Annotated in this window: 105 protein-coding genes, 1 tRNA gene and 3 pseudogenes (2 of these 109 running past the window's edge); 26 read left to right on the top strand and 83 right to left on the bottom strand. The window is 70.2% G+C overall.

Annotated features, from left to right (window positions below; all coding sequences use genetic code 11):
* The 11 genes from ACIQMV_RS09325 to ngcE all read right to left on the bottom strand — a co-directional run.
* Positions 1-765, bottom strand: partial view of an ABC transporter permease gene (locus ACIQMV_RS09325; RefSeq protein ID WP_141357318.1) — the 5' portion only. 273 nt of this gene lie to the left of the window's left edge; 765 of the gene's 1,038 nt are visible here — the first part of the coding sequence; it begins with the start codon at positions 763-765; the stop codon falls past the left edge of the window.
* Entirely contained in the window at positions 762-1,679 is a 918-nt protein-coding gene (locus ACIQMV_RS09320; protein WP_402592161.1) for a ribokinase, read from the bottom strand. Before ACIQMV_RS09320 ends, ACIQMV_RS09325 begins: the two co-directional genes overlap by 4 nt.
* Positions 1,680-2,055: 376 nt before the next feature.
* Positions 2,056-3,570, bottom strand: a complete 1,515-nt coding sequence (locus ACIQMV_RS09315) for an amino acid permease (protein ID WP_401779537.1) — start codon at positions 3,568-3,570, stop codon at positions 2,056-2,058.
* 182 nt (positions 3,571-3,752) lie between these two features.
* On the bottom strand, positions 3,753-5,708 hold the full coding sequence (gene dxs, locus ACIQMV_RS09310) for a 1-deoxy-D-xylulose-5-phosphate synthase (protein WP_402592160.1): 1,956 nt from the start codon (positions 5,706-5,708) through the stop codon (positions 3,753-3,755).
* Between the two features lie 191 nt (positions 5,709-5,899).
* Complete coding sequence (locus tag ACIQMV_RS09305; protein WP_402592159.1) at positions 5,900-7,180, bottom strand: sugar ABC transporter permease; 1,281 nt, start codon at positions 7,178-7,180, stop codon at positions 5,900-5,902.
* The gene (locus ACIQMV_RS09300) at positions 7,177-7,968 is read right to left on the bottom strand and encodes an ATP-binding cassette domain-containing protein (RefSeq protein ID WP_326804571.1); all 792 of its coding nucleotides are present in this window, start codon (positions 7,966-7,968) and stop codon (positions 7,177-7,179) included. The genes ACIQMV_RS09305 and ACIQMV_RS09300 overlap by 4 nt, the downstream gene beginning before the upstream one ends.
* A gap of 196 nt (positions 7,969-8,164) precedes the next feature.
* On the bottom strand, positions 8,165-9,283 hold the full coding sequence (locus ACIQMV_RS09295) for a sugar ABC transporter substrate-binding protein (RefSeq protein WP_402592158.1): 1,119 nt from the start codon (positions 9,281-9,283) through the stop codon (positions 8,165-8,167).
* A gap of 122 nt (positions 9,284-9,405) precedes the next feature.
* A complete protein-coding gene (locus ACIQMV_RS09290) occupies positions 9,406-10,605 on the bottom strand; it encodes an ROK family protein (RefSeq protein ID WP_402592157.1) in 1,200 nt (399 codons plus the stop codon).
* Between the two features lie 338 nt (positions 10,606-10,943).
* Positions 10,944-11,867: a carbohydrate ABC transporter permease gene (locus tag ACIQMV_RS09285; RefSeq protein ID WP_388478169.1), complete on the bottom strand. Its 924-nt coding sequence runs from the start codon at positions 11,865-11,867 to the stop codon at positions 10,944-10,946.
* Positions 11,868-11,869: 2 nt separating this feature from the next.
* On the bottom strand, positions 11,870-12,796 hold the full coding sequence (locus ACIQMV_RS09280; RefSeq protein WP_141357336.1) for a carbohydrate ABC transporter permease: 927 nt from the start codon (positions 12,794-12,796) through the stop codon (positions 11,870-11,872).
* Between the two features lie 55 nt (positions 12,797-12,851).
* The gene (gene ngcE / locus ACIQMV_RS09275; RefSeq protein WP_141357339.1) at positions 12,852-14,300 is read right to left on the bottom strand and encodes an N-acetylglucosamine/diacetylchitobiose ABC transporter substrate-binding protein; all 1,449 of its coding nucleotides are present in this window, start codon (positions 14,298-14,300) and stop codon (positions 12,852-12,854) included.
* Positions 14,301-14,759: 459 nt separating this feature from the next.
* Here ngcE and ACIQMV_RS09270 point away from each other — a divergent pair, with 459 nt between their 5' ends.
* Complete coding sequence (locus ACIQMV_RS09270) at positions 14,760-18,563, top strand: GH92 family glycosyl hydrolase (protein ID WP_402592156.1); 3,804 nt, start codon at positions 14,760-14,762, stop codon at positions 18,561-18,563.
* A 73-nt stretch (positions 18,564-18,636) separates the two neighbouring features.
* On the opposite strand, the gene ACIQMV_RS09265 is transcribed toward ACIQMV_RS09270, so the two are convergent.
* The gene (locus ACIQMV_RS09265) at positions 18,637-21,921 is read right to left on the bottom strand and encodes a GH92 family glycosyl hydrolase (RefSeq protein ID WP_402592155.1); all 3,285 of its coding nucleotides are present in this window, start codon (positions 21,919-21,921) and stop codon (positions 18,637-18,639) included.
* Between the two features lie 767 nt (positions 21,922-22,688).
* Between ACIQMV_RS09265 and ACIQMV_RS09260 the strand changes: the two genes are divergently transcribed.
* Complete coding sequence (locus ACIQMV_RS09260; protein ID WP_402592154.1) at positions 22,689-23,549, top strand: helix-turn-helix domain-containing protein; 861 nt, start codon at positions 22,689-22,691, stop codon at positions 23,547-23,549.
* A 46-nt stretch (positions 23,550-23,595) separates the two neighbouring features.
* Complete coding sequence (locus ACIQMV_RS09255) at positions 23,596-24,039, top strand: hypothetical protein (RefSeq protein ID WP_401779513.1); 444 nt, start codon at positions 23,596-23,598, stop codon at positions 24,037-24,039.
* 264 nt (positions 24,040-24,303) lie between these two features.
* On the opposite strand, the gene ACIQMV_RS09250 is transcribed toward ACIQMV_RS09255, so the two are convergent.
* Both ACIQMV_RS09250 and acnA read right to left on the bottom strand, forming a co-directional pair.
* The gene (locus tag ACIQMV_RS09250) at positions 24,304-24,516 is read right to left on the bottom strand and encodes a DUF397 domain-containing protein (RefSeq protein WP_402592153.1); all 213 of its coding nucleotides are present in this window, start codon (positions 24,514-24,516) and stop codon (positions 24,304-24,306) included.
* Positions 24,517-24,859: 343 nt separating this feature from the next.
* Positions 24,860-27,577: an aconitate hydratase AcnA gene (gene acnA, locus ACIQMV_RS09245; protein WP_402592152.1), complete on the bottom strand. Its 2,718-nt coding sequence runs from the start codon at positions 27,575-27,577 to the stop codon at positions 24,860-24,862.
* A 544-nt stretch (positions 27,578-28,121) separates the two neighbouring features.
* Here acnA and ACIQMV_RS09240 point away from each other — a divergent pair.
* The gene (locus ACIQMV_RS09240) at positions 28,122-29,651 is read left to right on the top strand and encodes a UDP-N-acetylglucosamine 1-carboxyvinyltransferase (RefSeq protein WP_141357351.1); all 1,530 of its coding nucleotides are present in this window, start codon (positions 28,122-28,124) and stop codon (positions 29,649-29,651) included.
* Positions 29,652-29,929: 278 nt separating this feature from the next.
* Here ACIQMV_RS09240 and ACIQMV_RS09235 read toward each other — a convergent pair whose 3' ends face one another.
* From ACIQMV_RS09235 to ACIQMV_RS09215, 5 genes are all read right to left on the bottom strand, one after another.
* Positions 29,930-30,244, bottom strand: a complete 315-nt coding sequence (locus ACIQMV_RS09235) for a hypothetical protein (protein WP_402592151.1) — start codon at positions 30,242-30,244, stop codon at positions 29,930-29,932.
* Between the two features lie 259 nt (positions 30,245-30,503).
* A complete protein-coding gene (locus ACIQMV_RS09230; protein WP_402592150.1) occupies positions 30,504-30,656 on the bottom strand; it encodes a hypothetical protein in 153 nt (50 codons plus the stop codon).
* Positions 30,657-30,784: 128 nt separating this feature from the next.
* Complete coding sequence (locus ACIQMV_RS09225; protein WP_402592454.1) at positions 30,785-31,321, bottom strand: GntR family transcriptional regulator; 537 nt, start codon at positions 31,319-31,321, stop codon at positions 30,785-30,787.
* Positions 31,322-31,355: 34 nt separating this feature from the next.
* Complete coding sequence (locus ACIQMV_RS09220; protein WP_141357353.1) at positions 31,356-32,876, bottom strand: amino acid permease; 1,521 nt, start codon at positions 32,874-32,876, stop codon at positions 31,356-31,358.
* 117 nt (positions 32,877-32,993) lie between these two features.
* Positions 32,994-33,422: a DUF4345 domain-containing protein gene (locus ACIQMV_RS09215; RefSeq protein ID WP_402592149.1), complete on the bottom strand. Its 429-nt coding sequence runs from the start codon at positions 33,420-33,422 to the stop codon at positions 32,994-32,996.
* 88 nt (positions 33,423-33,510) lie between these two features.
* Between ACIQMV_RS09215 and ACIQMV_RS09210 the strand changes: the two genes are divergently transcribed.
* Positions 33,511-34,140 carry a TetR/AcrR family transcriptional regulator gene (locus ACIQMV_RS09210; protein ID WP_402592148.1) on the top strand — a complete coding sequence of 210 codons (630 nt, stop codon included), beginning with the start codon at positions 33,511-33,513 and terminating at the stop codon, positions 34,138-34,140.
* A gap of 76 nt (positions 34,141-34,216) precedes the next feature.
* Here the strand turns inward: ACIQMV_RS09210 and sigJ are convergent, their stop codons facing one another.
* Complete coding sequence (sigJ, locus tag ACIQMV_RS09205) at positions 34,217-35,152, bottom strand: RNA polymerase sigma factor SigJ (RefSeq protein ID WP_402592147.1); 936 nt, start codon at positions 35,150-35,152, stop codon at positions 34,217-34,219.
* Between the two features lie 155 nt (positions 35,153-35,307).
* On the opposite strand from sigJ, the gene wrbA reads away from it, so the two are divergent.
* Entirely contained in the window at positions 35,308-35,919 is a 612-nt protein-coding gene (gene wrbA / locus ACIQMV_RS09200; protein ID WP_402592146.1) for an NAD(P)H:quinone oxidoreductase, read from the top strand.
* Here wrbA and ACIQMV_RS09195 read toward each other — a convergent pair.
* The 3 genes from ACIQMV_RS09195 to ACIQMV_RS09185 form a co-directional block, all read right to left on the bottom strand.
* Positions 35,897-36,205 (bottom strand): hypothetical protein, encoded by a 309-nt coding sequence (locus ACIQMV_RS09195; protein WP_402592145.1) that lies wholly within the window; start codon positions 36,203-36,205, stop codon positions 35,897-35,899. The genes wrbA and ACIQMV_RS09195 overlap by 23 nt on opposite strands.
* 96 nt (positions 36,206-36,301) lie before the next feature.
* Entirely contained in the window at positions 36,302-37,930 is a 1,629-nt protein-coding gene (locus ACIQMV_RS09190; RefSeq protein WP_401772931.1) for a flavin monoamine oxidase family protein, read from the bottom strand.
* Between the two features lie 190 nt (positions 37,931-38,120).
* Complete coding sequence (locus ACIQMV_RS09185) at positions 38,121-39,575, bottom strand: APC family permease (RefSeq protein WP_402592144.1); 1,455 nt, start codon at positions 39,573-39,575, stop codon at positions 38,121-38,123.
* Between the two features lie 319 nt (positions 39,576-39,894).
* Here ACIQMV_RS09185 and ACIQMV_RS09180 point away from each other — a divergent pair, with 319 nt between their 5' ends.
* Both ACIQMV_RS09180 and ACIQMV_RS09175 read left to right on the top strand, forming a co-directional pair.
* Positions 39,895-41,331, top strand: a complete 1,437-nt coding sequence (locus ACIQMV_RS09180; RefSeq protein ID WP_402592143.1) for an aldehyde dehydrogenase family protein — start codon at positions 39,895-39,897, stop codon at positions 41,329-41,331.
* A gap of 128 nt (positions 41,332-41,459) precedes the next feature.
* On the top strand, positions 41,460-41,993 hold the full coding sequence (locus ACIQMV_RS09175) for an Lrp/AsnC family transcriptional regulator (protein ID WP_141357369.1): 534 nt from the start codon (positions 41,460-41,462) through the stop codon (positions 41,991-41,993).
* Positions 41,994-42,057: 64 nt separating this feature from the next.
* On the opposite strand, the gene ACIQMV_RS09170 is transcribed toward ACIQMV_RS09175, so the two are convergent.
* From ACIQMV_RS09170 to ACIQMV_RS09160, 3 genes are all read right to left on the bottom strand, one after another.
* A complete protein-coding gene (locus ACIQMV_RS09170) occupies positions 42,058-42,483 on the bottom strand; it encodes a DUF6299 family protein (protein WP_402592142.1) in 426 nt (141 codons plus the stop codon).
* Positions 42,484-42,607: 124 nt separating this feature from the next.
* On the bottom strand, positions 42,608-43,012 hold the full coding sequence (locus ACIQMV_RS09165; protein ID WP_141357373.1) for a RidA family protein: 405 nt from the start codon (positions 43,010-43,012) through the stop codon (positions 42,608-42,610).
* Positions 43,013-43,116: 104 nt separating this feature from the next.
* Complete coding sequence (locus ACIQMV_RS09160) at positions 43,117-44,256, bottom strand: acyl-CoA dehydrogenase family protein (RefSeq protein WP_402592141.1); 1,140 nt, start codon at positions 44,254-44,256, stop codon at positions 43,117-43,119.
* 60 nt (positions 44,257-44,316) lie between these two features.
* Between ACIQMV_RS09160 and ACIQMV_RS09155 the strand changes: the two genes are divergently transcribed.
* Together ACIQMV_RS09155 and ACIQMV_RS09150 are read left to right on the top strand one after the other, a co-directional pair.
* Positions 44,317-46,011: an AMP-binding protein gene (locus ACIQMV_RS09155; protein WP_402592453.1), complete on the top strand. Its 1,695-nt coding sequence runs from the start codon at positions 44,317-44,319 to the stop codon at positions 46,009-46,011.
* A gap of 109 nt (positions 46,012-46,120) precedes the next feature.
* Positions 46,121-46,942, top strand: coding sequence for a PaaX family transcriptional regulator C-terminal domain-containing protein (locus ACIQMV_RS09150; protein WP_388478204.1), 822 nt, complete (start codon positions 46,121-46,123; stop codon positions 46,940-46,942).
* Between the two features lie 317 nt (positions 46,943-47,259).
* On the opposite strand, the gene ACIQMV_RS09145 is transcribed toward ACIQMV_RS09150, so the two are convergent.
* On the bottom strand, positions 47,260-49,527 hold the full coding sequence (locus tag ACIQMV_RS09145; protein ID WP_402592140.1) for a bifunctional salicylyl-CoA 5-hydroxylase/oxidoreductase: 2,268 nt from the start codon (positions 49,525-49,527) through the stop codon (positions 47,260-47,262).
* Positions 49,528-49,545: 18 nt separating this feature from the next.
* Positions 49,546-50,373 carry an enoyl-CoA hydratase family protein gene (locus tag ACIQMV_RS09140; RefSeq protein ID WP_141357383.1) on the bottom strand — a complete coding sequence of 276 codons (828 nt, stop codon included), beginning with the start codon at positions 50,371-50,373 and terminating at the stop codon, positions 49,546-49,548.
* A 318-nt stretch (positions 50,374-50,691) separates the two neighbouring features.
* Between ACIQMV_RS09140 and ACIQMV_RS09135 the strand changes: the two genes are divergently transcribed.
* Positions 50,692-51,222: an ATP-binding protein gene (locus ACIQMV_RS09135; RefSeq protein WP_141357385.1), complete on the top strand. Its 531-nt coding sequence runs from the start codon at positions 50,692-50,694 to the stop codon at positions 51,220-51,222.
* On the opposite strand, the gene ACIQMV_RS09130 is transcribed toward ACIQMV_RS09135, so the two are convergent.
* Entirely contained in the window at positions 51,185-52,633 is a 1,449-nt protein-coding gene (locus ACIQMV_RS09130; RefSeq protein WP_401772917.1) for an amino acid permease, read from the bottom strand. The two genes, ACIQMV_RS09135 and ACIQMV_RS09130, sit on opposite strands and share 38 nt — an antisense overlap.
* 131 nt (positions 52,634-52,764) lie before the next feature.
* Positions 52,765-53,772 (bottom strand): ornithine carbamoyltransferase, encoded by a 1,008-nt coding sequence (gene argF, locus ACIQMV_RS09125; RefSeq protein ID WP_401772916.1) that lies wholly within the window; start codon positions 53,770-53,772, stop codon positions 52,765-52,767.
* 249 nt (positions 53,773-54,021) lie between these two features.
* Between argF and ACIQMV_RS09120 the strand changes: the two genes are divergently transcribed.
* From ACIQMV_RS09120 to ACIQMV_RS09105, 4 genes are read left to right on the top strand one after another with little or no spacing between them, the layout of a single operon-like run.
* Positions 54,022-54,465: a pyridoxamine 5'-phosphate oxidase gene (locus tag ACIQMV_RS09120; protein WP_141357391.1), complete on the top strand. Its 444-nt coding sequence runs from the start codon at positions 54,022-54,024 to the stop codon at positions 54,463-54,465.
* Positions 54,466-54,512: 47 nt separating this feature from the next.
* The gene (locus ACIQMV_RS09115) at positions 54,513-57,575 is read left to right on the top strand and encodes an amino acid adenylation domain-containing protein (protein WP_402592139.1); all 3,063 of its coding nucleotides are present in this window, start codon (positions 54,513-54,515) and stop codon (positions 57,573-57,575) included.
* A gap of 56 nt (positions 57,576-57,631) precedes the next feature.
* Positions 57,632-58,855 (top strand): cytochrome P450, encoded by a 1,224-nt coding sequence (locus ACIQMV_RS09110; RefSeq protein WP_402592138.1) that lies wholly within the window; start codon positions 57,632-57,634, stop codon positions 58,853-58,855.
* A gap of 32 nt (positions 58,856-58,887) precedes the next feature.
* Positions 58,888-60,108 (top strand): cytochrome P450, encoded by a 1,221-nt coding sequence (locus tag ACIQMV_RS09105; protein ID WP_141357396.1) that lies wholly within the window; start codon positions 58,888-58,890, stop codon positions 60,106-60,108.
* 54 nt (positions 60,109-60,162) lie between these two features.
* Here the strand turns inward: ACIQMV_RS09105 and ACIQMV_RS09100 are convergent, their stop codons facing one another.
* The 12 genes and pseudogenes from ACIQMV_RS09100 to ACIQMV_RS09045 all read right to left on the bottom strand — a co-directional run bounded on the left by ACIQMV_RS09100 (position 60,163) and on the right by ACIQMV_RS09045 (position 74,464).
* A complete protein-coding gene (locus tag ACIQMV_RS09100; RefSeq protein ID WP_402592137.1) occupies positions 60,163-62,553 on the bottom strand; it encodes a beta-N-acetylglucosaminidase domain-containing protein in 2,391 nt (796 codons plus the stop codon).
* 333 nt (positions 62,554-62,886) lie between these two features.
* Positions 62,887-64,533: an amidohydrolase gene (locus ACIQMV_RS09095; protein ID WP_402592136.1), complete on the bottom strand. Its 1,647-nt coding sequence runs from the start codon at positions 64,531-64,533 to the stop codon at positions 62,887-62,889.
* Complete coding sequence (locus tag ACIQMV_RS09090; RefSeq protein WP_141357402.1) at positions 64,530-64,928, bottom strand: cupin domain-containing protein; 399 nt, start codon at positions 64,926-64,928, stop codon at positions 64,530-64,532. The genes ACIQMV_RS09095 and ACIQMV_RS09090 overlap by 4 nt, the downstream gene beginning before the upstream one ends.
* Positions 64,929-64,942: 14 nt before the next feature.
* A complete protein-coding gene (locus ACIQMV_RS09085; protein WP_402592135.1) occupies positions 64,943-66,346 on the bottom strand; it encodes an NAD(P)/FAD-dependent oxidoreductase in 1,404 nt (467 codons plus the stop codon).
* On the bottom strand, positions 66,343-67,515 hold the full coding sequence (locus ACIQMV_RS09080) for an ABC transporter ATP-binding protein (protein ID WP_402592134.1): 1,173 nt from the start codon (positions 67,513-67,515) through the stop codon (positions 66,343-66,345). Before ACIQMV_RS09080 ends, ACIQMV_RS09085 begins: the two co-directional genes overlap by 4 nt.
* Entirely contained in the window at positions 67,505-68,296 is a 792-nt protein-coding gene (locus ACIQMV_RS09075; RefSeq protein ID WP_141357408.1) for an ABC transporter permease, read from the bottom strand. The genes ACIQMV_RS09080 and ACIQMV_RS09075 overlap by 11 nt, the downstream gene beginning before the upstream one ends.
* Positions 68,293-69,171 carry an ABC transporter permease gene (locus ACIQMV_RS09070; protein WP_402592133.1) on the bottom strand — a complete coding sequence of 293 codons (879 nt, stop codon included), beginning with the start codon at positions 69,169-69,171 and terminating at the stop codon, positions 68,293-68,295. Before ACIQMV_RS09070 ends, ACIQMV_RS09075 begins: the two co-directional genes overlap by 4 nt.
* A gap of 3 nt (positions 69,172-69,174) precedes the next feature.
* Entirely contained in the window at positions 69,175-70,272 is a 1,098-nt protein-coding gene (locus tag ACIQMV_RS09065; protein WP_141357410.1) for an ABC transporter substrate-binding protein, read from the bottom strand.
* 233 nt (positions 70,273-70,505) lie between these two features.
* Complete coding sequence (locus ACIQMV_RS09060) at positions 70,506-71,096, bottom strand: helix-turn-helix domain-containing protein (protein ID WP_402592132.1); 591 nt, start codon at positions 71,094-71,096, stop codon at positions 70,506-70,508.
* A 118-nt stretch (positions 71,097-71,214) separates the two neighbouring features.
* Positions 71,215-72,450: an arginine deiminase gene (locus ACIQMV_RS09055; RefSeq protein WP_141357414.1), complete on the bottom strand. Its 1,236-nt coding sequence runs from the start codon at positions 72,448-72,450 to the stop codon at positions 71,215-71,217.
* Positions 72,451-72,617: 167 nt separating this feature from the next.
* Positions 72,618-74,030: pseudogene (locus ACIQMV_RS09050) on the bottom strand (polynucleotide kinase-phosphatase); the annotation flags it as partial.
* Between the two features lie 200 nt (positions 74,031-74,230).
* Positions 74,231-74,464, bottom strand: a complete 234-nt coding sequence (locus ACIQMV_RS09045) for a hypothetical protein (RefSeq protein ID WP_402592131.1) — start codon at positions 74,462-74,464, stop codon at positions 74,231-74,233.
* Between the two features lie 367 nt (positions 74,465-74,831).
* Between ACIQMV_RS09045 and ACIQMV_RS09040 the strand changes: the two genes are divergently transcribed.
* A complete protein-coding gene (locus ACIQMV_RS09040) occupies positions 74,832-74,978 on the top strand; it encodes a helix-turn-helix transcriptional regulator (protein ID WP_402592452.1) in 147 nt (48 codons plus the stop codon).
* 260 nt (positions 74,979-75,238) lie between these two features.
* On the opposite strand, the gene ACIQMV_RS09035 is transcribed toward ACIQMV_RS09040, so the two are convergent.
* The 6 genes from ACIQMV_RS09035 to ACIQMV_RS09010 form a co-directional block, all read right to left on the bottom strand.
* On the bottom strand, positions 75,239-75,421 hold the full coding sequence (locus tag ACIQMV_RS09035; protein WP_402592130.1) for a hypothetical protein: 183 nt from the start codon (positions 75,419-75,421) through the stop codon (positions 75,239-75,241).
* 10 nt (positions 75,422-75,431) lie between these two features.
* Positions 75,432-75,635, bottom strand: coding sequence for a DUF397 domain-containing protein (locus tag ACIQMV_RS09030; RefSeq protein WP_402592129.1), 204 nt, complete (start codon positions 75,633-75,635; stop codon positions 75,432-75,434).
* An 89-nt stretch (positions 75,636-75,724) separates the two neighbouring features.
* On the bottom strand, positions 75,725-75,919 hold the full coding sequence (locus tag ACIQMV_RS09025; protein WP_402592128.1) for a DUF397 domain-containing protein: 195 nt from the start codon (positions 75,917-75,919) through the stop codon (positions 75,725-75,727).
* Between the two features lie 110 nt (positions 75,920-76,029).
* Complete coding sequence (locus tag ACIQMV_RS09020; protein WP_402592127.1) at positions 76,030-76,233, bottom strand: hypothetical protein; 204 nt, start codon at positions 76,231-76,233, stop codon at positions 76,030-76,032.
* Positions 76,230-76,418 carry a hypothetical protein gene (locus ACIQMV_RS09015; RefSeq protein WP_402592126.1) on the bottom strand — a complete coding sequence of 63 codons (189 nt, stop codon included), beginning with the start codon at positions 76,416-76,418 and terminating at the stop codon, positions 76,230-76,232. Before ACIQMV_RS09015 ends, ACIQMV_RS09020 begins: the two co-directional genes overlap by 4 nt.
* The gene (locus ACIQMV_RS09010) at positions 76,415-76,615 is read right to left on the bottom strand and encodes a hypothetical protein (RefSeq protein WP_402592125.1); all 201 of its coding nucleotides are present in this window, start codon (positions 76,613-76,615) and stop codon (positions 76,415-76,417) included. The genes ACIQMV_RS09015 and ACIQMV_RS09010 overlap by 4 nt, the downstream gene beginning before the upstream one ends.
* 177 nt (positions 76,616-76,792) lie before the next feature.
* On the opposite strand from ACIQMV_RS09010, the gene ACIQMV_RS09005 reads away from it, so the two are divergent.
* Together ACIQMV_RS09005 and ACIQMV_RS09000 are read left to right on the top strand one after the other, a co-directional pair.
* Positions 76,793-77,053 (top strand): GntR family transcriptional regulator, encoded by a 261-nt coding sequence (locus ACIQMV_RS09005; protein WP_402592124.1) that lies wholly within the window; start codon positions 76,793-76,795, stop codon positions 77,051-77,053.
* Positions 77,054-77,214: 161 nt separating this feature from the next.
* Positions 77,215-77,394 (top strand): hypothetical protein, encoded by a 180-nt coding sequence (locus ACIQMV_RS09000; protein WP_402592123.1) that lies wholly within the window; start codon positions 77,215-77,217, stop codon positions 77,392-77,394.
* 66 nt (positions 77,395-77,460) lie between these two features.
* Here the strand turns inward: ACIQMV_RS09000 and ACIQMV_RS08995 are convergent, their stop codons facing one another.
* The 7 genes from ACIQMV_RS08995 to ACIQMV_RS08965 all read right to left on the bottom strand — a co-directional run bounded on the left by ACIQMV_RS08995 (position 77,461) and on the right by ACIQMV_RS08965 (position 79,569).
* Positions 77,461-77,628, bottom strand: a complete 168-nt coding sequence (locus ACIQMV_RS08995) for a hypothetical protein (RefSeq protein ID WP_402592122.1) — start codon at positions 77,626-77,628, stop codon at positions 77,461-77,463.
* Positions 77,629-77,639: 11 nt separating this feature from the next.
* Positions 77,640-77,864 (bottom strand): hypothetical protein, encoded by a 225-nt coding sequence (locus ACIQMV_RS08990; protein ID WP_402592121.1) that lies wholly within the window; start codon positions 77,862-77,864, stop codon positions 77,640-77,642.
* Positions 77,864-78,346 (bottom strand): hypothetical protein, encoded by a 483-nt coding sequence (locus ACIQMV_RS08985; RefSeq protein WP_402592120.1) that lies wholly within the window; start codon positions 78,344-78,346, stop codon positions 77,864-77,866. The genes ACIQMV_RS08990 and ACIQMV_RS08985 overlap by 1 nt, the downstream gene beginning before the upstream one ends.
* A 14-nt stretch (positions 78,347-78,360) precedes the next feature.
* Entirely contained in the window at positions 78,361-78,621 is a 261-nt protein-coding gene (locus ACIQMV_RS08980; protein WP_402592119.1) for a hypothetical protein, read from the bottom strand.
* A gap of 2 nt (positions 78,622-78,623) precedes the next feature.
* Positions 78,624-78,935 (bottom strand): hypothetical protein, encoded by a 312-nt coding sequence (locus tag ACIQMV_RS08975; RefSeq protein WP_402592118.1) that lies wholly within the window; start codon positions 78,933-78,935, stop codon positions 78,624-78,626.
* Between the two features lie 180 nt (positions 78,936-79,115).
* Positions 79,116-79,325 (bottom strand): hypothetical protein, encoded by a 210-nt coding sequence (locus tag ACIQMV_RS08970; protein ID WP_402592117.1) that lies wholly within the window; start codon positions 79,323-79,325, stop codon positions 79,116-79,118.
* Between the two features lie 85 nt (positions 79,326-79,410).
* Positions 79,411-79,569, bottom strand: a complete 159-nt coding sequence (locus ACIQMV_RS08965; RefSeq protein ID WP_402592116.1) for an Arc family DNA-binding protein — start codon at positions 79,567-79,569, stop codon at positions 79,411-79,413.
* Positions 79,570-79,583: 14 nt separating this feature from the next.
* Here ACIQMV_RS08965 and ACIQMV_RS08960 point away from each other — a divergent pair, with 14 nt between their 5' ends.
* Positions 79,584-80,807: an RNA-guided endonuclease InsQ/TnpB family protein gene (locus tag ACIQMV_RS08960; RefSeq protein ID WP_402592115.1), complete on the top strand. Its 1,224-nt coding sequence runs from the start codon at positions 79,584-79,586 to the stop codon at positions 80,805-80,807.
* A 93-nt stretch (positions 80,808-80,900) separates the two neighbouring features.
* The gene (locus tag ACIQMV_RS08955) at positions 80,901-81,107 is read left to right on the top strand and encodes a hypothetical protein (RefSeq protein WP_402592114.1); all 207 of its coding nucleotides are present in this window, start codon (positions 80,901-80,903) and stop codon (positions 81,105-81,107) included.
* Between the two features lie 354 nt (positions 81,108-81,461).
* Here ACIQMV_RS08955 and ACIQMV_RS08950 read toward each other — a convergent pair.
* Together ACIQMV_RS08950 and ACIQMV_RS08945 are read right to left on the bottom strand one after the other, a co-directional pair.
* Positions 81,462-81,538, bottom strand: a tRNA-Ile gene (locus ACIQMV_RS08950).
* Positions 81,539-81,614: 76 nt separating this feature from the next.
* Positions 81,615-82,655: a tyrosine-type recombinase/integrase gene (locus tag ACIQMV_RS08945; protein WP_402592113.1), complete on the bottom strand. Its 1,041-nt coding sequence runs from the start codon at positions 82,653-82,655 to the stop codon at positions 81,615-81,617.
* A 258-nt stretch (positions 82,656-82,913) separates the two neighbouring features.
* Between ACIQMV_RS08945 and ACIQMV_RS08940 the strand changes: the two genes are divergently transcribed.
* Positions 82,914-83,498 (top strand): hypothetical protein, encoded by a 585-nt coding sequence (locus ACIQMV_RS08940; protein ID WP_402592112.1) that lies wholly within the window; start codon positions 82,914-82,916, stop codon positions 83,496-83,498.
* 3 nt (positions 83,499-83,501) lie between these two features.
* On the opposite strand, the gene ACIQMV_RS08935 is transcribed toward ACIQMV_RS08940, so the two are convergent.
* From ACIQMV_RS08935 to ACIQMV_RS08915, 5 genes and pseudogenes are all read right to left on the bottom strand, one after another.
* Positions 83,502-83,825: a hypothetical protein gene (locus ACIQMV_RS08935; RefSeq protein ID WP_402592111.1), complete on the bottom strand. Its 324-nt coding sequence runs from the start codon at positions 83,823-83,825 to the stop codon at positions 83,502-83,504.
* A gap of 189 nt (positions 83,826-84,014) precedes the next feature.
* The gene (locus ACIQMV_RS08930; protein ID WP_402592110.1) at positions 84,015-84,326 is read right to left on the bottom strand and encodes a hypothetical protein; all 312 of its coding nucleotides are present in this window, start codon (positions 84,324-84,326) and stop codon (positions 84,015-84,017) included.
* Between the two features lie 38 nt (positions 84,327-84,364).
* Positions 84,365-84,736: a hypothetical protein gene (locus ACIQMV_RS08925; RefSeq protein WP_402592109.1), complete on the bottom strand. Its 372-nt coding sequence runs from the start codon at positions 84,734-84,736 to the stop codon at positions 84,365-84,367.
* A 74-nt stretch (positions 84,737-84,810) separates the two neighbouring features.
* Positions 84,811-85,050, bottom strand: a pseudogene (locus ACIQMV_RS08920) (peptidoglycan-binding protein); the annotation flags it as partial.
* A 117-nt stretch (positions 85,051-85,167) separates the two neighbouring features.
* Positions 85,168-85,419: pseudogene (locus ACIQMV_RS08915) on the bottom strand (LysM peptidoglycan-binding domain-containing protein); the annotation flags it as partial.
* Positions 85,420-85,980: 561 nt separating this feature from the next.
* Between ACIQMV_RS08915 and ACIQMV_RS08910 the strand changes: the two are divergent.
* Both ACIQMV_RS08910 and ACIQMV_RS08905 read left to right on the top strand, forming a co-directional pair.
* The gene (locus tag ACIQMV_RS08910) at positions 85,981-87,018 is read left to right on the top strand and encodes a hypothetical protein (protein WP_402592108.1); all 1,038 of its coding nucleotides are present in this window, start codon (positions 85,981-85,983) and stop codon (positions 87,016-87,018) included.
* Complete coding sequence (locus ACIQMV_RS08905) at positions 87,015-87,278, top strand: hypothetical protein (RefSeq protein WP_402592107.1); 264 nt, start codon at positions 87,015-87,017, stop codon at positions 87,276-87,278. Before ACIQMV_RS08910 ends, ACIQMV_RS08905 begins: the two co-directional genes overlap by 4 nt.
* Positions 87,279-87,331: 53 nt before the next feature.
* Here ACIQMV_RS08905 and ACIQMV_RS08900 read toward each other — a convergent pair whose 3' ends face one another.
* From ACIQMV_RS08900 to ACIQMV_RS08800, 21 genes are all read right to left on the bottom strand, one after another.
* Positions 87,332-87,607 carry a hypothetical protein gene (locus tag ACIQMV_RS08900; protein ID WP_402592106.1) on the bottom strand — a complete coding sequence of 92 codons (276 nt, stop codon included), beginning with the start codon at positions 87,605-87,607 and terminating at the stop codon, positions 87,332-87,334.
* Positions 87,608-87,620: 13 nt separating this feature from the next.
* Positions 87,621-89,702, bottom strand: a complete 2,082-nt coding sequence (locus ACIQMV_RS08895) for a hypothetical protein (RefSeq protein WP_402592105.1) — start codon at positions 89,700-89,702, stop codon at positions 87,621-87,623.
* Positions 89,703-89,735: 33 nt separating this feature from the next.
* Positions 89,736-91,409, bottom strand: a complete 1,674-nt coding sequence (locus ACIQMV_RS08890) for a glycosyl hydrolase family 28-related protein (protein ID WP_402592451.1) — start codon at positions 91,407-91,409, stop codon at positions 89,736-89,738.
* Positions 91,410-91,434: 25 nt separating this feature from the next.
* Positions 91,435-93,807, bottom strand: coding sequence for a chitosanase (locus ACIQMV_RS08885; RefSeq protein ID WP_402592104.1), 2,373 nt, complete (start codon positions 93,805-93,807; stop codon positions 91,435-91,437).
* A gap of 19 nt (positions 93,808-93,826) precedes the next feature.
* Positions 93,827-94,840 carry a hypothetical protein gene (locus ACIQMV_RS08880; RefSeq protein ID WP_402592103.1) on the bottom strand — a complete coding sequence of 338 codons (1,014 nt, stop codon included), beginning with the start codon at positions 94,838-94,840 and terminating at the stop codon, positions 93,827-93,829.
* The gene (locus ACIQMV_RS08875; protein WP_402592102.1) at positions 94,840-96,009 is read right to left on the bottom strand and encodes a siphovirus ReqiPepy6 Gp37-like family protein; all 1,170 of its coding nucleotides are present in this window, start codon (positions 96,007-96,009) and stop codon (positions 94,840-94,842) included. The genes ACIQMV_RS08880 and ACIQMV_RS08875 overlap by 1 nt, the downstream gene beginning before the upstream one ends.
* Positions 96,010-96,019: 10 nt before the next feature.
* Positions 96,020-96,964: a phage distal tail protein gene (locus ACIQMV_RS08870; protein ID WP_402592101.1), complete on the bottom strand. Its 945-nt coding sequence runs from the start codon at positions 96,962-96,964 to the stop codon at positions 96,020-96,022.
* Complete coding sequence (locus ACIQMV_RS08865; RefSeq protein WP_402592100.1) at positions 96,964-102,927, bottom strand: peptidoglycan DD-metalloendopeptidase family protein; 5,964 nt, start codon at positions 102,925-102,927, stop codon at positions 96,964-96,966. Before ACIQMV_RS08865 ends, ACIQMV_RS08870 begins: the two co-directional genes overlap by 1 nt.
* A 15-nt stretch (positions 102,928-102,942) precedes the next feature.
* On the bottom strand, positions 102,943-103,341 hold the full coding sequence (locus ACIQMV_RS08860; RefSeq protein ID WP_402592099.1) for a hypothetical protein: 399 nt from the start codon (positions 103,339-103,341) through the stop codon (positions 102,943-102,945).
* Positions 103,342-103,355: 14 nt separating this feature from the next.
* Positions 103,356-103,784 carry a hypothetical protein gene (locus tag ACIQMV_RS08855; RefSeq protein ID WP_402592098.1) on the bottom strand — a complete coding sequence of 143 codons (429 nt, stop codon included), beginning with the start codon at positions 103,782-103,784 and terminating at the stop codon, positions 103,356-103,358.
* A 107-nt stretch (positions 103,785-103,891) separates the two neighbouring features.
* Entirely contained in the window at positions 103,892-104,485 is a 594-nt protein-coding gene (locus ACIQMV_RS08850) for a phage tail protein (protein WP_402592097.1), read from the bottom strand.
* A gap of 10 nt (positions 104,486-104,495) precedes the next feature.
* On the bottom strand, positions 104,496-104,927 hold the full coding sequence (locus ACIQMV_RS08845) for a hypothetical protein (RefSeq protein ID WP_402592096.1): 432 nt from the start codon (positions 104,925-104,927) through the stop codon (positions 104,496-104,498).
* Positions 104,928-104,929: 2 nt separating this feature from the next.
* Entirely contained in the window at positions 104,930-105,223 is a 294-nt protein-coding gene (locus ACIQMV_RS08840; RefSeq protein ID WP_402592095.1) for a hypothetical protein, read from the bottom strand.
* Complete coding sequence (locus tag ACIQMV_RS08835) at positions 105,216-105,512, bottom strand: hypothetical protein (RefSeq protein ID WP_402592094.1); 297 nt, start codon at positions 105,510-105,512, stop codon at positions 105,216-105,218. Before ACIQMV_RS08835 ends, ACIQMV_RS08840 begins: the two co-directional genes overlap by 8 nt.
* Positions 105,505-105,849 (bottom strand): HK97 gp10 family phage protein, encoded by a 345-nt coding sequence (locus ACIQMV_RS08830; protein ID WP_402592093.1) that lies wholly within the window; start codon positions 105,847-105,849, stop codon positions 105,505-105,507. Before ACIQMV_RS08830 ends, ACIQMV_RS08835 begins: the two co-directional genes overlap by 8 nt.
* Positions 105,849-106,187: a head-tail adaptor protein gene (locus tag ACIQMV_RS08825; protein ID WP_402592092.1), complete on the bottom strand. Its 339-nt coding sequence runs from the start codon at positions 106,185-106,187 to the stop codon at positions 105,849-105,851. The genes ACIQMV_RS08830 and ACIQMV_RS08825 overlap by 1 nt, the downstream gene beginning before the upstream one ends.
* Positions 106,187-106,558: a hypothetical protein gene (locus ACIQMV_RS08820; RefSeq protein ID WP_402592091.1), complete on the bottom strand. Its 372-nt coding sequence runs from the start codon at positions 106,556-106,558 to the stop codon at positions 106,187-106,189. The genes ACIQMV_RS08825 and ACIQMV_RS08820 overlap by 1 nt, the downstream gene beginning before the upstream one ends.
* A 3-nt stretch (positions 106,559-106,561) precedes the next feature.
* The gene (locus ACIQMV_RS08815) at positions 106,562-106,861 is read right to left on the bottom strand and encodes a hypothetical protein (protein WP_402592090.1); all 300 of its coding nucleotides are present in this window, start codon (positions 106,859-106,861) and stop codon (positions 106,562-106,564) included.
* The gene (locus tag ACIQMV_RS08810; protein WP_402592089.1) at positions 106,861-107,235 is read right to left on the bottom strand and encodes a hypothetical protein; all 375 of its coding nucleotides are present in this window, start codon (positions 107,233-107,235) and stop codon (positions 106,861-106,863) included. Before ACIQMV_RS08810 ends, ACIQMV_RS08815 begins: the two co-directional genes overlap by 1 nt.
* Positions 107,236-107,280: 45 nt before the next feature.
* Positions 107,281-108,132 (bottom strand): P22 coat protein - protein 5 domain protein, encoded by an 852-nt coding sequence (locus tag ACIQMV_RS08805; protein WP_402592088.1) that lies wholly within the window; start codon positions 108,130-108,132, stop codon positions 107,281-107,283.
* An 18-nt stretch (positions 108,133-108,150) separates the two neighbouring features.
* Positions 108,151-108,939 carry a hypothetical protein gene (locus ACIQMV_RS08800; protein ID WP_402592087.1) on the bottom strand — a complete coding sequence of 263 codons (789 nt, stop codon included), beginning with the start codon at positions 108,937-108,939 and terminating at the stop codon, positions 108,151-108,153.
* A gap of 153 nt (positions 108,940-109,092) precedes the next feature.
* Between ACIQMV_RS08800 and ACIQMV_RS08795 the strand changes: the two genes are divergently transcribed.
* The 3 genes in view from ACIQMV_RS08795 to ACIQMV_RS08785 are tightly spaced (at most 8 nt apart) and all read left to right on the top strand, a layout consistent with a single transcriptional unit that may run on beyond the window.
* Positions 109,093-109,956, top strand: a complete 864-nt coding sequence (locus ACIQMV_RS08795) for a hypothetical protein (RefSeq protein ID WP_402592086.1) — start codon at positions 109,093-109,095, stop codon at positions 109,954-109,956.
* The gene (locus tag ACIQMV_RS08790) at positions 109,953-110,492 is read left to right on the top strand and encodes a hypothetical protein (RefSeq protein WP_402592085.1); all 540 of its coding nucleotides are present in this window, start codon (positions 109,953-109,955) and stop codon (positions 110,490-110,492) included. Before ACIQMV_RS08795 ends, ACIQMV_RS08790 begins: the two co-directional genes overlap by 4 nt.
* Positions 110,493-110,500: 8 nt before the next feature.
* Positions 110,501-110,788, top strand: partial view of a PBSX family phage terminase large subunit gene (locus tag ACIQMV_RS08785; protein ID WP_402592084.1) — the 5' end (the start) only. Its footprint extends 969 nt past the window's final position; only the first 288 of its 1,257 coding nucleotides appear in the window; its start codon is at positions 110,501-110,503; its stop codon lies beyond the right edge, outside the window.

The raw sequence follows: 110,788 nt of genomic DNA, 5'->3' as shown, positions 1-110,788 counted from the left end.
GAGTACGCCGGCGAGGCCGGCGGTGAAGCCGGACAGGACGAAGGCGGTGAGCTTGACCCGCTTGACGTTGACGCCGACGAGGCGGGCGGCCTCCTGGTTGCCGCCGACCGCGTAGGTGTTGAAGCCGAAGCGGGAGCGGGACAGCAGCACCACGCCGAGGGCGGCGACGGCGGCGAAGAGGACGAACTGCATCGGGATCACCCCGAAGAGCCGTCCCTGGCCGAGGAGGTTGAACTCCGCGACCCCGGGCTGGGAGGAACTCAGGGAGATCGGGGCCCCGTCGGAGATGAGCAGGGCGACGCCGCGGAAGACGCTGAGCGTGCCCAGGGTGACGATGAAGGAGGGCACGCCGAGCACCACCACGGCCAGCCCGTTGAGTAGTCCGGCCAGGACGCCCACGGCCAGTCCGACGAGCATCGCCGCGGGCCAGTTCCAGCCGTCCGAGATGAGCAGTCCGGTGGAGATCGCGGAGAGGGCGTAGGTGGAGCCGACCGAGAGGTCGATCTCGCCGTTGAGGATGACGAACGTCGCCCCGACGGCCATGATGCCGATCTGCGCGATCTGCTGACCGACCGAGAGCAGGTTGTCGGACTGGGCGAAGGTCGGCGAGAGCACGGTGCCCAGCAGGAAGAGCAGGACGAGCGCGGCGAAGACGCCGGCCTCGCGTGCGTGCAGCAGCCTGCGCAGCGCGAGCGGGAGCTGTCGTGCCGGTCCGGTGGCCGACGGCGCCGCGGCGGTCGGGGGTTTCGAGGTCGTCGAGGTCACGGGGTTCTTCCAATCCGGGCGTTCAGCTGGTCTCGGGTGGGCAGGGCGGGTACGACGCCCGCGATCGTCACGGTGTGGGCGCCCGCGGCGGCGGCGAACCCGGCCGCCCTCTCGAGGGGCTGCCCCTCGGCGAGGGCGACGGCGAGGGCCGCGGTGAAGGAGTCGCCGGCGCCCGTGGTGTCGACGACGGTGGGGGCCGGGTGCGGTGGCACCGTGGTCACACCGGAGGCCTGGGCGATCAGGGCGCCCTCGCCACCCCGGGTGAGGACCGCGGCGCCGCCGGTGCGCTCCCGCAGGGCGCGCACCAGTTCCCCGTCACCGAGCCCGTGGCCCTCGTCGAGGCCGAGGAGTACGGGGGCTTCCGTCTGGTTCGGCGTGATCACGTCGATGAGGGGCCAGCACTCGTCGGGAAGCGGTCGGGCGGGCGCGGGGTTGAGCAGGGTCGGCGTGCCGGTCTCGCGACCCAGGCGGAGCGCGGTGACCACGGCCTCCTCGGGGATCTCCATCGACACGACCAGGATGTCGGCGGAGGCGATCTCGGCGCGGAAGGGTGCGACGGCGGCGGCGTCCAGTTCGTCCAGGGCGCCCGGGGCGATGGCGATGCGGTTCTCGCCGGACGGTTCGACCAGGATGAAGCCGACCATCGTGGGGGCCTGGGCGGTCAGCACATGTTCGGCGCCGACACCCTCGCGCTGCCACAACGCACGTGCGGAGCGGCCGAAGTCGTCGTCGCCCACGGCGGTCAGCAGCGAGACCTCGGCACCCAGCCGGGCGGCGGCGATGGCCTGGTTGCTGCCCTTGCCGCCAGGGCCGGGATCGAACACCCCGCCCGAGACGGTCTCACCCGCCGCGGGGGCCTTGGGGACCCGCATGGTGAGGCCGGCTCCATAACTTCCGACAACCGCGATCTTCATGGGCGCACCGCTTTGTGTATGGACAACCATGGACAAGCGAGATCGTAGGTACAGGGATGTCCATAGTCAATGGTGGTCAGGAAGATGAACTCCGGATGGTGTCACGCGTACAAGGAACGGGCCCGGGCTCCTCGGTGACGAGGAACCCGGGCCCGTCGGCCGCGCCGCGAGCGGACGGCCGCCGCTAGTGCTGTGACCGGAAAGGTTCACCGGCTCGCGACGGCCGGCACGGCACTCCCCCAGCCTTCGGCCGGGGGTACCCCCACGCCGCGTTGTCGCATCACCCGAGTACATCCCGTACGCGGGCAATGCTCCGCCTTGCGATGCACCGCACCGGACGCCGCGAGCTTCCCGGCAAACCTTCCCGGCCACAGCACTAGGAAGCGCCTGAGTCGCCCGCCGGGCGGCCTGCCCGCGCCTGGCGTTCGCCGAGCCTGCTGTGGGTGCGGCCGTAGAGGAAGTACACGACGAAGCCGATGACCATCCAGATGGCGAAGCGGAGCCAGGTCTCGGCGGGGAGGTTGACCATCAGCCAGAGGGAGGCGCAGACGGAGAGGATCGGGAGCACCGGGACCCAGGGGGTGCGGAAGGCGCGGGGCAGGTCGGGGCGGGTGTTGCGCAGGATGATCACGCTGATCGCGACCACCACGAACGCGAACAGCGTGCCGATGTTCACGAGTTCGGCGAGTTCGCTCAGGCTGGTGAAGCCGGCGACGACGGCGATGATCACGCCGAGCAGGATGGTCGGCCGGTACGGGGTGCGGAACCGCGGATGGGTGTGCGAGAAGAACCGGGGCAGCAGCCCGTCCCGGCTCATCGCGAAGAAGACCCGGGCCTGGCCCAGGAGCAGGATCATGCACACCGTGGTCAGGCCGATGGCCGCGCCGAAACTGATCAGGCCCGCGTACCAGGGATGTCCCGTGGACTTGAACGCGTCGGCGAGCGGCGCGTCCACGGACAGCGCGCTGTACTTCTGCATACCGGTGACGACGATCGACACGGCGACGTACAGCACGGTGCAGATGATCAGCGAGCCGAGGATGCCGCGCGGCACGTCGCGCTGCGGGTTGCGGGTCTCCTCGGCCGCGGTGGCCACCACGTCGAAGCCGATGAAGGCGAAGAAGACGACGGACGCGGCGGTGAAGATGCCCATCACACCGAAGTTCGAGGGCGCCCAGCCGAACATCAGCTGGATGAGCGGTGCCTTGAGGGTGCCGCCCGCGGGCACCGGCTGCGCCTTCGGGATGAACGGGTCGTAGTTGCCGCCCTTGATGAAGAAGGCACCCGCGATGATCACGACGAGCACCACGGCCACCTTGACGGCGACGACGATCGTGGTGACCCGCGCGGAGAGCTTCATGCCGAGCACGAGGATGACGGTGAGGACCAGGACCAGGAGGGCGGCGAGGATGTCGAAGCCGAAGCCGGTCGCGTTGTCACGGCCGCTGAGATATTCGGGCAGGTGCCAGCCCGCGTTGTCGAGCAGCGAGTGGATGTAGCCGGACCATCCGACGGCGACCACCGCGGTGCCGAGCGCGAGTTCCAGCACCAGGTCCCAGCCGATGATCCAGGCGGGGAACTCGCCGAGCGAGGCGTAGGAGAAGGTGTAGGCGGAGCCGGCCACCGGAACCGTGGAGGCGAACTCCGCGTAGCAGAGCGCGGCGAGCGCGCAGACCACCCCGGCCACGACGAAGGACAGGGAGACGGCGGGGCCGGCGGTGTTCCTGGCCGCCGTGCCGGTGAGGACGAAGATGCCGGTGCCGATGATGACACCGACGCCGAAGACGGTCAGATCGAGGGCGGACAGGGTTTTTCTGAGCGCGTGCTCGGGTTCCTCGGTGTCCTGGATCGACTGCTCGACGTTCTTCGTCCTGAAGAGCGTGCTGCTCACGGCGTGACCTCCCCTGCGTGTCGTCCTCGACCTGGCCCGGACCGGCCGAGCCGGCTCGACATGATCGAGAGAGCTGGGGATGCGTATGCCCCGGCACTCGCAGGTTCACGCAGACGGGCCGGTCGCGCCACCCGTAAGAGGGGGCAGGACCGGCCCGTGCCGTCGTCCGCGCGGTCGGCGGCTCAGTCGTGCGCGGGCTGCACCGCCACGTCGACCCGCGCGTCGACCTCGGCGTCGACCTCCGCCTCCGGCCGCTCGAACCGGCCGTCCAGCTTGGAGACCAGGCCCGTGACCTGACGGGCGATGTCCGGCGCGGTCAGCCCGATCTCCGCCAGCACCTCGGCCCGGGAGGCGTGGTCGAGGAAGCGCGGCGGGATGCCGAAGTCGCGCAGCGGCACGTCCACGCCCGCGTCCCGCAGGGCCTGCGAGACCGCCGAGCCGACACCGCCGACGCGGGAGTTGTCCTCGACGGTGACGACCACGCGGTGCCGTGCGGCGAGCGGCGCCATGGCCTCGTCGACGGGCTTGACCCAGCGGGGGTCGACGACGGTGGTGGTGATGCCCTGCTTGTCGAGAAGCGTGGCCACCTCCAGGCACATCGGGGCGAGGGCGCCGACGGAGACGAGGAGGACGTCCGGGGTGTCGGTGCCGGGCTCGCGCAGTACGTCCATGCCGCCGACGCGGCCCACCGCGGGTACGGCGGGACCGACGGCGCCCTTGGAGAAGCGGACCACGGTCGGGGCGTCGTCGACCTCGACCGCCTCGCGCAGCTGGGCGCGGACCTGGTCGGCGTCGCGCGGGGCGGCCAGCCGCAGACCCGGGACGACCTGGAGGATCGACATGTCCCACATGCCGTTGTGGGAGGCGCCGTCGGTGCCGGTGACACCGGCCCGGTCCAGGACGAAGGTGACCCCGCACTTGTGCAGGGCCACGTCCATCAGGACCTGGTCGAAGGCGCGGTTGAGGAAGGTGGCGTAGACGGCGAAGACGGGGTGCACGCCGGCGTGGGCGAGACCGGCCGCGGAGACGGCGCCGTGCTGCTCGGCGATGCCGACGTCGTAGACCCGGTCGGGGAAGGCCTTGGCGAACTTGTCCAGGCCGACCGGCTGGAGCATGGCCGCGGTGATGGCGACGATGTCCCGCCGCTCCTTGCCGAGTCTGACCATCTCGTCGCCGAACACCGAGGTCCAGTCGGCGCCGGAGGTCGAGATCGGCAGCCCGGTGTCGGGGTGGATCTTGCCGACGGCGTGGAAGCGGTCGGCCTCGTCCTGGAGGGCGGGCTGGTAGCCACGGCCCTTCTCGGTGAGGCAGTGCACGATGACGGGACCGCCGAACCGCTTGGCGCGGGCCAGCGCCGACTCCAGGGCCTCGATGTCGTGGCCGTCGATGGGGCCGACGTACTTCAGGCCCAGGTCCTCGAACATGCCCTGCGGGGCGATGAAGTCCTTCAGGCCCTTCTTGGCGCCGTGCAGGGTCTCGTACAGCGGTCGGCCGACGACCGGGGTGCGCTCCAGCACCTCCCGGGTGCGGGCCAGGAAGCGTTCGTAGCCGTCGGTGGTGCGCAGGGTCGCCAGGTGGTTGGCGAGGCCGCCGATGGTGGGCGCGTAGGAGCGCTCGTTGTCGTTGACGACGATGACGAGCGGACGGTCCTTGGCGTCGGCGATGTTGTTCAGCGCCTCCCAGGCCATGCCGCCGGTCAGCGCGCCGTCGCCGATGACCGCGGCGACGTGGCTGTCCCGCTCGAGCAGCTGGTTGGCCTTGGCGATGCCGTCGGCCCAGCCCAGCACGGTGGAGGCGTGGCTGTTCTCGATGACGTCGTGCTCGGACTCGGCCTGCGAGGGGTAGCCCGACAGACCGCCCTTCATCTTCAGCTTGGAGAAGTCCTGGCGGCCGGTGAGCAGCTTGTGCACGTAGGACTGGTGGCCGGTGTCCCACAGCACCTTGTCCTTGGGCGACTGGAAGACCCGGTGGAGGGCGATGGTCAGCTCCACCACACCGAGGTTCGGGCCGAGGTGGCCGCCGGTCTTGGAGACCTCGGTGACGAGGAAGGTCCGGATCTCCTGCGCCAGCTGGTCCAGCTCCTCCAGGCTGAGCCGGTCCAGATCGCGCGGTCCCCTGATGCGGGTCAGCAGCGGCACCCGTGCCTCCTTGCGTAGAGCTGATCGAGCTGTTGCCGGGCTCGTCGAGTCTAATGTTCCGCCCGAGCGCCCGATGTCCGGGCCGGGGGTCGTGTGTCACGCGAACGGCGGTACCCACTGTCGCGCAGGTCATGACACGACTGTGCCCGGCACCCCAGGGGTGCCGGGCACGGTCGTGGTGCGGGCGGCGCTCAGGCGCGTCCGGCCGACTTCTGGGTCTTGCGGGTGATCGAGTCGATGACGACCGTGGCGAGAAGCACACCACCGGTGATCATGTACTGGATCGGGGTGGCGATGCCCTGCAGGGCGAGGCCGTACTGGATCGACGTGATCACGAGCACACCCAGCAGCGCGTTCCAGGTGCGGCCCCGGCCGCCGAAGAGGCTGGTGCCGCCGATGACGGCCGCGGCGATGACGTTCATCAGCAGGTCGCCGGAGCCGGCGCTCTGGTTGGCAGCCGCGATCTTGGAGGCCCAGAAGAGACCGCCGACCGAGGCGAAGAGGCCCGCGACGGCGAAGACCGAGACACGGACCGCGGTGACGTTGATACCGGCGCGGCGGGATGCCTCGACGCTGCCGCCGAGCGCGAAGACCTTGCGGCCGTACGCGGTGCGGCGCAACACGAAGTCGCTGCCGACCAGGACGATCGCGAAGAGCAGCACCGCGAGCGGAAGACCCTTGTACTGGTTGAACATGAACGCCACGGCGAACGCGGCGACCGCGAGCAGCACGGTGCGCAGCACTATGTCGCTCAGCGGGCGGGACGGGATGCCCGCGGCCTCGCGGCGGCGGTTGCCGAGGAAGGCCGACAGGAAGTATCCGGCGACCGCGACGACGGCCAGGAGGTAGGCGGCGGCCACGTCCGAGAAGTAGTACGTGGTGAGCTTGCCGACCACGCCGTCGCCGTCGATGTTGATCGTGCCGTTGGAACCCAGGATCTGGAGCATGAAGCCGTTCCAGAACAGCAGACCGGCCAGGGTCACCGCGAACGCGGGCGCACCGATGCGGGCGAAGAAGAAGCCGTGCAGGGCGCCGATGACCGCGCCGGCCGCGAGGGCGCTGACGACGGCGAGCCACTCGTTCACGCCGTGGGTGACGCTCATCACGGCCATGATGGCCGAGGAGACACCGGAGACGGAGCCGACCGACAGGTCGATCTCGCCGAGCAGCAGCACGAAGATGATGCCGACCGACATCATGCCGGTGGCCACCATGGCGACGAAGATGTTGTTGAGGTTCTCCGCGCCCAGGAAGGCCGAGTCGAGGCTCTGGAAGATCGCGCAGATGGCGATGAGGCCGATGACGACCGGGATGGCTCCGAGGTCGCCGGCGCGCATCTTGCGCTTGAACTCACCGAGGTAGCCGGCGAATCCCTGCTCGCGCACGAGAAGACGGGGGTCGACGGCGGGGGCGGCGTCGGCCGCGGCGGCGGGCGCGTCCACGGGGGCGGCCTGGGACTTGTCGATGCTCACTTCTGAGCCTCCGCGTTGGTGCGCGCCGCACGACGGGTCACGGCGTTGTCCGTGGCACCGGTGATGGCGGAGATGATTTCTTCCTGCGAGGTGGTCCCGACCTCGAACACGCCGTTGTTGCGGCCGAGCCGGAGGACGGCGACCTTGTCGGCGACGGCCTTCACATCCGCCATGTTGTGGCTGATGAGGATGACCGCGAGGCCGCGCTCACGCAGCCGCTCGACGAGGTCGAGGACCTGGGCGGTCTGCTCGACGCCGAGGGCGGCCGTCGGCTCGTCGAGGATGACCAGCTTGGGCTCGCCGAGCATGGAGCGGGCGATGGCCACGACCTGGCGCTGACCGCCGGAGAGCGAGGCGATCGGGATGCGCACGCTGGGGATGCGGATGGACAGGGTCTGGAGCAGATCGCGCGAGCGGCGCTCCATCTCGACCTCGTCCAGGACACCGCGGCGCTTGATCTCACGGCCGAGGAACAGGTTGCCGACGACGTCGATGTTGTCGCACAGGGACAGGTCCTGGTAGACCGTCGCGATGCCCAGGTTCTGGGAGTCGTGCGGCCGGTTGACCGTGACGGGGTTGCCCTCCCACTCGATGACACCGTCATCGATGGGGTGCACGCCGGCGATCGTCTTGACAAGGGTGGACTTTCCGGCGCCGTTGTCGCCGACGAGGGCGACGACCTCTCCGGCGTGGACCTCAAGCTCTACGTCGGTGAGCGCCTGGACAGCACCGAATCGCTTGGAGACCCCGCGCAACGCCAGCACGGGCGTAGCGGACACGTGAACCATCTCCTTCGCCGCCTGAGCCTGACCCCGGCGGGAGGTTGAACAAGAAGAGTGAGGGGGGTTCCGTCCGGCGCCCCGCCGTTGTGCTGCGGGGCTGTCGGCGGCAGGGCGCCGGACGCGCTGACACGGGTACGCGTGATCGATGGACGCGATGTCCCGTGCAGGTCAGTCGGGCCGCCGCTCGGGCGGCCCGGCAGTGTTACTTCAGGCCGATCTTGTCGCAGGCGGCCTTGTACTTGGCCGTGCAGATCTCGCCGAGCGTGTAGTAACCCTGGTCGATGACCGTCTCCTTGATGTTGTCCTTCGTCAGCGAGACGACGGGGACGATGACCGCCGGGACGCCCTTGTCGGTACCGCTGTCGACGGTGCTCGTCGTCAGCGAGCTGTCGAGCTTGCCGGTCTTGGCGATCGAGACGGCCATCTTGGCGACGGTCTCGGCCTCCTGAGGGTACGACTTGAAGACGCTCATGTACTGCTCGCCGGTCACGATGCGCTGCACGCCCGCGAGTTCGGCGTCCTGGCCGGTGACCGGGGGAAGCGTCTTGAGGCCCGCGCCCTTGAGCGCGGTGATGATGCCGCCCGCCATGCCGTCGTTGGCGGAGTAGACGCCGACGATCTTGTCCTTGCCGAGGGCGGAGATGGCACCCTCCATGTTGGCGTTGGCGTTCTCCGCCTTCCACTGCTTGGTGTCGTACTCCTTGCCGATGTTCACCTTGCCGTCAAGGGCGGCGTGGGCGCCCGCCTTGAACTGCGCGGCGTTAGGGTCGGTCACGGCGCCGTTCATCATGACGATCTTGCCGGACTTGGCCTTGTCACCCATGGCCTTCAGCAGGGCCTCGCCCTGAGCCTTGCCGACCTCCTCGTTGTCGAACGAGGTGTAGGCGGCGATCGGGCCCTCGGCGAGGCGGTCGTAGGCGACGACCGGGATGCCGGCCTCCTTGGCCCTCTTCACGCCCGAGGCGACGGCCTTGTAGTCGACCGCGTCCAGGATCAGCACGTCGACCTTCTTGGTGATCATCGTGTCGATCTGCTGCGCCTGGAGGGTCGCGTCCTCCTTGGCGTTGAGGTACTCGACCTTGCCCTTGCCGTTCGTCAGCTCCGCGATCTGCTTCTCGATGATCGGCTTGTCGAACTTCTCGTAACGAGCGGTCTGGTTCTCCGGCAGGAGCAGGCCGACCGTGATGTTGTCGCCCTTCTTCTCGCTGCCGGTCGACTTCGAGGAGCCACCGGACTCCTTGGCGCTGCCACAGGCGGCGAGCGAGACGGCCATGGCACCAGCAGCAACGGCGAAGGCCGCGCGACGCATACGCGTGTTCACTTCTTCAAACCTCCCTGACGAGGCCGCGTCGTTGCGGCCGAGGTGGCTGGAAGTCAACTCGGCTGCGCGTGCGACGTCAAGAAGTAAATCCTTAACGAGATGGCAACGGTGCCATCCGTTCTCTAAGTGAAGGCAGGAGTGGCCGCGTTGAGTGTACCGTCCAAAAGGGTTGAATCGCCCATCTCGCTCAACGCGAGGGCCAGCGCGCCGAGTACTTCGGCGCGGCCGCCAAGCGCGCCGGGAAGCACGGAGAGTTGGCGCGCGGCACTGGGGATGGCGTACCGCCCGACCGACTCCCTGATCGGGCCGAGCACCAGCTCACCGGCCTCGGCGAGATCCCCGCCGAGCACCACCCGGCTGGGGTTCAGCAGGTTGCAGAGATTGGCGACCCCGCTGCCGATATGACGGCCGACGTCGGCGATCACCCGGCGGCAGCCCGGGTCGCCGTCCCGCGCCAGCCGTACGACGCCCTCCATGGTCAGGTCGGTGCCGTGACTGGGCCGGAGCAGCGGGAGCACGTACCCGGCGGCGGTGAAGGTCTCCAGGCAGCCGCGGTTCCCGCAGCGGCAGACCGGGCCCGACTCGTCGAGCGTGATGTGCCCGATCTCACCCGCCGTACCGCCGGGGCCGCGGTAGATCCTGCCGCTGATCACCAGGCCCGCGCCGACCCCGCTGGCGATCTTGATGTAGGCCAGGTCGCGCACGCCCCGGCCGCTGCCCCAGACCAGCTCGCCCAGAGCGCCCAGATTGGCGTCGTTGTCCACGTGCACCGGCACGCCGAGGCGCCCCCGCAGCTCCTCGGCGGGCTTGACGCCCGTCCAGCCCGGCAGGATGGCCGTGGAGCCCAGCGTGCCGGACTCGACGTCGATCGGGCCGGGTACGCCGACACCCACGCCGGCGATCTTGGAACGGTCGACGCCCGTGGCCGCGATCAGCCGGTTGACCAGCTCTTCCGCCCGGTCGAAGCCCTGCGTGGAGGAGGCGTCCACGTCCAGCGGCTCGGACTCCTCGGCCAGCACCTGGTGGGCGAGGTTTCCTATGGCGACCCGCAGGTGCGTATGCCCGAAATCGACGCCGATCACGATGCCGGCGTCCCCGCTCAGGGACACGCTGCGGGCCCGGCGCCCGCCCGCGGAAGTGGGGGTGACCTGGACCGTTCCACCGTCCTTGAGTTCGCGCACGATATTGGAGACCGTCGCCGCGGACAGGCCCGTGGTCCGCGCGATCTCCGCCTGCGTGAGTGATCCGGCAAGGCGCACGGCACGTACGACCCGCTCCAGGTTGGCTCGGTGCAGCGACGACTGCGACCCTGGAGTCTCCACGACGACCTCCTGCGCGCGGGGCCGCTTCGGCGAGGCCCCGTCCAATGTCCAACTAGTGAACTCTAAGCTGAGCTGTTCGGGTCCCCTCCCGTCAAGAGGTTGAACCGTATCCGGGTCCGTGGACACGCTGATGGAGCCGTGTCACGCACGCATGTGCGGACATGCGTGAGCCGCCCCCGCACGCCCCGGAGGGGGCGGCGAGAGCGGCGTACACGGGCGGCGAAGGCGCCGGGCGCCGCCCGCACGGGACGGGCCTCGGCACCGGAACGCCGGAGGGCGACGCGCGGAGGGCGGCAGGAGGCACGGGGTGGCGCGTGCGGGCGCCGGGACGCCGGGAACTACTTCAGGGCGCCCGCGGTGAGCCCCTGCACCACCTGGCGCTGGAAGACGATGTACGCGGCGAGCACCGGCAGCATCGCCATCACCAGTCCGGCGAAGAGACCGGACCAGTCGCCCTTGTAGCCCTGACTCACGGCCAGCTGCACCAGGCCCTGGGTGAGCACGTGCTTGTCCGGGTCGGTGTTGAGCACCGTCGGCAGCATGTACTGGTTCCACTGCCCCAGGAAGTTGAAGATCCCCACGCTGATCAGACCGGGCTTGGCCATCGGCAGCATGATCTGGAAGAACGTCCGGGTGTGCGAGGCCCCGTCCACGAAGGCCGCCTCCGCCACCGAGCTCGGCAGGGTCCGGAAGAACGCGGTCAGGAAGAACACCGTGAACGGCAGTGAGTAGGCGATGTAGACCAGGATCAGACCGTGAATGGTGTTCAGCAGTCCCATGTTGTTCACGACATAGAACAGCGGGACCAGGGCCAGCATGATCGGAAAACTCATGCCGCCGATGAAGAGGTAGTAGATGAAGCGGTTGCCCGGAAAGTCGAAACGGGCCAGCACATACGCCGCCATCGAACCGAGCACCAGGGTGCCGACGAGCGAACCGCCCACCACCAGAATGGTGTTGAGGAAGTATTCGCTCATATTGGCATCGGTCCAGGCCCGCGCCCAGTTGTCGAAGTGGAGTTTGTCGGGCAGCGCCCAGGGCGAGCTGAAGATGGAGTTGTCGTCCTTGAAGGACGTCATCACCGCCCAGACCAGCGGCATGACCACCATGATCGCCCAGATGATCAGAATGCCGTGCGAGAAGACGTTGAGGACGGAGCCGTCCTTCTTCCGTCCGCCCGGCTTTTCGGCCGGTACGCCGGCCGTGGCGAGGCCGACACCGGACTCGGCCGGAACGGGGGCGGGGGACTCGGTCGTTTTCATCGTCAGAACTCCAGCCGCTCGCGCCGGCCCAGCCGCATCACGACGGCCGCGAAGGCCAGCGTGACGATGAGCAGGGCGACGCCGATCGTGGTGGCGTAGGCGGCCTGACCGTCACGGAACGCCTTCTGGTACACGTACAGGACCATGACGGTGGTCGAGTAGTCGGGGCCGCCCGGCCCGGTCGTCATGATCTGTACGACCGCGAACGACTCCGCCCCGAGGGCGAGGATGCCCATGTACACCCAGCCGGACTGCACGGTGTCCCACAGCAGTGGCAGGGTGATCCGGAAGAAGGTGGTGAAGCGGCTGGCGCCGTCCAGCAGCGCGGCCTCGTACAGGTCCGCCGGGATGGAGGCCATGCCGGCCGAGAACAGGACCACGAAGAAGCCGACCGTGGACCAGACCAGCACCCCCATCACGCACCACAGCGCGAGGCCCGGGTCGCCCAGCCACAGCGGCTGGACGCTGCCGAGCCCGATCCCGCGCAGCACGGAGTTGATCGCGCCGCTGTCCGGGTTGTAAGCGAACGCGAACAGCAGGGCCACGATGGCGATCGACAGTACCTGCGGGAAGAAGTAGACGATCTTGTAGAACGAGGAGCCGCGGACACCGGAGATCGCCGGCCCGCCCCGGCGGCGCCGCCCACCCACATTGATCATGAAGGAGAAGAACAGCGCCAGACCGATCGTCACCAGCGGTAGCACCAGAGCGAACAGCAGGCTGTGCTGCAACGACTTCCAGAAGATGTCGTCGTGGAGCATCCTCTGGTAGTTGTCGAAGCCGACCATCTGGAAATCGGGGCTCAGACCGGTCCAGTCCGTGAACGAGTAGTAGATGGACTGGATGAACGGCCAGATGACGAAAAGCGCGTACAGCCCGAGGGGAACCGCGAGGAACCCCACGATGAACCGGTACTTGCCGTGCTGCATTGCTGCCGACCCCGATCTCTGGGCGGGTGGTACCGCTGGTGACGGATCCTCAGAACTACTGGTGCTTGTAGTGCTTGATCGACTGGTCCTTGGCGGCCTCGTCGGCGAAGCCCTGGATCTTCTTGATGGCCTCGGCCGGGGTGAGGCGGCCGGCCATCATCTCGCCGATGCCCGACACACCGATCTTCTCCTTCTGGAGCTGCACGTACCAGTCCTGGAGCCGCGGGTTCACCACGTTGGAGCCGGCCTTGTCCAGCGCCGCGACTCCGGACTTCAGTCCGGGGGTGAGCGGAATGCCGTCCGTGCCGCCGTTGTACGCGGTGAGCGACTTCACCTTGGAGGTGAAGTTCTTCGAGGAGGCCTCGCTGAGCATGATGCGCAGCTGCTCCATGCCGCCCTCGGGGTTCTTGGCCTTGGCCGGGACGATGAACGGCTCGCCGCCGGAGGCCCAGATGGTGCCGAACGGCATCTTGTCGGAGCTGTCGATGCCGGTGGGCGCGGAGACGGCCAGGTCGAAGTCGGCCGGGATGACGTTCGCGGACTCGTTCTCCACCCAGGAGCCGTTCGGGATGAACAGCGCCTTGCCCTTGGCCCAGGCGGTCTGCGACTGGATGTGGTCCAGGCCCGGGGTGCCCTTGAGGATGTAGCCCTTCTGGAAGAGCTCGTAGTAGGCCTCGAAGCAGGCCTTGACCGCCGGGTGCTTCCAGGCGTTGGGCTCGAGGTTGTCGATGGCGTCCAGGACCTCGCGGCCACCGACCTTGCCGATCATCGGGTAGAGCGAGAAGGGCAGGTAGTAGGGGTACTTGCCGGCGTAGGTCCAGCCGGCCATGCCCTTCTTCTTGGCCTTCTCGCAGACCTTGAGCATCTCGTCCCAGGTCTCCGGGTACTTCTCGTCCAGCGAGTCCAGGGCCTTCTGGGAGTACCACACGCCGTAGACCGTGTAGGCGTAGTACAGGATCCAGACCGGCTGTCCGTCGAACTGGCCCATCTCCACGATGCCCGGGCGCAGGGTGTCGCGGACCTTCTTGCTCGGGTCGTCGTAGGACGCGGCGTCCAGCAGCGGGGTGAGGTCCGCGAGCTGGCTCTTGCCCACGAGGACGCCCATGTCCATCTGCTCCGCGCCGGAGTTGTCGATGAGGTCCGGCGGGTTGCCCTGGTTGAAGCGCGGCTGGAGCGTCGACTGGATCTTCTGCGTGGCGGCGAACTTGGTCTTCGCCTTGGGGAAGTCCTTCTGGTAGATCTTCACGGCGTCCTCGGCGTATTCCTTGCCGAAGCCGCCGTCGAACAGGACGAATTCCATCTGCGCGGTGTCATTGACACCGAGCGGGTTCTTCTCGGTCTTCTTGCCCGCCTTGGCCTTCTCCTGGCCGTCCCCGCCACCACCACTGGCGCAGGCGGACAGGAAGCCCATCGCGGGAACGCTGATGAGACCGAGTGCGGCGGACCGCTTGATCAGAGCCCGGCGGCCGACGCCTCCGTGGTGCTCGGCGGAAGTGGATCCCATGCTCAAGTCCTCGCCTTCTCCAGGACTCAGGCGGTGAACCGGATCCTCCCCGGCACCGCGGTCGGGTCAAGCTGGGTCGTGCAGGAAGTACTTCGTGCGTCATCTACCGGGATCGGACGGAAGACGAGGAGGCGGACGCGTCTCGCACGTCGCACCACCCTTTCCGACTCCCCCCGGGTCCGCTTCCGGCCGTTCTCACGGTCGCGCGGACGCCGACAGGTATAGTCCACTTCCCGTCAACGGAGCAAGATCGAGAGCAAGGTTCACCGCGGGTCTTTTCCGAGTTGAGACCTCACGCAGAATATGAGCCGTCTGTGGGCTTCCGTTGACGGAGATATCCGCACCTTTGCGTCCGAATGCCACACCCAACACCCTTGACATCACTGGTCACTTGGCTCCCTACTGGTCCTTGCGTAAAGAGCTGACAACGTTGTCCGAACGCAGGGAGGGACGCCGCGCATGCAGCGCAGAGTACGGCACAGATGGGGTCCGGCGGTCGTCATCACGGCCGCCTTCGTCACGGCAGCCGGCTCGCAGGGGGCCGCGGTCGCCCTGCCCGGCAAGCCCCCGGCCGCCGACCGGGAGTTCAGCTCCTCGTTCGAGGCCGGCGATCCGGCGCCGGACTGGCTGAACACGGTCGACACCGCCCCCGGCGGCGGCAAGCGCGCCTCGGGCGTGGACGGCGGCTACAGCACCGGCATCCCGGGCAATGTGGACGACCACATCACCGAGGTCCGGGCCAGCGGGGAGAACACGGGCGGCGGGGAGGTGAAGGAGAACCTCGTCGACGGCGAGTCCGGCACCAAGTGGCTGACGTTCCAGCCCACCGGTTGGGTCGAGTTCGACTTCGACACACCGCAGAAGATCGTCCGGTACGCCCTCACCTCCGCCAACGACTTCGACGGGCGCGACCCGAAGGACTGGACCCTGAAGGGGTCCACCGACGGCAAGGACTGGAAGACTCTCGACACCCGCACCGGGGAGAAGTTCTCCGAGCGGTTCCAGACCAGGACCTACGACCTGGCCGAACCGGCCGAGTACCAGCACTTCCGGCTCGACGTCACCAGAAACAACGGCGCCTCGGACATACTCCAGCTCGCCGATGTGCAGTTCTCCACCGGCGGCGACGACGCGCCGGTCCCGCAGGACATGCTCTCGCTGGTCGACCGCGGCCCGAGCGGCTCCCCGACCGCGAAGTCGGGCGCCGGCTACACGGGCAAGCGGGCCCTGCGGTACGCGGGCCGGCACACCGCGAAGGACCGGGCGTACTCGTACAACAAGCTCTTCGACGTCAACGTCAAGGTGCTGCCCGACACGCAGCTGTCGTACCGCCTCTACCCGTCGATGGCCGACGGCGACCGCGACTACGACGCCACCAACGTCGCCGTCGACCTCGCCTTCACCGACGGCACCTACCTGAGCGGACTGGGCGCGACCGACCAGCACGGCTTCACCCTGAGCCCGCAGGGCCAGGGCGCGGCGAAGACGCTGTACGTCAACCAGTGGAACAGCGTGGCCTCCCGGATCGGTTCGGTCGCGGCGGGCAAGACCATCGACCGGGTCCTCCTCGCCTACGACTCCCCCACCGGCCCCGCGAAGTTCCGCGGCTGGCTGGACGACGTGGTGATCAAGCAGACGCCGCAGGAGAAGCCGAAGGCGCACCTGTCGGACTACGCGCTGACCACCCGCGGCACCAACTCCAGCGGCAGCTTCTCGCGCGGCAACAACTTCCCCGCGACCGCCCTGCCGCACGGCTTCAACTTCTGGACGCCGGTGACCAACGCGTCCTCGCTGAGCTGGCTGTACGAGTACGCGCGCGCGAACAACGACGACAACCTGCCGACGATCCAGGCGTTCAGCGCGAGCCACGAGCCGAGCCCCTGGATGGGCGACCGGCAGACCTTCCAGGTGATGCCGTCCGCCGCCGCGGGCACCCCGGACACCGGACGCACCGCCCGCGCGCTCGCCTTCCGGCACGAGAACGAGACCGCGCGGCCGTACTACTACGGGGTGCGCTTCGAGAACGGCCTCAAGGCGGAGATGACGCCGACCGACCACGCGGCCGTCCTGCGCTTCACCTACCCGGGCGACGACGCGAGCGTGGTGTTCGACAACGTCACCGAGCAGGCCGGCCTCACCCTGGACAAGGAGCACGGTGTCGTCACCGGCTACTCGGACGTCAAGTCCGGGCTGTCCACCGGCGCCACCCGGCTGTTCGTCTACGGCGTCTTCGACAAGCCCGTGAAGGACGGCTCGTCGAGCGGCGTCAAGGGCCACCTGCGCTTCGACGCGGGCAAGGACCGCACGGTCACCCTCCGCCTCGCCACCTCCCTCATCAGCCTCGACCAGGCGAAGGACAACCTGCGCCATGAGGTCCCGGACGGCACCTCCTTCGACACCGTCAAGGCGTCCGCCCAGCGGACCTGGGACAAGCTGCTCGGCAAGGTCGAGGTCCAGGGCGCCACGCCCGACCAGCTGACCACGCTCTACTCCAGCATGTACCGGCTGTACCTGTACCCGAACTCCGGCTTCGAGAAGGTCGGCGGGAAGTACCAGTACGCCTCCCCGTTCTCGCCGATGCCCGGCCAGGACACGCCGACCCACACCGGCGCGAAGATCGTCGACGGCAAGGTGTACGTCAACAACGGCTTCTGGGACACCTACCGGACCACCTGGCCCGCGTACTCGCTGCTGACACCCGGTCAGGCCGGTGAGATGGTCGACGGCTTCGTGCAGGGGTACAAGGACGGCGGCTGGACCTCCCGCTGGTCCTCCCCCGGCTACGCCGACCTGATGACCGGCACCTCCTCGGACGTGGCCTTCGCGGACGCGTACGTCAAGGGCGTGCCGATGGACGCGAAGGCGGCCTACGACGCGGCCCTGAAGAACGCCACCGTGGTGCCGCCGTCCTCGGGCGTGGGCCGCAAGGGCATGACGACCTCCCCCTTCCTCGGGTACACCAGCACGGCCACCGGTGAGGGCCTGTCCTGGGCGATGGAGGGTTACGTCAACGACTACGGCATCGCGAAGATGGGCGAGGCCCTCTACAAGAAGACGGGCGAGAAGCACTACAAGGAGGAGTCCGACTACTTCCTCAACCGGGCCCGGGACTACGTGAACCTGTTCGACTCCCGGGTCGGCTTCTTCCAGGGCCGCAACGCCCGGGGCGACTGGCGCCTCGACGCCTCGAAGTACGACCCGCGCGTGTGGGGCTACGACTACACGGAGACCAACGGCTGGGGCTACGCCTTCACCGCCCCGCAGGACAGCCGCGGACTGGCGAACCTGTACGGCGGGCAGAAGGGCCTGGCGGACAAGCTGGACACCTACTTCGCCACTCCCGAGACGGCCGGCCCGGAGTTCGTCGGGTCCTACGGCGGTGTCATCCACGAGATGACCGAGGCGCGGGACGTGCGGATGGGCCAGTACGGCCACTCCAACCAGGTCGCCCACCACGTGACCTACATGTACGACGCGGCAGGGCAGCCGTGGAAGGCGCAGGAGAAGGTCCGTGAGGCGCTGTCCCGGCTGTACGTCGGCAGCGAGATCGGCCAGGGCTACCACGGCGACGAGGACAACGGCGAGCAGTCGGCCTGGTACCTGTTCTCCTCGCTCGGCTTCTACCCGCTGGTCATGGGCAGCGGCGAGTACGCCATCGGCTCCCCGCTGTTCACCAAGGCGACGGTGCATCTGGACGGCGGCCGCGATCTGGTGATCCAGGCCCCGAAGAACAGCGCGAAGAACGTGTACGTGCAGGGCGTGCGGTTCAACGGCAAGGCGTGGAACTCGACGAGCCTGCCCCACTCCCTGCTGTCCAAGGGCGGTGTCCTCCAGTTCGACATGGGTCCGCGGCCCTCCTCGTGGGGCACGGGCAAGGACGCGGCGCCGATGTCGATCACGACCGGCGACAAGGCGCCGAGCCCCCGGGCGGACGTACTGAAGGGCGACGGGGCGCTGTTCGACGACACCTCGTCGACGGAGGCCGCGGTGACGACGGTGGACCTGCCGGTGACGGGCCCCGTCAAGGCCGTCCAGTACACCCTGACCTCGTCCGGCGACCGCGCCAAGGCCCCAGCCGGCTGGACCCTCCAGGCGTCCGCTGACGGCACGACCTGGAAGACGGTGGACCGGCGCTCGGGCGAGTCCTTCGCCTGGGACAAGCAGACCCGCCCCTTCACGATCGCCGCACCGGACACCTACCAGAAGTACCGCCTGATCCTGGACGGCGCCTCGACGCTGGCGGAGGTGGAGCTGCTGGCCTGACGCCGCCGAGCACCCGGCATGAGGAAGGGGCGGGCCCGCCGGGCCCGCCCCTTCGTGCCGTCCCGCGGGCCGGTCAGCCCGTGGCGACGGTGAAGACGTGCAGGTCGGCGTTGCCGGGCAGGCGCACTGCGCTGATCCGCTTGCCCGCCGGGGCCTCGTACGGCTCGGTGGCGAAGACGTAGGTGGTCACCGTGTCCTTGCCGGCGCCCGCGACGTTGCGGTACGCGGTCCGGGCCACCACCGTGTTGCCGTACTGGACGGTGCCGCCGCCTCCACCGACGGTCCAGTCGGTGAAGGAGAGGTCGACAGTGCCCGTGGTGCCGTCGGTGTAGGTGACGGTGGCCCTGGTCTGCTGGTTGCCGTTGACCGCGCTGCCGACGAAGGACAACCGGGCCGCCGGCGTGGCCAGTTCGATGCTCTGGCCGGCCGCCGAGGCGTTGTCCGGGCGCCCGCTCGGCGAGTTCGGCCAGGTGAAGGTGAGGCCGTTCACCGTGCCCTGCCCGCCCGGGGTGAGGCCGGCCGCCGCGAGGGCCTGGCGGGAGTAGCTCCAGCCGCCCCCGTCGTAGTCGGCCTCGTCGTGGTCGCCGTCGTCGTCCGAGACGCCGGTGTTGTCGTAGGCGGCCAGCAGGCTGCCCGGGGCCGCCACCGTCAGGGACACCGGCTGCTCGTAGGACTGGCTGCCGGAGGTGACCGTGACCTTCGCGTCGTAGAAGCCCTGTTCGGCCTCCGGGGCGGCGGTGAGCGTGATCTGCCGGGCGCCGTCGGTCACCGTGCCCTCGGCGGGGGTCGCCGTGATGCCGGACGGGGTGCGGACGCTGAAGCGCACCTCGGGGCCCTGGCCGCCGTTCAGTGACAGGGCGCGGACGCCGAGCGTCGTGCTGCCGCCGGGCGCGAGCGTCGCCGCGGTCGGGCCCACACCGATCTGGTACAGCTGCTCGCCCTGGCGGAAGGAGGGCGGGGCGGCGGACGGGGCGCTGCCCCAGGTGCGGTCGGGGGTGGCCGAGAGGGTGTAGTCGAGCCGGCCGCCGTCACGGACGAAGCCCGCCGGCAGCCAGGGGCGGTCACTCGCCCGGCCGTTCACCTTCAGGGACCGGACGTACGGGGATCCGGCCGCCGCTCCCGTGGCGCGCACGGAGATGTCGTTGCCGTGCGGGCGGCGGATCTCGATCCGCTCGAACAGCGGGGAGGACAGGACGAGTTCGGCGCGGGAGGGCACCTGCGGATACATGCCGAGCGCGGAGAAGACGTACCAGGCGGACATCGCGCCGAGGTCGTCGTTGCCGGGGATGCCGCCCGGCTGCGTCGTCCACAGCTGCCGCATGGCCGCGCGGACGGTCTCCTGCGTCTTGTAGGGCGCGCCCGCGTAGGCGTACAGGTAGGGGACGTTGATCGAGGGCTCGTTGTCGAGTTCGGACTTGGCGCCGCCGCTGCCGCTGAACGCCCAGCCGCCGTCGGCGTCGTGGAAGAAGTCGTCCAGGCGGGCCAGCGCCGCGTCGCGGCCGCCCATCGCCGCGAACAGGCCTGCCGGGTTGTGCTGGACCATCCAGGTGTACTGGGCCGCCGTGCCCTCGACGAATCCGTTGCCGGTGTCCGGGGTGAAGCCGGTCACCCAACTGCCGTCGGCCTTGCGGTTGGCGATGTAGCCGCCGGAGGGGTCGGCCGCGACGTTGAAGTTGTTCTGCCACCACTGGGCGCGCTCGGCGAACGTGGCGGCGGTCTTCTTCTGCCCCGCCGCTTCGGCGAGTTGAGCCAGGGCAAAATCGGCCGTGGACATCTCCAGCGTTTCGGCGGCGCCGCCCCAGGCGTTGGAGACGGACGGCATGTAGTGCAGCTTCAGGTACTTGTCCAGGGAGGGCCGCTGGCCGGCCGACAGGACCGGTTTGCCCGCCGGGGACAGGTCCCGCTCGGTCGGCACCGTCGCCGCCTTCACCAGGGAGGCGAGGGCCCCCTTCAGGTCGAAGCCGGTGCCGCCGAAGGCGTGGATGCCGGCGAGGGCGGTCGGCGAGGGGTCGCCGTTCATGACGTGGGTGCCGCTCGCGCCGTGCAGCCACCGGTCCCAGACACCGTCGTTCTGACGGGCCAGCTCGTACAGGGACTGGGCCATGTCCGAACCGGTGGCCGGGCTGAGCAGGGTCAGCAGCTGCACCTGGTCGCGGTAGACGTCCCAGCCGGAGAAGGTGCCGTACTGGGCCTGGTGGCCGCGGCCCACGGTGTGCACCTTGTCGTCGGCGCCGCGGTATCTGCGGTCGGCGTCGCTGACGACGTTCGGGTGGAGCAGGGCGTGGTACAGCGCGGTGTAGAAGGTGGTGCGCTCCTCCTCGGTGCCGCCGCCGACGCGGATCGCGCCCAGCCGGTCGTTCCAGGCGCGGCGGGCCGCGTCCTTGACCGCGCCGAAGGAGCGCTGGGGCGGGTTCTCCGCGGCCAGGTTGGCCTCGGCGCCGGCCTGACTGACGTAGGAGATGCCGACCTTGACACCGACCGGGCCGGTGCCGGACGCGAACTCGACGTAGCCGCCGGCGCCCTTGCCCGCCACGGGCCTGCCGCCGTTCGCGAAGCCGCCCGTGCCGCCGTTCGCCGAGGTCGCGCCCTGGTTCAGCTTGTCGTCCTGCCAGGTGCCCGTCGCCTTGAAGGGGCGGTCGAAGCGGGCGGTGAAGTACAGGGTGTAGTAGGCGCGCCGGCCCTCCGGGTCGAGGTATCCGCAGAAGTTCCCGGAGGTGACGGAGCCGGAGACGGTCCGCTTCGCCGGGTCGATGGTGAGCGACGAATCGGTCGAGCCCACCTCGGAGTTGGCGGTACGGACGAGGAGGGAGGCGGGCTTGTCCGCGGGGTAGGTGAAACGCGCCGAACCGGTGCGGGCCGTGGCCGTGAGGTCGGCGGTGACTCCGGAGGCGAGGCCCACCGAGTAGTGGCCGGGCTCGGCGGTCTCGTCGGAGTGGCTGAAGCCGGAGGCGTAGACGGCGTCCTTGGTGTCGCTCGCGGGTGAGGAGGTGACCTTCCCGGCGTACGGGAAGAACGGGATGTCGCCGCTGCCGCCCGCGCAGCCCGTGCCGGACATATGGGTGAGGCTGAAGCCGCGGATGCGGGTCGCGTCGTACTGGTAGCCGCCGGGCGCGACCGTCCTCGTGGCGTCGCCGCGGGTGTTCTCCGGGCTGAAGGAGAGCATGCCGAACGGAACGACGGCACCCGGGAAGACATTGCCCGCGTTCCTGGTGCCGATCAGCGGATCGACGTACGCGGTGGCGTCCTCGACGAGGGCGGGACCGGATCTCGGGGGTGCGGCGGGCGCCGCGAGGGCGGGACTGGCGCCGCCGGTCGCGAGCACCGCGGCCAGCAGCAGGGACATGGGACGGAAACGCATGACGCGGCCCCTCCTCCTTCGGACGGGTCGCGCACCACAGGTCGCACAAGCCTCAGGGACAGTAGCGTGCGCCGGTGGTATCACGGAAGACCGCGTACGGGTACGCAGGCGCGCGCCGCACTCACGCGGGCGGACTCCTGGGCACGGGCATTGACATCGTTGTCGGCACAGGCAGTACAGTCATGTACAGACCAATTACGACAACGTTGTCGCACCGCGGTGTCGCACAAGCCGGCAGCATCGGGGGCGAGGTGGGAGCCCCCGGGGACGGCGGGTTCCGGTCCGCCGCCATGGGAGCGCTCCCACCTCGCGTGCGAGAAAACTAGCGCGGACGGCAGCGGCTGTAAACGGCCGCTGCCGGGTGACGCGGCGACCGGTGAACGGCCGACAGGACGGACACATCCCTCCAGGGGCGCACACGCGAGACGAGGCGACTGTTTCGCGCGCCGGGCTCACTCCTGCGCGCCTATGACGCATTCTGCGCGCCGGTCACACCACTGCATCCATTGATGAGGGCGCGAACACGCTCGTGGGGAGCATCGAAGTCCGCCCCGACGTTGTCCAGTGAGTAACGGCCCGCGGAAGGGGCGCATTTTCAAAGAACTCACGCCCCCAGCGCGCCACCAGCGCGCGAATCCACCGCCGTGCCATGCAATTGCATTCAGCTCTAGGCTGACCGCTCCATGCATAATGGTGACGGCTGATAGACAGGAACGTTCTGTGCATGGCTGACCGACCTCAGGGTAGTGGCGGTCAAAGGAGCGGCGATGACACCCCCCGTGGACCCAAGCCTGAACCGGCGCAAACTGCGCCTTGCCCTACGACAGGCGCGCGAGCGAGCCGGACTGAGCCAGCGCGAGGCCGCCGAGCGGATCGAGTGGTCGCAGTCCAAACTCATCCGCGTGGAGACCGGCACCGTCAGCGTGTCCGTCAGCGACCTGCGCGCCCTGCTGTCGCTGTACGCCATCACGGAACCGGACCAGGTACATGAACTCGAGGAAGCGGCGCGCGGCAGCAAGGGACCCAGCTGGTGGTCCACGTACCACGACGTCGTCACACCGCAGTTCGCCCAGTATCTGGGGTACGAGAGTGCGGCCACCTCCCTGCACACCTACCACCCCATTGTCGTCCCCGGGCATCTGCAGACCCGCGCGTACGCGGAGGCACTCCTCGCCCCGCGCGGTCTGAGCCCCGAACGGGTCGGCAGGATCGTGGACCTGAGGATGGAACGGCAGCGCAGGATGCTCGACGGGCCCAGGCGCCCCGGCGTCACCTTCGTACTGGACGAGGCCGCGGTACGAAGGCGGATCGGCGGCGCCCGAGTGCTCGGTGAGCAGTTGGGCCAACTGCTCGACTTCGGCGCACGGGACGACGTCGCCGTCCGCGTGCTGCCGTTCGAGGCGGGTGCGCACTACAGCACGCTCGGCAGCTTCGTACTGCTGGGCTTTCCGGACGACGACGATCTGCTGTACCTGGAGCACGCCGCCGGCAGCATGACCGGCGGCGAGGACCTGGAACTGCTGGCTCGTTACCAGGAGTGCTTCCAAGAGATCACGGCTCTGGCGCTCGACGACACCGAGTCCCTCGACCTGATCGATCGCATCAAGGAAGACCTCGGGACCCGATAAAAAGCACGCGGCCCACGGCTTTCGTGGAGCCAGGGGGAGGACCGACGTGGTCTTCAGGTCGACATGGCAGGACCTGCAACAGCGGTTCCGGACCTATGTACTCGGGGACGAGGCGTCCGAGCCAACCGATATAGCGCTCAAGGCGCAGGCCATCCAGGACGAGAGGCAGACGCAGAACCTCATCGCGATAGAGAAGGCGCGTGGCGCCACGCAACTCCACTTTCTGGTCGCACTCGGGCTGTTCGCGCTGCTGGCACTCGTGATCGTGCTGGCAGCGGCCCTTTGGGTCGTCCATCTGGCCAAGGGGCTGAAGCTGTCGTCGTCCGGGATACGCGTCGATCTGCTGACGTTCCTGGGGACTTCCGCCCTCAGTGGGCTGACCTGGGGAACGATCCGGCTGTGCAAGCGGCGCGGGAACCGCGACGCTACTCCGGCGAGCCCGTCCGAGGACCATTCCGAAGGCGATCAGAACCAGGTGGGGACGCCGTGAGACCACGGCCGGCTCGCCACGCTCCCGCGGCGACCGCCACGGCAACGGCGACGACCACCCAGACCACCCGCTTGACCAGCACGCCCTCGACCATCAGTGAGGCGACGGCCGCGGCCAGGGTCGCCACCGCGCCGGCGCCGACGGTGAAGATGACCGCCCCGACCGCTGCGGGCCGCCGCCCCGTCGTCTTCCCGGAACGCTCCACTGCCGATGCCCCGGCACCCATAAGGCCCCCTACCTCCCGGCGTTGGCTTGACAACCGCGTCACGAGTCGGCCAACTCCCCTCGCGTCAACGCGTGCAGGAATTCCTTCCAGGCGGGGGCGGCGAAGCGCACGGGCGCGAGACAAGGCACTTTGGAGTCTCGCGCGAGCACACCACGGCTCGCCACGGCAATCTCCAGGCACTCGTTCTCATTGCCACACATGCTGCTCCTGCGCCACAAGGGTCCCCCCTCATGCACCACCTCAGCCCCCATCCCCCGATGTACCTGATGGCGCCCAGCCATGCTAGTGGACGGCTGTGCACCAGCGCAGGCAAGTACCCCCAAACGCCAGGGCCAGGCAACACTCACGGCATCCAAAAGATTACTCATAGCTATCGAGACTCCAGCGTAGAGGGAGGCCGCCCTCTGCCACCAGACCAGAACCGGTCGATATGCCCTACGTCCCCGCGCCCCTCGGCCGCACCCAAACCGACCCACCGCGACCGTCGCGTCGTGGGCGCGCGGATCGAGGACGGCATGTGCGAGCAGGCCGAAAAACGGCGAGGGGCCGCACCCCCGTTACCGGGGATACGGCCCAACTGCCCTACCGAATCGGTTACTTGCCGATCAGGTTGCGCAGCACGTACTGCATGATGCCGCCGTTGCGGTAGTAGTCCGCCTCACCGGGGGTGTCGATGCGGACGACCGCGTCGAACTCGACACCGCTGTCGGTGGTGACCTTCATCGTGCTCGGCGTGCGGCCGTCGTTGAGCTCGGTGACACCGGTGATGGAGAAGGTCTCCTCGCCGGTCAGGCCGAGGGACTCGGCCGAACGGCCCTCCGGGAACTGGAGCGGCAGGACGCCCATGCCGATGAGGTTCGAGCGGTGGATGCGCTCGTAGGACTCGGCGATGACGGCCTTGACGCCGAGCAGCGCGGTGCCCTTCGCGGCCCAGTCGCGGGACGAGCCGGAGCCGTACTCCTTGCCGGCCAGGACGACCAGCGGGATGCCCTGCTCGATGTAGTTGCGCGAGGCGTCGTAGATGAACGAGACCGGTCCGTCGCCCTGCGTGAAGTCGCGGGTGTAGCCGCCCTCCGTGCCCGGCGCGATCTGGTTGCGCAGGCGGATGTTGGCGAACGTGCCCCGGATCATGACCTCGTGGTTGCCGCGGCGGGAGCCGTAGCTGTTGAAGTCGCGGCGCTCGACGCCGTGCTCGGTGAGGTACTGGCCCGCCGGGGTGTCGGCCTTGATGGCACCGGCCGGGGAGATGTGGTCGGTGGTGACCGAGTCGCCCAGCTTGGCGAGCACCCGGGCGCCGGCGATGTCCTCGACCGGGGCCGGCTCCATGCCCATGCCCTCGAAGTACGGGGGCTTGCGGACGTAGGTGGACTCGGTGTCCCACTCGAAGGTGTTGCCGGTCGGGATCGGCAGCGACTGCCACTGGGCGTCGCCGGCGAACACGTCGGAGTAGGACTTGGAGAACATGTCCTCGCCGATGGCGTTGGCCACGACGTCGTTGACCTCGGTCTCGCTCGGCCAGATGTCCTTCAGGCGGACCGGGTTGCCGTCCTGGTCGACACCGAGGGCGTCCCGGGTGATGTCCACCTTCATGGAGCCGGCGATGGCGTAGGCGACGACCAGCGGCGGGGACGCCAGGTAGTTCATCTTGACGTCGGGGTTGATCCGGCCCTCGAAGTTGCGGTTGCCGGAGAGGACCGAGGTGACCGCGAGGTCGTGCTCGTTGACGGCCTTGGAGACCTCCTCCGGCAGCGGGCCGGAGTTGCCGATGCAGGTGGTGCAGCCGTAGCCGACGAGGTTGAAGCCCAGCTTGTCCAGGTACGGGGTCAGGCCGGCCTTGTCGTAGTAGTCCATGACGACCTTGGAGCCCGGCGCCAGCGTGGTCTTGACCCACGGCTTGCGGGTCAGGCCCTTCTCCACCGCCTTCTTGGCCACCAGCGCGGCGGCGACCATGACGTACGGGTTGGAGGTGTTGGTGCAGGAGGTGATGGCCGCGACGGTGACCGCGCCGTGGTCCAGCTCGTAGGTGGTGCCGTCGGGGGCGGTGACCTGGACCGGGTTGGTCGGGGTGCCGTTGGGGTGGACGGCCGGGGCGTCGGAGGCCGGGAAGGACTCCACGCCCGCCTCGTCGACGCTGTCGACGTAGTTGCGGACGTCCTGCTTGAACTGCTCGGCGGCGTTGGCCAGGACGATGCGGTCCTGCGGACGCTTGGGGCCGGCGATGGAGGGCACGACGGTGGACAGGTCCAGCTCGAGCTTCTCGGAGTAGTCCGGCTCGGCGTTCGGGTCCAGCCAGAGGCCCTGCTGCTTGGCGTACGCCTCGACGAGCGCGAGCTGCTGCTCGGGGCGGCCGGTCAGGCGCATGTAGTTGATGGTCTCGTCGTCGATCGGGAAGATCGCGGCGGTGGAGCCGAACTCCGGCGACATGTTGCCGATGGTGGCGCGGTTGGCCAGGCTCGTCGCGGCCACGCCCTCGCCGTAGAACTCGACGAACTTGCCGACCACGCCGTGCTTGCGCAGCATCTCGGTGATGGTCAGCACCAGGTCGGTGGCGGTGGTGCCGGCGGGCAGCTCGCCGGTGAGCTTGAAGCCGACGACCCGCGGGATGAGCATGGAGACCGGCTGGCCGAGCATGGCGGCCTCGGCCTCGATGCCGCCGACGCCCCAGCCGAGGACGCCGAGGCCGTTGACCATGGTGGTGTGCGAGTCGGTGCCGACGAGGGTGTCGGGGTAGGCCTTGCCGTCGCGGACCATCACGACACGGGCCAGGTGCTCGATGTTCACCTGGTGGACGATGCCGGTGCCGGGCGGGACGACCTTGAACTCGTCGAAGGCGGTCTGACCCCAGCGCAGGAACTGGTAGCGCTCCTTGTTGCGGCCGTACTCGAGCTCGACGTTCTGCTTGAAGGCGTCGTTGGTGCCGAACTTGTCGGCGATGACGGAGTGGTCGATGACCAGCTCGGCCGGGGCCAGCGGGTTGATCTTCGCCGGGTCGCCGCCGAGCTCCTTGACGGCCTCGCGCATGGTGGCGAGGTCCACGACACAGGGCACGCCGGTGAAGTCCTGCATGATCACGCGGGCCGGCGTGAACTGGATCTCCTGCGACGGCTTGGCCTGGGAGTCCCAGCCGCCGAGGGCACGGATGTGGTCGGCGGTGATGTTCGCGCCGTCCTCGGTGCGGAGCAGGTTCTCCAGCAGCACCTTCAGGCTGTAAGGCAGTCGGGCCGAGCCCTCGACCTTGTCAAGCCGGAAGATCTCGTACGACTCGTCGCCCACGTGCAGCGTGCTGCGGGCGTCGAAGCTGTTCGCCGACACGACAGTCTCCTTCATTCATGTGCGCCTACCACCACGATCCTGCCGCCACGGCATCTCGACCGATCCAGTAAGGTAAGGCTAAGTTAGGTGAGCCTTACCGAGTGGCGACCGTGGTGCACCCCGGCAGATATCTCGATGTCGAGATAACTCTAGTACATGGGGGCCGAATGGTCATGCGCGGACCGGGTCCGGACCGGCCGACGGACGCCCGGACCGGATCCGGACTGGCCGACGGACGCCCGATCCCCGAGAGTGAGTACGCCACCCGGCGGTAGAAATCGACACCTGGACGCGCAAAAGGGACCGGCGCGCCCTCCGCGACCGAGGCGGCGGTGCGGCGCGAGACACCTGCTCCGCACGCCGCGACAACCGCCGCACACCGCCACGGAACATCGATGAATACACCCGGAAACACCCGGAATGCCCGGAACACCCAGACCTTGCGGGCGGCATCGAACCCTTTGGCCCAGGGCCCACTGACGACTCATCACCCGAACGGACCCCCCAAGAGGCGCCATCTCATATCTGAGATAACCTCAACCCCATGGCAGACGACTACCTCGTACGCATCGGCAAGCTCATCCGTGACGCTCGGCAGCACCGGGGCTGGACGCAGGCACAGCTGGCCGAGGCGCTCGGCACCAGCCAGAGCGCCGTCAATCGCGTCGAGCGCGGCAATCAGAACATCAGCCTTGAGATGATCGCCCGCATCGGTGAAGCCCTGGACAGCGAGATCGTCTCGCTGGGCTACGCGGGTCCCATGCACCTGCGAGTGGTGGGCGGCCGCCGGCTCTCCGGCGCGATCGACGTGAAGACGAGCAAGAACGCGTGTGTGGCGCTGCTGTGTGCCTCGCTGCTCAACAAGGGACGCACGGTGCTGCGCCGGGTGGCCAGGATCGAGGAGGTGTATCGCCTGCTGGAGGTGCTGAACTCCATCGGCGTGCGCACCCGCTGGATCAACGACGGCACCGACCTGGAGATCGTGCCGCCGGCCGCCCTCGATCTGGACGCCATCGACGCCGAGGCCGCCCGCCGTACGCGGTCCATCATCATGTTCCTCGGGCCGCTGCTGCACTGGATGGACCACTTCAAGCTGCCCTACGCGGGCGGTTGCGACCTCGGCACGCGGACCATCGAGCCGCACATGATCGCGCTGCGCCGGTTCGGTCTCGACATCACCGCCACGGAGGGCCAGTACCACGCGGTGGTGGACCACGCCGTCCGCCCGGACCGCCCGATCGTGCTGACCGAGCGCGGCGACACCGTGACCGAGAACGCGCTGCTGGCCGCGGCCCGCCACAACGGCGTGACCGTCATCCGCAACGCCTCCTCCAACTACATGGTCCAGGACCTGTGCTTCTTCCTGGAGGTGCTCGGAGTCAGGGTGGAGGGCATCGGCACCACCACGCTCACCGTGCACGGCGTGCCGAACATCGACGTCGACGTCGACTACTCCCCCTCCGAGGACCCGGTGGAGGCGATGAGCCTGGTGGCCGCCGCCGTCGTCACCGAGTCGGAGCTGACGGTGCGCCGGGTGCCGATCGAGTTCCTGGAGATCGAGCTGGCGGTCCTGGAGGAGATGGGTCTCGACCACGACCGCACCCCCGAGTACTTCGCCGACAACGGCCGCACCCGGCTGGTGGACCTCACCGTCCGGCCCTCCAAGCTGGAGGCGCCCATCGACAAGATCCACCCGATGCCGTTCCCGGGCCTGAACATCGACAACGTCCCGTTCTTCGCGGCGATCGCTGCCTCCGCGCAGGGCAAGACGCTGATCCACGACTGGGTCTACGACAACCGCGCGATCTACCTGACCGACCTCAACCGCCTCGGCGGCCGCCTGCAACTCCTCGACCCCCACCGGGTCCTGGTCGAGGGCCCCACCCGCTGGCGCGCCGCCGAGATGATGTGCCCGCCGGCCCTGCGCCCCGCCGTGGTCGTCCTCCTGGCCATGATGGCCGCGGAGGGCACGTCGGTACTGCGCAACGTGTACGTCATCAACCGCGGCTACGAGGACCTGGCCGAGCGGCTGAACTCCATTGGGGCGCAGATCGAGACCTTCCGGGACATCTGAGCGACGCATGCCGCCGGCCCCCTTCCGACCTGCGTTGGTGCGGGTCTGGAAGGGGGCCGGCGGCGTCCCTGGGACTTCTCTGGGACTTCGGGCCGAGAGCGAGTTACTCCCGGGTGGCCGGCGGCTGCGCACGGACCGCGTCGATGCCGGCGCTGCCACGCGCACCCGCGCGAGGCGGGAAGTGCGCGCTCCACCGGGCTCACGGCCGCCTCCTGGCTCACACCCGTCGATGTCGGCCGGCGCAAGCTGTGAACCTGGTCCGGCCTCAGCCTCACTGCTCAGCAGTATCGGTCTTCCGCTTCGGCGAAACCGGCGCTGTACCCATGGCTGTAGCCACGGGTGTAGTCGCTGTTGCCGGAGCTGTAACCCCGATTTCCCCTATGCATGCGGCAGTCGTCCCGGGCGTCCTTGTATCCGTCCCGGAATCCGTCGCGGAAGCCCCGTCGGTAGTCACGCTGATTCTCGACCGAGCTGGCGTGGGTCTGGCTCGGCGTTGCCGCCGCTGCCACCGCCGGCTGCAGGCCCAGCGGTGCGAGGGCGAGGATGAGGGCCGAGCCCGCAACGGCAGATCGCTTGCAGAGCCTTGCGTTCATGACCGTACCCCTTTGCAACATAGGTCACATCGGCCACTTCCACCGTAGTAGCCCATATGGGTCGCGCAACTTGCTGACATCGGCGCCAGATGCATATGCGCTCCACGGCGTGTGGGCCGACCGCCGCGTATGCGGTCCTCCAACGGCTGGTCGGCATCGCACGTCACCCGTGATCGACCTGATGAGGATGAGAACGGGCCTCGGCCGACATGCCCAGGTCCAGGGCCATTCCTCATGTTCAACTCCGCCGCCCGCGCGACTACGAGACGCGTGTCCGACTGTCGCCGAGGACGTCCGCGGCCGCTGAGCGGAGGCCCTTCACGGCCTGGTACAGCAGGTGCTCGCGCTCAGCGGCGAGCGCCGTGTCCGCGGCCTTGCGGGATGTGTCACCTGCGGGGGCATCACGCACCATCCGCCGCACGACCTCGGCCAGGGCGCGGATGGAGCTGGGTGGTGGTGCGCCGGTAGGCCGACAGTTCCGGGAACAACGCCTCGGCATCGAGCGGGCGCGGCGGTGTGGTCCTCGACATGCACGTGACCTCAGGACAGCCGCCGGGCGTCGTCACTTCGGAGAAGGCCGCGCAGCAGAGCTGCCGTGACCTCGCGGTGATCCCCCACTGCCTGTCGGTGGCCCGCCGGGTCCGCAGCCTCGTCGACCAGCGCCGGCGTCTCCTCCACCTGCGCATGCCGCCGCGCGTCCGGATCGGCGGCCTTCGCCGCCGGATGCGCCGCCCCGGCTCGACGATCCGCCGGAACTCCAAGGCGTCCCGAAGTTCTTCGCGCGAGAACGACAGCGACCCCTCCCCGGGCTTCAGCGGCCGGTGGACGACGACGGTGCCACCGCCGCGACCCCGGTGCGTCTCGACGAAACCCGCCATCCGCACATGCGGAGATCGCCTCCCGGAGAGTCGCCCGGGACACTCCCGGGCGCTCGGCCAGGATCCGCTCGGTCGGCAGCGCCGAACCTCGCGGATGCCCGCCCAGCCTGATCGCGGTCGCCAACCGCTCCACGCACGACTCGAAAGCGTGGTGGGAACGCACCGGCCGGAGCAGGCTCTCTCCCGGATCGGGGTCCATCGCAGGCCCGAGGGGGACCGCGGGCGTCACGACGTCACAGCTCCTCCAGGTTGTCACGGCTGGTCATGAAGTGCTTACGGCCGCCCGCGTACCACGACACCAGCGCGAACAGACCGACCACGGCCACCGCGATCGGCGCGTAGTTGAAGCTGTCGACGTTGACCGGCCGGGTCGGCGGCAGCACGAACAGCACGCAGATGACCACGACCCACACGATCGCGACCCAGCCGACCAGGCTGCTCCACTTGCCCAGGTGCCACGGTCCCGGAACGAACTCGTTGCCGCGCAGACGACGCAGCAGCACCGGCGTGACATAGGCGATGTAAAGGCCGATCACCGCGATCGAGGTCACCGCCAGGTATGCCGTGGTGTTGAACAGGGCCGGCAGCGTCAGGAGCGCCGAGAGCGCCACGCAGAACCAGATCGAGTTCGTGGGCGTCCCGGTGCGCGGGTTGACCTTCGCCCAGATTCTCGACCCCGGAAGGGCGTTGTCGCGCGAGAACGCATAGCTCATCCGGGAGTTGGCGGTCACCGAGGCCATCCCGCAGAAGAACTGCGCGGCGCAGACGATGAACAGCAGGAACTTCGCCGTGGCCGGACTGTTCAGCGAGTCCAGGAAGACCTGCGCCGGCGGCAGCCCGGTACTCGACGCGGCCAGCTTGTCCAGTCCCGCGGAACTCTTGTCCTGGATCGACGCGGTGATGGAGAAGAGCAGGATGAAACCGCCGATGACCGAGATCACCACGCTCATCACGATCCCGCGCGGCGCGCTGCGGGCCGCTCCCCTGGTCTCCTCCGCCACATGGGCCGAGGCGTCGTACCCGGTGTAGGTGTACTGCGCCATCAGCAGGCCCATGAGGAAGACGTAGATTCCGGAGGTCCAGCCCGTGGCGTTGTGCCAGCCCGTCAGCGTCCACCCGGCGGACTGGTGGTGCTCGGGCAGCGCCCACAGCACGCCGACGATGACCAGGACGCCCACCACGTGCCACCAGGCGGAGACGTTCGACAGGAACGCGACGAGCTTCACGCCGAATGTGTTGAGAAGCGCGTGCACAAGAATGATCGCGAGGAACAGCAGGAAAGTACCGCCGGCGGTTACCTCGATGCCCCAGACGAGGTTCATGAACGCCATCCAGGTCGTGGCGCACCCGAAGTCGATCGCGGCGGTCACCGCGACCTCGCCCATGAAGTTGAACCAGCCCACGAACCAGGCCCAAGCACGCTTGTTGTTCCTGGCGAGCTCACCGGCCCAGAAGTAGAGACCCCCCGCGGTGGGGTAGCGCGAGCACACCTCGGCCATGGCCAGCGCCACACACGTCACGAAGACACCGACCACCGCCCAGCCGAGCACGATGGTCGACGGACCACCCGACTTCAGCGCGATCCCGTACGACGTGATGCAGCCCGCCAGGATCGAAATGATCGAGAACGATACGGCAAAATTCGAGAACGCGGACATACCGCGATGAAGTTCCTGCTTGTAGCCCATCTCTGCGAGACGGGCAGCATCCTCGTCCAGCTCTATCTCTGGCTGGACTTCCTCTTGCGCAGCCATCCGCGACTCCTCATCGACGAGGGACGACGGCGAACAAAGTGGCGTACGACACACCGATTGTCAATGGCCTGATCTCAAACCTTTCCAGGTCGCAACACACAGCCCGCCGGAGTCCGCTCAGTCGGTGCGCATTCGCCGCCCGGCGGGCACGGTCTCCGCGCTGTCGCGCAGAGCTCGTTCCTCCGCGTCCGCCAGCCAGAAGAAGACGGGCGGCAGGCCGAGTTCGATCACCATCAGCGGGATCTGGAACCATTGCGGCCGGCCGTGAAGGGCGAGCGAGAGCAGCCGCCCCGCGCCACCCAGCAGAAAGACGCCGGCCAGCCATCGCACCGCCCGAGCCGGGACGGGCCGCTGCCGAGCGGCCCAGAGCCAGGCCAGCCCGTAGCCGACGAAGCTCGCCCCCATGAACCGGCCCCAGCTGTCGACCGTCGTCCCGGCGGAACCCGCGCCGGGGATCGCCGCGTTGCCGAGTGCCACATGAACTGCGCCGATCAGCACGCAGGCCCAGCCCATCAACTGCGTGAGTGCCCGCAGAGTCCTTGCCATGCCTCCTCCCAACCCGCCCCGGTGGAGCCTTAGTTGACATGTGTCTACTAGACTGCGCCAGTAGACACATGTCAAGTAGCCTGCGTTCGTGCCTCCCCGCCAGCGACTCAGCCCCGCCGACCGCCACGCCCAACTCCTCTCCGTCGGAGCGCGGCTCTTCGCCCAACGCCCGTACGACGACGTGCTGATGGATGAGGTCGCCAAAGAGGCCGGCGTCTCCCGAGCCCTGCTCTACCGCCACTTCCCCAGCAAGCACGCCCTCTTCGCGGCCGTCTACCAACAGGCCGCGGACCAACTGCTCGCCGAAACCCGGCTCGACCCCGCCGACTCCCTGGTGGAGCAGCTCGTCCAGGGCATGGACGTCCACCTCGACTACTTCGTGGCCAACCGCAACGCCGTCCTCGCCGCAAACCGGGTTCTCGCGGGCGACCCGGTGATTCAGTCGATCATGACGAACGAACTGGACGCACTCCGTACGCGGTTGCTGGCCGTACTCCCGCTCGCACACGACAGCACCCGCGAGGCAGTGTCCGCCGTCCTCAAAAGCTGGCTGGTCTTTGTCCAGGTCCTCTGCGTCGACTGGCTCACCCACGAGACCTGCACCCGCACCCAGCTCCGCGACAGCTGCGTCGGCGCGCTCCTCGGCGCTCTCCAGCCACTGCTCACCGACGACCCCACCCACGAGTGGCCGCCGCAGCGGCCCGAGGCCCACGCCTAGTTCACGGCCACGGAACGGGCCGCGATGCCGACGAGCAACGGTGGAAGCTCAGCCGGACGGGGCGTCCGGGCCTGTGTCAGCGTGCTGTCCAAGGGCGGAGTTTGTCGGGGTTGAGTACGGCCCAGATGCGCCTGATCCGGTCGTCCGTGATGTCGAACGCCAGGACCGACACGGTGACGCCGTCCAGTTGGGCCACCAGACCGGGCCGGCCGTTGACCGTGCGTTCCAGGACCGTCCCGTCGGGGGCCGCGCCGGGCCGGTCGGCGAAGAAGCAGGCGATCTGTTCGGCGCCTTCGAGCGGGCGGAGTTCGGCTCGGACGAGGCCGCCACCGTCGCCGGTCGCGGTGGCGTCGGGGGCCAGCAGGCCGATGAGAGCCTCGATGTCCTTGGCCTCCCACGCCTGCTTGAAGGCTCTGACGAGGTCGGCGCGCGGGGCTGCCGGAGTCGTCACGGGCCGCGACGCGCGAAGGCGGCGGCGGGCCGATGAGGCCAGTTGGCGGCAGGCCGCCGGGGTGCGGCCGACGATCTCGGCCACTTCGGCGAAGGGGTAGCGGAAGACGTCGTGCAGGATGAACGCGACGCGCTCGGCCGGGGTCATCGATTCCAGTACGACGAGGAAGGCCATGTCGACCGACTCGTCGAGGGTGACCCGGTCGGCCGAGTCGGGCGAGTCGGCCTCCCACCGCCCGCTGATCCACTCCGTGCCGTCGGGCAGCGGCTCCGGGAGCCATTCCCCCACGTAGCGCTCCCGCCTGGCCCGTGCCGAGCGGAGCAGGTCGAGGCAGACGCGACTGGCGACCGTCGTCAGCCAGCCGCCGGGGGATTCAATGGCTTCGCGCCGCTCAGGGGACATGGCGTACCAGCGGGCGTACGTCTCCTGCACGACGTCCTCCGCCTCGGCCAGCGAGCCGAGGAGCCGGTACGCGAGATTGATCAGCTGGTGCCGCTCGCTCGTGATCGCGTCCAGGCCCGGATCGGGCCGGCCGGGTCCGGGCCCGGCTGGGTTGGTCATGGTGTCCTCGGCTCCCTCGGTCGCTCCGCCCCTACCCGGCCCGACGAGACACCCCGTCGAGCTGTGAGGCCGGCCCGTCGCCTCACATCGCGCGGGGTCGTGTCGTCGTAACCGGTGAAGCAAACAGCGTGCCCGCGGACGAGGAAAGGAATCCCATGTCGGACCCCGTGAACGTCGCGATCATCTACTACAGCGCCACAAGTACCGTGCACACCCTGGCGCGAGCCGCCGCCGAAGGCGCCGAAAAGGGCGGCGCGCACGTGCGACTGCGCAAGGTGGCCGAAACGGCGTCACCGGAGCAGATCAGCGCCAGGCCGGAGTGGGCCCAACACCTCCAGGACACCGCCGACGTCGCCGAGGCCGGCCACGACGATCTGGAGTGGGCCGACGCGGTGCTGTTCGGTACCCCCACCCGCTTCGGCAACCCGGCCAGTCAGCTGCGGGCGTTCATCGACAGCACCGGTCCCCTGTGGTTCCGGGGCAGGCTCGCGGACAAGGTGTACTCGGCCTTCACCGCTTCCAACACCGCCCACGGCGGACAGGAATCCACCCTCCTGGCGCTGGGCAACACGTTCTACCACTGGGGCGGCGTCATCGTGCCTCCCGGCTACACCGATCCCGTCCAGTTCCAGTCGGGCAATCCCTACGGCACCTCCCACGTGGCCGGCGACGGCCCGCCCGGTGAGGTCGCCTTGCGGGCGGCCCGCCACCAGGCCCGCCGCGTCGTCGAGACCACGGCCGCGCTCAAGGCCGGCCGGGCCGCCTGATCCGTGCGGAACGCCGGACCTGCCGGGGGTGCGCGTGGACGGCCGCTCGCTCAGGACTGCTCCGTGCCCAGCACGGGCAGTTGGCGACGTTCGCCTTCATCAACACCGTGGGCAAGGGACCGTTGAGGATCTGGTCGCGGGGCAGGGTCAGGCCGAATCGCCGCTCGATGACCTTCAGGCAGGTGCGGTGGACCACCTCGGGGTCCTCCGACTGTTCCCCGGGGTCGTCGAGGGACAGTCCCGCGGCGGTGAGGTCCGCTTCCAGGATCGCAGTGGTGGAGGCCACAGCTCTGGTGGGGACGGGCGGTGGCCCCGGAGGCCCGGAGTCCGCCGACTCCGGCACGATCACTCCTCCGGGGCCACACCGTGGTCCATGCCGGTGTCAGGGCGCGATCTCCTTCGACACCCGCTCGCCGGAGGCGATCGCGCCGTCGAGGAAGCCGTAGTCGTCCAGGGACGTGTGCTCACCGGCGAAGTGCACGTTGCCCTCGGCGCCGGGCTGGGCACCCCACAGGGTCGTGTACTGGCCGACCCGGGGGCAGCTGTAGGCACCCTTGGACCAGGGGTTGAGGTACCAGACGTCGCGGTACGCCTTGCCGTTGTACGCGGCCGTGACACCGGGGAAGACCGGCTCCATCTGGGACAGGAAGGTGCTGACCTGCGCCGCCGGGGCGGTGTCGAAGGCGGCTCCCGTCCAGCCGGTGGTCACGGCGGAGCCGGCCGGGAACTGGCACAGGATGCCCTGGGGCAGCGCCTGGCCCACGGTGTCGTCCCAGACCGTCTGCAGGGTGTCGGGGTTGGTGTAGGCGACGCCGCCGTACTTCTGCGCCACCCACGGCCGGTTGGCGAACTGCACATGGAGCTTGGCGTTGGTGCCCAGATCGAGCTGCTGGATCGCCCGGGTCTTCAGCGCGGAGAACCCGGCACCGCTGAGGTCACAGTCCCGCAGTGTGGTGAAGGGCAGCGCCAGGACCACCTTGTCGGCGGTCACGTCCGAGACGGCCAGGCCGTCGCTGAAGGTGCAGGTGACCGTACCGTCGGCGTTGGACCGGAGCGCGGTGAGCTTCTTTCCGTACTGCACCGTGCCGGAAGGCAGTTGGCCGATCATCCCGGAGACGAGCTGGTCGTTGCCGCCGACGATCGAGTACTTCTCGTCGTCGCCGGCGAGCGGGGCGAGGGAGCCCGGGCTGTTCCAGCCCAGCAGGTAGATCAGGTTGAGCGCGGGCTGCTGGCTGGGGTCGAGGCCGTACTCGGAGAGCACGTTGGACCGCATGAGCTTGGCGAACCGGCTGCCGAGGCCGCCGGGGACGTTGGCGGCCAGCCATTCGTCGACCGTCATCAGGTCCAGTTGGCGGCCGCGCGCGGTGTAGTTGCCGTAGGTCTGCGGGTAGGGCGCGGCGGCCAGTTCTGCGGCGAACTTCGGCTGCACCGCCTTCCAGTCGGTGTTGGCCTCCTTGGTGCTGTAGAGCGCACCGTCGATCCAGTACTTGTCCCCGTTGGGCGGCGTGTTGCCGCCGTTGACGACCCGTAGGGTCAGGCCGAGCGAGGCCGCCAGGTTGCGGGCGGCGGTGTGGTCGGTGTTGATGAAGGCGCCGCCGTGCTCGACGACATGGCCCGCGTCGAAGAAGCCACGCAGACTCCAGCACCGGCCGCCGGCTCGGGTGTTGCCCTCGTAGACCGTGGCGGCGATGCCCTTCCTGCGGTACAGGTCGTGGGCGGCCCGCAGCCCGGCCAGGCCGGCGCCGACGACGACCACTCTGGGTGCGGTGGCGGCGTTGGCCGCCGGAGCCTGGAGCAGCGAGCGGACGCCGAGCCCGCCGGCCGCGGCGACCGCCAGGCCACCAGCGGCACCGCGCAGGAACTGCCTGCGGCTCGCCCCCTCGACAGCGGCAGCGGCCCGCCTGCCCTGGATCTCTTCCACCGGCACGCCGGTGCGTGCCGCTTCGTCGTGTGCCGAGAACATCGCGCGCATGTGGGCGCTGAGACGGGTACGACCCTGGAAACGTGCCATGCCGAAGTCCTTACTGCTGCGAAGGGGAGGGGTGCTCGGCGGCTGCGGCGCACGAACCCGCCGGCCTGGGGATGCATGGGGGGTTGGGAAGTGCCTGACGCCGTGCGTGCGGCACGGCTCGGGACGGGATGCGGTGGGAAGGGGGACGAGTGATGCTCTCGGCGGCCGGACGGTCACGGCAGCGAGAGGTTCAGCGGCGGGGGGCTTCCCTCACCTCGTCGTGCGGCGGGGCCCCGTCGGTGCCGGCCGCGGGCTCGTCGGTGGGCGCCGGGGCGTCGCGGTCCTGGACGCGGCGGCGATACTCCCACAGCAGGACCGCCGCGGCCAGTACGCCGACGGCGATGGCCAGTTCCCTGAAACCGCCGTACCCGGTGATGGAGAAGCCGGTGGCGCCGACGACCAGGATGACGGCCAGCAGCGCGGTGAGGAACCAGGCCAGCGGCACGAAGAAGTCGGGGAGCCGGATCGGGCGGGCCAGATCGGGGCGGTCCCGGCGCAGCAACGCGAACCCGGAGATCGCCAGGATGTGGGTCAGGATGTAGCCCAGGTTGCCGGTGACAATGATCGCCAGCGGCGTCTTGAGCACCACCAGCACGATCACGTTGATCGCCAGCGCGACGGTGAGCGCGCGAGCCGGTACACCGCGCCGGTTGAGCACACCCACCTGACGGATCGTCACCCCCTGACGGCCCATGTCGTACAGCACCCGCGAGCCGTCGGCCAGCCCAGTGATCATGATGAGCAGCAGTGAGGCGATAAGGAACACGATCATCAGGTCCGCGGCGCCGCCGACCAGGTCGCGGAAGGCGCCGACGTAGAAGGCGGTGGGATCCTCTCCGATCTTCTTCTCGCCGACGTAGCCGGAGAGCGCCAGTGGCAGCAGGATGAAGACGCCGAGGCAGAACAGCACCCCCGCACGCAGCGCCCGGGAGGTGTCCCGCACGGTCTCCTTGTACTCGGGGGCGAAGGTCGCGCACACCTCCACGCCGAAGGAGGTCCAGGCCATGATGTACAACCACACCAGGGCCTCGCGGAGCCCGCTCATGCCGTGAAGGTTCCAGTGCAGGCCGGCCGTGCTCCAGTCGCCGGAGAGGAACGGTCCCACGACGAAGACCGCGAGCGGGATCAGCAGGATCCCGCCGGTCACGTAGACCACCCACATCGCCGCGTGCAGGCCGTACATCGCCGCCGCGTACAGCAGCCCCATGACGACGAGTCCCACCACGATCGGCAGGCTCAGCTCCGCCACGCCCAGGTCGAGTGTCCAGGTCTGGCCGGGGAACCACTGCGCCTGCACCAGGGAGCCGATGATCCCCGCGTACACCGCCAGGGCGGTGGTCCAGGGCAGCCAGTAGCCGATGCCGGCCAGGGCTCCTACGACGGGGGCGCGGCTGCGCCAGCCCTCGGTGGCGTAGTGCGCGATTCCGCCGGAGGAGTCGGGGAACATCGCGGCCATCTCGGTGTAGATCCAGTTGGTGGCGGTGGCCAGCACCATGGACACCGCCCACAGGGCGATCGCGCCCCAGGCGCCGAGCCCCCCGATCGAGGCTCCCAGGGATGCGATGAGCGCGGCCGGCATGGTCAGCGACATGGCGAACCCGTCGTACCATCGCATCTTTTTGGCGAGGGCAGGTTGCTCGGACATGGGTCTCCTTCGGACGGAGAGCGGTTGCAGAGCCGGAAGGGGAGAGCCGGGAGAGAGGAGCCGGTAGGGGAGAGCCGGGACGGCGAGGCGGGGAGAGAAGTGCGGGGAGGCGCGCCCCGGGCGGAGAGCCGGGGTCCATGAGCCCCGCACCGTAGGGCCACCGATTTCGCAGTGTCAATGGCTTGAGCCTGCTGATTCAGCAATCAACTGGCCTTTGAATTGCGGGTTCCGACCTATTGACAGCCTTTCGTTGCCGACCCGATGGTGTGGGCATCACTCCCCCTCTGCGCTCTCCCCGTTACGACCAGAAGGGCTCTTCATGTCTGCCGTGCACCCGTTCTTCATCAACGGCGACTACGCCGACAGCACCGGTACCAAGACCTACGACGTCATCAGCCCGGTCACCGGCGAGCGCATCGGTACCATCCCCCTCCCCTCCGCCACCGACCTGGACGCCGCTGTGAAGGCGGCGAACGAAGCACAGCAGGCCTGGGCGAAGGTCAACGTCTGGAAGCGGGCGGAGATCTGTCACCGCGTCGGCGACGCGCTGTCCGCCCGGGTGGACGAACTGGCCCGTCTGCAGACGCTGGAACAGGGCAAGCCGCTCGCCGAGTCGGTCGCCGACATCGAGGAGGCGGCGCAGCTGTTCCATCTGCACGCCGAGGACGCGGTACGGCTGCACGGTGAGACGATGCCGTCGACGGACCGCACCAAGCGGATGTGGACCTTCTACCGGCCGGTCGGCACCTGGGGCATCATCACGCCCTGGAACTTCCCGCTGCTGATGCTCGCCGAGTTCGTCGCCCCCGGGCTGGCCACCGGCAACGCGCACGTCGTCAAGCCGCCGGCGAACACCCCGCTGACCGTGCTGAAGGCCATGGAGGCGATGGTCGAGGCGGGGGTCCCGGCGGGCCTGGTGAACGTCCTGCCCGGCGAGGGTGCGGCCGGGGACATGCTGGTGCGCCACCCCGGTGTCGACGCCATCGGTTTCATCGGCTCCTCGGCGACCGGCGCGAAGGTCGCGGCCGCCGCCGGGCTCAAGCGCTCCCTCATGGAGTGCTCGGGCAACGGCCCGCTGGTGGTGCTCGCCGACGCCGATCTGGACGCGGCGGCCCGCGCCGCGGTGTACGGCGCGTACCTGTGCTCCGGGCAGGTGTGCTGTGCCACGGAGCGGGTGGTCGTACACGCCGACGCGCACGACGGCTTCGTCGAGGCCGTGCTCCGCGCCGCCGAGAACGTCGTGCTCGGCGACCCGTTCGACGCGGCGACGAACCTCGGGCCGCTCAACAATGAGGGTGTCGCGGCCAAGATGGACCGGCACATGGCGGACGCCCGCGAGCGCGGCGCGCGGATTCTGCTCGGTGGGCAGCGCCGTGCGGACCAACCGACCGAACTCTACTACGAGTTCACCGTGGTGGACGGTGTGCCGGAGGACAGCCTGCTCTCTCGCGAGGAGTCCTTCGGCCCGGTGGTCCCCATCATCACCGGCGGCAGCGACGACGAGCTGCTGCGGATCGCAAACGACGACAAACTCGGCCTCCAGGGCGCGGTGTTCACGCAGAGCATGGCCTCGGCGTACCGGTTCGTAGAGGAGTTGGCCGTCGGCCAGGTCGTCGTCAACGACAGCACCTGCTTCTGGGACGTCAACATGCCGTTCGGCGGTGCGGGCAACCGCGGCACCGGCTGGGGCCGGATCGGCGGCAAGCACACGCTGCTCGACATGTCCGACCTGCGTACGGGCGTCATGAGCCTCTGATCGGGCTGGTGACCCGCCGCTCCATGGGGCTCCGTACGCTGGACCGCCCGGACCCGGTGGCCGTCCCCGTGCCGAGGGACCGCCATCGGCCCGGTCCACACCTTGGTCGCGACCTCCGGAGCAGCCGTATGTCCACCCCGAGCCCGCTCGACGACATCGACCGGCGCATCATCGCCATCCTGCAGACCGACGGACGTCGCGCCTACAGTCTGATCGCCTCGGACGTGGGCATCCCGGCCTCCTCCGTGCGCTATCGGGTACAGCGGCTGAAGGACGCCGGGATCCTGCAGGTGGTCGGCATCGCCAACCCGCTGACCATCGGGTTCGACCGGCTGGCGATGATCGGCATCCGGGTACGTCCCGGTACCGCCCCGTCGGTCTGCCGGGCGCTGCGGGAGCTTCCCGAGACCGCGTACGTCATCATGACCGCGGGCGGATTCGACATCATGGCCGAGGTGATCTGTCGGGACACGGCTCACTTCACCGACCTGATGACGCGGCGCCTCCATCTGATCGACGGGATCGTCGCCACGGAATCCTTCTTCGTGCTGGAGGTGCACAAGCTGGCGTACGGGTGGGGCGTCGGCGAGGTGGAGACCTCCGTCCTCGACGCCCCGGGTCCTCCCGACGACGCCGGCATCGACCAGCGGGCCGACCGCTGACCGCCCCGTCGCCGCACGCCCGGCTGCCCGGCACCGCTGGGGTGCCGGGCAGCCGGGCAGGGGCTCAGTGCGCGACGAGCATCACGTTCCGGTGGCGCGAGGCGTGGAAATGCGGCAGCGGCAGGCCGCTGTGCTGTCGCAGTTCCACGAGGACGGCCTCGACGCGGGCCGGGCCGGGCCTGAGCCGCTTCGGCGTCACGGTGCCGGAGGCCCGCCAGCGGTGGGGGGCGCCGTCGCACACGGCGCGGGTGCCGCCGATTCCGTAGCGGGTGGCCGAGGATCCCCGGCCGATGGCCGCACCGATGAAGACCGGGCCGTTGACGCCGAAGCAGTGGTAGGTGCCGGAGACGGTGACGGTGCCGTCCACCGACAGGCGGGCCGTCCGGTCGATGGTCACCTTGTCGCCCGGAGCGGCGATGGCGGGCGCGCTCAGCACGAGCACGGTGGCCGCCGCCGCGCCCAGGGCGCCGAGTACGGGACGCAGGGGCATGGGGAAGAACCTCCGGGGTGACTGGAACAGGAGCTTCCACTCGTACCCGGCGCCCTCTGCGGTGGCCGTGACCCTCACTCTCCGGCGGCGCGTGCCCGTCGACCACTTGGCCGACACCGCCTGATCAGCCGTCGCCCAGCACCGCGAAGCCGTCGAGCTCGACCAGGGCACGCTCGTCCCACAGCCGTACGATCCCGACCACCGCCATCGCGGGATAGTCGCGGCCGGCCAACCGGCGCCATACGCGGCCGAGTTCGGCGGCGTGCACGCGGTAGGCCGCGACATCCGTGGTGTACACGGTGACCCGGGCCAGGTCCGACGCGGTGCCGCCCGCCGCCGCGAGCGCGGTCAGCAGGTTGGTCAGCGCCCGCTCGAACTGCTCGGGCAGGGTCTCGCCGACCACCTTTCCGTCGGCGTCGAGTGCCGTCTGGCCCGCCAGGAACACCAACCGTGAGCCGGTGGCGACCACCGCGTGCGAGAAGCCGGTGGGCGGGGACAGAGCGGGTGGGTTGACGCGGTCGGCGGTCATAGGGCCTCCCCGGGCGTACGCGGCTCGACGACGGTCACAGGGTCTCCTCCGGCGGGCACGGCTCGACGGTCACACGGCCTCCTCCGAGGGGCACGGCTCGGCGGTCACCATGCCTCCCCAGGCTCGCGCAACCCCGCGTACAGCTCCTTCGCGATGATCCCCCGCTGCACCTCACTCGCTCCCTCGTAGACCCGGGGAGCCCGCACCTCGCGGTAGAGGTGTTCGAGCAGGTGGCCGCGGCGCAGGGCGCGGGCGCCGTGGAGCTGGACGGCGGTGTCGACGACGAACTGCGCGGTCTCGGTGGCGAGCAGCTTCGCCATGGCGGCGCGTCCGGGGACGCCGGGGGCTCCCTCGTCGTACGCCGTCGCCGCCGCGTACACCATCAGGCGGGCCGCCTCCGTGCGCAGGGCCATCTCGGCGACCTGGTGGGCGACCGTCTGGAGGTCCCTCAGCTTGCCGCCGAAGGCGTCCCGGCGGGCGGTGTGGGTGAGGGTGGCGTCGAGCGCCGCCTGCGCCATGCCCACGGCGAAGGCGCCGACGCTGGGGCGGAACAGGTTGAGGGTGCCCATGGCCACGCGGAAGCCGCGGTCGGTCTCGCCGACCACGTCCTCGGCCGTGACGGGGACGCCGTCGAAGTCGAGCGCGCCGATGGGGTGCGGCGAGAGCATCTCCAGCGCGGTTCCGGTGAGCCCGGGGCGGTCGGCGGGCACCAGGAACGCGGTCACGCCACGGGAGCCCGCGTCCGGTGTCGTACGCGCGAAGACGGTGTAGAAGTCGGCCTCGGGGGCGTTGGAGATCCAGCACTTCTCGCCGGTGAGCCGCCAGCGCGAGGGGCCGTCCGGGCGGGCCGCCAGCGCCAGTGCCGCCGCGTCCGAGCCCGCGCCCGGCTCGCTGAGGGCGAAGGCCGCGACCGCGCTTCCGTCCGTCACGCGCGGCAGCCAGTGGGCGCGCTGGGCGGGGGTGCCGTGGGCGTGGACGGGGTGGGCGCCGAGGCCCTGGAGGGCGAGGGCGGTCTCGGCCTCGGTGCAGGCGTGGGCCAGGGATTCCCGCATGAGGCACAGATCGAGGGCGCCGGAGGTGAACAGGCGCTCCAGCAGGCCGAGTCGGCCCAGTTCGGCGAGGAGCGCGCGGTTGACGTGGCCCGGCTCGCCCTTCTCGGCGAGCGGGCGCAGCCGGGCGGCGGCCAGGGCACGCACCTCGGCGCACCAGGCCGCCTGTTCCGGTTCGAGCGAGAATGCGGGCATTCGCCGGTCCCCTCTCTCCCGGCCGGCCGGGGCACGATCCACCGTATCGCGTACCGTTGACTGTCGTCACCAACACGATACGCTCCTTGTGCGTGCCCACCACGACAAGGGGGCGAACCGGCCATGGACACCTTGGACTCCGGCAGGGGCGGCACCGCGCGGCCGACGGCCTCGGCGCACGTGGACACCTTCGCGCGCGACCACCTGCCACCCCCGGACCAGTGGCCCGAGCTCCGCTTCGACCTTCCGGAACTGCGCTACCCGGACCGGCTCAACTGCGCCGCCGAGCTGCTGGACCCCGCCGACGCCGGGCGCCCGGTGTTCCGTACCGCCGACGGCCGGACGTGGACCTACGGCGATCTGCGCGCCCGCGTCGACCGCATCGCGCACGTGCTGACCGGCGACCTCGGGGTGGTCCCCGGCAACCGCGTACTGCTGCGCGGCCCCACCACCCCGTGGCTGGCGGCCTGTTGGCTGGCCGTGCTCAAGGCGGGCGCGGTCGCCGTCACCGTGCTGGCCCAGCAGCGCCCGCACGAGCTGAGCACGATCTGCGAGATCGCCCGGGTCCGGCACGCGCTGTGCGACGTCCGGGCCGTGGACGACCTGGCCAAGGCGGAGACACCGGGGCTCGTCGTCACGACGTACGGGGGTGACGCCCCCGACGACCTGCTGCGCCGTCCGGCGCCCGGCACGCCGTACCCGGCCGTGGACACCGCCGCCGACGACGTCGCGCTCATCGCGTTCACCTCGGGCACCACCGGGCGGCCCAAGGGCTGCGTCCACTTCCACCGGGACGTGCTGGCCATCGCGGACACCTTCTCCCGCCATGTGCTCAGACCGCACGCGGACGACGTGTTCGCGGGCAGTCCCCCGCTCGGTTTCACCTTCGGGCTCGGCGGGCTCGTGGTCTTCCCGATGCGCGCCGGCGCCAGCGCGCTCCTCCTCGAACAGGCCCATCCACGGCAGTTGTTGCCCGCGATCGCCGAGCACCGGGTGTCCGTGCTGTTCACCGCCCCCACCGCGTACCGCGCGATGCTCGACGCGCTCGACTCCCACGACGTCTCCTCGCTGCGGCGCTGTGTGTCCGCCGGGGAGAACCTGCCCGCGGCCACCTGGCACGCCTGGCACGAGCGGACCGGACTGCGCATCGTCAACGGCATCGGCGCCACCGAGCTGCTGCACATCTTCATCTCGGCGGCGGACGGGGACATCCGGCCCGGCACGACCGGAGTGCCCGTACCGGGGTGGCACGCGCGCGTGCAGGACGAGCACGGCGAGCCGGTGCCGGACGGGGTGCCGGGCCTGCTCGCCGTCCGGGGGCCGGTCGGCTGCCGCTACCTCGCCGACCCGCGGCAGCGCGTGTACGTGCGGGACGGCTGGAACGTCACCGGGGACACCTACGTCCGCGAGCCCGACGGCTACTTCCGTTACGTCGCCCGCGCCGACGACATGATCATCTCGGCCGGGTACAACATCGCCGGTCCGGAGGTCGAGGACGCCCTGCTGCGCCACCCGGACGTGGTGGAGGCGGCGGTCGTCGGGCGGCCCGACGAGGACCGCGGGCAGGTCGTGGTCGCCTACGCCGTCCTCAGACGGGGCGCGCCGCGGGACGCGGAGGCGCTGCGCGCGTACCTCAAGTCGGAGCTGGCCCCGTACAAGTGCCCGCGCGAGATCGTCTTCCTGGACGTGCTGCCGCGCACGGCCACCGGCAAGCTCCAGCGGTTCCGGCTGCGCGCCGACGGCGTTCAGGGGTGACGCCGCACGGCGGTGAGGGCGCCTACTCGACGGTGCTCGGCGGTGACGGCCCTCAGCGGCGCCGGTGACCAGCGGCGTCGGTGACCAGCAGTGATGCCGAAGACCTAAAATGATCAACGTGTCCGAGCAGCAGGCGCTACACGCCCCGAGGTCCCTCATCGTCACGCTCTACGGCGCCTACGGCCGCTTCGCGCCAGGGCCGGTGCCCGTCGCCGAGCTGATCCGGCTACTGGCCGCCGTGGGGGTGGACGCGCCGTCCGTGCGCTCCTCGGTGTCGCGGCTCAAGCGGCGCGGGCTGCTGCTGCCCGCCCGCACCGCGCAGGGCGCGGCGGGATACGAACTGTCCGCGGAGGCACGGCAGTTGCTCGACGACGGCGACCGCCGTATCTATGCCACGGCGCACCCCGGGGACGAGGACTGGGTGCTCGCCGTGTTCTCCGTGCCGGAGTCGGAGCGCAACAAGCGCCACGTGCTGCGCTCCCGGCTGGCCGGGCTCGGCTTCGGCACGGCGGCGCCCGGCGTGTGGATCGCCCCGGCCCGCCTGTACGAGGAGACCCGGCACACGCTGCGGCGGCTGGACCTCGACCCGTACGTGGACTTCTTCCGCGGCGAGCACCTGGGCTTCACGCCGACCGCTCAGGCGGTCGGACGGTGGTGGGACCTGGCGGCGATCGCCGAGCAGCACGAGGCGTTCCTCGACCGGCACGCGCGCGTGCTGCGCGCCTGGGAGAAGCGCGCGGACACCCCGCCGGAGGAGGCCTACCGCGACTACCTCCTCGCCCTGGACTCCTGGCGCCATCTGCCCTACGCCGACCCCGGCCTGCCCGCGCGGCTGCTGCCCGCCGACTGGCCCGGTGCCCGCTCGGCCGCCGTCTTCCAGGGGCTGCACGAGCGGCTGCGGGACACGGGCGCCGAGTTCGCCGGGCTCTGACGCCGGGCAACCGTCCACTGCCGGGCGGAGCTTGGATGCCCTGCCGACTGCCCGCTCAATAAGGCACCGGTCAACCACGCAGCGCCAGGCGGGGCTTGGGTGCGTCCGTGCGGCCCGCTCCCGGACGGCGGCTACCCACGCCGGTAGGGCGCGGGCGACGGCCTCCGGTCAACCACCCCATACCAGGCGGGGCTTGGGCACGCCCAGCTTCCCGCCAATAAGGCACCGGTCAACCACCCAGCACCAGACGGAGCTTGAACGCATCCGCACGGCCCGCCCCGCGCGGAGGGCAGCCGCCCATCCCGGTGAGGCACCGGTCAACCACCGAGCGTCAGGCGGGGCTTGGGTGCGTCCGTGCGGCCCGTCTGAGGGCGGCGGCTGCCCGCCCGGTAGGGCGCCGGCCAGACGGCGGACGGACCCGTGTAGCCCTGCTCGGCGGCCGCGTGCAGAGTCCAGTGCGGGTCGTACAGGTGCGGGCGGGCCAGCGCGCACAGGTCCGTACGCCCTGCCAGAATCAGGGAGTTGACGTCGTCCCAGGAGGAGATCGCGCCGACCGCGATCACCGGTACGCCCACCTCGTGGCGGATCCGGTCGGCGAACGGCGTCTGGTACGACCGTCCGAACTCGGGGCGTTCGTCGGCCACCACCTGCCCGGTCGACACGTCGATCGCGTCGGCGCCGTGCGCGGCGAAGGCGCGGGCGATCTCCACGGCCTCGGCGGCGGTCGTACCGCCCTCGGCCCAGTCGGTGGCGGAGACGCGCACGGTCATCGGACGGTCCTCGGGCCACACTCCGCGTACGGCGTCGAAGACCTCCAGCGGGAAGCGCAGCCGCTTGTCCAGTGAGCCGCCGTAGGCGTCGGTGCGCCGGTTGGTCAGCGGGGAGAGGAAGCCGGAGAGCAGGTAGCCGTGGGCGCAGTGCAGTTCGAGCAGGTCGAAGCCGGCCCGGGCGGCACGCCAGGCGGCGGCGGTGAACTGCTCGCGGATGTCGGTGAGCTGGGCCCGGCCGGCCTGGCGGGGTATCTGGCTGTCCGGCCGGTACGGCAGCGGGGAGGCGGCCGTCAGAGGCCAGTTGCCCCCGGGCAGCGGCTCGTCCATGCCCTCCCACATCAGCCGGGTCGATCCCTTGCGTCCGCTGTGGCCGAGCTGCACGCCGATCGCGGTGTCCGGGGCCTGCCGGTGCACGAAGTCGGTGATCCGCCGCCAGGCGTCGGACTGCCGTCCGGTCCACAGGCCGGCGCAGCCCGGGGTGATCCGGCCCTCGGGGCTGACGCAGACCATCTCGGTCATCAACAGGCCCGCGCCGCCGAGAGCCCGGGCGCCCAGGTGGACGAGGTGGAAGTCGCCGGGGACGCCGTCGGTGGCCGAGTACATGTCCATGGGCGAGACGACGACCCGGTTGCGCAGGGTCAGTCCGCGCAGCCGGAACGGGGTGAACATCGGCGGTGTCCCGGGCGGGCAGCCGAACTCCCGCTCCACGGCGTCGGTGAAGCGGGGGTCGCGCAGCCGGAGGTTGCCGTGGGTGACGCGGCGGCTGCGGGTGAGCAGGTTGAAGGCGAACTGGCGGGGCGGCTGGCCGAGGTAGCGGTCCAGGTTCTCGAACCACTCCAGGCTGGCCCGGGCCGCGCGCTGGGTGGAGGCGACGACCGGTTTGCGCTCCTGCTCGTAGGCGGTGAGCGCTTCGGCCAGCGAGGGCTGTTCGTCCAGGCAGGCGGCGAGCGCGAGGGCGTCCTCGACGGCGAGCTTGGTGCCGGATCCGATGGAGAAGTGGGCGGTGTGGGCGGCGTCGCCGAGCAGCACCAGGTTGCCGTGCGACCAGCGCTCGGTGACGACCGTGCGGAAGGTGGACCACGCGGACTTGTTGGAGCGCAGCGGCCGCCCGCCGAGCGCGTCCGCGAAGATCTTGGCGCAGCGCTCGACGGACTCCTTCTCGTCCATGATGTCGAAGCCGGCCGCGCGCCACACCTCCTCGCGCATCTCGACGATGACCGTCGAGGCGTCCGGTGCATACGGATAGCCGTGCAGTTGCGCCACGCCGTGCTCGGTCTCGGCGATCTCGAAGCGGAAGGCGTCGAGGGCGAAGTCGGCGGCCAGCCAGATGTAGCGGCAGCGGTGGCCGGTCAGCCGGGGCCGGAAGAGGTGGGCATGGGCCTCGCGGGTGGCGCTGTGCACGCCGTCGGCGGCGATGACCAGGTCGTACGTCCGCGACAGCCGCTCCGGGGGCGGCGCCTCGGTGCGGAAGCGCAGGTCGACGCCGAGCGCGCGGCAGCGTTCGTGCAGGATCCGCAGCAGGCGCCGCCTGCCGAGCGCGGCGAAGCCGTGGCCGCCGGAGGTGTGCCGGGTGCCCCGGTGCACGATGTCGATGTCGTCCCAGCGCACGAACTCCCGGCGCAGGGCCTCGTACACCACCGGGTCGGCGTGTTCGATGCCGCCGAGCGTCTCGTCGGAGAGCACGACGCCGAACCCGAAGGTGTCGTCGGGCGCGTTGCGCTCCCAGACGGTGATCTCACGGGCCGGGTCGAGCCGTTTGAGCAGGGCCGCGGCGTACAGGCCGCCGGGTCCGCCGCCGATGACCGCGACCCTCATGGCACCGGTCACCTCCGGTCACCTCCCCCGCCACTTCGGGGGGCGCTTCTCGGTGAAGGCCGCGTGGAACTCGGCGTAGTCCTCGCCGTTCATCAGCAGGGCCTGGGTGGAGGCGTCCAGTTCGACCGCGGCGGACAGGGGCATGTCCAGTTCGGCGGTGAGCAGGGCCTTGGTCTGGGCGAGGGCGAGGGCGGGGCCGTCGGCCAGCCGGCGGGCCAGGGAACGCGCGGCCTCGTCGGCGCTGCCCTCGTCGGTGAGGTGGCTGATCAGGCCGATCCGCTCGGCCTCGGCCGCCCGTACCGGCTCGCCGAGCATCAGCAGCCGGGTGGCGTGGCCCAGCCCGACCACCCGGGGCAGCAGATAGGCGGCGCCCATGTCGCCGCCGGACAGGCCGACGCGGGTGAAGAGGAAGGCGAACCGGGCGGTGGGGTCCGCGACCCGGAAGTCCGCCGCCAGGGCCAGGACCGCTCCCGCCCCGGCCGCCACCCCGTGCACCGCCGCGATCACGGGGAACGGGCATTCCCGTACGGCCCGCACGACCTGTCCGGTCATCCGGTTGAAGTCGAGCAGCTCGGACGTGTTCATGCTCAGAGTGGCGCCGATGATCTCGTCCACGTCGCCGCCGGAGCAGAAGCCGCGGCCCTCGCCGGCCAGTACCAGGGCGCGCACGGCCCGCTCGCGGGACAGTTCGGCGAGCAGGTCGCGCAGGTCGGCGTAGGCGCCGAAGGTGAGCGCGTTGAGCTTGTCGGGCCGGGCGAGGGTGACCGTGGCGACGCCGTCGGCGCGCTCGACGCGCAGATGGCGCCACTGGGAGGTGCGGTCGGTGGAGCCGGTGAAGGGACTCATGACACAGGGCCTCCTCGGGGGGACTGCCACGAACCGCTGCCGCGCAGGCCTCTGCCTCGACGGCTCTCCCCACCGAAGTTATCACTTGTTCATGACTGTCGTCACGAGTACGCGATACAGTCGCGCCACTGTGACCGGTACCCGTCACTTGGTCACGGCTCGTCGATAGGGAGGTAACGACGGGAGTGGCCGGGGGAGGACGGCCGTCCCTCGGGGTAAGCCCACCGTGCCGGGCCCGGCGGCCCCGAGGACGAGGCCGCCGAAAGTCCCCGCGGACGGCCCCCGTACCATTCCCCTCGTTGAAAGCGGGACAACCTGATGGTCATCACCGGGACGCCCCCCGCCACGAACGGACACACCTTGCACGAACCCCCTTCAGCCCCAGCCCACCCGTCGCCCGGCCACCGCCCCTCACGGAGGCACTTCGTGCCGTCTCTTCCGTCCTGGCGCGTCGCGCTGCCGCACTCGGCGGCCGCCGTGCCGGTGGCCCGCGCCCTGGTCCGTACGGCGCTGACCGAGCTGGAGCACACGGCCGACAGCGACACCGCGGAGCTGCTCACCGCGGAGCTGGTCGCGAACGCCGTGGAGCACACCGCGGGGCGGGGTCCGATAGAGCTGGTGGTGGAGCTGCTGCCGACCGGCTGCCACGTCGAGGTGCACGACCCGGACCCGGACCCGCCCGGCGGGCTGACCCGGCCGGGCCTCACGGCCCCGGACCCCTGGCAGGAGCACGGGCGCGGCCTGCTGCTGATCCGCGCCCTCAGCTCCGCCTGCGGGCACCGCCCGACCGCGTCGGGCAAGGCGGTGTGGTTCAGGCTGTCCGGTCCGCCTCGGCCGCGCCCGGCGTGACCTCCGCCGCCCCGGCCCGTGCCGCCAGCCGGGAGTGCCGGCGTCCGTAGCCCACGTACACGAGCAGCCCGGCCACGAGGAAGCCGGCGAACTGGAGCCAGGTGGTCCAGCCGGTCTCGTACATCAGGTACAGGGAGCAGCCGACGCCGAGCACCGGCAGCACCGGGTAGAGCGGCACCCGGAAGGTGCGGGCGAGGCCCGGTTCGCGGCGGCGCAGCGTGATCACGGCGATGTTGACGACGGCCATGATGGCGAGCGTGCCGATGGTGCACAGGTTGACCACGACGTCCAGCGACGCGAACGCCGCGGGGACCGCGAAGACCACGCCGACGATCAGGGTGCCGGCGACGGGCACCGAGGTGCGCGGCGAGACCTTTTGGAGGACGGGCGGCACGAGCCCGTCGCGGGACATCGACATCAGGATGCGGGACTGGGCGTACGTCACGGTCAGCACCACGGAGGCGATGGCGACGACCGCGCCGAAGGCGATGACGGCGCCGCCGACCGAGGAGCCGGTGACCGTGTTGACGACGTACGACAGCGCCGCGGGCCGGCCGCCGACCTGGTCGCCGCCGATGGCGCCGATCGCGGCGAGCGCGACCGCGCAGTACAGCAGGGTCACCAGGCCGATGCAGACGAGGATCGCGACCGGGATGTCCCGGCGCGGGTTCCTGGCCTCCTCGCCGGCGGTGGTGATCGCGTCGAAACCGATGTAGGAGAAGAACGCGGCCGTGGTGCCCGCGCCGATGCCGCCGAGTCCGGCCGGCGAGAACGGGGTGAGGTTGCCGTGCTTGAAGGCGGAGAACCCGATGGCGCAGAAGGCGACGAGGATGACGAGCTTGAGCACGGCCATCGCGGCGGTCGCCCGGGCGCTCTCGCGCACTCCGCGCACCAGCAGCATGCAGGCCATGGCGATGACGAGGACGGCCGGCAGGTTGACGACCCCGCCGTCGCCGGGGCCGGCGGACAGGGCGGCCGGGAGCTGCCATCCGGTGAGGCTGTGCAGCAGCTCGTTGACGTACTGGCTCCAGCCGACGGCGACCGCGGAGATGGAGATGCCGTACTCCAGCAGCAGGCACCAGCCGACCAGGAAGGCGGTGGTCTCGCCGAGGCCGGCGTAGGCGAAGGAGTACGAGGACCCGGAGACGGGGATCGCGCCGCCCAGCTCGGCGAAGGAGAAGGCGGTGAACACGCAGGTGATCGCGGCCAGGACGAAGGAGACGACGACGGCGGGACCGGCCTGGGCGACCGAGTCGGACAGGCCGACGAAGATGCCGGTGCCGACGATCGCGCCGATGCCGAAGCAGACGAGCTGGAACAGGCCCATCGTGCGCTTGAGACCGTGGCCCGCGCGGTCGGCGCCGGACTCGGCGACCAGGAGGGCCGGGGACTTGATGCGGGGAGCGGACATGCGGGGGTGGTGCTCGTTTCTGGTGGTGCGGGGCGGCCTCGGGGATGTCCGCTGCCTGTGGGAGCCGGGGGGAGGTCGCGTTACGGCGGCGGAAGGGGTGGCTCCGGGCCGCGGGTCCTGAGGGCGGCCGGTCAGGCCAGGGTGGCGACCATGATCGCCTTGATGGTGTGCAGACGGTTCTCCGCCTCGTCGAAGACGACCGAGTGGGCCGACTCGAAGACCTCGTCGGTCACCTCCAGGAAGGTGCGGCCGTGTCGCTCGTGGATCCCGCGGCCGACCTCGGTGCCGAGGTCGTGGAAGGCCGGCAGGCAGTGCAGGAACTTCACGTCCGGGTTGCCGGTGGCGCGCAGCACGTCCATCGTCACGGCGTACGGGGCCAGGGCCTCGATCCGCTCGTCCCAGACCTCCTTGGGCTCCCCCATGGAGACCCAGACGTCGGTGGCGACGAAGTCGGCGCCGCGCACTCCCTCCTCCAGGGACTCGGTGAGGGTGATGCGCGCACCGCTGGAGGCGGCCAGCTCGCGGGCCCGGTCGACGATGCCCTGGGCGGGCCAGTAGCTCTTGGGGGCGACGAGCCGTACGTCCATGCCGAGCAGGGCGCCGGTGACCAGGTAGGAGTTGCCCATGTTGAAGCGGGCGTCGCCGAGGTAGGCGAAGGCGGTCTCGCGCAGCGGCTTGGCGCAGTGCTCGGTCATGGTGAGCACGTCGGCGAGCATCTGCGTGGGGTGCCAGTCGTCGGTGAGCCCGTTGTAGACGGGGACGCCGGCGTGCGCGGCGAGTTCCTCGACGGCGTCCTGGCTGTCGCCCCGGTACTCGATCGCGTCGAACATCCGGCCGAGGACACGGGCGGTGTCCTTCACGGACTCCTTGTGCCCCATCTGCGACCCGGACGGATCGAGATACGTCGTCGAGGCGCCCTGGTCGGCGGCGGCGACCTCGAACGCGCAGCGGGTGCGCGTCGAGGTCTTCTCGAAGATCAGGGCGATGTTGCGGCCCCGCAGGTACCGCGTCTCGGTCCCGGCCCGCTTGGCGGCCTTCAGCTCGGCGGCCAGCCCGACCAGACCGCGGAACTCGTCCTCGGTGAAGTCCAGCTCCTTGAGGAAGTGGCGGCCGGTGAAACCGGTCGGGACGTGCACCATCGGGGAGCTCCTGGGGACGGTGGGACGGGTGCGGACTATGGAAGTCTATACGATGTTCCACATTTATATACAGGACCCGTGTCGGGGTCCGGGATGCGAACCGCGCGGGTCTGTTGAACTCTGGGAGTCGGGGCCCGTCTCGGCCTCCTGTGTCGGCTCAGCCGCCGGGACCCGTGCGGGCCTCCGTGTCGCCCGAGGATGCCCTGCGGGATTCTCTGCCCGATCGAGGTGGTACCCGTGGATCTCAGGATGTCGGTCGAAGACCGGGAGGAGTTCCTCGCCGGCCTCCATGTGGGAATCCTGGGGGTGAACGATCCCCGGAACGGCGGTGGGCCGTTGCTGGTTCCGCTCTGGTACTCCTACCGGCCCGGCGGGCTGGTGGCGATCGAGACCGGGCGGCAGGCGCTGAAGGCCGGCCTCGTCCGCGACGCCGGGCGGTTCAGCCTCTGCGTGCAGGACGAATCGGCCCCGTACCGCTATGTGAGCGTGGAGGGGCCGGTCGTGGGCGTCGAGGATCCGGTGCCCCCGGCCGAGCACGAGGCGCTGGCCCACCGGTACCTGGACGCGGACGCCGCGACGGCGTACCTGGCGGCCAACCAGGAGCAACTGGCCGACGACATCCTCATCCGCATGCGGCCCGAGAGGTGGAGGACGGCCGACTTCTCCGCCTTCGCCGCGGAGTTCGACACCTAGTCCTCCGTGCGGCAGGCGATGCACGTGCAGCACAGACGGGACATCCCATGGTCATTGACACGATGACGCTTCCGGTGGCGCCGGCGTGGAACGCGGGGACGCTGTGGTACCCGCGCGATCGCTGTCTGCACGAGCTGTTCGACTCCCAGGCCGCGCTGCGCCCCCGGGCGACCGCCTCCGTACAGCACGGCCGCAGCATGAGCTACGGCGAGCTGAAGGACCGCTCCGACGCGCTGGCCGCCCGGCTGCTCGGCTCCGGGGTGCGGCGCGGTGACGGGGTCGGTGTGTGCGGGAGCCGGTCCCTGGAGGCGCTGGTCGCCTTTCTGGGCATCCTCAAGACCGGCGCCGCGTACGTCCCGCTCGACGACGCCTCCCCGCCCGGACGGCTCCAGGCGATGGCGGAGGACGCCGGGGTGCACACCGTGGTGACGCTGCCCGGCAGTGTCTGCCGCATCCGGCGGGTGCGGACCCGCATCGCCCTGGACGGGTCGGCGCCGGCCGTGCCGGCCGCGCTCCCGCGCACCGGGGTACTGCCCGGGGACTGCGCCTACGTGATGTTCACCTCCGGCTCGACCGGCCGTCCCAAACCCGTCGCGGTCCCGCACTGCGGCGTGGTCCGGCTGGCCGCCTCCGATCTGGTGTGGCAGCGGCCGCGCCCCGGTGAACGGGTGCTGCACGCCTACGGCCTCTCCTCGGACGCCTCCACGATCGAGATCTGGTCCACGCTGCTCGCCGGGGCCTGCGTGGTGATCGCCGATCAGGAGGAGCTGCTGTCACCGGCCGCCCTGGAGTCCCGGCTGCTGTCCGAGCGGGTCAGCATCGCCTACCTGACCACCGGGGTGTTCCACCACATCGGGCGCACCAGGCCGTCGGCACTGCGGTCCCTGCGGTTCGCCTCGGCCGGCGGCGAGGCGATGGACCCGGAGCTGGCCCGCGCGATCCTGGCGGCCTGCCCGGACACCACCGTGGTCAACTTCTACGGCCCGACCGAGAACAGCGTGGTCTCCACCGCGCACCTGGTGGACGGTCTGCCTCCCGAGGCGACGGCGGTGCCGATCGGCCGGCCGCTGGAGAACTCCACCTGCTACGTGGTGCGGGCGGACGGCACGCTCGCGGACGCCGGTGAGGAGGGCGAACTCCTCGTCGGCGGGGACGGGCTCGCGCTGGGGTACCTCGGCGACCCCGAGCTGACCGCCGAGCGCTTCGTCGACAACCGCTTCGAGCCCGGCACGCGGCTCTACCGCACCGGTGACCGGGTGGTCCGGCGCGCGGACGGCGTACTGGAGTACCGGGCGCGGGCGGACCGGCAGATCAAGCTGCGCGGGCACCGCATCGAGCCGGACGAGATAGAGGCGCGGCTGCGGGCGGACGACGCGGTCGGCGAGGCCGTCGTCGAACTGGAGGGCGACAGCCTGATCGGGTACGTGACACCGGCCCGGCCCGGCCGGGCGCTGCCGCTGGACCGCATCCGCGGCGGGCTCACGGCATGGCTGCCCGCGGCCGCGGTGCCCGCGCGGCTGGTGGAGGTGGGGCGGTTCCCGGTGACCGCGGGGGGCAAGGTCGACCGCTGCCGGCTGCGCCTGCTGGCGGCCGCGGACGGGGCCACCGCCCCGGCGCCCGGCCACCGCCCCGGGCCGGGTCCGCAGCAGTCGGCGGCGCGGGTGTGGCAGGTGGTGCTGGGCGTGCACCCGGCGCCCGGGGACAGCTTCTTCGACATCGGCGGCGACTCCCTGCTGGCGGCCGAGGCCGTCACGCGTACCCTGGCCGCCTTCGGGCTCGACGCCCGGCACGGCCGCGCCCTGATCCACAGTCTGCTGCGCTCCCCCACCCTGGAGGACTTCACGGCCGCCGTCACCGCCCTCACCTCCGTCGAGGGCCGGGGGGCCCGGACGGCCCCCGACGCCGGCGCCGTGGACTTCCGCGCCGAGGCGCGGCTGGGCTTCACCCTGCTGGCGCCGCGCGGTCCGGAGCCGGACTGGCGGCGCCCCCGGGCGGTGCTGCTCACCGGCGCCTCCGGCTTCGTCGGCGCCTTCCTGCTGGACCGGCTGCTGCGTCGCACCGACGCCCGGGTGCACTGCCCGGTGCGCGGCCGCGACGCCGCGCACGCCCGGCGGAAGGTGATGCGGAACCTGGCCCGGTTCGGCCTCGCCACCACGGAGGCCGCCGACCGCGTCGAGTGCTTCCCGGCGGACCTCGCTGAGCCCGGCCTCGGTCTGGAACCGGGCCGCGCCGAGGAACTGGCCGACGCCCTCGACCTGGTGATCCATGCCGCCGCACAGGTCAACTTCCTCTATCCGTACGAGGCGTTGCGCCGTGCCAACGTGGAGGGCACCCGGCAGCTCGTACGCCTGGCGGCCGAACGCGCCGTGCCCGTGCACTTCTTCTCCACGATCGCGGTGCTGGCCGGCTTCGGCACCGCCGGCGTGCGGCACGTGGACGAGGACCTGCCGCTCGACCACGCCGACCGGCTCACCATGGGCTACGCCGAGAGCAAGTGGGTGGCCGAGGAGGTGCTGCGCGACGCCGCGGGCCAGGGCCTGCCGGTGGCGGTCCACCGGCCGTACGAGATCACCGGTGACCGGCGCACCGGCGCGTGCAACACCGACACCGCGATCTGCTCGCTGTTCAAGACGATCACCGAGACCGGGCTGGCCCCCGACATCCCGCTGCCGCTGGACTTCGTCCCGGTGGACTTCCTCACCGAGGCGGTGGTGCACATCGCCACCGCGCACCGCGCCGGCCACCGGACCTACCACTTGACCAACCCCCACCCGGCGAGCCTGCGCGACATGCTCGACCGGATGGACGCGGGCGGCCACCGGATCCGGCGGCTCCCCTACGAGGAATGGGTGGACGACCTCGTCCGCCATGTCGCGCGGCACCCCACGAGCCCCACCGCCCCGTTCGTCTCCCTGTGCGTGGACCGCTGCAAGCAGGCGGACATGTCCGTCAAGGAGATGTACTTCGAGGGCACCTTCCCGGCCGTGGGGCGGGCCAACGTCGAGCGTGACCTGGCCGGCACGGGGCTGCGCTGCCCGCCCGTCGACGCGGCACTGCTGGACCGCTACCTGGAGTACTTCTACGCCACCGGCTACATCGAGCGCCCGTAGCCGCACCTCTGCGGTCGAGCGCCCGCGGACGACGTCACCCCAGCACAGGAGCGAGCATGACCCCACCCCCACCCGGCGCGCAGGCACCCGGCCCCGAGGCGGACGTCCTGGACTTCCCCCTCCCGCCGCCGGGCACCATGGGGCCGCCCGAGACGTGCGCGCGGCTGCGCGAGAGCCGCCCCGTGGCCAGGGTCGGGCTGCTGATGGACGCGACCGCCTGGTACGTCACCCGGTACGAGGACGTCCGGGCGCTGCTCGCCGACCCCCGGCTGATCAGGCCGACCATCAACGACTGGCCGCCCCGTCCCGGCCCGGCCGCCGACGAGGGACCCCACCTGGTCACCATGGCGGAACTGGACGGCCCCCGGCACCTGGCGCTGCGCAGGTCCGTGGCCTCGGCGTTCAGCTCCGGAGCCGTCCGGGAGCGGCTGCCGCGCATCCGCGAACTCGCCGACCGGCTGCTGGAGGAGTTCGCGGAGGGCGGCCCTCCCGGCGACCTGGTGGCCGGGTTCACGGAGCCGTTCCCGCTGCTCGTGCTGTGCGACCTGGTGGGCATCCCCGCCGGGGACCGGGACTGGTTCCTGCCGGTCCTGGACTCGGCCCTCGACGGGATGGTGACCGCCGAGGAGGGGCGCAGGGTCACCGACCTGCTGCGCGCGTACGTGGCCGAGCTGATCGCGCGGAAGCGGAGCCGGCCCGGCGACGACGTCCTGACCCTGCTGGTCCGCCAGTGCGAGGACGGAACCCTGACCGACGAGGAGGTGACGGCCTTCGGGCTGTCCATGCTCACGGTCGGCTTCGGCATCAGCGGCTTCTTCCTGGCCGGCTCGGCGCACGCCCTGCTGCACCGGCCGGTCCAGTGGGCCCGCCTGCGCGACCACCGCGACCTCATGCCGGGCGCGGTGGAGGAACTCCTGCGGTACATGCCGGTGATGAACGGCACCGTGCTGCTGCTGGCCACCGAGGACATCGAGGTGGGCGGGCAGACCATCCGCGGGGGCGACGCCGTCATCCCGGTGCTGGCCTCCGCCAACCGCGACGGGAGCGTGTTCGCCGACGCCGCCCGGCTCGACCTGTGCCGCGCGGACAACCCCCACCTGGCCTTCGGCCGGGGAACCCACAACTGCGTCGGCGCGCACCTCGCCCGCGCCGAACTGACCGTCGGGCTGGAGGCGTTGCTCGACCGCTTCCCACAACTGCGTCCCGCCGAGGGGCAGGAACCCCTCTGGGACGACCAGTCCGTCACCAAGTCACCGCTGACCCTCCCGGTCGGCTGGTGATCCGCCCCGCAGGCACCAGGGGAGGTCCACCCGTGAACACCACGCCGGAACCCGCCGTCGACGTGTCCGCTGTGCCCGTTATCGAGTTGCCCCTCCCGCCGCCGGGCACCATGGGCCCGCCCGAGGAGTACGGCCGGCTGCGCCGGGAGTGCCCCCTGGCCAGGGTCAGGCTGCCGATCGGCGCCACCGCCTGGTACGCCACCCGCTACGACGACGTCAAGGAACTGATCGCCGACGCCCGGCTGATCAGGCCGAGCATCACCGACTGGCCGCCCCGCCCCGGCCATGTCCCCGGTGACGAACCGGGCCTGGTCACGATGATGGAGCTGGAGGGCCCCCGGCACGCCGCCCTGCGCCGGGCCCTGAGCGAGCCGTTCAGCGTCCGGTCCGTGCGGAGCCGGCTGCCGCGCATCCGGCGGTCGGCCGACCGGCTGCTGGATCCGTTCGTCGGCAGCGACCAGCCCGGCGACCTGGTCGTCCGGTTCCTCGAGCCCTTCCCCGTCATGGTGATGTGCGATCTCGTCGGCATCCCCTACGAGGACAGCGACTACTTCCTGCCCAGGGCGGACGCCGCGCTCGGGGCCATCCTCACGCTGGAGGAGGGCCGCGAGGCCACCTCCCAACTGCGCGAGTACATCACCTCGTTGCTCGACCGGAAGCGGCGCGGGCCCGGCGACGACATGCTCACCCGGCTGGTCGACGAGTGCGAGCGCGGCGCTCTGGACCACGAGAGCGCGGTGAACTTCGGGCTGTCCATGCTGGTCGCCGGCTACCGCACGAGCACCATGTTCCTGGCCGACGCCGTGCTGACCCTGCTGACCCTGCCCGGCGCGTACGCACGCCTGCGCGACCACCGCGACCTCATGCCGGGCGCGGTGGAGGAACTCCTGCGCTATGTACCGGTGATGAACGGCGTCGTCGTCCTCCAGGCCGTCGAGGACATCGAGTTGCACGGCCGGACCATCCGAGCCGGCGACGCCGTGCTGCCCGTGCTCGCCGCGGCCAACCGCGACGAGCACGTGTTCACCGACGCCGACCGGCTCGACCTGTGCCGCGCCGACAACCCCCACCTCACCTTCGGCCGCGGGGCGCACAACTGCATCGGCTCCCACCTGGCACGCGCCCAGATGACCGTGTGCCTGGAAGCCCTGTTCGACCGCCTCCCGAACCTGCGCCTGGCCGAGGGCCACCAACCCATCTGGGAGGACGAGTCACCGAGCAAGTCACCGCTCACCCTTCCGGTCCACTGGTGAGCGCCGCCAACTGGTGAGCGGCTCCTTGCCGAAGTCACCCGCGGCCGGTCCGGCTCAGGCGACCGGCTTGCCGTAGACGGCCATCTCGTAGATGGAGTACCCCCAGGTCGTACGGCGCTTGACGCCCTGCATCCGGATGTAGGACACCGGCTCGTCGCCCGTCAGCCGGATGACGTCGGTTCCGCACTCGGCCGGGGTCATGGTCGCGGCGGTGGTCCAGTCGACACCGTCCGCGGACGTCTCCAGCCGGTACCGCTCGGCGCACGCGGATTCCCAGGCGAGGGTCACGGCGGCGACCTTCGCGGGTGCGGCGAGCTTGATCTGCGCCCAGGCGTCGTCCTGGTAGCCGGAGGCCCAACGGGTGCCCATGTCGCCATCGTTGATGTACCGGGCGGCCAGTCGGTCCAGGTCCTGCTCCACGCTGGACGCGGTCGCGGTGCCCGCCGCTGCCAGGTTCTCCGTGCCGCCCGCCACGTCCCACAGGCCGAGGCGCACATCGGCCTGGACGAGGAAGGCGTCCAGGACGCCGTCACCGATCTTCGGCTGGACGCTGCCCCAGGTGTTGCGGGCCGGGTCCACCCGTACGGCCGCCGCCTTGCGCTGGAGGTCGCGGGAGGTGGTGAGCAGTTGCTGCGCACGGTCCGCGTCGCCCGCCTGCCGGGCCGCGAGCGCGTCGGCCATGGCGACGGCCGCCCGCCCCCACTGCTCCGTCGCCTTCAGCCAGGGCTCCGCGTCGGCCACGAAGCCCGCCTGCACCGCTCCCCCGCGGATGACGGCGGGCGCGTCGGCGATGGCGGCGGCGTACTCGCGCAACTCGGCCAGCGCCTCGGTGCGCCGCCCCGCGTCCCACTCCTGCCAGAACCGCTTGACGCGGGCGTCGAGCGCCGGGGCCTGCGGCTGCCACGGCTTCGCGCCGAACGTGGGGGCGAGGTGGTTCAGGTCGGCGAAGACGGCCAGTGCCCCGGTGGCCGCGCGGTCGCCCCCGGCGAGGTAGGACAGGGCGCGGGTCCAGTTCGACGCCGCGTCGTAGGCCCGGTCGTTCCAGGTGAAGTCGGCCGTTCCGAACACGGCGACCTTGCTGGCGTAGGGCTGGTTCATGGGGTTGGCGACGATGCCGCTGAGATGGTCGCCGAGCCCCGTCTCCCGCTTGTCGTAGGGCGCGAGCAGGAGCCGCCCCTGGGTGTTGCCGAAGTCGTTGACGGGGTAGTTGTCCCAGACGAAGACCTTCCGGCCGAACAGCTTCGACACGGCGTCCGCCTGGCTGTTGGTGATGGAGGGCGGGACGACGTCGGTCCCGGTCCACATCACGACGACCTTCGGGTCCAGCGTGGCCCGCATGGTCTGCTTGTACGCGGTGTCGGTCAGGTCGCCGTACTCGGTGGGCACCATCTGGAGGGCCTGGGTGCCCTCGTGGGTGTCCACGAAGGTGCGCTGGACGTCGTTCAGGAGGTCCACCTGCGCCCTGGCGGCGGCCGCCTGGCCCGGCGCGCCGAACTTCTCCCGGTCGCCGTCGCAGTTCCACCGGGTGTAACTGATGTCGTCCAGCGGGATGGAGAAGGCACGCCCGCCCAGGTCGTACACCGCCTGGAGCTTCGCCCTGAGCGCCGCGCGGTCCGCCGGGTCGGAGTAGCAGATGGACCCGCCCGGGGACACGGCGAAGGTGAACCGGACGTGGTTGGCGCTCGCGCGCCGCACCAGGGTCCCCAGCTCGGCGAGTTTGTCGGCCGGGTACGCCTCGCGCCACTTGTCCCTGTGGTACGGGTCGTCCTTGGGTGCGTAGACGTAGGTGTTGGCCTTGACGTCGCCGTAGAAGTCCATCTGGTCCAGCCGCTCGGCGGCGGACCACGGCTGACCGTAGAAGCCCTCGATGGTGCCCCGCAGCGGCATCGACGGGTAGTCGCTGGCCTCCGCGCCCGCGACACGCCAGCCGTCGTCGCTGCGGACGAACAGCTGCCGCAGGGTCTGCACGGCGTAGAACTGCCCGGCCGCGTCCGCGCCGCCGAGCGCGACCTGGCGCTGCGGCCCGACCGCGCCGACCCGCAGCGCGTAGCCCTCGGCGTGCTGCGGGACGCGGGTGTCGCCGAGCGCCTTGGCGATGTCGGGTCTGGTGGCGGGACCGAGGCGTACGGTGAGCAGTCCCGCGGGGACGGCCCGGTCCGGGGTGACGACGTCGACGCGGTCGGCGCCGTGGGCCCGCAGCTCGCGCACGAGACGGTCCCGGGCGGCGGTGTCCGTGCCGTCGTCGGCGACGACGACCACCCGCCCGGTGACGTTGGCGTCGGCCCCGGCGCGGGAGAGGGACTGCGGGACGGGTGAGACGGCGGGCAGCCCCTGTCCCGGCGCGGGAGCGGGTTCGGCTTGGGCCTGCGGGACCAGTACGAGGGTTCCGGCCGTCAGTCCGGCGGCCAGGAGACAAGAAGTGAGCAGCGAACGGCGTTTCTTCATGGATGCGTCCAATTCCTCGAATCGGAGCCACCGTTGGCGACGGCCTTCGCCGGCACCACCGGTCCTGCCGGCGCGCCTGGACGGCCTTGCCGCACGGGTGGCCTGGACGGCGTTCCCGGTGGTGCTCAACAGCGCCGTGAGGCAGGCGGGTTGACCGCCCGGCCGCACCGGCGCACGGCAGATCGAGCCTCCTGACTCCTCTCCGGGGCAGCGCTCACCGGGACCACAGTGGACGAAGACGTGCGGGCGTCACGCTCGCACAGGAACGACATGTTGTCTAGACCACTTGCCATCCCGGGGGCCGCTCCCGGCACCGCTGCGCCGCCCGGCCGCTCACTCGGCGTGGACCGTCTCCCCCGCGACCAGGGTGAGTACGGCGCGGGTGCCGGACACGGCCGTGTCCGGGGCGAAGAGGTCCCGGTCGAGGACGGCGAGGTCGGCGGCCATGTCCTCGCGCAGCAGGCCGACTTCGTCGTCGTTGCCGTTCACCCAGGCCGAGCCGGCCGTGTAGGCGCGCAGGATGTCGGTCAGTTCCAGCCGTTCGTGCGGCACGAACGGGCGGTCGGCGCCCGGCCATCCGGTGTGCGCCGAGCCGGGCGGTTCGGTGCGGTGCACGGCGACGTGCATGGCCTGCCACGGGTCGGCCGTGGTGACCGGCCAGTCGCTGCCCCCGGCGAGCCGGGCGCCGCTGTCCAGGAGCCGGCGGAAGGGGTACTGCCGGCCCGCTCGTCCCTCGCCCAGCAGCGGGTTGGTCAGCTCGTCGGTCTGCTGGTGGTGGGTCGCCCACAGCGACTGGACGTTGGCCGTCACCCCCAGAGCGGCGAAGCGGCCGATGTCCGCGTCGTCGACCAGCTGCACATGGGCGATGTGGTGGCGCCGCTCGCGCGCTCCGTTGGCCGCGGCCGCGGCCTCGACCGCGTCCAGGCACTCGCGCACCGCCCGGTCGCCGATCGCGTGGAAGTGCACCTGGAAGCCGGCGGCGTCCAGGCGGGTCACCGCCTCGGCGAGCAGCGCGGCGGGCACGTTGGAGTGGCCGAGGTTGCCGGTGGCGCACCCGCAGGAGTCCAGGTACGGCTCCAGCAGGGCGCCGGTGCCGTTCTCCAGCACACCGTCCTGCATCACCTTCACGGCGCCGGCCCGGAAGCGGCGGCCGGGCGCGCCGCGCCGCGCCACCAGGTCGTCGAGCTGCTCCGGGCCGCGGTCGCGGTCCCACCACAGGGCGCCGGTGACCCGGGCCTTCAGCAGTCCCTCCGCGTCGGCCCGCCGGTAGGCGGCGAGCGTGTCGCCGGCCCCGCCGTACGCGCCGACGATGGCGTCCTGCCAGCCGGTGACGCCGTACCGGAAGAGGTGGGCCTGCGCGTGGCTCAGCGCCGCGAGCTGGTCCTCGACGGTGTCCGGCGGGAGCAGCCGGGCCACCAGGTCCATGGCGCTCTCGTGCAGCACCCCGGTGGGCCGGCCGGCCGCGTCGCGCTCGATCCGCCCGGCCGGCGGGTCGGGGGTGGCCGCGTCGATCCCGGCGCGTTCCAGTGCCGCCGAGTTGACCCACGCCGAGTGGTGGTCGGCGTTGGGCAGGAACACCGGCCGGTCCGGCACGGCCGCGTCCAGCGGCTCCCGGGTGGGCCAGCCGCCGGGGAAGCAGTCCATGCTCCAGCCGCCGCCGAGGATCCACGGCCGGCCGGGGTGGGCGGCCGCGTACTTCCTGACGGCCGTGAGGCAGCCCTCGGCGTCGGTGGCGCCGGTGAGGTCGCAGCGCAGCGCCTCCAGGGCGCCCCAGACCGGGTGGATGTGCGCGTCCTGGAGGCCGGGCACCACGGTCCGGCCGGCCAGGTCGAACGTCTCGGACGGGCGGCCGGCGGCCCGGCGCACCTCGGCGTCGGTGCCGACGGCCGTGATCCGGCCGCCGGCCACGGCGACGGCCGTCGCGTGCGGGCGCCGCGGATCGCCGGTCCACACCCGGCCGCCGTGCAGGACGAGGGTCATGCGCCGGCCTCGTGGGTGCGCACCACGTACACCTTGCGGAGGGTCTCGTGGACCTGCCAGGTGCCGCGCCAGCCGGCCGGCATCGCCAGGGTGGCGCCGGGACGCAGCTCGACGTCCTCACCGCCCTCGGTACGGACGGTGGCGGATCCGGTCAGCACCTGGCAGACCTCGTCGTAGCCCTCGCGGGTGGCGGTGAAGTGGCCGGGGTCGCACTCCCAGACGCCGACCTCGACCAGCCCGTCGGGGGACTGCCACAGGGTGCGGGTGGTCTCCCGCTGGCCGGTGGTGCTGGTCGGCTTGGGCGTCGCCGGGGGCAGGTCGGCGCTCGCCGCGTCGGCGAGGAAGGCGACGGCGGGGACGAGAGCGGTGGTGGCGGTGGCGCCGGCGGTTTCCATGGGGGCTGCTCCTTTCAGCGTCCGCTGATGACGTTGGCGACGCGTGCGATGACGGAGGTGCGCTCCAGACCCGAGTTCTCGTGCCGGTCGGCGGCGCGGTAGGCGACGTAGAGGCTGCGCACGCCGAGCCAGCGCAGCGGCTCCGGCTCCCAGCCGCGCACCTTGCGGCCGACCCAGGGCAGCCGGGTCAGGTCGGTCTTGTGGCCGAGGATCAGGTCGCGCAGGGTGCGTCCGGCGAGGTTGGTGGTGGTCACGCCGTGCCCGACGTAGCCGCCGGCCCAGCCGAGGCCGGTGTCCCGGTCCAGGTGGACGGTGGCGCACCAGTCGCGCGGCACACCCAGCACTCCGGACCAGGTGTGGTCGATCGCGACGCCCTCGGTGGCCGGGAAGTGCTGCCTGAGGATGGCCTGGAGCTGCGCCTGGGTGGCGTCCCGGGTCTCGCCGCGCTGGTCGACGTGGGAACCGAACATGTACGGGATGCCGCGCCCGCCGATGGCGATGCGGCCGTCGGTGGTGCGCTGGATGTAGCAGTACGAGTTGGCCTCGTCCCCGATCAGTTCGGCGCCGCGCCAGCCGATCTCCTCCCACGCGGAGGCGGGCAGCGGCTCGGTGACGATCATGCTGCTGTTCATCGGCAGCCAGACCCGGCGGTGGCCGCGCAGTCCGGCGGTGAACCCCTCCAGCGCCCGGATGACGTACGACGCCCGGACGGTGCCGTGGGTGGTGACCGCCTCGCGCGGGCGGATCTCGGTGACCTCGGTGCCCTCGTAGACGGCGACGCCCATCCGCTCCACCACGTCGGCCAGGCCCCGGACCAGCTTGGCGGGCTGGATGCGGGCGCAGTGCGGGCTCCACTGGGCGTAACGGGCGCCGGCGATGCGGACCCGCTCGGCGAGCCGGTCCGCGTCGAGTTCGACCAGGTCGTCCTCGCCCCAGCCCTCGGCGCGCAGCGTGGGCAGCCCTTCACGCAGCCGCCGCTCCTGCGCGGCGTTGGTGGCGACGTGCAGCAGTCCGTCCTTCTGGATGTCGGCGTCGATGCCCTCCTCCGCGGCGACCCGGATGACCTCGTCGACGGACGAGAACATCTCCCGCTGCATGGCGACGGCCGGCTCCCGGCCGTGCGACTTCGCGTAGCGGCGCATCTGGCCGGGCGGCTCGGCGCTGAGCCAGCCGCCGTTGCGGCCGGAGGCGCCGAAGCCGGCGAACTCCTTCTCCAGGACGGCGATCCTGAGGTCGGGCTGGGCCTTCTTGAGGTAGTAGGCGGTCCACAGGGAGGTGTAGCCGCCGCCGACGAGTGCGACGTCGACGTCCAGGTCGCCGGGCAGGGCGGGGCGGCGGGCGGGGACGCCGCTCTCCCGGAACCAGAAGGAGACGTCGCCGTTGACGAAGGTGGGGCTGGTGGCGGGGGTGGTGCTCATCGTCCGCTCTCTTCCGTGGCGGCGACCGGGATCCGGTCGCCGGAAGTGGGTGGGTGGGTGGTGCCGGAGGGGTCGTCGAGCAGGACGCCCCGTTCGACGTCCCAGACCACGGTGACCTCGTCGCCGTGGCGGACGCCGGACAGCCGGTCGGCCTGCTCGCGGGCGAGCAGCACGGTGCCGTCGGGCAGGGCGAGTTCGAGCTTGCGGCCGGAGCCCAGGTATATCTCCTGGGTGACACGGGCGGGCAGCGCGTTGGCCCCGGGCGCGACCGGCTCGGCGGCCGGCTGGACCCGCAGGTGCTCGGGGCGGACCACGACGGCGGCCGCGCCGCCCTCGGGCCGCCGTCCGGCGACGCGTACGGTGCGGTCGCCGACCCGCAGGCAGGAGTCGTCGCCGTCCGGCTCGACGCGTCCCCGTACGGTGGAGGACTCGCCGAGGAACTCGGCCACGAAGAGGCTGCGGGGCCTTTCGTAGAGTTCGCTCGCGGTGCCGACCTGCTGGATGCCCCCGTCGTCGAAGACGGCGATGCGGTCCGACAGGACCAGCGCCTCCTCCTGGTCGTGGGTGACGAAGACGAAGGTGGAGCCGACCTCCTGGTGCACCCGCTTGATCTCCAGCTGGAGGGATTCGCGGAGCTTCTTGTCGAGCGCGCCCAGCGGCTCGTCCATCAGCAGCACGCTCGGCTCGTACACCACGGCCCGGGCCAGGGCGACCCGCTGCTGCTGACCGCCGGAGAGTTCGCGCGGTCTGCGGTGGCCGTAGCCGCCGAGCCGCACGGTCTCCAGGGCCGCCTCGACCATCTCGGCGCGGCGGGCCTTCGGCACCTTGCGCTGCTTGAGCGGGAAGGCGACGTTCTCCGCGACGGTCATGTGCGGGAAGAGCGCGTAGTGCTGGAAGACCATACCGATGTCCCGCCGGTGCGGCGGCAGGTCCTGCATCTGCCTGCCGCCGATGGTCAGCGTGCCCGAGGTGGCGGCGGTGAACCCGGCGATGATGTTGAGGGTGGTGGTCTTGCCGGAGCCGCTGGGGCCCAGCAGGGTCATGAACTCGCCCGGTTCGATGACCAGGGAGACGTCGTCGACGGCGACGGAGTCCGCGTACTCCTTGCGCACCTGCGCCAGTTCGATACGGGCTCCGCGCGCCTTTATGAGGCTGGCGTCAGCGGACACGGTTCCTCCTGGCGGTGGCGAAGGTGGCGGCCAGCACGAGCACCGTGGTGAAGACGATGATCAGGGTGGCGGCCGCGGCGATGGTGGGGTCGGTGTCCCGGGTCACGCTGGCGAACATCCTGACCGGCAGGGTCTGCAGGTAGGGGCTCTGGATGAACAGCGAGACCACGACCTCGTCGAAGCTGGTGACGAAGGCGAACAGGGCACCGGAGACGACGCCCGGGGCGATCAGCGGCAGGGTCACCTGCCGGATGGCGCCCCAGCGGGTGGCGCCGCAGATCAGTGCGGCGTCCTCGAGGCGCCGGTCGAAACCGCGCAGGCTCGCCGTCACCGGGATGATGACGAACGGCAGGGCCAGCACGGTGTGGGCGGTGACGAAGCCGAGCAGGGTGCCCAGCAGGTTGTACTGGAGGAAGAGCGCGTACACGCCGATGGCGACCACCACGGTCGGCACGATCATGGGGGCCAGCAGCAGCCCGTACGACGCCTTCACCCAGCGTGAGCCGGACCGGGTGAGCGCGATCGCGGCGGCGGTGCCCAGCACGGTGGCCACCACCGCCACCAAGGCGCCGACCTGGAGCGAGGAGAACAGCGCCTCGGTCCAGCGGGGGTCGGTGAAGAAGTTGGTGTACCAGCGGGTGGACCAGCCGCTCGGCGGGAACACCAGGGACGCCTTGTCGGTGAAGCTCAGCGGGATCACCACGAGCGTCGGCGCGATGAGCCAGAGGCCCACCAGCGCGCTGAACGCCCACAGCGCGATCCGCGCGGGTGCGGTCCTCATCGGGCACCTCCCCGGTTGCGGGTGAAGCGCAGGACGAGGCCGACCAGTCCCAGCAGGACCAGCGTCACCGCCAGCAGCACCACGCCCATCGCTCCGCCGCGGCCCCAGGCGAGCAGCCCGTTGACCTGGGTGAAGATCTGCTGCGAGATCAGCGCCTGGTCGGGCGAGCCCAGGAGGGCCGGGGTGATGTAGAAGCCGAGCGAGGTGATGAACACGGTCAGCGCGCCGGCGCCCACGCCGGGCAGCGACAGCGGCACGAAGACCCGCAGGAACGCGGTGGCCGGGCGCGCCCCCATGCCCTGCGCGGCGTCGAGGAGCCGGCGGTCGATGCCGCTCATCACCGCGTACAGCGGCAGCACCATGAACGGCATCAGCACCTGAGACATGCCGATCACCACCCCGGCGGGGGTGCGGATCAGCTGGAGCGGGCCCAGCCCCACGGTGCCGAGGATCTGGTTGACCACGCCGCTGTCCTGGAGGAGCACCACCCAGGCGAAGGTGCGCACCATCAGACTGGTCCAGAACGGCAGCAGTACCAGCAGGGTGAGCCAGATCCGCGCCCGGGCGCCGACCACGGTCATCAGGTAGGCGTACGGGTAGGAGAGCACCAGGGTCACCAGGGTGACGACGGCGCCGACGGCCAGCGTGCGCACCAGCGTGGCGATGGCGACGTCGCTGGTGAAGAACCAGGAGTAGTTGCCCGCGCCGGGTGCGGGCTCGCTGACGCTGCGCCAGGCCATCAGGCCCAGCGGCACCAGGAAGAGCACGGCCAGCAGGACCAGCGCGGGCAGCAGCAGCCATCCCCACCGGCCGCCGGCGCCCTTGCGGGGCCGGCCGCCGGTGGCCGGGGAGGCGATCTCGATCAGGGCCGTCATGGGTTACCGCGCCAGCCAGTCGGACCACTTCGGGATGACCTGCTCCTGGTTCTCGGCCCACCAGGCGTTGTCGAGCTTGAGGGCCTGCGCCTGGCGCTCGGGGGTGGAGGTGAGGTACTCCGCCGCGGCCGCGTCGACCTTGGGCTTGGCGTCGGAGTTGACCGGCGAGTACGAGGTCAGCTCGGTGAGCTTGGCCTGCTGGTCGGCGCCCAGGTAGTAGTTGATCAGCGCCATGGCGGCCTTGGGGTTCCTCGCGCCCTTGGGCACGGCGAGCGAGTCCGCGACCGGCATGAACTGGTTCCACTGCGGAGCGAACTTGGCACCGTTCTTCACGGCCGAGTAGGCGCGGCCGGTCCACACCATCGCCATGGAGACCTCACCCGACTCCAGCAGCTGCTGGGAGCGGGCGCCGGTGTCCCAGAAGACCAGCGAGGAACGCACGCTGGTGAGCTTCTTCAGGGCCCGGTCCACATCGAGCGGGAAGAGCTTGTCGGGGGCGACCCCGTCCGCGATCAGCGCCGCCTCCAGCGGGCCGGGGGCCGCGTCCGAGGGCACGCCGGGGATGGCGCGCTTGCCGGGGAACCTGGTGGTGTCGAAGAAGTCCGCCCAGCTCTTCGGCGGATTGTCGCCGAACTTGGACGTGTCGTACATCAGGACCATGCCGTACGTCATGGCCGGCACCGAGCACTTGCCCACCATCTCCTTGGGCAGCTTCGAGGTGTCGACGACGGCGGTGTCGAGCGGCATCAGCAGCTTGCCGCACTGGCGTTCGGCCCAGATGGAGTCGGTGTCCACCACGTCCCAGGTGACGTTCTTGGCGTCGACCTGCGCCTTGAGCTTGGTGTAGTCGGTGGGTCCGTCGGAGAGCATCCGCGCGCCGGAGTCCGTGGCGAACGGCTTGACCGCGGCCGACTCCTGACCGTCCTGGTAGATGCCGCCGTAGGAGGCGAAGGTGAGGGTGACGCCGTCGAGCGCGCCCTTCTTCACCTGGCCGGCCGTGGCCGGTCCGGGGCCGAGGTCGACGTCGGCGGCGGCCGGGCCGGTGCCGGCACAGCCGGTGAGGGTCAGCAGCAGGGCGCCGGCGGCAGCGGCACACCCCATGATTTTACGTGATATTCCGGGCATGACTGTCTCCAAGGAGGACGGTGAAGACACAAGGGGACCGAGAGGGCACGGCGCGGAGGCGCACGGCGGCGAAGTCCGCGCGGGCATGGCGCGGTGGTACGCCGCGCGGCGGAGGCGCGGTGAGGAGGTGCGGCGGCGCCGCGGGCAGGAGCGGGGAGGGATCGCGGGTGGTGAGAGGTACGGGTGGTGGGGGGTCCGGACGGGGCGGGTCAGTCCGGGGTCGGCGGGCTGATGATCCAGAGGATTTCGGCAGGCGCCTCGTGGCGGTTGACCACGCGGTGCGGCGCCGAGGAGCGGTATTCGATACTGTCGCCGGCCCCCAGGTCGTGGGCCTGACCGTCGAGTTCGACCCGCACGGCGCCGCTGATCACCAGGAGGATCTCCTGGGAGTCGCCATGGGTGTAGGCGTCGTCACCCGTGGAGGCGCCCGGGTCGAACTCGCCCGCGTACACCTCCAGATGGCTGAGCGGACGCTGCGAGATGAGGAACTTGCGGCTTCCCGGGGCGGTTTGCAGCATCGGCCGGTCGGCCCGCCGCACCACCCTCGGACCCGGCGCGCTGTCCTGGTCGAACAGATCGGCCACGGTGAGGCCGAGCGCCGCGGCGATCCGCCGCAGCATCCCGATGGAGGCGTTCGCCTGCCCGCGTTCCAGTTGGCTGAGGAACCCGGGGCTGGCCTGGGCGGCCTCCCCCAGGGCCCGCAGGGACATCCGCCGCATCGTCCGGTACTCCCGGACACGGACCCCCAACGCCGCGTCGGCGGCGGCGTCGGAGAGGTCCGGAGTTGAGCGATCAGTCATGAGTGAACACCTGATGCGTCTTCAGCGAACACTTTGTTCGCTGACGTGATACGGACCGTACGCTCAGGTGACCTGCCGCACAAGCCCCTCCTTCCGCCGTCACCGGAACGTGATCCCGTCACGAGAGGCCCTGGACGGCGTCCCGCTCGACCGGGCAGCTCATGCAGCGCGGGCCGCCCCGGCCCCGGCCCAGTTCGCTGCCGGGGATCTCGATGACCTCGATGCCCTGCTTGCGCAGATGGGTGTTGGTGGTGGCGTTGCGCTCGTAGGCGACGACGACGCCGGGCTCGACGGCGAGGACGTTGCAGCCGTCGTCCCACTGCTCGCGCTCGGCCGCGTGCACGTCCTGGGTAGCGGTCAGGACCCGGATCTCACTCAGCCCCAGCGCGGCCGCGATCGCGCGGTGCATATGCTCCGCGGGATGGTCGGTGACCTTCAACTCCTTGTCCTCGGAGCCCGGTTCGATGGTGTACGAGCGGAGCATGCCGAGCCCGGCGTACTGGGTGAAGGTGTCGCCGTCGATCATGGTCATCACGGTGTCGAGGTGCATCACGGCCCGCCGCTTGGGCATGTCGAGCGCGACGATCGTCCGGGCCGATCCGGCGGCGAACAGCTTGTGCGCGAGCATCTCGACGGCCTGGGGTGTGGTCCGCTCGCTCATGCCGATGAGCACGGCGCCGTTGCCGATCACGAGCACGTCCCCGCCCTCGATGGTGGACGGGTAGTCGGCCTGCCCCTCGGACCACAGGTGGAACGTCTCTCCCCGGAACAGGGGGTGGTAGCGGTAGATCGCCTCGAAGTGGACGGTCTCGCGCTGCCGGGCGGGCCAGCGCATGGCGTTGATGGACACGCCGTCGTAGATCCAGGCGGAGGTGTCGCGGGTGAAGAGGTGGTTGGGCAGCGGACCGAGCAGGAAGTCGTCCAGCTCCATGGCGTGGAAGCGCACGGACGTCGGCTCCTCGTGGGCGGCCAGGAACTCCCGCTTGGTCATGCCGCCGACGAGGACCTCGACCAGTTCGGCGGCGGGCAGGGTCTCGAAGGCGGCCCTCAGGTGATCGGTGGCGAGCGGCCCGTACTCCTTCTCGTCGAAGACGCGGTCCAGGACGAGCGAGCGGGCCGACGGGATCTCCATCGCCTCGGTCAGCAGATCGCCGAAGAGGTGCACGGCGACCCCGCGGTCGCGCAGCACGTCGGCGAACCCGTCGTGCTCGGCACGCGCCCGGCGCACCCACAGCACATCGTCGAAGAGGAGGGCGTCCTTGTTGCTGGGGGTGAGCCTTTTGAGCTCGAGATCGGGCCGGTGCAGGATGACGCGGCGCAGCCGCCCGGCCTCGGAGTCGACATGGAATCCCATGCCTCCATCCTGGCCAACGGCGGCCGGTTTCACCCACCGCGCACCTGTTTCCACGGCCTCCTTTTCTCGTCACCTTGACGAGAGGAAGGAACTCCTACGGCACTCGGGGCAGGGACCACCGGGGCCCGGGATCGATCCCCCGGGCTCCGCCCCGGCAGAAGGCCCCCTCACAGGCGGGGGTCCACCGGCTCCGACTCCAGCGCCAGCACGCCGAACACCGCCTCGTGCACCCGCCACAGCGCCTCGCCGTCGGCCAGGCGGTCCAGTGCCTCCAGACCGAGGGCGTACTCGCGGATCGCGAGGGAGCGCTTGTGGTGGAGGAAGCGGCCACGCAGACGGGCGAGGTTGTCCGGGCGGGTGTACTCGGGACCGTAGATGATCCGCAGGTACTCCCGGCCGCGGCACTTGATGCCGGGCTGCACCAGACGGCCCTCCTTGCCGCGCACCAGAGCGCCCAGCGGCTTGACGACCATGCCCTCGCCGCCGCAGCCCGTCATCTCCAGCCACCAGTCGACGCCCGCCCGCACCGACTCCGGGTCGGACACGTCGACGTACAGGCGGCGGGTGGTCTGCAGCAGACCGGTGGCGTCGTGCTTCACGAGCCGGTCGAGCAGCGCCAGTTGCCCGTCGTGCGGCAGCCCGGCCAGGCTGCGGCCCCGCACGGCGAGGATCTGGAACGGTGCCAGGCGGACGCCGTCCAGGCCGTCGGTCGGCCAGCAGTAGCGACGGTAGGCGGCCGTGAACGCGGCCGCGTCGGCGGCCCGTTCGCGCTGGCGGCCCAGCAGGTCCGTCACGTCGACACCGCGCGCCGCGGCGCCCTCCAGGGCGGCCAGCGCGTCCGGGAACACCGCGCCGGAGGCCGCGCCGACCGCCGCGTACTGCGAGCGCAGCAGCCCGGAGGCCTTCAGCGACCACGGCATCAGCTCGCAGTCGAGCAGCAGCCAGTCGGTGTCGAGGTCCGCCCACAGGCCCGCCTCGGTGACCGCCGTGCACAGCCGGCCGAGTATCTCCTCGGTGACGGAGGGGTCGTCGAAGAAGGGGCGGCCGGTGCGGGTGTAGAGGGAACCGGTCGGACCGTCCACTCCGAACCGCCTGCGTGCCGCCTCCGCGTCCCGGCAGACCAGGGCCACCGCCCGGGAACCCATGTGCTTCTCCTCGCACACGACCCGGTCCACCCCGTCCTCCCGGTACTGGGCGAACGCCTCTTCCGGGTGCTCCAAGTAGCCGTCGGCCCTCGAAGTCGCCGTCGGCGCCATGGTCGGCGGCAGATACGGAAGCAGCCGCGGGTCGACGGCGAAGCGGCTCATGACCTCCAGGGCCGCCGCCGCGTTCTCCTCGCGCACCGCGACCCGGCCGGCGTGCCGGGTCTCGACGGCCCGGCGGCCGTGCACGTCACCGAGGTCCAGCGGACGCCCGTCGTGCCCGCCGGGTGCCTCGGTGCGCAGCGGCCTGGCCGGCTCGTACCAGACCCGCTCGGCCGGTACGTCGACCAGCTCCCGCTCCGGCCAGCGCAGCGCGGTCAGCTTGCCGCCGAACACCGCGCCGGTGTCGAGGCAGATGGTGTTGTTCAGCCAGGCATGGGGGGTGTGACATGGGCATCGCCGTCCGGTGGTCACGCTCAGAGCCCTGACCAGGGATTCATTGGCGAACTTAGCCGAGCATTGCCGAGCGTAACCAAGTAACTTGGCGCTCCCCGAGGGCTCCCCAGACGCCTTCACCCCCCAGCCGCTCCCCAGGAACTCCCCGGGGATCGGCCTCGGTTCGCCGCCCCGAGCAGGGGCTATTCGCCGGGCGGTATGCCAGGACGGTAGGGCAGTCCGGCCCCTTCCGCGGCGGCCTTCCGCTGCTCCTCCATTCCGACCACGCACTCAGTGCACGCCCGGATGTCCTGGATGCCGCCGGCTGCGGGACGGATCGTCTTGACGTGGGCGGTCGACACCTCGCCTTGTCCGGGGTGGCGGAAGCAGGTCCCGGATGTCCAGTGGTAGAGCTCGAGGATCTGCTGGCGGTCCATGGTTGCTCCTGGCGTGTGGGAGGTCCGGCGGGTCCGGCCGTCTTTGCTATCGACTCGTCGTCTAACCGGTTGGATGCAGTGGATTCAGTGATTCACTCGAAAGAGCGAACATGCGTTCGAAGGCTGACAGTACCGCTAGCCCTGCGGCATGCTCCAGGGCTGCAGGGCTGGCGATGAGGTCCGTCATGGACTGCCGGGGTCTTACGCTGGGCGAAGTCCATGATCGCAGAATGCCTCAGATCTGCTGCTGACTTATGATCTTGGTACGTAAACGGTTGGCAGGGTGCCAGCCGATCAGCCCCAGTGGGTTCTCGATGCCCGCCGGGCCACCGGCGACCGCATCCGTGTGCGACGGCTGCACCAGAACATGACCCAGGAGTCCCTCGCCCACGCCGCCGACATCGATCGGTCGACAGTGCAGCGGATGGAAGCCGGCCACGAGATGAAGCTCAGCCACCTGCTGCTGGTTGCTCACGCTCTCCGGGTGCACGTCGTTGACCTCCTGCACGGGTAGCCGTCAGGCGCAACAGTGTTGCTGAACGGTAGTCAACAGTGGCGGTGGGCGAAATGGAAGCGGATCAGCCCAGATATCTTTGCCCGTTCCATGCACTTCCGTGACGGTCCGCGCATGCCATGGCCAGACATTTCCTGAGCGGCAACGGGAGTCGCCTGCTTCTTGCCTGACAGGCGGGTAATTTGCCGACTTGCGTAATCGAGCGAGCCCCCACCCGGCTAGCGGGTGAGGGCTCTGCCTGCGCCCGGCAGGGCGATCGGTCAGCCGCGCAGGTCGCGGTACTCGTCCAGCGTGCGCAGTGCGGCATTCCATGTCGGCCGGTAGCCGGGGCAGTGCGGCTGGCGGGGCAGTGTCCAGGCGTGCCAGCAGATCAGGCACCACAGCACCCGGGGGTGTTCCGGGTCGGGCTGCGCGTCGTCACCGCACTGCGGACACTGCCCCATGACGATCTCCCTACGGCGTGACGTCGAACTCGCCCTTCTTGGCGCCGACCATGAAGTCGTACCACTCGCGGGTCGTGAACTCGACGGTCTTGCCGGTCACGGAGCTGCGGACGACCACCTCGCCGGGGACGTTCGTTGCCACCTCGACGCAGCGAGGGTCGTTGTTGTTGTACGTGCAGGCGGTGCGGAACTCGTACTCGGGCAGTGCGGGCATGTCCTGTCCCTTCACGTGCTGCTGCGGGGATGCCGGGTGCTGCGGCCCCGGCCGGTGTGGACACCAGCCGGGGCCGCAGTGCGTACAGGTCAGGCGCCGAGCGCGCCCGCCTTCACAGCGCCGACGAACGCGCCCCAGGCCGCGGGCGCCACGGCTGCGGCGCCGCGGGGACGGTCCTTGGTGTCCCGGAAGAACGCGCCGCCGGTGGTCCGGGCGACCTCTACACAGGCGCCGTTGCCGGTGCTGTAGCTGCTCGTCTTCCAGGGCAGAGTGCTGCTGTCCATGGGTCTACCTTTCACTGGTGTCTGTTACGTGATGGGCGGCCATCCGAGCCCCAGGAGACGGCCATCCCGCCCGCCGCGTCGCGGTCGGTACCTACGCGCGGCGGGAGTCCTTAGCGCTGAGGCCAGCGGTAGCCCTCGATGTCCGTCACACAAGTGCGGCCGTTGTAGTAGTCCACGTGGTCGTCGTCGTGGCCGGGGCGCCGGGTGCAGCGGCCACCCCCGCCGGGGCGCGCTGCCCCGCAGTAGCCGGCTGCGCGGAGGGCGGCCAGGACCGCTGCCTCGTCGTGCGCGGTGTCGCGCTTCTGCCCGCTCATCGGCGGCCCTTCTTTCGGTCTTCCTGGGTGAGCGTCGCCTGGCCGCGGTGGCAGTAGCAGGCGCATCGAGTGAGCGGCACGGCCGGCCCTGGCCCGGGTTTGATGTCGACGTTGCCGGAGCAGTATTGGTGCTCGTCGAGGTGGCAGGCGGGGTCGATGCCGTCGTCGCGGCGGGCCGTGCTCATGCCGTGGGTCCTGCGTACTGCTCGCCGAACAGGACGGCGTCGTCGGGGCAGGCGTACACCTCGTTGCCTTCACCGGCGGGGGTGTGGACGTCGTCGACGAGGACCGGCTGCCGGGTGACCCGGCCGCAGTGGCAGCAGAGCTGCGGGATCGTGTCCGTGGTCTGGCGCCCGGGCGCCGGGTCCGTAGGGTTGGTCATCGTCGACGCTCCCAGAAGCGTTGGCCACGCCCCCGGGCCGCGGGCCAGCGGTCGCGGGGGTCTTCTCGTTCATGGGCAGGCTAGCGCTACTTGTATCTGCCCGTCTCGCCCCGCATCGATACGCGTGCAGCGGTATCCCGAGATGCCGCCGCGTGCAGCCCCGCCTAGCTTCGGATCATGGCCACTGACCCGGATGCCGAGATCGACCACGAGGGCCCCGTCACCCCGTACCGGCAGCTCGCCGAGATCCTGAAGGCGCGGATCGCCCGCGGGGACTGGGCGGAGGGCCGGCCGATCGCCAGCGAGACTCGGCTCGTGCAGGAGTACGGGCTCGCCCGGTCGACGGTGCGACGCGCGATTGCTGTCCTCGCCGAGGAGCAGGCGGTGTGGACGGTGCAGGGGCGCGGCACCTACGTGGGACAGCCGCCCGAGTCGTAGCCCGCTGTCCGGTCCTGGCCTTACAGCTTCCCGGCGCCGGGAAAAAGCCTGGTCAGAGACCTAGGCGTGCATAACGCGCGTCCAGGCCATCACGTTCGTGACCGACCTGCCGAAGCCTTCCTCGTAGCCGCCTGTCAGACCCCGGCCGTAGGATCGTGGCCATGTCCTCCCCTCCCCCGTCTTCGGGTCCTGCGCGCTCTGCTGCGGAGCTGAACGCGCAGATCCGTGCGCTGTTTACGCACCGGGACGCGCGGCTGACGGACGAGCAGCGGGAGGAGTACCACAGGCTGCTCGCGGAGCTGCGGCAGGTGGAACGCGGGGACGTCACGACCGCGGCGTAGGGTGACACTGCGACGCCCCGACCGCTTCACCCGGTCGGGGCATCGCTGCGTGCGGGGCTCAGGCCCTCACTTCTCGGTGTCGCCGTGGGCGTGAGAGAGGAGACGCTGGAGCGTCCATGCCGCGTCGTCTCCCGTGCGGGCCGCGTCGGCGAGGGCGTCGCGGAGTTGGTGCGCCTCAGCGTCGGTGAACTTGATCGTGGTCGTGCCGTCGTTCTCAACGGAGAGCATCTGCATAGCCGGCGTCCTTACTTGTCGCTGGTGATGGTGTCGGCGAGGGATTTCACGGGCCCGTAGCGGAGGCGGAGCGCTTCCACAGTCACGCCCAGAGCGCGGGCCATCGCGGTACGCACCCCCCGCTCGCTGGACGTGGCGAGTTCGGCGGCCAGCTCGTCCTCCTGGCCCTGAAGCTGCCCGAGCTCATCGTGGATGCGCTGCAGGCGGAGCAGCTTGTCGCGGGTCGTCTCGTCCATCAGGCGTTCACCGTCGCGGGCGGTACGAAGTCGGCATGGCGGCTGCTGCCTGCGCTGAGGACGTACAGGTAGATCATGGCCGTGTTGTTGTAGGTGATCGTTGCCCCGTAGCGGACAGCACCGGGGGTGTCGCGGTCCTGGTACAGGCTGATGCTCTCGATCTCCTCCGGTGTTGCAGCGACGGCGAGCCCGGCGATGTACTGCTCCAGTCGGGCCAGGTCGAGCTTGCCGCCTTCGACGGGGTCGGGGATGGGCAGGTCCGGATGGGGGTCGCTGATGACGGGCGGGGCCGGGTGCTCGTCGCGCTCACCGTCGGCGAGCCCGCTGGTCACCTGCACGTTCACGGGCACACCGGCCGCCGTGGTGGCGATGATGCCGTAGAGGGAGCGAGTGAAGTCGGCTTCGCTGTAGGTGCGGGCGGCGAGCCGCCGGTCGTGGTTGATGGCGTCGGCGAGGAGACGCTCGAAACGGTCAGGGCGCATGCGGTGGGGGGTCCTCAGTTCTCGTCGGCGATGCGGATGTCGAGGCTGATGGCGTACACGTGGTCGCGGTCGGTGTCGTAGGAGCCGTACCGGTTGTGAAGCTCCCTGTCGGCGTCGGCCTGGTGGTCGTGGACGCCGTAGCTCCTGACCTCGCCCTCGGCCTTGTAGTCGGTCTTGTCGTGCAGGTAGTCCAGGGCAATCCGCTGTGCCGTCCCGGCGCTGTCGGCGATGACGTAGATGGTGCCGCTGATCCGGTCCGAGTGGACGATCGGCATGGTCACTTCTCCTTGTGGGGTTTGGCTTCGTGGTTGCGGACGCTGGTTTCGGTGCCGGTGTAGGTGCAGTCCTTGATGGAGCAGTGCACCCAGCCGCCCTGCTGGACGGCGGCGGCGGTGACGGAGCGGTCGGGGCCGTAGTTGTGGGCGGCGAGGAGGCGGGGGACGGTGCCCCCGTACTCGGCTGCGATGAGCGCGGCTTCGGCGATCTTGTCGTGGCCTCGGGCGAAGAAGGATCCGATGCCGGTCTCGGTGCCGCAGCCGCACCAGCAGAAGCCGGTGGGGATGAGGCGTTGCGGGGTCTCACTCGTCATGCAACCAAGATAGCGAATCTAGATTGGCAATCAAGGTGAACTAGGAAAGATACGCACCACCGCGTAGACACGCCCCCACGCGAACTGAACGCAGCGGCGCCCCGCCGGTCCGTGACAACCAGGCGGGGCGCCATTCGAGTAACTGCACACGTCAGAGACGCGAACAGTGATGCCCCCATGTTACGAGGGGCCGCCGACAACACGGTCGGGCCAGGTGGCGAGCGTCTCGCCCGTCTCCTCGTCGACGAGGGTGACCCGCGCGTCGGGCAGGCTGCCGTACTCCCCCACCCACGCGGCCAGCTTGCGGTCGGCGGTCACGCGGTCAGCCCACCAGCCGTGCATGAGGGGGCGGCCGGCGGTCAGGGTGACGTGGTAGCGCTCGGGGTTCACCTGATCTCCTTCGAGGATGCCCCGGTCTTCAGGCCGGGGAGGAATCGAACCCTTGCGGAGCGGGGCACGGAAAGAGGAATCGCTGTCAGGGCGATTCGTCATCTCCACCCGCATGGGTGAGGGCGACCTCAAGGAGGTGGACGATCTCAGAGTTGAGGGACCGCCGGTCTGAACGGGCCTGTTCAACCAGCCGTGCATGCAGGTCGGTTGGGAGTCGGAGGGAGATTCTCTTCTCATCGATCATGCTAAAATGATGCCATGACGCTGCCGCAGACAGCCAAGGATGCCGGGCACGCCCGGTACACCTACCGGCTTCGCGTGTCGTCAACCGCCCGCACCGCGCTCCTTGCCGAGTGGGACCGGTGCCGATGGGTGTGGAACGAATGCGTGGCCAAGTCCCGGCAGGTGCACGCACACAATCGGGTGCACCCCGAGGGCAGGCTGACGTGCGGTCCGGCGCAACTCGACAAGATGCTGACCGACGCCCGCAGCAAGCTGCCGTGGCTGCGGGACGGCGCGAGCGTCCCGCAGCAGCAGATGATCCGGGATTTCGCCAAGTCCCGCTCTAAAGCACTGAAGGACATTGAGCACCGTCTGCCGGTGAGGCAGCGCGCAGGCATGCCCCGGCACAAGCGGAAGCGTGACGCCGAGCCGACGCTGAACTACACCACCCGAGGGTTCCGGCTGAAGGACGGCCGCCTGCATCTTGCGGGCGGCATCGCCGTGACCGTGGTGTGGTCGCGTGAACTGCCGTCCGCTCCGTCGTCGGTGCGGGTGTACCGGGACAGCCTCGGCCACTGGTACGCGTCGTTCGTCGTGGCCACCGAGGTGCAACCGATCCCCGAAACCGGCGCCGTTCTCGGCATCGACTGGGGCGTCAAGGAGACCGCCACCACCACATCGGACGCGCACGACCTCCCGCACGCCGAACACGGCAAGCGGGCCGCGCAGCGTCTCGCCCGGTATCAGCGGATGATGGCCCGCCGCCGGCCCGCCAAGGGGCAGGCCGCGTCCAAGGGCTACAGGAAGGCGCAGCGGCAGGCCGCGCAGGTCTCCAAGAAGGTTGCACGGCAGCGGCAGGACACCGCCCGCAAGTGGGCCAAGCGCGTCGTCCGCGACCACGACGCCATCGCCGTCGAGGACTTCCGGCCGAAGTTCCTCGCCAAGACCACCATGGCCCGCAAGGCGGCCGACGCCACCATCGGCGCCACCAAGACGGCCCTGATCGAGATGGGCCGCAAGCACGGGCGGGACGTCCGCCTCGTACACCCCGCGCATACCACTATGGATTGCGCATCGTGCGGAGCGAGAACCAAGCACGCACTTCCTCTTTCGGAACGTACCTACACCTGCACCGCGTGCGGAGTCGTGTCCCCCAGGGACAAGAACTCCGCCCGCGTGATGCTGGTCCGGGCTGGTCTCACCCCGGCTGGTGTTGAGGGCGCAAGACCTCTGGGGGCGCCGCTCCCGGAGGCAGCCTGAGCCAGGAATCCCCATCCCTTCAGGGAGGGGAGGATGTCAACCCGCCAGCATGCCCGCCGTGCGCCCGACGTCGTCCGGCGGCACCCTGGTGGCATGGCTGCACGCGTCATCGTCGACCCGCCCGCGGAGGGCGGTGGCCGGCGGGTGCGCGCAGACGGAACCACCCTCGGCACCGCCTACTCGCTCCACGACCTGACCGTGTTCCTCCAGCATGCCGGGCTGGAAGGGTGGGACGAGTTGGACGTCGCCGGGACGGACCTCATCGAATGGCGAGGCGGCGGACCCGAAGAGTGGCGGTGAACACGCGAACGCCCGCCCCGGATCCAGTCAGGGCGGGCGGTCGGAGTCGGCGGTCGCGCTAGGCCATCGCCACTGGGCACCACCAGGTGGCGCGCCAGGTCGTGCAGGCCCGGTGTCCGCGGAGGCCGCTGGCCTGAGCAACCCACACCGGGCGGAAGCCGCCTACACCGCCCAGCGGGACGGTTCAGCCGCTACCCTCAGGATGCCAGACGCACGACCGCCCCGTCCTCGGAAGGGCGGGGCGGAAGGCGAACGTCTCCGGGGGCCTCTGCCCCGCTGCGGCGTTGGTCCCGACGGGCGCGGCGTGGATGCGGGAGGGTCCAGTCGCCTGGTCCCGACCTGATCCCGGCAGACGGTGCGGGGCCGGAGTTGAACCGGCGTCCGTGCCGGGCATGACCCCGGCCGCTCTATACCCAGTGAGCTACCCGCACCCCCAGCATGCCACGGCGCCCACCGCGACGGGGGAAATGCGCGGTGGGCGCCGTGGCCAGTCTGGCACGGGGCGGCTCAGTCGTCCTCGACAGCACGCATGGCTGCTGAGATCTCGTCCTGCATCTTGTACGACGGCGATCGGTCCAGGGCGCCTGCGGCTCGGTCGTATCGTCGCGTGGTTCGTGGGTCGGCGTGGCCCATGGCGTCCTGGACGTCGGCGAGCGGGACGCCCTTGGATAGCAGGGCGGTGGCGTAGGAGTGGCGCAGCGAGTGCGGCGACAGGGCGTTGTGGTGCGGGATGCCAGCGGCCTTGGCGATGCGACGGATCAGCCGGAAGGCGGCGGGTTCATCCATGGGTCGTCCGGTGCGGGTGGCAAACACGTAGTCGTCGGACCCGAGGGAGCGGCCGTCCAGGTGGCGGTCGATGGCTTCGACGGCGAGGGGGACCAGGACGACGCGCTTCTGGCGGTCGCCCTTCGTCAGCAGGTCGGCGACTCGATGGCCCTCGTCGTGTCCGAGGCGTCCAGCGGTGAGTCCGAGGACGGAGCCGATACGCCCGGCGGTGGTGGCCAGGGTGACGATCAGGGCGTAGGTGCGCGTCGATTCGCGCTTGCGGGCGTACTTGAGCAGCGCGGCGAGTTGGGCGGGGTTGAGGCCTCGGGTGGGCGAGTCGTCGGCGGAGACGGAGGGGCGCTCCATTCCTTCGAAGGGGTTGCGGTCGGCGACGTCGGCGCGGATCAGGTACGTGTACCAGCTGGAGGCGGCGGCGAGGCGGCGGGCGCGGGTCGCCTTGGCCAGGCCCGTTTCGCGCAGCGCGGCCTCGTAGTCGTCGGCGTCGGTTGGCCGGGCGCGGGTGGGGTCGGTGCCGGAGGCGGCGCAGAAGGCGAGCCACCAGGCGGCGTCCTTGGCGTAGGCGATGCGGCTGTGTTCGCTCGGTCGCTTGGCGAACCAGGACCGGGTGGCCTTCAAGACGTTGGGCCCGGCGCCGGCCTCGGTGAGCAGAGCGAGCAGCGCCTGGGGGGTGGAAGCGGGGGGCGTACCGCGGAGGCTGATGCCCCGTTCGGTCGGGTGTTCGAGGGCGACTCCGGTGACGGGTACAGCGGGAAGCGTGTCCATGACTACAGGATAAGGGTCATTATTCTGTAGCGTTGCAGGTTCCAACCAGCAGCGCTTCAGGGAACGTTATGCGCTACGTCTCGTCATGGGGGCGTCTGGGGAGTCGGCTCGCATGACGCTCCCCGGACACGACGAGCGCCGCACCTCCACCGCTGCGGTGACGGCCAGGTCGCCGTCACGTCACAGCCCGATGACCGAAGTTCACGTTTCCCCCACATCTCGTCTAGCGTGTCCGGGCACTCAACCCAAGGGGGAACTATGCGCGTTCGCGCGACTGCGGCCACGGCCGCGATGCTTCTGGCAGCTCTGACCGCGTGCGGCGGCAACGGCAGCGACAAGGACGATGCTGCGGCGAAGCCGAAGCCGGCGGCGTCCAAGCCGGCCGAGAGCGCCGCCGGTACGGGAGGCGACGGTACGGACGGCATGGCGACGGGCCTCAAGTTCGGGGAGTCGTACACGTGGCCGGACGGGCTGAAGGTCACCGTCACAGAGGCGCGGCTGTTCACTGACTGGGACCCCGAGGCCTATGAGTCGCCGTCGCCGGGCGTGGTCGAGTTCCGAGTGAAGCTGCGACTGGAGAACACGGGCCAGGCGCCTGCCGATCTGGGCCAGCTGTCGACGATCGTGGAGGGTGCGGCGAGCGGCGGCCGGGCAGCAAGCTCGCAGTTTGAGCGGGGCTCGGAGCCGCTCGAGGGCCAGCTCGCCCCCGGCGTGTCGGTAACGAAATCCGACGACAACGCCCTCGAGACCCGCTACGGGCGGAAGATCCTGGTGCGGGTGCAGCGGGCTTCCGAGAACGGCGAGTTCGAGTTCCCCGAGTTCACCGGCACCATCACCGGCTGACCCCTACCACGGCTTCGCGCGCTCGTGCTCGCGCTGGGCCTTCAGCAACAGGCGTGTCCGCTGCACCATGAGCGCAGCGATCGCCAGCACCGTGAGAATCCGGATGGCCCGTAGCACGACCGCGAGCGGGCCGTCAGGCCACAAGTTCACCAGCACCGTGTACGCGCACAACAGACCGACCGCGGAAGCGAACGCCATCAGGTTGCAGCCGACCTCGCTACGCCACCAGGTTGCCTTCAGGTGGTAGGTGATTGCGAAGCCAGCGCAGGCGGCGAAGCCGAGAGCGGACGCGGCGAAGTTGATCCACTGGTCGATGCTGAGGTTCATCGCGCTGCTCCTCGCTGCTCGGCGAACGCCTGCTCGATGCGTTCCCGGAAGTGGTTTTCGTGGCGTGCCGCCCGGATTCGCTCGACGAGTGCGAGCACAGCGGGCCGGCGGGCTTCTACGTCCTGCCGTGCCCGCTGTGCGTCGGCGAGGGCTTCTTGTGCTGCCTGCTTGCCGGGGCTGTCCGGCTTGTTACGGCTGGGGGTGAGCCGGTTGATTAGTCGGTGCACCGGTTGTCACCTCCTCCCTGCGTGGCGGGGGGAGTGAGGCGAGGACGTGGTCGGCGGTGCGGGCGACCTCCAGGAGTTCGGTGGTGAGGGCGCGTTCGTCTTGTCGGGCGCGGACTTCTTCGGCGTGGGCGGCGCGCCAGTAGTCGCGTTCGGCGAGGAGGTCGTTGTAGGTGCGGCGGGGGACGAGCTTGCCGGTGACGACGTAGAGGAAGACGAAGGCGAGCAAGCCGACGGCGCCGCCGTCGATGACGCTGATTCCGAAGAGCTCGCTCACCGCGTCCTCCATGGCATGTAACGGCACGGGTCAGGCGCCTACGCGGCCTTGGCGAGGCCGGACTGTTCGATGCGCAGGGCCGTGATCGGGGCAGTGACCTGTGGGCGGACGACGACGAGAGCGACGGCGCCCTCGATGAGCAGGTTCCACAGGGCCTGCCGTTCTGCGCTCATGTGGAGGCCGAGGCCGAGGTAGATGGCGATGCCCGCGTGGCCGAGGTTGACGAGCGCGGCGAACGCTGCGCCGTTGTGCAGGATGAACGCTTCGGCGACGGCGACGATGCAGGACAGGCCCGCCATGATGGCGACCTGGAGTTCGGGCGAGATGTCCCAGCCGTAGGCGGCGCCCAGCTTGAGGGCGACGGCTATGAAGGCGAGGATCGTGACCGGTTCTCTGCCGAGGATGCGCATGGGGTTGGGCCTTTCAGACGGGCTGCGCAGGGGCGGCAGCTGGTGTTGGGTTGGATGGGGTTCGGGCCTGCGGGTCAGGAGAAGAGTCGCCGCCACGTTTCGGGGCCGGGGTATCCGTCGGCGTCCATGCCCTTCCAGCCCTGCGCCTGCTGAAACGCCTGCACGTTGCGGCGGTCGGCTTCTCCCCAGCGGGGTCCGGGGCCAACCGAGTAGTGCTTGCCGTACCCCTTCTTCACGAGCTGGCGGCCGAGTTCGGTGACGTGCTTGTTGTTGGCGCCGGGCTTGAAGTAGTCCCGGCCCGGGAACTTCGGCACGGCCGGGGCCGGCGCGGGCTGCTTGGCTGGCGGCTTGGCCGGGGCGGCGGTCTTGCCGGGGACCTTCAGCTTCTGGCCGGGCTGGATGGTGTAGGGGGCCTCGAGGTCGTTGGCTGCGGCGATGACCTTCCAGTCCACGTCGATGGCGCGGCCGATGCTGGACAGGGTGTCGCCGCTCTTCACCGTGTACGTGTTGACGCTCGGCGTCGTCGGGGGCGTGCCGCCGGGTCGGGGTGCGCCCTTCTGGACCCAGGCGTAGAGGGGGCCGCCGGGGCAGGCGGTGGCGTAGCCGTCGCGGTGGCCCTTGACCTCCTGTCCGGCGCCGTGCTGGCGGAGGAGTTCGATGCCGTCGCGTATCGCGTCGAGCATGGCGTCGCTCGGTTCGGTCAGCCCCTCCGAGCCGACAAGTCCGACGATCGCGTAGTGCGCTTGGTTCAACGCCTGGTTGCCGTTGGCGCCGGTCCGTCGGCCGATGCCGCGGCCCTCCAACAGGAACCCGTGGGGGCAGGCGGCGTAGTTGTAGGCGACGTCGCTGTAGTTCTCGACCTTGTTGGCTAGGTGGCTCTTGCGGATCGCCTGCCATTCGGCGATGCACGCGGCGTGGTCGTCGAGGAGTTTGCGGGAGACGGGCGTTCCCTCGTAGTGGACCTTGACGCCCTTGGTGGACGTCTGCGTCGGCGCAGCTGAGGTGGGCCAGCCGAGGTCTTGGCGGGTGACGAGCTTCATCGGTCCTCCGTTGGGCGCACCCTGCACAGCACTTGACCTTTGAATCATAGGCCAACACCCGTCACGCGCCTACGATTCGTAGGGTTCTGGGGTATGGTCTCGGCAGGGAGGCGCCACGGTCCTTGCCCTCCCGACTGCGGCGGGCTCGGTCGTGCGGGCCCGGCCCGCCGCACAGCCCGCACCCGCCCGCACGGGAGACGCCCCATGACCGAGCCGATCCGTAAGAGTTCGCTGCCCACCACGCCGCCGCCGGAGTTCGAGTTCCGTACCGTCCTCGGTGGTCAACCCGATAGCGCGGGATGCATGCTGCTCCCCGGCGACACGGGCCCCGTGGTCGTCCGTCGCCGCGTCACCTACGGCGGCTGGGAGCCTGTCCGTCCGGACCGGTGGGCGGACGAACCCACTCAGGACGCTGGCCTGGTAGCAGCCAAGCCGAAGGAGTGCCCGCCTGGTGTGCACTCGATCTTCGACCCGTGCCCAGGGGACTGCGGCGAACCCCTTCCCGGCGATGAGCAGCCCGCGCCCGTCGACTGGCAGGCCATCGCCCAGATGCACGCCGCCGCCACCGGCCGCACCGGCATGGGACCGGTCCGGGGTGTGGTCGAGGACGTCGCCGACGTGCGCGCCCACGCCGAGCAGTACCGGCACTTCGCAGACGCCGCCCGCGGCGCCTCCGGGGCCCGCGACTATCCGGACCTCACTGACACGATCCTCGCCCTGCGAGACCGCGCCGAGCAGGCCGAGGCCGCCCTCACCCGCGTGCGGGCAGAGTCGGCCCGGATCCGTGCCGCCACCCGCACCTGGGAACCGGTAGCCGACCGCATCGACGCCGCGCTCGACGGAACCGACCAGCCGAGGGAGCAGCGGGAGCGCCCCACCCACCCCGACGGCACTCCGTACCGGTATCACGAGATGGTCGCCGAGGGCTGGGAGTTCTGCGACGGCTGCCGCATGTGGTCCACGGCCACGCCCGAGCGCCCGCACCAGTGCGCGGAGACGCACGTGCAGGGCCCTGTCGTTGGCACCGCGCGCATCGCCCTGGACGTGGCGGCGACGGAAGTGTCGGCGGGGCTCGCCGACGGCATCGGTCGCGACAGCGGTCCGGCGGCGGTCGAGCGTCTCCGGAGCCTGCACTGTGACGTGCACGGCTTCTGCGACGAGTGCAGCGGCGACGTGCCCGGGTCCGAAGTTGCCTACCCCTGCAAGACCATGCGGATCATCGACGGGACGGCGGCGGCGTGAGCGACGAGAAGAAGGCCGCGTACCGCAGGCTGGAAGAGGCGATCGAAGAGGTCTGCCGCCTCGAAGGGTACGAGGGCGTACCGATCGAGTGGGTCGTGATCGCCGCCTCGCAACGGTTCGACGAGGACGGTGACGGCATCACCCAGGTCGGCACGCTACTCCCCGACGGTGGCGGGCAGATCCCGTACCACCGGGTGATGGGGCTCGTCGACTTTGTGCAGGCGCGCATGCGAGGCGAGGCAGCCCGCGATGGCGACTGAAGGCCACGCTCGCCGCGCATAGCCACAGCGCGACGAGCGGCCCGGCTCCCCGCCTACCGCACGACCCCGACCCGCACCTCCAGCCGTTGCCCGTAGGCGGCCCGGTACTGGTCCGGTGTCCAGGCGCGCCCGTCGGCGAGGAACACCGGCTCCACCCTGGCCCCGCCCGCCGTGCCCGGGTCGGCGACCAGGGCCCAGGCGACCACTCCCCCACCCGCCGGCACGCCGGTCGTGTCCGTGCCCGGCGGGGCCGTCACCTGCACGGTGAGTCCGGGTGCGGCGGGAGTCATGCCGTGGATGGGGCCCGCCGTCGTCTCGCTGCTCGTCATGATCGGCATCCGATCAGCTCGCGATGAAGGGGAGGAGGGTGTCGGCCATGTGCTGGAAGCCGACGTCGCTCAAGTGCACGCCGTCCGTTCCGGCTGCGCCCGGCGTGGCCGAAGTCCCCCAGTAGCTGAGCTTGTTCCAGGCGTCCCACGAGTTCTGCCCGTCCGTCCACCAGTTGACCAGGGCGAACCCGTACACGTCAGCCAGCGGGCGGGCCAGCCTGCTGTACTCCCAGTACTTGTTGTTGGTGCCCTCGTGCGTGCCGATGTGCGGCAGCGCCACGAGGATGTCCGCGCCCGTGCCTGCGGCGCCGGCTGCGCGGACGGCTTTGATCCAGCCGATCAGGTTGGTCACCCAGGCGTCGCCGGTGATGTTGGTGGAGGCGTCGTTGGGTGCCGCGGAGTAGACGGCAAGGTCGGCGGGGAATGCGCTGCCGCCGTTCCAGATGGCGTTGAGGGCGGCGGCGGTGTCGTTGTTGTAGCGGGCGCTGGTGGCTCCGCCGAGGGCGCAGTTGTGGACGACGACGCCGGACGCGCGCTCGCCGGACACGCCGCACACGCTGAGGTACTGGCCCGTCGACGTGGTGCCGACCTTGACGCGCACGGTGTGCTCCGTGTTGGACAGGCCGGTGACCGTCGTGGTCTGGATGGCCGCGGTACCCGAGGGCTGCGGCACGGACACGTCGGCGCCGCCGTCGATGCTGTACAGCATGGCCGGGCGGGTGCCGGACCCGGTGACGGTGTAGATCTTCACGGTGGTGCCGCGCGCTTTGAACGTCAGGGTGTCGCCGGTCTTGTCGGAGTAGATGTACGTTCCGCCTGGCCCGTAGGTGCTGCCGCCTTGGGTCCAGGTGCCGGTCTGGGTGACCGCTGCCCCGGCGGTGGTCCATGCCGTGTAGGCGGCCGGACTGTCCCCGGCGAGCGTGTTGGACAGGGACACGCCGTGGAAGCCGGACCCGCCGTCCCCGTAGGTGGCCTGCAAAGACGAGGCGACCAGGCCGGGCCACGACTTGGTGCGCGGGTTGGAGGCGTAGTAGCCGAGCGTGGCGGATCCGCCGACGCACACCATGCGTGCCAGCCCGGTTCCGGCGCCCGCCTTGGCGAGCGCAGCCCGCCAGTACTTTCCCCACCCGTTGGGCACGTAGGTGCCGAGGACCAGAGCGCTCGAGGACGAGGACCCCGAGTCGCCCTTCGGTCCTTTGATGGAGCCCGCGTAGTCCCATGCCGTGCCGCTGTAGCGGAACAGGTCACCGGACGACGGGTACAGGAACATGTCCCCGACGGCCGGGCTGGCGACGTTGCCGTAGTCCGGTGTTGCAGTGCTGGACTGATACCAGGTGCTGCCCTTCGGGCCGGGGTCGCCCTTCGCTCCCTTCAGGCTGCCCAGCGAGGATCCCCAGCCTGTGGCCGTGCGCTGGAAGACGCTGCCCGAGTCGATGCGTAGCAGCATGTCGCCGGGCTTCGTGTCGGTCGCGGCGGTCGTCGCATCGTTCACGTACCACTTCGAGCCGCCTGTCGGCGCGCCGATCTGCGTCCAGGCGCCGGACGCCTTGCGGTAGTACGTCAGGGTGGTGCTGGTGACGCCGAGGAAGGTGCGGGTGTCCTCTTGTATGTAGAGGTCACCGTTGACGCCGAGGCCCGCGGTGGGGGCGGCCGTGCCGGTGAGTACCTGGCTGCCTGGGGCGCCCGGGTCGCCGGGCGGGCCCTGCGTGCCGCCGGCCGAGCCGGCCGGGAGTTGGTCCGTCTTGACCTTGCCGGCACCGTCGAGCTGCGCCCAGCCGTCGGCCTGGCCGCCCTTGGCGAGGTGGTCGGCGAGGATCTGCCCGGTGTCGACGGCGGTGAGGCAGTAGCGGCGGCCGTATCCGAAGTCCACGTAGCAGGTGGTGACGTTGTCGGGTCCCATGAAGGCGACGGATCCGTCGCTGTCCGCGGTGATCTGGCTGATCGGGTTGCCCGCGAGATCGGTCAGGTCCGTGTACTGGCTACCTCCGGTTGCGGCCGTCCACGCGGCGCCCGTGGCACCCGGCCTGAGGAGGAGCTGGTTGCCGACTTTCTCGACCGCGAAGTCTGCGGGGCTGCCCCCGAATTTGTGCCTCATGGGTCTGTCTCTTTCTGAAGCTGGGGATGGGGGTCAGCTAGGGTCGACGATCAACCAGCCGACGACGGACGTGTCGGTGGAGCTTGTCGACTTGATCTGGAAGCTGGTTCCTGCCGTGCGGGCGTTGACGTAGGGCGTGCCGACGGTGCCGCCTGGAGACTGCGTGGTCAGCTGGATCCTGGACGTCGCAGTGACGGCCGTCGTTGGTACGGTCACGATGCCGGCCGCCAGAGTGGCCGTGCCCATCTTGGCGTTGGCCCCCTCCTTGATCCTGAGGGTCTTGCCGGCGCTGGAGGCGACGAGGTCGCCGCCTGATACGTACACGCCGCCTGCGTCGACGTAGATGTCGTTGGCGACTTCGAGGGAGTTGCCGAGGTAGGTGTAGCCGCTGAGGACAACGCCGTTGGCGCCGTCGTCCAAAATGTTGACCTTGCCGTTGAGGGCGTTCGGGCTCGTGTTGGACATGCCGGCGATGCTGGCGTAGGAACCCGCGTCGACCTGGATGAACTTCGTCGCGGTCGGCCCGGGGGTGACGTCGACGACTTGGGAGAGGCTGACGACGTGCGCGGACCCGGTGACGTGGATGCCCAGCGCCTTGTTGTTGTAGACGAACAGGCCTTGCAGGGCGGCGCCGTACCCGCCGCTGATCCGCACCCCGGCCTGCGTGTTGCCCTCCGCTCCGCAGCCCGTGAGGGTGACGGCGTAGGCAGTGTCGAGGAGGTAGCCGACCGGGTTGTCGTCGGCGGCGCAGCCGGTGAGGGTGCAGTACGCCAGCTTGTACAAGCTGTAGCCCCCGGTCTTGCAGGCGTTGGCGAAGCAGGCGTCGAGGGCGACGCTCGTACCGGGAGGCTGCCCGCCGGTCGTCTGCCCGAACAAATCAAAACCCCAGCCGCCGCAGCCCTCGACGACGATGCGCCGCATCGTCGACACGATCGGCAGTTCGACGCTGACGCCGTGCGCGCCCATCGCCTGGATGGTGATGTCCTCCATGGCCAGGTACGGCGTGCACGGATTGGAGGAGACGGTGAGCCGGATCCCGGAGCCGGAACCGCTACCGGGGCCGGTGATGCCGAGAGAGGAGATCGTCAGGTACTGGACATCGGTCGCGGTGAGGACGTGTGCGCCGGGCACTGTCTGCTTCAGGACGCTGAAAGTCGCACCTGCGCCCATGAGGGTGACGTTGCTGGGGAGGACGAGCGCCGCGGTCAGCTTGTACGTACCCGCAGGCAGGTAGACGACGTTTCCGGCGGCGGCAGCGTTGATGGCGGCCTGGAGTGTGGCCGTGTCGTCGGTCGTGCCGTCGCCCGCAGCGCCGTAGGACTTGACGTTGAGCCAGTCCAGTTGCTTGGGGAGCTGGCTGCTGGGGACGCGGCCGGAGCTGTCCAGCTGTGCCCAGCCGTCCGGTTGCCCGCCCCGGGTCATGAACGCGTCGAGGGTGGCGCCCGTGTCGGTAGCGGCGAGAACGTACCGACGCCCGTAGCCGAAGTCGATGTACAGCGAGGTCACACCGTCGGGCCCGTAGAACGCGACCGCGCCGTCCGCGTCGGCGGTCAGTTGCGTGATGGGCTTGCCGGCGAGGTCGGTGAGGTCGGTGTACTGGGTGCCGCCGGTGGCTGCGGTCCAGGCTGCTCCGGTGGCGCCGGGCCGCAACAGGAGCTGGTTGCCGATGCGTTCGGCTGCGTAGTCGGCGGGGCTGCCCCCAAACATGTGCCTCACGGGCGGGGTCCTTCCATCAGGATTGGGGGACGTTGAGGTCGTCGAACTCGGCGAAGTTCACGGTGCCCGCGTCGCGGTGGGCTTGCAGCGTCACCGACACGTCCTTGGCGGTCTTCACCCAGGCCGGCGTTGGGAGGGTGCGCCGGTTCGTCCAGGAGATGCCGTTGGTGCTGGTGTCCCAGTAGAGGGTGCCGCCCGTCTCGCGGATGCGCAGCCAGGTGTGCGTGCTGGCGCTGTACGTCTGGGAGACGGCGTTGTTGTCCCAGTAGTCGACGTTGGACGAGTAGCGGATCGTGCCGGTGGCGGTGTTGATGTTGATGGTGAGCGCGGTGCCTGCTGGGGCGGACGCCGACGCGAGCTGGAAGCTGGCATAGGCCTCGGCGACGGCGCCGTTTTTTTCCGGCGGGTAGACGCGGATGTGGGCGCTTGACCCGGCGAGGGTGTACACGCTGGCGGACTGGTAGGCGACGTAGTCGGGGCCGCAGGGGACGCGGGCGCGCCCGCCCACTTCGGTGGCGGCGGGCGCGCCGTAGTTGTCGGGCCAGAGGACGGTGTTGATCGCGTTGTCGTCGAAGTTGTCGATCAGGTTGGCGACGAGTGACGGGTCGCCGGGGCCGCCGCCGGATCCCGCGGGCTCGTTGACGGTGACGGTGATATCCGAAGTGGAGGTGCCGATCGAGTTGGTGGCGGAGTAGCGCAGCAGGTACGAGCCGAGCCTGGCGTCGATGGGCGGCTCCGGCCGGTTGAACGAATAGCTGCTGCCGTACACGGACCAGGTGATGGTGCCGGACAGGTCGAACTTCCCTGCACTGATCAGTGGTCGGAAGATGGTGGAGCGGCCGTCGGTCTGGTAGTCGCCCCAGGCGCGGAGGACGTCGTCGCGCAGGTCGCAGAGTTTCGTCAGGTAGGCGGCTTCGGTGCCGCCCTTCGACGGGGGTTTGCTGATGGAGGCGCGGGCGGCGGCGATGATCCCGCCGTAGGACTGGGAGTCGTTGCCGACGCCGTGGTTGACGAGGATGTCGTAGTGGATTGCCAGCCCGAGCGGCCCGACCCCGTCGGCGAGGGCCTGGGTGAGGCAGTCGTCCCAGTACATGCTCTTGCGCAGGTCGCGCTGTACCTTGCGGAAGATCGGGTCGGTGTTCGCGGCGGTGACCCAGGCGTTCTTGAAGCCGGTGCCGAGGTAGGTGGCGGCAGCGTTGGAGGCGCCGGTGCCGTAGCCGACCGTCTTGCACTGCTGGAGGCCGCTGATGTACGAGGCGAGGGGGTTGCCGGGCTTCTCGACCGCATACTGCTGGACGAGCTGGAGCATGTCGCCGGAGGACGATACGAAGCCGACGAGGCCCGCGGTGTAGCCGCGCTTGTCGCCGATGTCCTCGATGTACTTGTACGCGGTGGTCCAGTCTTTCGTGGAGTTCTCCGCGGTCGACGTGAGCTCGAATGCCATCTCCTGACAGACGGGCTGGCGGATGTCTGTGGTGTTGGCGGGCGAGCTGCCGGGGGTCCAGGAGAGGGCGGTGGTGGTGCCGATGGTGGTGCCTGCGCCCATCGGCCCGGTGATGATCTGCCACGAACGTGAGGTGATCGTCGACCCGTTGGCGTTCTCTGTCGCCGTCCGGGTGAACGGGCTGTCGGGGGGCGTGGCCGTGGAGGCGCCCGCGGATACGGTCGGCTTCGACCCGGTGCCGCCGCCGGTACCCGGGTCCGCGCCGGTAGTGATCGTCATACTGACGAGGATCCACGCCGCCACCATCGCGCTGTACTCCGCCTCCGCCAGCAGCAGCTGCCCCGCCGGGACAGTCACCGTGCGGGAGGCCACCGTGCTCGTAAGTAGATAGCCCGAGTCGAACGTCGCCGTGCGCTGCTGCCCTCCGGCTGCGTGCGCGCGGACCTGATGCGCTTGCCGGTCCTGCGCTGTGCCGGTGGGGAGGGGGATGGTGGTGGCGCCCGTCATGCTGATGCTGGCGGCGGTGCGGCCGGGGCCCTTGGGTTCGTACAGGGTGTCGGCGGTCTGCCGGGTGAGGAGGCTGCTGCCGCCCGCGACGCTCAGGTTGCCCTGGACGTTGAGGTCGCCGGTGACCGTGCCGCCGGTCTTGTCGAGCTTGCCTTCGATGGTGAGGCCGATGTCGGTTGCGACCAGCACGTATTGGCGGCCGTAGTTGAAGTCGATGCGGACGGTGCTTACTCCGTCGGGCCCGTAGAAGGCGACGGCGCCGTCCGCGTCCGCGGTCACGGTCGTGACGGGGTTGCCGTTCAGGTCCGTGAGGTCGGTGATCCTCGTGTTGGTGGTGGCGGCCCAGACGGTGCCGACCGCGCCGGGGCGGAGGATGAGCTGGTTGCCGACGCGCTCCATGGCGAAGTCGCTGGGCCCGCCGCCGAACAAAAACCGCATGAGTGTTCCTTTCGGCTGGTCAGGCGGTCCAGTAGGAGCCGTCGATCGTCAACACGTCGCCGGAGCGGATGTCGAACGGATGGTTCGTAAACAGGCTGAAGCTGTTCGGGATGGCGGAGGAACTGTTGCCGCTTGAGACGCCGTAGCGGAGGCGCCCGACCTTGTTGAGGCCGTCGCTGGCCGCGACGAAGGCGACGCCGACCGCGGAGCCTTCGCCGTTGCTGGAGGTGAAGTTCCAGTTGAAGAGGCTGCGGTGTGAGCCGGTGGCGGGGAGTCCGGGCGGCAAAGCGACCTGGATCGGGTCGTCGTACTTGGGCGGGTTGCCGGTCGGGGTGAGCTGGATCGTCAGGTCCACCCGCTTGCCGACGGCCTGGTAGTGGCCGATGTTCGTCGCGCCGGAGCCCCAGTTGATCGTCGTTGCGCCGGCCGTCCATACCGGCGTGTACGTCGCCTCTTGCACGCCAGCGGTGGCGAGCCACCGCCATGCGGCGCCGTCGCCGACGTACAGCTGGCCGTCCTCGATGAGGAGTTGGTTCTTGGCGGCGGGGGGGCGGGCTCCGCCAATGGAGGGGATGACGCCGCGGTCGGTGAGGTAGCGCTTGTCGAGCACGTTGGCGGCAGTGACGACGGACGCCCCGGCGGCAACAGTGCATTGGGCGAGGGGGATCTCCCACACCCCGTTTTCGATCTGGGTGAGGGTGGGGGCCGTCGTGCCGCCGGTCTTGTATTCGGCGGTGACCTTCTTCGCGGTCATGTCGGCGCGGAGGATGGCGAGGTCGACGCGCGCCGCGCCACCGCTGTTGGCGGGCACGGTCAGGTTCTTCGTCGCGTCGAGGTAGTAGTAGAACCCGTTGACGCTCGCATGCCCGGCGGCAACGGCGACCGTGTTGACGCCGGACCCGGTGACCTTCAGTGCGGTGGAGGTGGGGTCCTGGGCATGGACGCCGTCGAGGCCCCAGCGGCGCGCCATGCGGGACCACTGGAGTTGGGTGCTGATCGGAGAGCCGTCGAACGGTCCGGAGAACTCAGCCATCAGGCGGCCTTCCTTGTCGTGAGACGCCCGATGTCCTTCTTGATCCGGGCGATGTACTGGTAGATGCGGGCGACCGCGCCGTCCGCGTTGTCGCCGCCGACGGTCGCCTTCACGCTGGACTCGCCAACCGAGCTGGTGAGGGTGACCTCGCGGACCACGTCCGTGTACCAAGTCCCGCCGCGCAGTTGGGCGGACACGGTGTCGCCGACGTTGTAGTCGCGGCCGTAGCGCAGGTTCGGCAGGTCGATCGGGGAGATCGACAGGCTGCCCGAGCCGGCCCCGTTCGTCAGGGCCTCGGTGCCGGCCTGGTCCATCTGTGCGGCGAGGTCGACGGACGCCGTGTCGACGCTGGTCTGGTCGACGAACTGTTCAAGCGTCAGGCCCGGGAAGAGCGGGTCGGCTCGGTCGTACACCTTGCAGACGCGCGGGGACGTACCGCCGCCCGCGACGACGATGGCGCGGGTGCAGGTGGGCGGGGTGGTCGAGTAGTTGGCGTCGGTGAGGTTGCCCAGGCCGAAGGAGAAGCGGGCCGTGGCGCTGCGGTCGGTCGGCGTGAACACCTGGAACTGGAGGTTGCTGCCGACCTGCACGACGCGGAAGCCGAGGCCAGCAGCGGCGGCAATGTCCTGCAGGACCACGAGGAGGTTGTCGAACTGGTTGACCTGCCGCACCAGCGCGCCGCCGCGGAGTCCGTTGGTGGCGAGGGTGAGCAGCGCGTGCCGGCGGGACGCCTGCGCGCCGGGGCCGGCGTTCAGGTTGACGAGGTCGCGCATGCCGGTCTCGACCGACGCTGCGTCGATCTTGTAGAGGGGTGCGGTCTGGGATCCGATCGCCGCGGTCGGCGCGGGCCAGCACGCGTACCGGGCGAGGACCTCGTCGTCGGAGACGGCGCCGACCTTCAACTGGCCGCCGCCTGCGTCGGATTCGGACCGTGACCAGTCGACGGTGCGAATCGGCCCGGTCAGGACCGTGTCCCCCGACCCCGTCTTGACGATGAGTCCGTTGCCCTCGACGAGCAGCGGCGCGCTGGGCGAGTCGGCGGGGAGCTCGAGGGCGATCGCGCCGATCGCGTTGAAGCGGGGCACGACGGTGAGGCTGGTGTACTCGCTGACCTGGCCGAGGCGTTGCAGCGTGCTGTTGCGGATGTAGACCTTGAGTGCGTTCGACATGGCCAGGCCCCTAGGATCCGAGGTAGCGGGGCTGGTAGGTGAGGCGGACGCTCGTCGCTCCGGTGGATCCGGCGACGGTCAGGCTGCACTGGTTGACGCCTTCAGTGAGCGGCCACAGGTCCGAGTCGTTGGACAGGTCGGGCCACAGGTTCGTGGTGCCGTTGAGGAGCGCGGTCTGCTGGCGTTCGCGGGTGTCGATGACGATCGTGTCTGTGCCGGTGATCGTGCGCGTGAGGACCAGCCGCAGGCCCGTGGTCTGGTTGATCAGGGTGATGCTCGTGGCGGGGCCCTTGATGGTCCACAGCGGGTAGGCGTCGTCGTCGCCGTCGTTGTCGATCGTCACCGAGCCGAGCACCTGCGAGTCGCCGACCGTGAGCGGCAGGAACGGGAAGAACGTGCCGGGCGCGCCCGTCTTGAACTCGAGGCTGGTCTCGGCGCCGGTCCAGTACGGGGACGGGCAGGCGAGCGTGAGCGCGTTGATGCACCACCGCTGCCCCGCCGCGTCGAGGGACTCGTCGCCTTCGAGGCCGCCGCTGTAGTAGGCGCCGATGCTGCGGGTGGCTCCGTCGGGTTCGATCAGGGTGATCGTGCCGACGCCCCTCTTGGGGTTCATCGACTTGATGAGGGTGCGGCGTCGCTGCTTGTACGCCTGCCGAGAGTCGTTCGACCAGAACGCGACCGGGAGGACGATCTCCTTGTGCTGGGCGCGGACGTCGCGGAGGGCGTGCCCGTCGATGCCCGGCGACTCGTCGGTGGTGTAGGCGTACTGGGGCATGTCCAACCCCTTGGCGCCGGGCTGCAACAGCCAGCCGTTCTCCCAGTCGCTGAGCTTGGTGGTGACGCCGCGGGGGTCGGTCCAGACGACCTGCGGCATCTCGTTAATCAGTGTGGGCCAGGGCGGGCCCTGCCACTCCTCCTCCGGGGGGAGGTAGGCGGGAGGGACGAGGATCGGCATTAGCCCACCACCACCGTTCGGTGCAGCATGTCGTCGATCGCGAGCGCGTCGAGGACGCTCTTGCGGGAGGCGACCTCTCGGGTGGTCGCGTTGTAGTGCAGGTGCCGGTCGCCGCCGTTGTTGATCGTGGACTGCTGCTGGATGCGGGCAGCCGTGGCGGCAGCCGTGCGGCGGACCGCGCCGGCCATGCGGACGGCGGCGGCCTGCGCGTCGGGCACCGTCCGTTCCACGCCGCGGGCGAAGCCGAGGCCGGTGAAGCGGCCGAGGGCCTCGAGGATCCGCGACGGGGACTTGATCTTCAGTTCGACCTTGATGGTCTTCTGGATCGCCTTGGCGATCTTCGCCATCTGCGCTTCGATGGCCTTCTGCGTGGAGGCGAGACCCGTCAGGTACCCCTTGCCGCTGTTCGCTCCGGCGTCGTACATGGCGTCGGCGGCGTCCCGGCCGAACGCGGTGGTGGCCTTGTCGATGCTGGCCTGCGTGGCGTTGATGGCCTTGAACTGGTCGGGTGTGGCGTCGACCAGGGCTTGTGCGTAGGCGGCGCCCGACTCGGGTCCGGCGGCGATGAGCTGCTGCAACAAGGCTTTCGACAGGCCGCGCTTGGCCAGCGCCTGGAGGTTGGCGCCGAACTTCTTCAGCTGGCCGAGCCTGACGTTCAACCCGGAGAGGATGCCCGACGCGTCGAACGTGAGCCCGCTGTTGGGGAGGCCGGTCATCGACGTGTACTGGACGGCTTGGCCGGTGGCGTCGGCGGCCAACTGGTTGGCGGCGGCGATCTTCGCGGTGATCGCATCGCGCTGCTTCGCCAGTGCCTGGAGCTGCTTGTTCGCCGTGCCGATCTGCTTCAGCAGCTTGTCGTCCAGTGTGGTTTTGACGCCCTTGAACGCGTTCTTCACCGCGGTGGCGACCTTGGTCATCGCCGCGTCGATCGCGGAGGCGGTCCCGGCGAGCTGCTTGAGGAAGTCCCCGCCGACGGAGGCGGCGAGGGGCCCGGTGTCGATGCGCTTGCCGCCGACCTTGATGACCCCGCCCTTCGCGTAACCGCGGGGCAGGCCTCGGTTGATGTGCACGCCGACCACGCCGCCGCGCGCGTACCCGCCGGGACGGTTGTACGCCCGCGAGAGGCTGCCGTACTGGGCGAGCGCGTACTTCATCGAGGCGTACACGTTGGCGATCGGCGACGTGCTGACGCCGTACATGAACGGGCCCGTGTTCCGGTACTTCCCGGCAAAGCGGCGGAAGGTGCCCTCGATGACCTGCATGAGGCCGACAGACGGGTGGCCGGCCTTGGCGTTGGAGTCCCAGAGGTTGACGGCGCGCGGGTTGCCGCCGCTCTCCTGGTTCATGCGGCGCAGGGTGGTGTTGACGAGGGACAGGGACTGTCCGACCTGTCCGAGGGCCTGTTCGACGACGCCCCGCCAGCGTTGCACGCCGGTGCCGCCGTCGCCCTTCGGGCCGGTCAGGTACGGCATCGGGTCCACGGGCTTGCCGTTGACGCGGGCCTCGAGGTGGAGGTGCGGCCCGGTGACGTTGCCGGTCGCGCCGACGGAGCCGATGCGGGCGCCCTGCTTGATGGCCGAGCCTGCCTTGGCGGCCATGGCGGACATGTGCGCGTACAGGGAGGCGAGCCCGCCGCCGTGCTGGACGAGGATGTGCTGGCCGTAAGGCCCGCCGCTGGTCGCGGACTCGACGGTGCCGCTGTCGACGGCCACGATTTTCGTGCCGGTCGGTGCGGGAAAGTCGAGGCCGGTGTGATGGCCCGAGGACCACATGCGGCCGGCGACACCGAAGCGCGTGCCGAACGCGGCATTGACCGGCTTGATCCACGAGCCGGTGCCCTCGGGCGGGGTGTCCTTGCCACGGATGAAGTCGATCGCCTTGTCGATGAGGTAGATGGGCGCACCGGCGACCATGCCGGGCCAGGTGCCCGTGTTGGTGCCGAGGGCCTTGCGGACGCCTGCCTTGACGGGCTTGAAGGCTTTCGCCGCGAGCTCTCCGAGTTCGCCCTTGACGGTGTTGGCGCCCTTGAACACGGACGCGACCGTGTTGACGATGCCGTCGCCGATCGACCCGAGGATGCCACCCTCAGCGAACCCTCGGAACCTGCTGAGGGATTGCCCGGACATGGCGGCTTGGTTGACGGCGTGCAACCGGGCGCGTTCGTAGGGGTCGCGCATGGCCTCGGAGACGTAGACGCCTTCGCCGCGGCGCATGGGGACGAGTTGGTCGTCGCCGTCACGCCACGTCGACCAGCCAGGCAGCACGCCACCGCGAGCGAAGCCCTTCGGCATGGCCATCTTGGGCAGGTCGGGCACGCCGGGGAGCTGGCCTGCGGTGTGGTTCCAGACGGGCACGATGCCCTTGTTGTAGACGACGTCGATCCAGAACTTGATCGGGGCTTTGACGAGGCCCTTGATGCCGTCCCAGACTTCGCCGACGCCATCGCGGATGGTCCGGAACATGCCCTTGATCTTGTCGCCCCAGTCGCTGACCCCGTCGGTGACGAGCTTCCGTGCGGCGGACGCGATCGACTTGATGCTGCCCCAGAAGTCGTCCCAGATCCGGCTGGCGCCGTCCTTGAGGTCCTGGAACTTCTGGACCACCGCGTCCTTGATGTCCTTGGCGATCTCCTTGCCGCGCTTCCACAGGCGCAGGAACCAGCCGACGGTGCCGTTGACGATGTCGGGGATGATGCTGTGCCCGAGGAGCTTGTCGTACACCCACTGGAACGCCCCGGCGATCTTCTCCGTCAGCCACTTCACCGCGTCGACGGCGGGCTGGAACTTCTCCCGCAGCCAGCCGAGGAAGTCGATGAGTTTCTGCATTGCCGGGATGACGATCTTCATGATGACCCAGGTGGCGAACTGGGTGAGCAGCAGGATCAGTTGGGTGAGCGGGCCGACGAGCGGCAGCAGCGCGGGCAGCAGCTGCGTCATGAGCTGCGCCCCGAACATCATCAGCTGCGGCAGTAGCGGCGTCACGGCGAGGAGGATCTCCGTGATGCTCTTGGCGAGCTGCACTACAACGGGGATGAGCTGCGGGATCACTGGCATGAGCTGCTCGAGGATCGCCAGGAACTGATCCGCGAACGCCATCGCGATCTCGACGAGAACCCCGGCCAGCGCCTCGATGACCGGGCGGAGGGTGACGCCCAACAGGTTGGCGATGATCTCCACGACCGGCGCCAGTTTCTGGAAGATCTTGCCGACGGTTTGGATCAGCGGCACCAGTGCTGGAAGTAGTGCAGCCACCAGATCGCCGACCACCGGGAGCAGCGGGGAGATCGCGAGGACCAGGTCACCGATCGCCTGCGCGGCTACCACCAGCACCGGCCCCAGCGCCTTCGCCACAGGGGCGAGCGCCGCGCCCAGATCCTTGATCACCTGGGTGATGACCGGGCCGAGCAGCTTCGTGATCTCGATGACGGACGGGGACAGCTCCGCCAGGATCGGCAGCAGCGCCTGGATCGTCTGCCCCAATGCCCCGGCCAGGAGCCCGGCGACCGCGTTGAGCGCCTTGAAGATCTCCGTCAGCGCCTTCTGGATTTCCGGACTGTCGATGACCTTGTGGATCTGCTTCAACGCCGCACCGATGACACCGAAGAAGTCACCCCCGGCAGCGGACGCGGCCTTGAGGATGCCGCTGATGATGCCGCCCAGGTCAGCCAGCACGCGGCCGAACTTGACCGCGACGTCCAACGCGGTGCTGATGGCTTCCTCGAGCCTGCCGGACTTGAAGCCCTTCTCCAGCTTCCCCATGAGCTTGTCCATGGTTTCGGCGAGCCCGCCGGTCATCCGGTCGAACGCGGGCCGTGCGGCGACGGAGAGCTGACCGAACGCGGTGACCATCTGGCCGGGGATGCGGGACAGGTTGGAGAAGGACTGCTTGATCCCGTCGAAGACCTGCTTGAGCGTCCCGGCCTTCTCCAAGTTGGCCACCGCGTCGAGGGCGTTCTTGCCGGTCAGGTTGAGCTGTCCGGCGATCCCCATCAGCCCGGACCGGACCGTCGGCAGCACCTGCCCGCCCACAGTCTGGAGGCGGGCTCCGAGTCCGGCGAACAGGCTGTCCTGCACGTCGAGGCGCATCGCACCCCACGCCGGGGCCATCTCCTGCAGCGTGCGCACGAACCCGCGGGCGTTCGGGCTGAGCTTGGCCATCGCCTCGTCGAGCTTGCTGGTCTGCTCGGCCGCGTTCTTCTGCGCCTCAGCCAGGTTCTTCGCCGCGTCAGCGACGGCACGGTGCGCGTCGGCGAGGGCACGCTCCTGGTTGGCGACGGCTTCGTTCGCCTGCCGGATCCGCTCCTTCGCCTTGACGACAACGTCGGAGCCTTCGACGCCAGCCTTGTTCGCTGCTGCGGTGTCGGTGGTGAGCCGCTTCTGTTGCCGGGACTGCTCTTCGACGTTGGCGCGCGCCTTCTGCAGAGCGAGGTCGGCCTGCTGGATCTGCAGCTGCGTCGCTGTCGGATCCGACCTGACCTTCTCCAGGTCGAGTTCGGCCTGCTGCACATCGAGTGCGGCTTGCTTCTCGTCGAGGCGGCCCTTACGGAGGGCGGCGTTCATGTCCTCGATGTCGCGGACGGCCTGCCGGCGCGCGATGGATAGTTCGTCCTGCGCCCGGCGGGCGTCTCGTTGCGCGTTGGTGAGGGCGCGTTCGGCGTCCGAGACGCCACGGTGCGCGTTGGCGAGCTGACGCTGGGCGGTCTCGACTTGCTTGACGGAGGCGGCGGCCTGCTTGGCGCTATCGTCGCTGCCGTCGAACGCCGCCTTGATCGCGTCACCGACGCCGACCGTGCCCAGCTTCAGCGCGGCGAACCCGCCGACAAGCACGCCCAGCGCGGGCGCGGCAGTCGCGGCGAGCGGCCCGAGCTGGGCGAGCGCCGCGGTGAAGGAGCCGACGGCGGGCAGGGCGGACAGGATCGCCCCAGTGATCAGCGTGACCTTGTTCGTGAGGAGTCCGAGGCCGAGGCTGCTGCCGCTGCTGCTGCCGCCGATGCCGGCCAGGTCGGAAGTCAAGGCGTTGGCGCCACGGGAGCGGAGGCGCACGTTGACGGTGCGGTCGCGGGTGAGGGTGGCGAGGGTTCTGGCAGCGCCGGCGGTGTCGACGCGTGCCTGGATTGTCATCTGCCTGCGCCGGGTCAGGTTGGCGAGGCTGTCGGCGCCGACGCGGGTGTCGACGTCGACGTCGATGCGGACCTTGCGACGTTGGGTGAGGTTCTTGATCTCTTGCGCGCCGACGCGGGTATCGACCGACGCGCGGATGTTGACGACGCGGTCCTTGCAGAGCTTGTCGAGTTTGTCCTTGGCGCGCTGGTACGCCGCTTCGTTGATCTTCGGGAGGATTTGGACGGTCCGGTTCGTGGACAGCTTGTCGAGCTTGGACTTGGCTGCCCGCTCGTCGAGGTCGACGCCGAGCTGGATTTTCCGGTCTTGCGTGAGCCGGGTGAGGCTTGCGGCAGCAGCCTTGTCGTCAAGCTGTGCGGTGATCTTGACGGTGCGGTCTTCGGTGAGACGCCGCAGACTGGCGACGGCCGCCTTGTCATCCAGCTGCGCCGTAATGCTGACGGTCCGCTTACCGACGAGCTTGTCCAGCTTCGTCTTCGCCGACCCAGTGTCCAGGTCGACGGTCAGCTTCACCGAACGTGCGGCGGTCAGCTTGTCCAGCTTGGTCTTGGCGGCGGTGTCGTCGAGGGTGGCCTGTACCTTCACGGTGCGGGCGGCGGTCAGCTTGTCGAGCTTCGTCTTCGCCGTGGTGGTGTCGAGGTCGATGCCGACCTTGACGACAGGTTTCATCCGCCGGACAGCACGTTCGATCTTCCCGGTGATGATCTCCCCGGCGAGATCACCGGCCTTGATCGCGGGCTGGCGGATGGCCTTCGGCAGTTCGACCTTCAGCAGGTCGCCGAACCGGGACGTGTCCGGAGTGAGTGATACCCGGGTGCGCCCGACCGTGGTCGCCTCAGCCATTCGCCCTCCCTCCCGCTATCCGTGCGCTTCCTCAAGCGCGGCGATCCGCGCCTTCCACTGCTCGATCTCCGCCTGGTCGTCCTCCCGGGCGCGGCCCGGCGAGAACGAGTCGAGGTACTGCTCGGCCCGCTGCCGCGCGACGGCCTGCGCTTCCTCGTCCGCTTCCAGCTGCTCCAGGCGAGGCGGGTCGATCGGATCCATCTCCGGTGGCTGGCCCTTCAGGTGGGCGATCCACAGGATCCGCACCAGCATGAGGAGCGCGTTGTACTGAGCAGCCCCCAGGTAGGTGGCGGCCGTCCACCTGCGCCCGTCCGCATCCCCAGCCAGGGCCGCTTTGGTGGCGGAGTCCTCGGGGAGGGCCGTGACGAGATCTCTGAGCTCGGCCCAGTTCATCGACCCCTCCCCGGTGGACATCCGCCAGAACTCCTCTAGGCGACGGCCTGGGTAGTACCGCTGGATGTCGGCACGGAGGCTCCCGGAGTGCTCGCGGAGGACGTCGAGGAGCCACCGCCTTCCCCCTCGTCGGTGCCCGTCTCCGAGGTGAGTTCCTTGATGAGGTCGGTCAGTTCACCGATGGTGAGCTGCGCGACGTTCACCAGTTCGTCGAAGGCTTCGGGCGGTGTGGCGACCCTGCGGAGGATGGCGATGTTCTTGTTGCCCTCGGCCGCGTCGAGGAGTTCCACGACCTCCACCGGCCAGTAGTCCTGGGTGAGGAACGAGCACACCTTCTCCTTGACGGTGCCCTCGGTCTCGCCGGGGACCTCGTACACGACGTCGACGTGCTTGATGCCAGCGGCCTGGGTGCGCTGGGCACGCATCTGCTGGAGGCGGACGACCTTGCGCTGCGGGTTGGACACGGCGGTTCTTCCTTCTTGGGCAGGGGCGGGGCGGGGGCTGGTCAGGTGGTCTGTCGTGCCGCCCCCGCCCAGGGATTGAGCACGGCAGACCACCAGTCAGAGGGGGGTCAGCCGCCCTCGGAGACCTCGGGGAGAACGACGTCGGTGATCTGGTGCTGGACGCTCTGCATCCCACCCGGCGCCGCCAAGGCCGTGAACGTGAGCTCGTAGTTGGAGGAGTCGTCCGCGCTGTGCTTGATGGCGCCCCGGTCGGTCACACCCGCGCGGGCGATCATGATGCGGTGCCGCTTCCCCGACATGATCACGTCGAGGCCGAGGCCGATCTCCACCGTGTCCGCCAGCGACCCGGACCCGAAGGAGACGAACTGCTTCTTCCCGGTCGCCGCGGCCGTGGACGTCATCTTGGCCATGGACACCTGGTAGTACAGGCTGAGGAGTTCGACGGTCGTCTCACGGAACACGAGCTTGAACGTCTGCGTGCGCTTCTTCGCGAGGTCGATCACGGGCGCGTCCTCGCCCCACGCTTCGAGCTGGGTGCGCTCCTCCTCGAGCGCCTCCTCCAGACCGTCCGGGGTCACGAACCCCATGTCGGTGAAGTCGTCGCCCCACGGCACCTCCGGGCCGGTCGGGAACGTCGACCCGACCTGCGCCATGTAGGCCTTGCCGGCGGTGCCGACGATGATGTTCGATGCGTCGCCCACGGTGGGCCTCCTAGCTGGTCATGCGGGGTGGGCTGACGCTCATCCCCATCGTCATCCCGACGCGCGCGATGTCGCTGTTCGGGTCTTCGGGTCGGTCTTGGGGGCCTGTCTCTTGGCTGATGCCGGTCACCACGCCGTCCTCGGTCGCCCGGCCCTTCAGTAGCTCCCAGGCGGCGCAGACCCGGAGGGCGAGCTGCATCGCCTTGGCGTCGTCGGTGTCGTAGCAGTCGATCGAGAACCGCGGGTTGTCCCTGGTCGCCGGGTCCGCCCAGCCACGCACGTCGGCGACACCGCCGATGCGGAGCACCCGCACCGCGGGCAGTACGGCGTTGAGCGCCTTGCCCTCGGGCAGCTTGCTCGCGACGTAGGCGTCGGGCAGGTCGGCGGACAGCAGGTCGATGGCGATCTGCTTGCCGTCGGGGAGAACCAGCAGCGTCGTCATGGCTACGCCTTCGCCCCGGCGGTCGCCCTGCTCGCGTAGGTCTGAAGCTCCTGCTTGGACGCCTTGTCCGCGTCCGGCTTCTCCATACCGAGCCGCATGCAGTAGGCGCGCCACTCAGCGACCGACGCCGAATCAGCGGGCCTGCCGTTCGGACCGGTCGGGGCCGGCTCGTCGACCTCGACGGCGAAGCCCTTCCAGCGGTGGACCTCGTCGGCGGGCACGTCGATCAGGTCGCCGGGCTTCTTGTCGTCCCGCCAGAACGTGAGCCGCATCTTCACGGTGTCGCCGTCAGCCATTTCGGTTCTCCTTGCAGGTGGGGGCGGGAGTGTGCCAGGTACCGCCGTCGCGGGTGTGCTCGTCCCGACTCAGGTTCTGGTTGAAGTAGGCGCCGGTCGGGTTGAGGACTGCGAGCGACGCAACCCACTCGCCGTCAGTTCCGTTGGGACATCCGTCAAGAGGCTCGGCGAGCAGGTACCTCGGGACCTCGGTGACGATGGCAGCGCGGCACTGAGAGGTGAACTCGCCGCCCGGGGTGCCGTAGCTGACGTAGTGGACGATCTCGCCCACTTGAGGAGCGTCAGACATCGTGGTCGCCTCCTGCGGCGTCGAGTGCGTGGCTGAGCGTGTAGTGGGGGCGGTGGATCGCGCGCCCGTGGCGGTCGGTCTGCCGGGTGCCGTACTCCACGTAGATCGAGTGGTCGGCGTCCGCGTCGACGTGGTTGGTGCCGTCCGAGTCGTGCCCCTGCACGCGGTGGATCTTCGACCGGTACTCGCCCGTATCCACCGGGGCCGTCGCCTGAGCGACCTGCACGACCGCATCCATTCGCCGCCCCATGTCGGCCTGCACCTCGTCCGACACCGGCAGCTCGAACTCGATCGCCTCGGCGTCGGGCTCGACGTGCACGTCCACCTGGGTGGCCATCAGCCCGCCACCTCCCGCAAGTCGACGACCTGCCCGGCGAGCGGGCCAGTCGCCTCCGGGTCGGCAGGCACGCCGTCGACCTCCCAGATCCGGTCCTGCCAGGCGACCCGCATCCACTCCGTCACCCGTAGGGCGCGCGCAGGCAGGTCGAGGCGGGCCGTCGTCACCGTCTGATCGGAGGCGTTCTTCGTCTCCGTGGAACCGGTGATGTCGACCGTGCAACCCCGCACGACGATCTCGTCGGCGTTGTCCCAGTCGCGGGTCTGCGCGTTGTACGGACCCGCCACGAGCGGCGCATCCAACACGGTGACGGTCTGGCGCCCGATATGACCCGGCATCAGCCCTCCACCCACACGAAGCCGTGGAACAAGCCCGACACCTTGAGGACGTCGGCAGCGGACTGGGCGAGCTTCGGCGTGCTGCCACCGTCCTGCGGGGCGAACCGGGCGAAGGACCGCTGACCAGTCGACATGGACGCCACGTCGCTCTGCGCCCCAGTCTCGTCGTCGCGCGCAATCATCCAATGCACCTGCCGCACACACGCCCTCGCCAACGTCGCCTGCACGTCTGGGTCGTCGCGGTCGTATGCGAGGCCGTACAGCGCCCTGTCGATCGCCGTGGACGCCACATCGAGCAGGCGCACAGCGTTCTCGGGCGCCGGCTCCGGTGCGAGCCACGCCTCCAGGTCACTGACAGTCGCATACGGCATCGGTTACTCCCCCGACCCGTTGGCGTCCTCGTGGACCTGCACCCAGTCCTGCAGGTCGCCCTTGGTCGCCGCCACGGCGTCGTCCTCGGGCATGCCGAGGCTGACCGCGTAGGTACGCCAGTCGGCGACCTTGGCGGTCGCGGCCGGCTTCTCCACCGGCGTCGGCTCGTCGCTGGCCTGCTCCGGCTCGTCGCCGTCGACGGGGACGAGGTGGCCGCGCGCGATCTGGTCGGCCATCTGCGGGGACAGTGGCTCGTCCAGGTGCAGGCGCAGACCGCCCGACCCCTGGTACTCGCGTCCCATCAGAGCGCCTTGGGGAGCTTGAAGACGGTGACCGTGCCGGTGGTGCCGGACTCGAAGTCCAGGAAGAGCTTGGAGCCCTTCTGCTGGAACCGGGCGCTGGTGAACGGGCCGAGCCACGCCGTGCTCGACGCGGCGACGGACTGGGTGTAGTCACCCGCCCCGGCCATCCACGACTGGCGGCCCACGCCCGCCTTGACGGTGACGTTCTTCGCTCCGGCGGCGGAGTTGGTGACGCGGATGAGCGTGTGCTCCGGATCCGCGGCGTCGATCGTCACACCGTTGGTGACGAGCGTCGAGTCGACGGTGGTCCCGGCCGGATCCGTGAGACGGCCATTCGGGACGAGCTTGCTGTACGAGACGGCGGTGCGAGGCATGGGGGAACTCCCGGGGTCAGAAGAGGCGGCGGCGAGGATCACTGCTCACGGGGTGACGAAAGCGACCGCGATACCCGTGGGCCGCAGCAGCTTCGCGCCGTACACGTGCAGGCCCCGGATCGCATCCGCGATCGTGTCCTGCAGGCGCAGCGCCTCCGTCTCGAGGATCTGCTCGGCGTAGGTGATCGCACCCGGGTAGCCGGCCTGGATCACCTGGACCTGACCTGTGGGGTTGGGGGTGTTGTTCGACTCGAGGACGTCGAAGCCGGCAGCCCGGCCAACGATGCCGTTGCGCAGCCCGCTGTCGGTGCCGGAGGCGTCGACGCGGACGAAGCGGTCGTCCCTCAGCAGCGCGCCGGTGAACTCCGGGCTGCCGACGACGTACCGGCCCTCGGTGGGCACGTTCGACCTGTTCAGTCGGGTACGCAGCGGGACGAGCACCTTGTCGTAGGCGTCGGTCGCGGTGCCGAGGCTCTGCGCGGAGCCAGTGGAGTTGATGGTGTTCGATGCGGCGACGCCGGTGTAGAGGCTGGCGACGTAGGCGTCGGCCTTGTCGCGAAGGCCGTAGGCGGCGTTCTGCGACATCTGCATCATCGGGTTGACCAGGACCTGCGCCTTGTCGACGTCGTCCAGGCGGAACGCGAACGCCTTCGCCTGGTCGATGATCAGGTCGGTGCCGGCGGTCTCGACTTCCTCGTAGTTGAGCTTGCTGGTCTTGTCATAGTCGAAGATCGTCGGGTCGCCGATGGTCGTGATGTGGACCGACTGACCGTGAGAGCTGATCTCGCCCTCGTAGTTGCGGTTCACCAGCTGCGGCTGCGCGTACACGAGCGCACCCTCAAGCGCAGTCAGGAGCTGCGCAGACCAGATCTCAGGCTTGAAGTTGGCAACGGACACGGAGGCTCCTAGTGGCCATCAGCCGCTGCCGAGGTAGGCGTTCAGCCTGCCTTCCGCTACGGCCTTGGTGATCTCTGCGGGGGTCATGCGCGCCACGTCCTTCGCCCCCAGCTGCCGCTTGCTGCCCGGCGCCCCATCCATCGGCGCGCCTCCGGCCGGCGTCGGCTGCGGCTCCTTCGGCTCCGGCGCCTGCGCCTTGAGCTTGGAGTTCGCTTCGACGGCTGCCTTGACTGCCTGCTCCACGTCGGCCGTGAAGGTGTCACTGGCCGGGTCGAGCTTGTCGAGCTGACCGTTGTGGGCGAGGACGGCTGTCAGCAGGGACACGTCCGCGCCGAGGGGTCCTGCCGCCTTGTAGACGGCGAGCTCGACCTTGGTCTGGCGGGTCTCGTCGCGGGACGCCTTGGTCTCTCCGCGGGACTCCTCCAACTGCTGGGCGAGCTCCTCGAGGGTGGGCGGCTTTTGCTCGTCGGTCTCGAGCCCGAAGGCGGCGGCGACCCTCTTCATGAAGGCGGCCTGTTCCTCCTGGCCCTTCTTCTCTGCGGCTTCGCGTTTGGCCTTCTCGGCTGCGACGTCGCCGCGGATGTTCTCGACGAGCTTCTCGAACTTCGCGGGGTCGAACTCGCCTGTGAACGTGGGCGCCTTGGCCTTGGGTTCGGGCGTGGTCGGCTCGGTGGGTTCGGGCGTGGCGGGTTGGGCGGGTGCGGTCGGCTCTGGCGGAGTCGGCGCGGGTGCCGTCGGCGCGGGCGGAGTGGCCGGCTGGCTGCCGGGCTCTGCGGTCGTGCTGTCGGGCTGGGCGGGGGTCGACATTCGGTGCCTCCTTGGGCGGCCTGCGCGGGTTGGCGATGCCTTGATCGCTACGCGTTGGCCACGATGTTAACCCTCAACCACCCCCAATGCTGCACAATCAAAGGCGAGAAGGCAAGATTCCCTTAGATTCGTAGATCAGGGAGGGGGTGTCAGATGGACAGCCAACGCATCGCAGCACTCGCACAGCAGCAACCCGACAAGCTCCGGACGCTCGAGCAGCGCGCGGTCGCCGACGCCACCCGGCCCCTCGCCACCGCCATCGCCGACGCACAGCAAGCGGCCGTCACCAGGTGGGTCCGCGAAACCAGCGGCCAGCAAATCCCCGACAAGCTCGCCGAGTTGATCGCCTGGGTGCGGAAGATCCTCGACCAAGCCTTCTCAGGCAAGGGCCGGCAGGCCCAAGCCGCCGCCGAACGGGCGGCGTTCACCGCAGCCCACGACAGCGCGCGGCACGCCTCGGCGCTCGCCACGGCCATGCGCGGCCAACCCACACCGCCGGTCTCCCCCACCATCGGCGACCAGGCGCAGGCCGCAGCCGACGCCATCCCCGCCGCAGTTGAGGAAGAGCACGGGCACGCGCTCGCCCTCCTCACCGCCGCCGGACTCACCGCCATGGGCCTCGCCGGACTCCACTCCGTGTTCAAACGGGCCCGGCGGGCGGTCGGCCGGATCTCACGCGGCATCGCCACAGCCGTCGGCCACGCCGCAGCCAACGCCGCCCGACTCGTCGCACGCACCCTCGGCGACGGCGTCCGCCTCCTCTGGATCACCGAACCCGGAGCATGCGCAGCATGCCGCGCCTACGCCGGCCACCACATCCGACCCGGCGGCCAATTCCCCGGCGGCCTCACCCTCGACCCGCGGCGCACCGTGTTCCCCGACCCGATCCCTTCGCCTCCGAGGCACCCCCACTGCCGGTGCGGACTGATCCCGTGGTCGCCGAAGTGGCCGGTCACCGGCACGCCCCTGCCCACCCTCCTGCGCCAGCAGGCACGCACCAGTTGGAGGCCCGCATGAGCCGCCTGCACACGAACCACTACGGCATGATGGGCAAAGACCGCTGGGACGAACTGCGCGAGTTGCACGCGCAGGGACTCGGGCGCAATGCGATCTCCCGCGAGATGGGCATCACGAACTCGGTCGTCTCCCGCACCGCCGCCCACCTCGGCCTCACGTTCGACCGATCGAAGATCCAGGCGGCAACCGCGGCGCGCCTCGCCGACCTGGCGGAGCGCCGGTCACTCCTCGCCGAGCAGTTCCACGACGTCGCCGAGGACTCCCTCGACCGGGTCTACCAGCCGACCACCGTGTACGCGTTCGGCGGCAAAGACAACGTCTACGAGGAGCACACCTTCGAAGAGGCGCCGGCCGTCGAACGGCGCGCCCTCGTGTCCGCTGCCAGCACAGCCGCGGACCGGTCGCTGAAGCTCGCACCGCCGGAGACGTCGGGCGGTGGCGCGGACGACGCGAAGTCGATGCTCGGGAAGCTCGCCCAGGGGATCGTCGAACTGGCCTCGCAGGATGACGAGCCGGCCGACGACGGCGGCGAGTAGGTACTGCCGTGGACCTGTCCAGCCTGCCGACGTCGCGTAAGCAGTTGCGGTCGATCGCGCAGTCGGCGCGGCATCGCATCTCGATCTGGAGCGGGGCGATCCGGTCGGGAAAGACGATCGCGTCGCTGATCGCGTTTCTGATCGCGTTGGCGGTGGCACCGTCCACGGGGTTGGTGATCATCGCGGGTAGGTCCCTGCAGACTATCGAGCGGAACTTGATCGAACCGCTGCAGGACCCGGCCCTGTTCGGCGCCCTGTCGGCGCATGTGGTGCACACACGGGGGTCGACGACGGCG

Source organism: Streptomyces sp. NPDC091412 (genome assembly GCF_044756885.1).
Classification (GTDB): Bacteria; Actinomycetota; Actinomycetes; order Streptomycetales; family Streptomycetaceae; genus Streptomyces.
This window is presented reverse-complemented; position numbering and strand designations above follow the sequence as displayed.

Excerpts from the sequence above, each read along its gene's own strand:
- ACIQMV_RS08955 (WP_402592114.1), top strand. The coding sequence starts at position 80,901 with ATGGCTGCACGCGTCATCGTCGACCCGCCCGCGGAGGGCGGTGGCCGG.
- ACIQMV_RS08820 (WP_402592091.1), bottom strand. The coding sequence starts at position 106,558 with ATGCCGTATGCGACTGTCAGTGACCTGGAGGCGTGGCTCGCACCGGAG.
- ACIQMV_RS09120 (WP_141357391.1), top strand. The coding sequence starts at position 54,022 with ATGTCGGTCGAAGACCGGGAGGAGTTCCTCGCCGGCCTCCATGTGGGA.
- ACIQMV_RS08985 (WP_402592120.1), bottom strand. The coding sequence starts at position 78,346 with ATGCGCCCTGACCGTTTCGAGCGTCTCCTCGCCGACGCCATCAACCAC.
- ACIQMV_RS08830 (WP_402592093.1), bottom strand. The coding sequence starts at position 105,849 with ATGGCCACCCAGGTGGACGTGCACGTCGAGCCCGACGCCGAGGCGATC.
- wrbA (WP_402592146.1), top strand. The coding sequence starts at position 35,308 with ATGTCGGACCCCGTGAACGTCGCGATCATCTACTACAGCGCCACAAGT.
- ACIQMV_RS09055 (WP_141357414.1), bottom strand. The coding sequence starts at position 72,450 with ATGGGATTCCATGTCGACTCCGAGGCCGGGCGGCTGCGCCGCGTCATC.
- ACIQMV_RS09230 (WP_402592150.1), bottom strand. The coding sequence starts at position 30,656 with ATGGTGCGTGATGCCCCCGCAGGTGACACATCCCGCAAGGCCGCGGAC.
- ACIQMV_RS08870 (WP_402592101.1), bottom strand. The coding sequence starts at position 96,964 with ATGCCGATCCTCGTCCCTCCCGCCTACCTCCCCCCGGAGGAGGAGTGG.
- ACIQMV_RS09265 (WP_402592155.1), bottom strand. The coding sequence starts at position 21,921 with ATGCGTTTCCGTCCCATGTCCCTGCTGCTGGCCGCGGTGCTCGCGACC.
- ACIQMV_RS09115 (WP_402592139.1), top strand. The coding sequence starts at position 54,513 with ATGGTCATTGACACGATGACGCTTCCGGTGGCGCCGGCGTGGAACGCG.
- ACIQMV_RS09100 (WP_402592137.1), bottom strand. The coding sequence starts at position 62,553 with ATGAAGAAACGCCGTTCGCTGCTCACTTCTTGTCTCCTGGCCGCCGGA.
- ACIQMV_RS09180 (WP_402592143.1), top strand. The coding sequence starts at position 39,895 with ATGTCTGCCGTGCACCCGTTCTTCATCAACGGCGACTACGCCGACAGC.
- sigJ (WP_402592147.1), bottom strand. The coding sequence starts at position 35,152 with ATGACCAACCCAGCCGGGCCCGGACCCGGCCGGCCCGATCCGGGCCTG.
- ACIQMV_RS09160 (WP_402592141.1), bottom strand. The coding sequence starts at position 44,256 with ATGCCCGCATTCTCGCTCGAACCGGAACAGGCGGCCTGGTGCGCCGAG.
- ACIQMV_RS09235 (WP_402592151.1), bottom strand. The coding sequence starts at position 30,244 with ATGAACGCAAGGCTCTGCAAGCGATCTGCCGTTGCGGGCTCGGCCCTC.
- ACIQMV_RS08865 (WP_402592100.1), bottom strand. The coding sequence starts at position 102,927 with ATGGCTGAGGCGACCACGGTCGGGCGCACCCGGGTATCACTCACTCCG.
- ACIQMV_RS09285 (WP_388478169.1), bottom strand. The coding sequence starts at position 11,867 with ATGAAAACGACCGAGTCCCCCGCCCCCGTTCCGGCCGAGTCCGGTGTC.
- ACIQMV_RS09175 (WP_141357369.1), top strand. The coding sequence starts at position 41,460 with ATGTCCACCCCGAGCCCGCTCGACGACATCGACCGGCGCATCATCGCC.
- ACIQMV_RS08960 (WP_402592115.1), top strand. The coding sequence starts at position 79,584 with ATGACGCTGCCGCAGACAGCCAAGGATGCCGGGCACGCCCGGTACACC.
- ACIQMV_RS09145 (WP_402592140.1), bottom strand. The coding sequence starts at position 49,527 with ATGAGGGTCGCGGTCATCGGCGGCGGACCCGGCGGCCTGTACGCCGCG.
- ACIQMV_RS09090 (WP_141357402.1), bottom strand. The coding sequence starts at position 64,928 with ATGGAAACCGCCGGCGCCACCGCCACCACCGCTCTCGTCCCCGCCGTC.
- ACIQMV_RS09190 (WP_401772931.1), bottom strand. The coding sequence starts at position 37,930 with ATGGCACGTTTCCAGGGTCGTACCCGTCTCAGCGCCCACATGCGCGCG.
- ACIQMV_RS08835 (WP_402592094.1), bottom strand. The coding sequence starts at position 105,512 with ATGTCTGACGCTCCTCAAGTGGGCGAGATCGTCCACTACGTCAGCTAC.
- ACIQMV_RS08840 (WP_402592095.1), bottom strand. The coding sequence starts at position 105,223 with ATGGCTGACGGCGACACCGTGAAGATGCGGCTCACGTTCTGGCGGGAC.
- ACIQMV_RS09240 (WP_141357351.1), top strand. The coding sequence starts at position 28,122 with ATGGCAGACGACTACCTCGTACGCATCGGCAAGCTCATCCGTGACGCT.
- ACIQMV_RS08925 (WP_402592109.1), bottom strand. The coding sequence starts at position 84,736 with ATGCGCATCCTCGGCAGAGAACCGGTCACGATCCTCGCCTTCATAGCC.
- ACIQMV_RS09010 (WP_402592125.1), bottom strand. The coding sequence starts at position 76,615 with ATGACCAACCCTACGGACCCGGCGCCCGGGCGCCAGACCACGGACACG.
- ACIQMV_RS09150 (WP_388478204.1), top strand. The coding sequence starts at position 46,121 with ATGATCAACGTGTCCGAGCAGCAGGCGCTACACGCCCCGAGGTCCCTC.
- ACIQMV_RS09020 (WP_402592127.1), bottom strand. The coding sequence starts at position 76,233 with ATGAGCGGGCAGAAGCGCGACACCGCGCACGACGAGGCAGCGGTCCTG.
- ACIQMV_RS09065 (WP_141357410.1), bottom strand. The coding sequence starts at position 70,272 with ATGGGGTGTGCCGCTGCCGCCGGCGCCCTGCTGCTGACCCTCACCGGC.
- ACIQMV_RS08965 (WP_402592116.1), bottom strand. The coding sequence starts at position 79,569 with ATGATCGATGAGAAGAGAATCTCCCTCCGACTCCCAACCGACCTGCAT.
- ACIQMV_RS08895 (WP_402592105.1), bottom strand. The coding sequence starts at position 89,702 with ATGAGGCACAAATTCGGGGGCAGCCCCGCAGACTTCGCGGTCGAGAAA.
- ACIQMV_RS08995 (WP_402592122.1), bottom strand. The coding sequence starts at position 77,628 with ATGCAGATGCTCTCCGTTGAGAACGACGGCACGACCACGATCAAGTTC.
- ACIQMV_RS08845 (WP_402592096.1), bottom strand. The coding sequence starts at position 104,927 with ATGACGACGCTGCTGGTTCTCCCCGACGGCAAGCAGATCGCCATCGAC.
- ACIQMV_RS09220 (WP_141357353.1), bottom strand. The coding sequence starts at position 32,876 with ATGGCTGCGCAAGAGGAAGTCCAGCCAGAGATAGAGCTGGACGAGGAT.
- ACIQMV_RS09225 (WP_402592454.1), bottom strand. The coding sequence starts at position 31,321 with ATGGACCCCGATCCGGGAGAGAGCCTGCTCCGGCCGGTGCGTTCCCAC.
- ACIQMV_RS09185 (WP_402592144.1), bottom strand. The coding sequence starts at position 39,575 with ATGTCCGAGCAACCTGCCCTCGCCAAAAAGATGCGATGGTACGACGGG.
- ACIQMV_RS08810 (WP_402592089.1), bottom strand. The coding sequence starts at position 107,235 with ATGCCTCGCACCGCCGTCTCGTACAGCAAGCTCGTCCCGAATGGCCGT.
- ACIQMV_RS08910 (WP_402592108.1), top strand. The coding sequence starts at position 85,981 with ATGACCGAGCCGATCCGTAAGAGTTCGCTGCCCACCACGCCGCCGCCG.
- ACIQMV_RS08900 (WP_402592106.1), bottom strand. The coding sequence starts at position 87,607 with ATGACGAGCAGCGAGACGACGGCGGGCCCCATCCACGGCATGACTCCC.
- ACIQMV_RS09270 (WP_402592156.1), top strand. The coding sequence starts at position 14,760 with ATGCAGCGCAGAGTACGGCACAGATGGGGTCCGGCGGTCGTCATCACG.
- ACIQMV_RS08860 (WP_402592099.1), bottom strand. The coding sequence starts at position 103,341 with ATGTCCACCGGGGAGGGGTCGATGAACTGGGCCGAGCTCAGAGATCTC.
- ACIQMV_RS09280 (WP_141357336.1), bottom strand. The coding sequence starts at position 12,796 with ATGCAGCACGGCAAGTACCGGTTCATCGTGGGGTTCCTCGCGGTTCCC.
- ACIQMV_RS08815 (WP_402592090.1), bottom strand. The coding sequence starts at position 106,861 with ATGGGACGCGAGTACCAGGGGTCGGGCGGTCTGCGCCTGCACCTGGAC.
- ACIQMV_RS09140 (WP_141357383.1), bottom strand. The coding sequence starts at position 50,373 with ATGAGTCCCTTCACCGGCTCCACCGACCGCACCTCCCAGTGGCGCCAT.
- ACIQMV_RS09040 (WP_402592452.1), top strand. The coding sequence starts at position 74,832 with ATGACCCAGGAGTCCCTCGCCCACGCCGCCGACATCGATCGGTCGACA.
- ACIQMV_RS09075 (WP_141357408.1), bottom strand. The coding sequence starts at position 68,296 with ATGAGGACCGCACCCGCGCGGATCGCGCTGTGGGCGTTCAGCGCGCTG.
- ACIQMV_RS09030 (WP_402592129.1), bottom strand. The coding sequence starts at position 75,635 with ATGCCCGCACTGCCCGAGTACGAGTTCCGCACCGCCTGCACGTACAAC.
- ACIQMV_RS09000 (WP_402592123.1), top strand. The coding sequence starts at position 77,215 with ATGTCCTCCCCTCCCCCGTCTTCGGGTCCTGCGCGCTCTGCTGCGGAG.
- ACIQMV_RS08885 (WP_402592104.1), bottom strand. The coding sequence starts at position 93,807 with ATGCGGTTTTTGTTCGGCGGCGGGCCCAGCGACTTCGCCATGGAGCGC.
- ACIQMV_RS09165 (WP_141357373.1), bottom strand. The coding sequence starts at position 43,012 with ATGACCGCCGACCGCGTCAACCCACCCGCTCTGTCCCCGCCCACCGGC.
- ACIQMV_RS09320 (WP_402592161.1), bottom strand. The coding sequence starts at position 1,679 with ATGAAGATCGCGGTTGTCGGAAGTTATGGAGCCGGCCTCACCATGCGG.
- ACIQMV_RS09300 (WP_326804571.1), bottom strand. The coding sequence starts at position 7,968 with ATGGTTCACGTGTCCGCTACGCCCGTGCTGGCGTTGCGCGGGGTCTCC.
- ACIQMV_RS09025 (WP_402592128.1), bottom strand. The coding sequence starts at position 75,919 with ATGGACAGCAGCACTCTGCCCTGGAAGACGAGCAGCTACAGCACCGGC.
- ACIQMV_RS08990 (WP_402592121.1), bottom strand. The coding sequence starts at position 77,864 with ATGGACGAGACGACCCGCGACAAGCTGCTCCGCCTGCAGCGCATCCAC.
- ACIQMV_RS09170 (WP_402592142.1), bottom strand. The coding sequence starts at position 42,483 with ATGCCCCTGCGTCCCGTACTCGGCGCCCTGGGCGCGGCGGCGGCCACC.
- ACIQMV_RS08825 (WP_402592092.1), bottom strand. The coding sequence starts at position 106,187 with ATGCCGGGTCATATCGGGCGCCAGACCGTCACCGTGTTGGATGCGCCG.
- ACIQMV_RS08945 (WP_402592113.1), bottom strand. The coding sequence starts at position 82,655 with ATGGACACGCTTCCCGCTGTACCCGTCACCGGAGTCGCCCTCGAACAC.
- ACIQMV_RS08800 (WP_402592087.1), bottom strand. The coding sequence starts at position 108,939 with ATGTCGACCCCCGCCCAGCCCGACAGCACGACCGCAGAGCCCGGCAGC.
- ACIQMV_RS09005 (WP_402592124.1), top strand. The coding sequence starts at position 76,793 with ATGGCCACTGACCCGGATGCCGAGATCGACCACGAGGGCCCCGTCACC.
- ACIQMV_RS09070 (WP_402592133.1), bottom strand. The coding sequence starts at position 69,171 with ATGACGGCCCTGATCGAGATCGCCTCCCCGGCCACCGGCGGCCGGCCC.
- ACIQMV_RS09215 (WP_402592149.1), bottom strand. The coding sequence starts at position 33,422 with ATGGCAAGGACTCTGCGGGCACTCACGCAGTTGATGGGCTGGGCCTGC.
- ACIQMV_RS09085 (WP_402592135.1), bottom strand. The coding sequence starts at position 66,346 with ATGAGCACCACCCCCGCCACCAGCCCCACCTTCGTCAACGGCGACGTC.
- ACIQMV_RS09130 (WP_401772917.1), bottom strand. The coding sequence starts at position 52,633 with ATGTCCGCTCCCCGCATCAAGTCCCCGGCCCTCCTGGTCGCCGAGTCC.
- ACIQMV_RS09045 (WP_402592131.1), bottom strand. The coding sequence starts at position 74,464 with ATGGACCGCCAGCAGATCCTCGAGCTCTACCACTGGACATCCGGGACC.
- ACIQMV_RS08975 (WP_402592118.1), bottom strand. The coding sequence starts at position 78,935 with ATGACGAGTGAGACCCCGCAACGCCTCATCCCCACCGGCTTCTGCTGG.
- ACIQMV_RS08980 (WP_402592119.1), bottom strand. The coding sequence starts at position 78,621 with ATGCCGATCGTCCACTCGGACCGGATCAGCGGCACCATCTACGTCATC.
- ACIQMV_RS09260 (WP_402592154.1), top strand. The coding sequence starts at position 22,689 with ATGACACCCCCCGTGGACCCAAGCCTGAACCGGCGCAAACTGCGCCTT.
- ACIQMV_RS08875 (WP_402592102.1), bottom strand. The coding sequence starts at position 96,009 with ATGTCGAACGCACTCAAGGTCTACATCCGCAACAGCACGCTGCAACGC.
- ngcE (WP_141357339.1), bottom strand. The coding sequence starts at position 14,300 with ATGGGATCCACTTCCGCCGAGCACCACGGAGGCGTCGGCCGCCGGGCT.
- ACIQMV_RS09250 (WP_402592153.1), bottom strand. The coding sequence starts at position 24,516 with ATGGGGGCTGAGGTGGTGCATGAGGGGGGACCCTTGTGGCGCAGGAGC.
- ACIQMV_RS09095 (WP_402592136.1), bottom strand. The coding sequence starts at position 64,533 with ATGACCCTCGTCCTGCACGGCGGCCGGGTGTGGACCGGCGATCCGCGG.
- ACIQMV_RS09015 (WP_402592126.1), bottom strand. The coding sequence starts at position 76,418 with ATGAGCACGGCCCGCCGCGACGACGGCATCGACCCCGCCTGCCACCTC.
- ACIQMV_RS08880 (WP_402592103.1), bottom strand. The coding sequence starts at position 94,840 with ATGGCTGAGTTCTCCGGACCGTTCGACGGCTCTCCGATCAGCACCCAA.
- ACIQMV_RS09035 (WP_402592130.1), bottom strand. The coding sequence starts at position 75,421 with ATGGGGCAGTGTCCGCAGTGCGGTGACGACGCGCAGCCCGACCCGGAA.
- ACIQMV_RS09060 (WP_402592132.1), bottom strand. The coding sequence starts at position 71,096 with ATGACTGATCGCTCAACTCCGGACCTCTCCGACGCCGCCGCCGACGCG.
- ACIQMV_RS08890 (WP_402592451.1), bottom strand. The coding sequence starts at position 91,409 with ATGTTTGGGGGCAGCCCCGCCGACTACGCAGCCGAACGCATCGGCAAC.
- ACIQMV_RS09110 (WP_402592138.1), top strand. The coding sequence starts at position 57,632 with ATGACCCCACCCCCACCCGGCGCGCAGGCACCCGGCCCCGAGGCGGAC.
- ACIQMV_RS08795 (WP_402592086.1), top strand. The coding sequence starts at position 109,093 with ATGGACAGCCAACGCATCGCAGCACTCGCACAGCAGCAACCCGACAAG.
- ACIQMV_RS08790 (WP_402592085.1), top strand. The coding sequence starts at position 109,953 with ATGAGCCGCCTGCACACGAACCACTACGGCATGATGGGCAAAGACCGC.
- argF (WP_401772916.1), bottom strand. The coding sequence starts at position 53,772 with ATGGTGCACGTCCCGACCGGTTTCACCGGCCGCCACTTCCTCAAGGAG.
- ACIQMV_RS08935 (WP_402592111.1), bottom strand. The coding sequence starts at position 83,825 with ATGAACCTCAGCATCGACCAGTGGATCAACTTCGCCGCGTCCGCTCTC.
- ACIQMV_RS08940 (WP_402592112.1), top strand. The coding sequence starts at position 82,914 with ATGCGCGTTCGCGCGACTGCGGCCACGGCCGCGATGCTTCTGGCAGCT.
- ACIQMV_RS09135 (WP_141357385.1), top strand. The coding sequence starts at position 50,692 with ATGGTCATCACCGGGACGCCCCCCGCCACGAACGGACACACCTTGCAC.